Annotated in this window: 113 protein-coding genes and 1 tRNA gene (1 of these 114 running past the window's edge); 22 read left to right on the plus strand and 92 right to left on the minus strand. The window is 52.6% G+C overall.

The features are described from left to right. Positions 1-409: 409 nt before the first annotated feature. From lysS to pth, 11 genes are all read right to left on the minus strand, one after another. Positions 410-1903, minus strand: coding sequence for a lysine--tRNA ligase (gene lysS, locus FC43_RS07910; RefSeq protein WP_056955278.1), 1494 nt, complete (start codon positions 1901-1903; stop codon positions 410-412). Between the two features lie 42 nt (positions 1904-1945). Continuing rightward, complete coding sequence (dusB, locus tag FC43_RS07915; protein ID WP_056955279.1) at positions 1946-2947, minus strand: tRNA dihydrouridine synthase DusB; 1002 nt, start codon at positions 2945-2947, stop codon at positions 1946-1948. A 151-nt stretch (positions 2948-3098) separates the two neighbouring features. Next, positions 3099-3986 (minus strand): Hsp33 family molecular chaperone HslO, encoded by an 888-nt coding sequence (gene hslO, locus FC43_RS07920; RefSeq protein WP_056955280.1) that lies wholly within the window; start codon positions 3984-3986, stop codon positions 3099-3101. Between the two features lie 168 nt (positions 3987-4154). Next, positions 4155-6266, minus strand: a complete 2112-nt coding sequence (gene ftsH / locus FC43_RS07925) for an ATP-dependent zinc metalloprotease FtsH (protein ID WP_056955281.1) — start codon at positions 6264-6266, stop codon at positions 4155-4157. A gap of 176 nt (positions 6267-6442) precedes the next feature. Continuing rightward, positions 6443-6988, minus strand: a complete 546-nt coding sequence (gene hpt / locus FC43_RS07930) for a hypoxanthine phosphoribosyltransferase (protein ID WP_019206540.1) — start codon at positions 6986-6988, stop codon at positions 6443-6445. After that, entirely contained in the window at positions 6981-8351 is a 1371-nt protein-coding gene (gene tilS / locus FC43_RS07935; protein ID WP_056955282.1) for a tRNA lysidine(34) synthetase TilS, read from the minus strand. The genes hpt and tilS overlap by 8 nt, the downstream gene beginning before the upstream one ends. Next, a complete protein-coding gene (locus FC43_RS07940; protein WP_056955283.1) occupies positions 8351-8842 on the minus strand; it encodes a S1 domain-containing RNA-binding protein in 492 nt (163 codons plus the stop codon). Before FC43_RS07940 ends, tilS begins: the two co-directional genes overlap by 1 nt. A 107-nt stretch (positions 8843-8949) precedes the next feature. Continuing rightward, entirely contained in the window at positions 8950-9312 is a 363-nt protein-coding gene (locus tag FC43_RS07945; RefSeq protein ID WP_056955284.1) for an FtsB family cell division protein, read from the minus strand. A 99-nt stretch (positions 9313-9411) separates the two neighbouring features. Continuing rightward, positions 9412-9678: an RNA-binding S4 domain-containing protein gene (locus FC43_RS07950; RefSeq protein WP_019206536.1), complete on the minus strand. Its 267-nt coding sequence runs from the start codon at positions 9676-9678 to the stop codon at positions 9412-9414. After that, the gene (mfd, locus tag FC43_RS07955) at positions 9665-13171 is read right to left on the minus strand and encodes a transcription-repair coupling factor (RefSeq protein WP_056955416.1); all 3507 of its coding nucleotides are present in this window, start codon (positions 13169-13171) and stop codon (positions 9665-9667) included. The genes FC43_RS07950 and mfd overlap by 14 nt, the downstream gene beginning before the upstream one ends. A 124-nt stretch (positions 13172-13295) precedes the next feature. Further along, positions 13296-13856 carry an aminoacyl-tRNA hydrolase gene (gene pth / locus FC43_RS07960; protein ID WP_040470014.1) on the minus strand — a complete coding sequence of 187 codons (561 nt, stop codon included), beginning with the start codon at positions 13854-13856 and terminating at the stop codon, positions 13296-13298. Between the two features lie 188 nt (positions 13857-14044). Here pth and cbpA point away from each other — a divergent pair, with 188 nt between their 5' ends. Beyond that, entirely contained in the window at positions 14045-14677 is a 633-nt protein-coding gene (gene cbpA / locus FC43_RS07965) for a cyclic di-AMP binding protein CbpA (protein WP_056955285.1), read from the plus strand. Between the two features lie 54 nt (positions 14678-14731). On the opposite strand, the gene FC43_RS07970 is transcribed toward cbpA, so the two are convergent. The 7 genes from FC43_RS07970 to FC43_RS08000 form a co-directional block, all read right to left on the minus strand. Then, positions 14732-15094 (minus strand): type II toxin-antitoxin system PemK/MazF family toxin, encoded by a 363-nt coding sequence (locus FC43_RS07970; protein ID WP_019206532.1) that lies wholly within the window; start codon positions 15092-15094, stop codon positions 14732-14734. After that, the gene (gene alr / locus FC43_RS07975; RefSeq protein WP_056955286.1) at positions 15094-16218 is read right to left on the minus strand and encodes an alanine racemase; all 1125 of its coding nucleotides are present in this window, start codon (positions 16216-16218) and stop codon (positions 15094-15096) included. Before alr ends, FC43_RS07970 begins: the two co-directional genes overlap by 1 nt. Continuing rightward, positions 16215-16580 (minus strand): holo-ACP synthase, encoded by a 366-nt coding sequence (gene acpS / locus FC43_RS07980; RefSeq protein WP_019206530.1) that lies wholly within the window; start codon positions 16578-16580, stop codon positions 16215-16217. Before acpS ends, alr begins: the two co-directional genes overlap by 4 nt. A gap of 3 nt (positions 16581-16583) precedes the next feature. Continuing rightward, entirely contained in the window at positions 16584-18071 is a 1488-nt protein-coding gene (gene cshA / locus FC43_RS07985; RefSeq protein ID WP_056955287.1) for a degradosome RNA helicase CshA, read from the minus strand. Positions 18072-18185: 114 nt separating this feature from the next. Then, positions 18186-19571: a UDP-N-acetylmuramoyl-tripeptide--D-alanyl-D-alanine ligase gene (locus FC43_RS07990; protein WP_019206527.1), complete on the minus strand. Its 1386-nt coding sequence runs from the start codon at positions 19569-19571 to the stop codon at positions 18186-18188. Positions 19572-19690: 119 nt separating this feature from the next. Next, the gene (gene htpX, locus FC43_RS07995; RefSeq protein WP_056955288.1) at positions 19691-20575 is read right to left on the minus strand and encodes a zinc metalloprotease HtpX; all 885 of its coding nucleotides are present in this window, start codon (positions 20573-20575) and stop codon (positions 19691-19693) included. Between the two features lie 10 nt (positions 20576-20585). Further along, on the minus strand, positions 20586-21152 hold the full coding sequence (locus tag FC43_RS08000; protein WP_040470053.1) for a LemA family protein: 567 nt from the start codon (positions 21150-21152) through the stop codon (positions 20586-20588). 132 nt (positions 21153-21284) lie between these two features. On the opposite strand from FC43_RS08000, the gene FC43_RS08005 reads away from it, so the two are divergent. Beyond that, positions 21285-21746 (plus strand): low molecular weight protein-tyrosine-phosphatase, encoded by a 462-nt coding sequence (locus tag FC43_RS08005; RefSeq protein ID WP_056955289.1) that lies wholly within the window; start codon positions 21285-21287, stop codon positions 21744-21746. A gap of 43 nt (positions 21747-21789) precedes the next feature. Here FC43_RS08005 and FC43_RS08010 read toward each other — a convergent pair whose 3' ends face one another. Both FC43_RS08010 and FC43_RS08015 read right to left on the minus strand, forming a co-directional pair. Beyond that, positions 21790-22458: a hypothetical protein gene (locus tag FC43_RS08010; protein WP_056955290.1), complete on the minus strand. Its 669-nt coding sequence runs from the start codon at positions 22456-22458 to the stop codon at positions 21790-21792. A 107-nt stretch (positions 22459-22565) separates the two neighbouring features. Further along, entirely contained in the window at positions 22566-23561 is a 996-nt protein-coding gene (locus FC43_RS08015; RefSeq protein ID WP_056955291.1) for a LacI family DNA-binding transcriptional regulator, read from the minus strand. Between the two features lie 242 nt (positions 23562-23803). Here FC43_RS08015 and FC43_RS08020 point away from each other — a divergent pair, with 242 nt between their 5' ends. Both FC43_RS08020 and FC43_RS08025 read left to right on the plus strand, forming a co-directional pair. Next, positions 23804-25207 carry a glycoside hydrolase family 32 protein gene (locus tag FC43_RS08020; RefSeq protein WP_056955292.1) on the plus strand — a complete coding sequence of 468 codons (1404 nt, stop codon included), beginning with the start codon at positions 23804-23806 and terminating at the stop codon, positions 25205-25207. A gap of 17 nt (positions 25208-25224) precedes the next feature. Further along, complete coding sequence (locus FC43_RS08025) at positions 25225-26490, plus strand: oligosaccharide MFS transporter (RefSeq protein WP_056955293.1); 1266 nt, start codon at positions 25225-25227, stop codon at positions 26488-26490. A 404-nt stretch (positions 26491-26894) separates the two neighbouring features. Here the strand turns inward: FC43_RS08025 and gtfA are convergent, their stop codons facing one another. The 18 genes from gtfA to FC43_RS08120 all read right to left on the minus strand — a co-directional run bounded on the left by gtfA (position 26895) and on the right by FC43_RS08120 (position 45239). Beyond that, positions 26895-28352 carry a sucrose phosphorylase gene (gtfA, locus tag FC43_RS08030; protein WP_056955294.1) on the minus strand — a complete coding sequence of 486 codons (1458 nt, stop codon included), beginning with the start codon at positions 28350-28352 and terminating at the stop codon, positions 26895-26897. A 24-nt stretch (positions 28353-28376) separates the two neighbouring features. Then, positions 28377-29540 (minus strand): MFS transporter, encoded by a 1164-nt coding sequence (locus tag FC43_RS08035; protein ID WP_056955417.1) that lies wholly within the window; start codon positions 29538-29540, stop codon positions 28377-28379. A gap of 334 nt (positions 29541-29874) precedes the next feature. After that, complete coding sequence (locus FC43_RS08040) at positions 29875-30861, minus strand: ribose-phosphate diphosphokinase (protein ID WP_019206519.1); 987 nt, start codon at positions 30859-30861, stop codon at positions 29875-29877. Positions 30862-30936: 75 nt separating this feature from the next. Then, a complete protein-coding gene (gene glmU, locus FC43_RS08045) occupies positions 30937-32304 on the minus strand; it encodes a bifunctional UDP-N-acetylglucosamine diphosphorylase/glucosamine-1-phosphate N-acetyltransferase GlmU (protein WP_056955295.1) in 1368 nt (455 codons plus the stop codon). Between the two features lies 1 nt (position 32305). Next, the gene (gene purR, locus FC43_RS08050) at positions 32306-33142 is read right to left on the minus strand and encodes a pur operon repressor (RefSeq protein WP_056955296.1); all 837 of its coding nucleotides are present in this window, start codon (positions 33140-33142) and stop codon (positions 32306-32308) included. Positions 33143-33421: 279 nt separating this feature from the next. Next, entirely contained in the window at positions 33422-34216 is a 795-nt protein-coding gene (locus tag FC43_RS08055; protein ID WP_156648354.1) for a metal ABC transporter permease, read from the minus strand. Continuing rightward, positions 34216-34887: a metal ABC transporter ATP-binding protein gene (locus FC43_RS08060; RefSeq protein ID WP_056955419.1), complete on the minus strand. Its 672-nt coding sequence runs from the start codon at positions 34885-34887 to the stop codon at positions 34216-34218. The genes FC43_RS08055 and FC43_RS08060 overlap by 1 nt, the downstream gene beginning before the upstream one ends. Position 34888: 1 nt before the next feature. Beyond that, positions 34889-35800, minus strand: a complete 912-nt coding sequence (locus FC43_RS08065) for a metal ABC transporter solute-binding protein, Zn/Mn family (RefSeq protein WP_056955297.1) — start codon at positions 35798-35800, stop codon at positions 34889-34891. Positions 35801-36086: 286 nt separating this feature from the next. Next, the gene (locus tag FC43_RS08075) at positions 36087-36635 is read right to left on the minus strand and encodes a hypothetical protein (protein WP_156648356.1); all 549 of its coding nucleotides are present in this window, start codon (positions 36633-36635) and stop codon (positions 36087-36089) included. 222 nt (positions 36636-36857) lie between these two features. Beyond that, on the minus strand, positions 36858-37850 hold the full coding sequence (locus tag FC43_RS08080; protein WP_056955300.1) for an NAD(P)-dependent oxidoreductase: 993 nt from the start codon (positions 37848-37850) through the stop codon (positions 36858-36860). Positions 37851-37890: 40 nt separating this feature from the next. Next, complete coding sequence (locus tag FC43_RS08085; RefSeq protein ID WP_056955301.1) at positions 37891-38334, minus strand: GNAT family N-acetyltransferase; 444 nt, start codon at positions 38332-38334, stop codon at positions 37891-37893. An 11-nt stretch (positions 38335-38345) separates the two neighbouring features. After that, positions 38346-39197, minus strand: coding sequence for a 4-(cytidine 5'-diphospho)-2-C-methyl-D-erythritol kinase (ispE, locus tag FC43_RS08090; RefSeq protein ID WP_056955302.1), 852 nt, complete (start codon positions 39195-39197; stop codon positions 38346-38348). A gap of 109 nt (positions 39198-39306) precedes the next feature. Continuing rightward, on the minus strand, positions 39307-40200 hold the full coding sequence (gene rsmA / locus FC43_RS08095; RefSeq protein ID WP_056955303.1) for a 16S rRNA (adenine(1518)-N(6)/adenine(1519)-N(6))-dimethyltransferase RsmA: 894 nt from the start codon (positions 40198-40200) through the stop codon (positions 39307-39309). After that, complete coding sequence (gene rnmV / locus FC43_RS08100) at positions 40193-40762, minus strand: ribonuclease M5 (protein WP_056955420.1); 570 nt, start codon at positions 40760-40762, stop codon at positions 40193-40195. Before rnmV ends, rsmA begins: the two co-directional genes overlap by 8 nt. Further along, entirely contained in the window at positions 40749-41543 is a 795-nt protein-coding gene (locus FC43_RS08105) for a TatD family hydrolase (RefSeq protein WP_056955304.1), read from the minus strand. Before FC43_RS08105 ends, rnmV begins: the two co-directional genes overlap by 14 nt. Then, on the minus strand, positions 41543-43567 hold the full coding sequence (gene metG / locus FC43_RS08110; protein WP_268872358.1) for a methionine--tRNA ligase: 2025 nt from the start codon (positions 43565-43567) through the stop codon (positions 41543-41545). Before metG ends, FC43_RS08105 begins: the two co-directional genes overlap by 1 nt. 69 nt (positions 43568-43636) lie before the next feature. After that, positions 43637-44488, minus strand: coding sequence for a DUF72 domain-containing protein (locus FC43_RS08115; RefSeq protein ID WP_056955306.1), 852 nt, complete (start codon positions 44486-44488; stop codon positions 43637-43639). A gap of 55 nt (positions 44489-44543) precedes the next feature. Next, positions 44544-45239 carry a class A sortase gene (locus tag FC43_RS08120; RefSeq protein WP_056955307.1) on the minus strand — a complete coding sequence of 232 codons (696 nt, stop codon included), beginning with the start codon at positions 45237-45239 and terminating at the stop codon, positions 44544-44546. Between the two features lie 104 nt (positions 45240-45343). On the opposite strand from FC43_RS08120, the gene FC43_RS08125 reads away from it, so the two are divergent. After that, on the plus strand, positions 45344-46564 hold the full coding sequence (locus tag FC43_RS08125; RefSeq protein ID WP_420865148.1) for an MFS transporter: 1221 nt from the start codon (positions 45344-45346) through the stop codon (positions 46562-46564). A 49-nt stretch (positions 46565-46613) separates the two neighbouring features. Here FC43_RS08125 and FC43_RS08130 read toward each other — a convergent pair whose 3' ends face one another. The 6 genes from FC43_RS08130 to FC43_RS08155 all read right to left on the minus strand — a co-directional run bounded on the left by FC43_RS08130 (position 46614) and on the right by FC43_RS08155 (position 52588). After that, on the minus strand, positions 46614-47561 hold the full coding sequence (locus tag FC43_RS08130; RefSeq protein ID WP_156648358.1) for an alpha/beta hydrolase family protein: 948 nt from the start codon (positions 47559-47561) through the stop codon (positions 46614-46616). A gap of 111 nt (positions 47562-47672) precedes the next feature. Beyond that, positions 47673-47918, minus strand: coding sequence for a type B 50S ribosomal protein L31 (locus FC43_RS08135; RefSeq protein ID WP_019206491.1), 246 nt, complete (start codon positions 47916-47918; stop codon positions 47673-47675). Positions 47919-48072: 154 nt separating this feature from the next. Beyond that, positions 48073-49338, minus strand: a complete 1266-nt coding sequence (locus FC43_RS08140; protein WP_019206490.1) for a UDP-N-acetylglucosamine 1-carboxyvinyltransferase — start codon at positions 49336-49338, stop codon at positions 48073-48075. A gap of 321 nt (positions 49339-49659) precedes the next feature. Then, complete coding sequence (locus tag FC43_RS08145) at positions 49660-51267, minus strand: CTP synthase (protein ID WP_056955309.1); 1608 nt, start codon at positions 51265-51267, stop codon at positions 49660-49662. Positions 51268-51482: 215 nt separating this feature from the next. Further along, positions 51483-52061 carry a DNA-directed RNA polymerase subunit delta gene (gene rpoE, locus FC43_RS08150; protein ID WP_191979101.1) on the minus strand — a complete coding sequence of 193 codons (579 nt, stop codon included), beginning with the start codon at positions 52059-52061 and terminating at the stop codon, positions 51483-51485. Between the two features lie 98 nt (positions 52062-52159). Continuing rightward, on the minus strand, positions 52160-52588 hold the full coding sequence (locus tag FC43_RS08155) for a YwiB family protein (RefSeq protein ID WP_156648360.1): 429 nt from the start codon (positions 52586-52588) through the stop codon (positions 52160-52162). A 138-nt stretch (positions 52589-52726) separates the two neighbouring features. On the opposite strand from FC43_RS08155, the gene FC43_RS08160 reads away from it, so the two are divergent. Further along, positions 52727-54073, plus strand: coding sequence for an HD domain-containing protein (locus tag FC43_RS08160; protein WP_019206486.1), 1347 nt, complete (start codon positions 52727-52729; stop codon positions 54071-54073). Positions 54074-54092: 19 nt separating this feature from the next. After that, positions 54093-54914 (plus strand): sugar-phosphatase, encoded by an 822-nt coding sequence (yidA, locus tag FC43_RS08165; protein WP_056955312.1) that lies wholly within the window; start codon positions 54093-54095, stop codon positions 54912-54914. A gap of 49 nt (positions 54915-54963) precedes the next feature. Here the strand turns inward: yidA and FC43_RS08170 are convergent, their stop codons facing one another. The 10 genes from FC43_RS08170 to FC43_RS08215 all read right to left on the minus strand — a co-directional run bounded on the left by FC43_RS08170 (position 54964) and on the right by FC43_RS08215 (position 63459). Continuing rightward, positions 54964-55251 (minus strand): hypothetical protein, encoded by a 288-nt coding sequence (locus tag FC43_RS08170; protein ID WP_019206484.1) that lies wholly within the window; start codon positions 55249-55251, stop codon positions 54964-54966. Between the two features lie 88 nt (positions 55252-55339). Then, a complete protein-coding gene (locus FC43_RS08175; protein ID WP_056955313.1) occupies positions 55340-55762 on the minus strand; it encodes an Rrf2 family transcriptional regulator in 423 nt (140 codons plus the stop codon). Between the two features lie 46 nt (positions 55763-55808). Next, on the minus strand, positions 55809-56660 hold the full coding sequence (locus tag FC43_RS08180; RefSeq protein WP_056955314.1) for an NAD(P)H-binding protein: 852 nt from the start codon (positions 56658-56660) through the stop codon (positions 55809-55811). A gap of 126 nt (positions 56661-56786) precedes the next feature. Further along, positions 56787-57053, minus strand: a complete 267-nt coding sequence (locus FC43_RS08185; RefSeq protein ID WP_152977219.1) for a SemiSWEET family transporter — start codon at positions 57051-57053, stop codon at positions 56787-56789. Positions 57054-57183: 130 nt separating this feature from the next. Continuing rightward, positions 57184-58161, minus strand: a complete 978-nt coding sequence (locus FC43_RS08190; RefSeq protein WP_056955316.1) for a LacI family DNA-binding transcriptional regulator — start codon at positions 58159-58161, stop codon at positions 57184-57186. 190 nt (positions 58162-58351) lie between these two features. Next, positions 58352-59536, minus strand: coding sequence for an MFS transporter (locus tag FC43_RS08195; protein WP_056955317.1), 1185 nt, complete (start codon positions 59534-59536; stop codon positions 58352-58354). A gap of 77 nt (positions 59537-59613) precedes the next feature. After that, positions 59614-60312 carry an NAD-dependent protein deacylase gene (locus FC43_RS08200; RefSeq protein WP_056955318.1) on the minus strand — a complete coding sequence of 233 codons (699 nt, stop codon included), beginning with the start codon at positions 60310-60312 and terminating at the stop codon, positions 59614-59616. Between the two features lie 4 nt (positions 60313-60316). Continuing rightward, on the minus strand, positions 60317-61276 hold the full coding sequence (locus tag FC43_RS08205; protein ID WP_056955319.1) for a hypothetical protein: 960 nt from the start codon (positions 61274-61276) through the stop codon (positions 60317-60319). Next, positions 61269-62525 (minus strand): hydroxymethylglutaryl-CoA reductase, degradative, encoded by a 1257-nt coding sequence (locus tag FC43_RS08210; protein ID WP_056955320.1) that lies wholly within the window; start codon positions 62523-62525, stop codon positions 61269-61271. Before FC43_RS08210 ends, FC43_RS08205 begins: the two co-directional genes overlap by 8 nt. Continuing rightward, positions 62518-63459, minus strand: coding sequence for a Ppx/GppA family phosphatase (locus FC43_RS08215; RefSeq protein WP_019206475.1), 942 nt, complete (start codon positions 63457-63459; stop codon positions 62518-62520). Before FC43_RS08215 ends, FC43_RS08210 begins: the two co-directional genes overlap by 8 nt. 245 nt (positions 63460-63704) lie before the next feature. Here FC43_RS08215 and helD (FC43_RS08220) point away from each other — a divergent pair, with 245 nt between their 5' ends. Beyond that, positions 63705-65990 carry an RNA polymerase recycling motor HelD gene (gene helD, locus FC43_RS08220; RefSeq protein ID WP_056955421.1) on the plus strand — a complete coding sequence of 762 codons (2286 nt, stop codon included), beginning with the start codon at positions 63705-63707 and terminating at the stop codon, positions 65988-65990. A gap of 44 nt (positions 65991-66034) precedes the next feature. Here helD (FC43_RS08220) and FC43_RS08225 read toward each other — a convergent pair whose 3' ends face one another. Then, positions 66035-67201 carry a phosphoglycerate dehydrogenase gene (locus tag FC43_RS08225; protein ID WP_056955321.1) on the minus strand — a complete coding sequence of 389 codons (1167 nt, stop codon included), beginning with the start codon at positions 67199-67201 and terminating at the stop codon, positions 66035-66037. 33 nt (positions 67202-67234) lie between these two features. Next, positions 67235-68308, minus strand: coding sequence for a 3-phosphoserine/phosphohydroxythreonine transaminase (gene serC / locus FC43_RS08230; RefSeq protein ID WP_056955322.1), 1074 nt, complete (start codon positions 68306-68308; stop codon positions 67235-67237). Positions 68309-68598: 290 nt separating this feature from the next. On the opposite strand from serC, the gene FC43_RS08235 reads away from it, so the two are divergent. Continuing rightward, positions 68599-69222 carry a histidine phosphatase family protein gene (locus FC43_RS08235; RefSeq protein WP_056955323.1) on the plus strand — a complete coding sequence of 208 codons (624 nt, stop codon included), beginning with the start codon at positions 68599-68601 and terminating at the stop codon, positions 69220-69222. 40 nt (positions 69223-69262) lie between these two features. Here FC43_RS08235 and FC43_RS08240 read toward each other — a convergent pair whose 3' ends face one another. Together FC43_RS08240 and FC43_RS08245 are read right to left on the minus strand one after the other, a co-directional pair. After that, positions 69263-70435 carry a cation:proton antiporter gene (locus FC43_RS08240; protein ID WP_056955324.1) on the minus strand — a complete coding sequence of 391 codons (1173 nt, stop codon included), beginning with the start codon at positions 70433-70435 and terminating at the stop codon, positions 69263-69265. Between the two features lie 233 nt (positions 70436-70668). Beyond that, the gene (locus FC43_RS08245) at positions 70669-71925 is read right to left on the minus strand and encodes a D-alanyl-D-alanine carboxypeptidase family protein (protein WP_056955325.1); all 1257 of its coding nucleotides are present in this window, start codon (positions 71923-71925) and stop codon (positions 70669-70671) included. Between the two features lie 254 nt (positions 71926-72179). Here FC43_RS08245 and FC43_RS08250 point away from each other — a divergent pair, with 254 nt between their 5' ends. Further along, on the plus strand, positions 72180-72422 hold the full coding sequence (locus tag FC43_RS08250; RefSeq protein WP_019206468.1) for a hypothetical protein: 243 nt from the start codon (positions 72180-72182) through the stop codon (positions 72420-72422). Between the two features lie 36 nt (positions 72423-72458). Here FC43_RS08250 and FC43_RS08255 read toward each other — a convergent pair whose 3' ends face one another. Continuing rightward, complete coding sequence (locus tag FC43_RS08255) at positions 72459-73121, minus strand: L,D-transpeptidase (RefSeq protein WP_056955326.1); 663 nt, start codon at positions 73119-73121, stop codon at positions 72459-72461. 190 nt (positions 73122-73311) lie between these two features. Here FC43_RS08255 and FC43_RS08260 point away from each other — a divergent pair, with 190 nt between their 5' ends. Next, on the plus strand, positions 73312-75183 hold the full coding sequence (locus tag FC43_RS08260; RefSeq protein ID WP_156648362.1) for a phage tail tip lysozyme: 1872 nt from the start codon (positions 73312-73314) through the stop codon (positions 75181-75183). Between the two features lie 152 nt (positions 75184-75335). After that, a complete protein-coding gene (locus FC43_RS11615) occupies positions 75336-75530 on the plus strand; it encodes a putative holin-like toxin (RefSeq protein ID WP_338128222.1) in 195 nt (64 codons plus the stop codon). Positions 75531-75786: 256 nt separating this feature from the next. Here the strand turns inward: FC43_RS11615 and FC43_RS08265 are convergent. Further along, a tRNA-Thr gene (locus FC43_RS08265) sits at positions 75787-75860 on the minus strand. 109 nt (positions 75861-75969) lie between these two features. Here FC43_RS08265 and FC43_RS08270 point away from each other — a divergent pair. Continuing rightward, on the plus strand, positions 75970-76908 hold the full coding sequence (locus FC43_RS08270) for a phosphoglycerate dehydrogenase (protein WP_056955328.1): 939 nt from the start codon (positions 75970-75972) through the stop codon (positions 76906-76908). Between the two features lie 220 nt (positions 76909-77128). Here the strand turns inward: FC43_RS08270 and FC43_RS08275 are convergent, their stop codons facing one another. The 6 genes from FC43_RS08275 to FC43_RS08300 all read right to left on the minus strand — a co-directional run bounded on the left by FC43_RS08275 (position 77129) and on the right by FC43_RS08300 (position 83722). Continuing rightward, positions 77129-77719: an alpha/beta fold hydrolase gene (locus FC43_RS08275; protein WP_056955329.1), complete on the minus strand. Its 591-nt coding sequence runs from the start codon at positions 77717-77719 to the stop codon at positions 77129-77131. Beyond that, a complete protein-coding gene (locus FC43_RS08280) occupies positions 77719-78555 on the minus strand; it encodes an exodeoxyribonuclease III (protein ID WP_056955330.1) in 837 nt (278 codons plus the stop codon). Before FC43_RS08280 ends, FC43_RS08275 begins: the two co-directional genes overlap by 1 nt. Positions 78556-78798: 243 nt before the next feature. Beyond that, entirely contained in the window at positions 78799-80163 is a 1365-nt protein-coding gene (locus FC43_RS08285; RefSeq protein WP_056955331.1) for an APC family permease, read from the minus strand. Positions 80164-80362: 199 nt separating this feature from the next. Then, the gene (locus tag FC43_RS08290; protein ID WP_056955332.1) at positions 80363-81376 is read right to left on the minus strand and encodes a lipoate--protein ligase; all 1014 of its coding nucleotides are present in this window, start codon (positions 81374-81376) and stop codon (positions 80363-80365) included. Next, positions 81376-81804 (minus strand): OsmC family protein, encoded by a 429-nt coding sequence (locus FC43_RS08295; RefSeq protein WP_056955333.1) that lies wholly within the window; start codon positions 81802-81804, stop codon positions 81376-81378. The genes FC43_RS08290 and FC43_RS08295 overlap by 1 nt, the downstream gene beginning before the upstream one ends. A gap of 142 nt (positions 81805-81946) precedes the next feature. Beyond that, positions 81947-83722, minus strand: a complete 1776-nt coding sequence (locus FC43_RS08300; protein ID WP_056955334.1) for an oleate hydratase — start codon at positions 83720-83722, stop codon at positions 81947-81949. A gap of 436 nt (positions 83723-84158) precedes the next feature. Here FC43_RS08300 and FC43_RS08305 point away from each other — a divergent pair, with 436 nt between their 5' ends. Then, on the plus strand, positions 84159-84953 hold the full coding sequence (locus FC43_RS08305; RefSeq protein ID WP_019206459.1) for an SDR family NAD(P)-dependent oxidoreductase: 795 nt from the start codon (positions 84159-84161) through the stop codon (positions 84951-84953). 190 nt (positions 84954-85143) lie between these two features. Here FC43_RS08305 and FC43_RS08310 read toward each other — a convergent pair whose 3' ends face one another. The 4 genes from FC43_RS08310 to FC43_RS08325 all read right to left on the minus strand — a co-directional run bounded on the left by FC43_RS08310 (position 85144) and on the right by FC43_RS08325 (position 88424). Continuing rightward, complete coding sequence (locus tag FC43_RS08310; protein ID WP_056955335.1) at positions 85144-86586, minus strand: DHA2 family efflux MFS transporter permease subunit; 1443 nt, start codon at positions 86584-86586, stop codon at positions 85144-85146. 216 nt (positions 86587-86802) lie between these two features. Beyond that, on the minus strand, positions 86803-87327 hold the full coding sequence (locus FC43_RS08315; RefSeq protein WP_056955336.1) for a DUF3278 domain-containing protein: 525 nt from the start codon (positions 87325-87327) through the stop codon (positions 86803-86805). Continuing rightward, the gene (locus FC43_RS08320; RefSeq protein ID WP_056955337.1) at positions 87327-87524 is read right to left on the minus strand and encodes a helix-turn-helix transcriptional regulator; all 198 of its coding nucleotides are present in this window, start codon (positions 87522-87524) and stop codon (positions 87327-87329) included. The genes FC43_RS08315 and FC43_RS08320 overlap by 1 nt, the downstream gene beginning before the upstream one ends. A gap of 132 nt (positions 87525-87656) precedes the next feature. After that, a complete protein-coding gene (locus tag FC43_RS08325) occupies positions 87657-88424 on the minus strand; it encodes a hypothetical protein (RefSeq protein ID WP_056955338.1) in 768 nt (255 codons plus the stop codon). 159 nt (positions 88425-88583) lie between these two features. Between FC43_RS08325 and FC43_RS08330 the strand changes: the two genes are divergently transcribed. Next, positions 88584-88940, plus strand: a complete 357-nt coding sequence (locus FC43_RS08330) for a helix-turn-helix domain-containing protein (RefSeq protein ID WP_056955339.1) — start codon at positions 88584-88586, stop codon at positions 88938-88940. A gap of 166 nt (positions 88941-89106) precedes the next feature. Here the strand turns inward: FC43_RS08330 and FC43_RS08335 are convergent, their stop codons facing one another. The 12 genes from FC43_RS08335 to guaA all read right to left on the minus strand — a co-directional run bounded on the left by FC43_RS08335 (position 89107) and on the right by guaA (position 97867). After that, positions 89107-89670: an Lreu_0056 family protein gene (locus FC43_RS08335; protein ID WP_056955340.1), complete on the minus strand. Its 564-nt coding sequence runs from the start codon at positions 89668-89670 to the stop codon at positions 89107-89109. A 130-nt stretch (positions 89671-89800) separates the two neighbouring features. Next, the gene (locus FC43_RS08340) at positions 89801-90355 is read right to left on the minus strand and encodes a hypothetical protein (protein WP_056955341.1); all 555 of its coding nucleotides are present in this window, start codon (positions 90353-90355) and stop codon (positions 89801-89803) included. A 91-nt stretch (positions 90356-90446) separates the two neighbouring features. Next, on the minus strand, positions 90447-91238 hold the full coding sequence (locus FC43_RS08345; protein WP_056955342.1) for a DUF1700 domain-containing protein: 792 nt from the start codon (positions 91236-91238) through the stop codon (positions 90447-90449). Between the two features lie 6 nt (positions 91239-91244). Then, on the minus strand, positions 91245-91625 hold the full coding sequence (locus tag FC43_RS08350; RefSeq protein ID WP_056955343.1) for a DUF1700 domain-containing protein: 381 nt from the start codon (positions 91623-91625) through the stop codon (positions 91245-91247). Further along, entirely contained in the window at positions 91618-91935 is a 318-nt protein-coding gene (locus FC43_RS08355; protein ID WP_056955344.1) for a PadR family transcriptional regulator, read from the minus strand. Before FC43_RS08355 ends, FC43_RS08350 begins: the two co-directional genes overlap by 8 nt. Positions 91936-92084: 149 nt before the next feature. Beyond that, a complete protein-coding gene (locus tag FC43_RS08360; RefSeq protein ID WP_019206448.1) occupies positions 92085-92285 on the minus strand; it encodes a hypothetical protein in 201 nt (66 codons plus the stop codon). Between the two features lie 186 nt (positions 92286-92471). Next, positions 92472-93260: an acetoin reductase gene (locus FC43_RS08365; RefSeq protein ID WP_056955345.1), complete on the minus strand. Its 789-nt coding sequence runs from the start codon at positions 93258-93260 to the stop codon at positions 92472-92474. Positions 93261-93462: 202 nt separating this feature from the next. After that, on the minus strand, positions 93463-93954 hold the full coding sequence (locus tag FC43_RS08370; protein WP_056955346.1) for a flavodoxin: 492 nt from the start codon (positions 93952-93954) through the stop codon (positions 93463-93465). Positions 93955-94093: 139 nt separating this feature from the next. After that, on the minus strand, positions 94094-95302 hold the full coding sequence (locus FC43_RS08375; protein WP_235807607.1) for an aryl-sulfate sulfotransferase: 1209 nt from the start codon (positions 95300-95302) through the stop codon (positions 94094-94096). After that, positions 95202-95435 (minus strand): aryl-sulfate sulfotransferase N-terminal domain-containing protein, encoded by a 234-nt coding sequence (locus FC43_RS11415; protein ID WP_338086424.1) that lies wholly within the window; start codon positions 95433-95435, stop codon positions 95202-95204. Before FC43_RS11415 ends, FC43_RS08375 begins: the two co-directional genes overlap by 101 nt. A gap of 166 nt (positions 95436-95601) precedes the next feature. Next, positions 95602-95742, minus strand: coding sequence for a hypothetical protein (locus FC43_RS11420; protein WP_235807608.1), 141 nt, complete (start codon positions 95740-95742; stop codon positions 95602-95604). Between the two features lie 571 nt (positions 95743-96313). Then, on the minus strand, positions 96314-97867 hold the full coding sequence (gene guaA / locus FC43_RS08380; RefSeq protein WP_056955347.1) for a glutamine-hydrolyzing GMP synthase: 1554 nt from the start codon (positions 97865-97867) through the stop codon (positions 96314-96316). A gap of 283 nt (positions 97868-98150) precedes the next feature. Here guaA and FC43_RS08385 point away from each other — a divergent pair, with 283 nt between their 5' ends. From FC43_RS08385 to FC43_RS08395, 3 genes are read left to right on the plus strand one after another with little or no spacing between them, the layout of a single operon-like run. Further along, a complete protein-coding gene (locus tag FC43_RS08385; protein ID WP_019206443.1) occupies positions 98151-98759 on the plus strand; it encodes a GTP pyrophosphokinase in 609 nt (202 codons plus the stop codon). Positions 98760-98773: 14 nt separating this feature from the next. Further along, positions 98774-99451, plus strand: coding sequence for a response regulator transcription factor (locus tag FC43_RS08390; protein ID WP_056955348.1), 678 nt, complete (start codon positions 98774-98776; stop codon positions 99449-99451). Between the two features lie 15 nt (positions 99452-99466). Beyond that, entirely contained in the window at positions 99467-100702 is a 1236-nt protein-coding gene (locus tag FC43_RS08395; protein WP_056955349.1) for a sensor histidine kinase, read from the plus strand. Between the two features lie 133 nt (positions 100703-100835). Here FC43_RS08395 and coaA read toward each other — a convergent pair whose 3' ends face one another. Next, entirely contained in the window at positions 100836-101756 is a 921-nt protein-coding gene (gene coaA / locus FC43_RS08400) for a type I pantothenate kinase (protein WP_019206440.1), read from the minus strand. A 151-nt stretch (positions 101757-101907) separates the two neighbouring features. Between coaA and FC43_RS08405 the strand changes: the two genes are divergently transcribed. Beyond that, positions 101908-102438, plus strand: a complete 531-nt coding sequence (locus FC43_RS08405; protein WP_056955350.1) for a GNAT family N-acetyltransferase — start codon at positions 101908-101910, stop codon at positions 102436-102438. A 103-nt stretch (positions 102439-102541) separates the two neighbouring features. On the opposite strand, the gene FC43_RS08410 is transcribed toward FC43_RS08405, so the two are convergent. Then, the gene (locus tag FC43_RS08410) at positions 102542-104635 is read right to left on the minus strand and encodes an LTA synthase family protein (RefSeq protein ID WP_056955351.1); all 2094 of its coding nucleotides are present in this window, start codon (positions 104633-104635) and stop codon (positions 102542-102544) included. Positions 104636-104746: 111 nt separating this feature from the next. Continuing rightward, on the minus strand, positions 104747-107050 hold the full coding sequence (gene helD, locus FC43_RS08415) for an RNA polymerase recycling motor HelD (RefSeq protein ID WP_275453113.1): 2304 nt from the start codon (positions 107048-107050) through the stop codon (positions 104747-104749). Positions 107051-107277: 227 nt separating this feature from the next. On the opposite strand from helD (FC43_RS08415), the gene FC43_RS08420 reads away from it, so the two are divergent. From FC43_RS08420 to hflX, 3 genes are all read left to right on the plus strand, one after another. Then, on the plus strand, positions 107278-107925 hold the full coding sequence (locus FC43_RS08420) for a VTT domain-containing protein (protein ID WP_019206436.1): 648 nt from the start codon (positions 107278-107280) through the stop codon (positions 107923-107925). Positions 107926-108000: 75 nt separating this feature from the next. Next, a complete protein-coding gene (locus FC43_RS08425) occupies positions 108001-108657 on the plus strand; it encodes a histidine phosphatase family protein (RefSeq protein WP_019206435.1) in 657 nt (218 codons plus the stop codon). 18 nt (positions 108658-108675) lie between these two features. Continuing rightward, positions 108676-109959 carry a GTPase HflX gene (gene hflX, locus FC43_RS08430; RefSeq protein ID WP_019206434.1) on the plus strand — a complete coding sequence of 428 codons (1284 nt, stop codon included), beginning with the start codon at positions 108676-108678 and terminating at the stop codon, positions 109957-109959. Positions 109960-110027: 68 nt separating this feature from the next. Here hflX and FC43_RS08435 read toward each other — a convergent pair whose 3' ends face one another. From FC43_RS08435 to FC43_RS08465, 7 genes are all read right to left on the minus strand, one after another. Continuing rightward, positions 110028-110840 carry a hypothetical protein gene (locus FC43_RS08435; RefSeq protein ID WP_019206433.1) on the minus strand — a complete coding sequence of 271 codons (813 nt, stop codon included), beginning with the start codon at positions 110838-110840 and terminating at the stop codon, positions 110028-110030. Beyond that, positions 110840-111613, minus strand: a complete 774-nt coding sequence (locus FC43_RS08440) for an ATP-binding cassette domain-containing protein (protein WP_019206432.1) — start codon at positions 111611-111613, stop codon at positions 110840-110842. Before FC43_RS08440 ends, FC43_RS08435 begins: the two co-directional genes overlap by 1 nt. Before the next feature lie 474 nt (positions 111614-112087). Continuing rightward, positions 112088-112408 carry a type II toxin-antitoxin system mRNA interferase toxin, RelE/StbE family gene (locus FC43_RS08445; protein ID WP_019206431.1) on the minus strand — a complete coding sequence of 107 codons (321 nt, stop codon included), beginning with the start codon at positions 112406-112408 and terminating at the stop codon, positions 112088-112090. Beyond that, a complete protein-coding gene (locus FC43_RS11425; RefSeq protein WP_019206430.1) occupies positions 112401-112721 on the minus strand; it encodes a hypothetical protein in 321 nt (106 codons plus the stop codon). Before FC43_RS11425 ends, FC43_RS08445 begins: the two co-directional genes overlap by 8 nt. Positions 112722-112844: 123 nt before the next feature. Next, positions 112845-113999, minus strand: a complete 1155-nt coding sequence (locus FC43_RS08455) for an ArgE/DapE family deacylase (protein ID WP_056955352.1) — start codon at positions 113997-113999, stop codon at positions 112845-112847. Positions 114000-114008: 9 nt separating this feature from the next. After that, positions 114009-114584, minus strand: a complete 576-nt coding sequence (locus tag FC43_RS08460) for a hypothetical protein (RefSeq protein ID WP_019206428.1) — start codon at positions 114582-114584, stop codon at positions 114009-114011. 133 nt (positions 114585-114717) lie between these two features. Further along, on the minus strand, positions 114718-115343 hold the 3' end of the coding sequence (locus FC43_RS08465; protein ID WP_056955353.1) for a YhgE/Pip domain-containing protein. Its footprint extends 1885 nt past the window's final position; the window shows 626 of its 2511 coding nt (coding positions 1886-2511); its start codon lies beyond the right edge, outside the window — the gene reads right to left on this strand; it ends in the stop codon at positions 114718-114720.

Genomic DNA, 115343 nt, shown 5'->3' on the forward strand with positions numbered 1-115343 from the left:
TTTTTTAATTAATTTTTGAAGCTCTTGATTGATTAGCTGCATCAGCAACTCTTATACGTTATCAAATCATCAACTCGCTGTCAACAACTTTTTTAAATTGTTTAGAGCTGACCAGCAGCGATATATTCAACTGCCGTGACAACGATATCTAATATACAAGCTTATCCAAGAACTGTCAACATGATTTCAGCAGGTTTTTATCAGTTTTTTAGGTAAAACGAACATTATAATTAATCAGACCATCACAATGACTTCAAAGACGAACTTTGTGAATGTACTCCCCCGTAACAAGCCTAAGATACCGCTTAATTAACGAAGAACCCAAATTGATTTTTTTCGTCCCGAAACGGGGAGGATTATGTAAAAACGCCGCTCAGGGCGTCGCCTGAACAGCGTTTAAGCTCAAAAATTACTTCTTTGGCCGCATCGTTGGGAAGAGCAGGACGTCCCGAATCGACTTGGCATTCGTTAACAGCATTACCAACCGGTCAATTCCGACCCCGAGGCCACCCGTTGGCGGCATCCCGTATTCCAAAGCTTCCACAAAGTCTTCATCAATTGGTTGGTATTCATCGTTCCCTTCAGCGTGTTCCTTGGCTTGGTTTTCAAACCGTTGCCGTTGATCAATTGGGTCGTTCAATTCACTAAAGGCGTTCGCAAATTCGCTCCCCAAAATGTACAATTCGAACCGGTCCGTAAAGCGTGGATCCTTTTCGTTTACCTTCGCCAACGGTGAAATTTCAACTGGGTGCCCGTAAATAAAGACTGGTTGTTCCAAGTGGTCTTCCACCTTTTCTTCAAAGAAGGCATTGATGATATGACCAACTTTCCACCAACTTTCGTAAGCCACCCCGTTTTCATCAGCCAACTGGCGGGCTTGTTCAATTGACATTTCTTCCCAGAAGTCAATCCCGGTGTATTCCTTGATCGCATCAACCATGTGCAAGCGAGCAAATGGCTTGGCAAAGTCCATCGCCGTCCCTTGGTATTCAAACTTCAGGTCCGGGTAGATCGCCTTCGTTGCCGCCTTCACGATCCCTTCCGTTTCTTCCATTACGTCATGGAAGTCAAAGTAAGCCGCATAGGTTTCCATCGTATCAAATTCCGGGTTGTGCTTTAAGTCCATCCCTTCGTTCCGGAAAATCCGCCCTAATTCATAGACCCGTTCCATTCCGCCGACAATTAACCGCTTCAAGCGCAATTCCGTGGCAATCCGCATGTACATGTCAATGTCCAAGGCATTGTGGTGGGTAATAAATGGCCGGGCTTCCGCTCCAGAGGCCACATTTTCCAAAATTGGCGTTTCGACTTCAAGAAAGCCATTGTCATCCATGTAACGCCGAATCGCCTTAATAATCTTGGTCCGGTTTACAAACCGCTCAAAACTTTCCCGGTTGGTAATCAAGTCTAAGTAACGTTGGCGATAAACCAATTCGGGATCTTGCAAACCATGGTACTTGTCTGGCAACGGCCGCAAAGCCTTAGTCAGGAAAGTGATTTCGTGGGCGCGAACCGTCAATTCACCCATCCGGGTCTTGATCACATCCCCCGTAATCCCCCAGAAGTCCCCAATATCAGAGTCCTTAAACAGCTGGTAGGCTTCTTCGCCCACCATGTCTTGGCGCACGTAAAATTGAATCCGGCCGCCCCGGTCCAAAAGGTCCGCAAAGCTGGCCTTACCGCTCCCCCGCTTGGCAACCATGCGCCCCGCGATGGTTACGATGTTGCCTTGTTCTAAGAGCAGTTCCCCATCACTTGCATCATACTTTGCATGAATGTCGGATGACAGATCATGATCCGGCGCAAAGCGGTGCCCAAATGGCGCCACCCCTTGGTTCTTCAACGCTTGCATCTTTTCACGCCGGACAATCATCTGGTCGTTCAGCTTTTCTTCACTTGCCATGAATTAAATCCTCCTTATTGAGCGCGGGACACCCCACACCATTTACTGAGCTTGCCGCAAGGCCGCCCGTTGTTCTAAACTCTCAATGAATTCGTCAAAGATATCAATGACTTCTTGTTGGGTCGTAGCTTCCATCACCTTGACCTTGGTCCGCGCCGAGCGGGGAATCCCCTTCAAGTAGTAAGCCGCCTGGCCCCGGAATTCCGGCACGGCCGTGTGTTCACCCTTCAGCTCAACCAAGCGGGCCAGGTGATCCTTGGCCGTCTGCAGTTTTTCAGCGGGCGTGGCTTCGGGTAAAAGTTCCCCCGTTTCCAAATAGTGAACCGTTTGTGTCAGCATCCACGGGTTCCCCATGGCCGCCCGACCGATCATGACCGCATCTGCCCCAGTATAATCTAAGACATACTTGGCATCTTGTGCCGAACGAATATCCCCGTTGGCCATAAACGGAATCGTCAACTGACTGGCAACTTCCTTTAACACGTCCCAATCCGCATGCCCAGAATACATTTGTTTCCGGGTCCGACCGTGCATTGCCAACGCCGCGGCCCCCGCTTTTTCGGCCGCCAGGGCATTTTCAACCGCATAAATGTGTTGGTCATCCCAACCAGTCCGCATCTTCACGGTCACAGGCTTTTGAACCGCATCGACGACGTAGGCAACCATTTCGTAAACCTTCTTTGGGTCAAGCAACCAGCGCGAACCGGCGTCAATGTTAACTACCTTATTGACGGGACAACCCATGTTGATGTCAATCACATCCGCATCCGTGTGTTGGTCAATAAACTTGGCCCCTTCGACTAAGGTCTCTTTGGTCCCCCCAAAGATTTGAATCCCCATCGGGTGTTCTTCGGGATCGACGCCCGTCATCGACAGGGTCTTTTTGTTCTTGTACATAATCCCGCGGTCGGAAATCATTTCACAGACCACGTAACCAGCCCCGAACTTCTTACAAATGACCCGGAAAGCTTTATTGGTTACCCCAGCCATCGGTGCGACCACAACTTGATTTGGGATCTTTAAATCCCCGATTTGCCATTCCATCTTTTTCCCCCTTCATTAATTGCCACATTGATTGTAAAACAACGACAAAATAACTTGCAAGGCTCGACTTTTTTATACACAAACTTTAACATACCATTTTTTGCGGCGCGCCGCCAGAAAAAAACGCAACCGCTCCACCGGTTGCGTTAATTTACTTTTGCTGTTGGGCAAGCATTGCTTGTAATTCAGCTTCACTGAACTGGTAATGGCGCCCACAGAATTGGCAAACCGCTTGCGCCCCATGATCTTGCTCAATCATTTCCTGCAATTCAGTTGGCTTGAGCGTTGCCAAGACGTGCCCAAAGCGTTCTTTGGAACAATCACAGTGGAATTGCACCGGCATGGTTTCGTGAAGCTTCAACTCCTGATCCTTAAAGATCAAGCGCAAAATGTCCTCTGGCGTTTTCCCAGCGCGCAACAACTCCGAAACCAAAGGCAGCTCCTTTAAAGATTGTTCCAAAGTTTGCAAAGCTTCATCACTGGCGCCCGGCAAAGCTTGCACTAAGAAGCCCCCGGCTACTGCAATTGAATCATCGCTGTTGACAAAGACCGAGACCCCCATCGCCGACGGAATTTGCTCCGACTGAGCCAGGTAGTAGGTGAAGTCTTCACCTAATTCACCCGAGACCAGTTCCACTTCCCCGGTATAAGGCGTCTTATCCCCCGGAGCCATTTTAGTCACGGACAGCACCCCGTTGGTCCCCACGGCCCCCTTAACATCAATTTTACCTTGCGTATTTAAGGGCAGGTTGACATGGGGTTGCTTAATGTAACCCCGGACGTTGCCGGCCGCATCCCCATCCGCCACGATAAAGCCTACCGGGCCATCCCCTTGGATCTTAACTGTCAGTCGCCCAGCGCCTTGTAAGCCCGCTGTGGCCAAGAGGGTCGTCCCAACCAAGGTCCGCCCCAACGCGGCTGATGATGCCGACCACGTGTCATGAATGGTGTGGGCCTGTTCTACCAAATGCGAAGCGTTAACTGCATAAGCCCGAAACATGCCGTTCATGGCTGTGCTCTTCACTAAATAGTCGTTCATTGATTTTTCCTCCTCGTACCTCACTTCTAAGTATCCAATGTACTGATCTGCTTGGCCACTGTCAAGCCAGACTACGCTAAGCCAGCTAAAAAGCCTTGATGAACACCATCTTGCTCACCAAGCCCCGTAACAAAAAACGAAGAGCCCCCGTGAGCTCTTCGCTTTCGCCTATTCTTTTGGTTGATCTGAATCCGCGGGTTGATCGTCGTCAGCATCAGTGGTGCTTGGTTGATCCGCACTGGTCGTCGGTTGGTCAGCGGCTGACTCTTGGTCCGCCGTCGCCCGCGCATTTTCCTTACGTTCCAATTCTTGCTTGGCTTCTTCAAAGGTTTGCGCCCGTTGTTCACTATCGGCTTCTTCAACCGCCTTTTCTGGCATCTTGCCGGTCTTGTACAGACTGAGAATCTGCTTTTCATCCAGCGTTTCGTATTCCAGTAAGGCTTCGGCAATCAACCGGTGTTGTTCCCGGTGGGTTTCAATGATGTGAAGCGCTTCTTCATGCCCTTCATTCAAAATCCGCCGAACTTCTTCGTCAATTAAGGCCGCCGTCTTTTCTGAGTACGGAGCTTGGCCAAATTCTTGCCCGGTAAAGACCGCCCCGGAAGATTGTAATTCCACCGGTCCGATCTTATCGGACATCCCGTATTGGGTAACCATTGCCCGGGCAATTTGGGTTGCCTGTTCAAAGTCATTCGATGCCCCGGAGGATTGAGACTTGAAGATCAATTCTTCGGCCGCCCGGCCCCCCATTAAGCCCGCGATTTGTTCCATCGCGTTCTTCTTGGACATCAGCATTTGGTCTTCCTTTGGCAACATGATTGCGTAACCGCCGGCGCGACCCCGGGGCACAATCGTCACCTTGTGGACAACGCGAGCATCATTTAAGACTAAACCAACGATCGTGTGGCCTGCTTCGTGGAAGGCGACCGTCCGCCGTTCTTGCTTGGAGATCACCCGATCGCGCTTAGCCGGCCCAGCAATGACCCGGTCTTCGGCCTCATCAACGTCAGCGGCGTCAATTTCCGACTTGTTGCGCCGGGCAGCTAAGAGGGCCGCTTCGTTCAACAGGTTGGCCAAATCGGCCCCGACAAAACCAGGCGTTTGCTTGGCAATTTCCTTTAAGTCGACATCACTGGCCAACGGCTTGTTCTTGGCGTGAACGCGCAAGATGGCTTCGCGCCCCCGGACGTCCGGCCGGCCGACCAGAATCTTACGGTCAAACCGCCCCGGCCGCAACAGCGCGGGGTCCAAGACATCAGCCCGGTTGGTAGCGGCCATCACAATGACCCCTTCGTCACCTTGGAACCCGTCCATTTCAACCAAGAGTTGGTTTAAGGTTTGTTCCCGTTCATCATGGCCACCGCCCATACCGTTGCCCCGACGGCGACCTACCGCATCGATTTCATCGATGAAAATGATCGCCGGCGCCGCTTTCTTGGCTTGCTCAAAGAGGTCCCGGACCCGGCTGGCCCCAACCCCAACGAACATTTCCACGAAGTCCGACCCGGAAATAGAGAAGAACGGTACGCCGGCTTCCCCAGCGACCGCCCGGGCCAAGAGGGTCTTCCCTGTCCCTGGCGGGCCTTCCAAGAGGACCCCGGATGGAATCTTGGCACCTAACTTCATAAACTTCTTTGGGTTCTTCAAGAATTCAACGACTTCGACCAATTCTTGCTTTTCTTCTTCTTCCCCGGCCACGTCAGAGAAGCGGACCTTATTGTCCTTAGCGTCAGCCGGCTTGGCCTTGGATTTCCCAAAGCTCATCACTCCCCGGCCACCGCCACCTTGGCCTGCTTGACCCATCATCATGTAGAAGAAGAAAATCATGATCACTAACGGTAAGACCGTAATCAAGAGGTTCGACCATAAACTATTGGACTCCTCTGGCTTTGTAGTGATCTTGACGTGTTCGCGTTCTGCGTACTTCTGCAATTGATTGATCGTCACATCGCTTTGCAAGACCGAACTTTGGAAGTTCCTGGTAGTGCTGGAACTTTGCCCGGCAAAAGCCAAGCCACCCTTGTTGCTGTTTTCAGCCGTTTGGGCGTGCTTGTAAGTCCCAGTAATCTTATAAACCCCACCGTTTGGTTGCACAGTAAAGTTCTTGATCTTATCGTCCTTTAATTCAGCAATAAATTCGCTTTGGGAAACTTCTTTTGTCTGCCCCGTATGGGTGTTGCCGCCAAAGAAGTAGTAGACAATCCCCATGATGCACAAAAAGATCACTGAATAGAACAGGACGTTATGAGTGAACCCGTTGTTCTTTCGATTGTTGTTCATAACAACCTCCTATTCATGTCGCCTGTATCGGCCACAGTTTGAAAATCCAACGGCTTGCGCCATTCATAATGGCATAAATATACCACACTTGACTAACGTTGACCATTAATTAGTCAAGCTTTCTGACAAAAAGTAACCCTCCGCCCACTCAGCAGGACGCAGGGCTGCTTGAACCATTATTTCGTGTAGACGGCCGGCTTTAACACCCCAACGTATGGCAAGTTGCGGTAGTAACCCTCATAATCCAAACCGTAACCTACCAAGAATTCATTTGGTACGATAAAGCCAGCATAATCCGCTTCCACCGTCACACTGGCATCCCGACCAGCTGGCTTGTCCAGCATCGTCGCCACCTTGATTGACTTGGCGCCCCGCTCTTTCAACAGGTCTACCAAGTATTGCAAGGTCCGCCCTGAGTCAATAATATCTTCACAAATCAAGATGTCCTTGCCTGCCACATCGGACTTCAAATCGCGAACCAATTCAACTCGCCCCGAAGATTCAGCTGCCCCAAAGTAACTAGAGACATCAATAAAGTCCAAAGTGGTGTACAGGTCTGTCTTTTCCAACAGATCCACCGTAAACAAAATTGCTCCCGTCAAAACGGAAATGACCATTGGCCGCTTGCCTTGGTAATCAGCCTCAATTTCTTTGGCCATTTCCCCAATCCGGGTTTGAATTTCCGCCTCACTATACAATACGCGCTCAATATCGTTATTCATGTTCCTCTACCCTTCCCTGAATCAATTGCACTGCTTGGCCCGCTGAGGTGGCTGGGGGCCAATCCCACCAGGCGGTCTTGACCCCCACCAACCACAGCACGCGTCCCAACTGATCCACCAACACCCGGGCCTGGCGGCGGTCAGCCGGCGCGATTTTTTGATTAATCCAAATCCGACGCACGGTTTGGTGGCCACCCCCCTTTAACCGGAGGCGATCCGTTGGCCGCGCCGGGCGCCAGACCAACGGCAGCGCCGCATTTGGTAACCACATCGTCGCCACGATTTGACCCTGCAGCGGCGGTGGGGTCCCAGCTGGAAGCACCATCGCGCGCCAGGTCGGCGTTACGACTTGCCATTGGGCAAATTTTACCATACTTTCTGGGCCAAGCAGGCCCTCCGGCGCCAAATTCTTTTGATTTTCTAGGCGCAGTTCTTGATAATTCCGGACCAAACACCACTGGCCGGGCAAAGTAAACACTTGGTTGGGCCGCGCTGCTGGAGCCAAGCGTTTTTGCAATTGCTGCAAACTGGTTTGCTTTAGTACCATAACCCCCTGCTGATTGAGCCACCGGCGCAATAATTGCCGTTGATTGGGGGCCGAACAAGCCCACCAAGCGGTCAAATCCAAGTGGTTGTCCTTCGCCATCGTCAGCAGCTGTTGATCCAAATGCGCCTGTTCGTCAGCCAAGAGATCCGTCAGTTGCCCCGCAAAATCCGCCAGTTGGCGCACCAATTGGGGGTTTTCTTGTTGGAGCAGGGGTAAATATTGGTGGCGGTACCGGTTTCGCGTAATAGTCAGGTCGGCATTGGTCGCATCTTCAAACCATTGCAAAGCGTGCTGCTTGGCCCACGCCTGCAGGGTGGCTTTAGAAACCCCCAACAGTGGCCGGACCAACTCGCCCCCCGCAAAGGGGCGCCGTTCCTGCAAGCCGACCAATTGGTGCAAGTCGCCCCCGCGGACCAGCTTCATCAAAATCGTTTCGGCTTGGTCATTGGCATGATGCGCCGTGACCAGTAATTTAGCGCCCGTCTGCCGCATTACCTGGGCCAAAAACGCATAGCGGGCCTGCCGAGCCGCCGCCTCATTCGTCCGGGGGTGTGCCCAGTGGCCGATCTCGACCCGTAAGGCCCTCTCCTGACAATACTGCCGTAAAAAGGCCGCTTCGGTTTCACTTTGTGCCCGCAAGCGGTGGTTAAAATGGGCAACGATCAAGCGCGCAGGTGGTACCACCTCTTGCAGCAAGGCCAAGAGGACCATTGAGTCAACCCCGGTCGAAGTCGCCACGACAATCGGAGCGCCCACAGCAAAAAAGCGACTCCCAGCCAGGGGTCGCTTAATTTGTTCAGTTAAATCGGGAGCCATCAGCTGCGCCGACCGCCCCGGCCGCCGCGCTTACCATCCGTTTGGCGCTTTAAGGTTGAGAGCCGGGATTCGCTTTCCTTCATGAAGGAAGCCAACATGGAATTAAAGTCGTCGTTGCCTTTGTGGCTGCTCCGCCCCCCGAAAGTGGCTTGGGCCCGGGGCGCGCGCCGAAAATGGTCGTCACGGTGATCATGGTGCACAGGCTTGGCATGCTCAAAATGCTTCTCGGCAGCTGGCCGGGCTGACTTGGCCGGGCGTTCTTCCACCGCCTTCATTGACAGAGCAATCTTACCGTCGGGAGCAATTTTCACGACCTTCGCCGTGACTTCATCCCCAACGGCTAAGATATCGTGAATATCCTTGACAAACGAATTGGAAATCTGGCTGATATGCACTAACCCGGTCTGGTGGTCGGCCAAATCAACAAATGCCCCAAAATTCGTAATTCCCGAAATTTTACCGGAAACCTTTGCGCCTTCTTCAATTGCCATGAACAGCAAATCCTCCTAATTCCTCGTGACGGGTCCTCCCGTCCTTTAAAAATTCTTAAAAATCATTGTAGTAGAGTATACCATACTCCCCACCGAATGTGACCGCTTTATTTAACAAAATTATAGATGATCTCGCCCTTCTTAGCGAAGTTGTATTTTTCACGCAGCAATTCTTGCAGATAGGTCGGATCCTTGAGCAAGCGATTTTGCTTGCTCAACTTGGCGTTTTGGGCCTGCTTGTGCTTGAGGGTCGTTTTGGCCGTGGAAATTTGCGCATCGACCCGGTTTAACTGGCGGTGAGCCGACCACAATTGAAAACCTAAAATTAAGGTTATGATCATAAAGACGCTCCCGATCAAGGCCGCCCGGCGTAGGTGGACTTGGGTCCGGTAGGATCGGTTGAACTGCCCTTGCTGTTCCCGCGCTCTGGTGTAAGCATTATCTAATTTAGTGACCCGGTGTTGCGCCAAATTGCTCGCCCCTTCCTAAAAATTGCCTATTCAATGTTAGTATGGCACAGGGGCCCGGGCCTGTCTAGGCGTGGCGTTAAATTCATCACCTTTTTGGGGCTAATCAAATGTCTCGGCGTACTCTTCTTTTTCAATCGTGTACATGAGTTCCGCATCGGCTTTTTTAGTCGTTTCTTCAATGCGATCAATTTTGACCGTGGTCGTCTTATTGCCAAATTTGATCGTCAAGACATCGCCTACCGCAACTTTAGAAGACGACTTGGCCGCCTTGTCGTTAATTAAAATCCGGCCTTGGTCGGCAATCTGCTTGGCCAAGGTCCGCCGTTTGATAATCCGGGAAACCTTTAAAAATTTATCGAGTCGCATCTGCATTTCCTCCATCCTTGTTTGTTTTTTGCATTGTCGCCTGCAAACCGGCTACAAATTGAATCAATTGTTGCAACCAGAGCGTCGTGGTCATCTTCGGTTGGATAATCAACCGGACGGTCAGCCGTCCAGCCTCTTCCCCGAGCGTCGCTTTAAAACGCGTTTTGGCAAGCGCTTGAATAATCTGCGGGGGGGTCAGCTGATGGGTGGCCACGGGGGTTAATTCCACCATTAGATTATCCTTTTGCCGGCGAATCGCCGCTAATTGGGCCTGGTCAGCCCGTAATTTCAGCTCAGCTACCTGCAGCAACGTCGCCACTGGAGCCGGATAATCCCCGTAACGATCCAAAAGGTCGCCGGTCAAGTCGGTCAATTCAGCTGGCGAAGCAATGTTTCTAAGCGCCTTGTACCATTCGATCTTTTGCCGTTGATCACTAATGTAGGCATCGGGGAAGTACGCTTCAATCCCCAGTTCCAATTCGGCATCCGAATGCTTAACGGGGGCCTTCCCCTGCTTTTGCGCAACCGCTTCAGCCAACATGGTCGAATACAAGTCGTAACCGACGGAATCGATAAAGCCATGCTGTTGTTTGCCTAACAGACTGCCCGCGCCGCGAATCGAGAGGTCGCGCATCGCAATCTTAAAGCCACTCCCTAATTCCGTAAAGTCCCGAATCGCCGCTAAGCGCTTTTCGCCCAGCTCGGTCAGGACCTTGTTTGGCTGGTACATAAAGTAAGCAAAGGCCACCCGGTTGCTACGGCCGATCCGGCCCCGAATTTGGTAGAGCTGGGCCAAGCCCATCCGATCAGCATCCTCCACAAAGAGGGTATTGACGTTCGGGATATCCACCCCGGTTTCAATGATTGAAGTCGTCACCAAGACATCATATTCGCCCCGAATAAAGTCATATAAGACCCCTTCGAGCTGAACTTCGGTCATTTGCCCGTGGATGTAGCCAATCCGGGCTTCCGGGACCAAGGTTTGTAATTCGGCGACAACCCGTTCAATATCGCCGACCCGATTGTGCAGATAATATACCTGGCCACCCCGTTGCATTTCCCGCCGAATACCGGTTTGAATTGCCCCGGCATTTTGTTCTAAGACGTAAGTTTGAATTGGGTAACGACCATTGGGCGGTGTCTCTAACACCGAAAGGTCGCGCACCCCCAGCATTGACATATGCAACGTTCGCGGAATCGGCGTGGCGGTCAGCGTTAAGACGTCAACGTTGGTCTTCAGCTGCTTCAAACGTTCTTTATGTTTAACCCCGAAGCGCTGCTCTTCATCGATAATCAGCAAGCCCAGGTCCTTAAAATGAACATCCTTGGACAAAATCCGGTGGGTGCCGATCACCACATCCACCGTCCCAGCGGCCAGCCCTTGCTCAGTTTCTTTTAATTCGGCCCGCGTCTTAAAACGCGACATTAAGGCCACAGAGATCGGAAAGCCTTCAAAGCGGGCAGTTAGGGTATCAAAATGCTGTTGCGCCAAAATCGTCGTGGGGACTAAAAAGGCCACTTGTTTGCCCCCAGCGACGGCCTTAAAAACGGCCCGCATCGCCACTTCAGTCTTCCCGTAGCCAACGTCCCCCACCAACAGCCGATCCATCGGCTTGGCGGCTTCCATATCGGCCTTGATTTCATCGATGCTGCGCAATTGGTCGGGCGTTTCCACGTACGGAAACTCCTGGTCAAATTTTTCCTGCAAATAATCGTCCGCTGGAAAAGCATACCCCTTGGCGACTTGCCGCTGCGCATACAAATCCACCAATTCATCCGCAATGTCTTCGACCTTGGCAGCCACCCGATGCTTGGTCTTCGCCCATTCACTGCCCCCCAAACGATTAATCCGGGGTTGCTTTCCTTCGGCTGCGACGTATTTTTGGACCAGGTTCAACTGGGTGATGGGAACAAAGATCTGCGCGTGATCCCGGTAATCGATCACAATATAATCTTGGTGGACACCGTCGACTTGCATCGTCTTAATCCCCGCAAAGACCCCAATCCCGTGATTAACATGGACCACAAAGTCCCCGGGTTTTAAATCCGTATATGACTTCAAGCGCTCCGCATTGGACAGCTTTTGGGGCCGCACCCGGCGTTTTTGCAACTGTTTAAACAGTTCGCCTTCCGTAATGACGGCCAATTGGGCGGGCGGTAACTCAAAGCCATGATTTAAACTGGCCGCCACCAGTTGCAACTGGTGCGGCTGTAAGTCAGCTCCCGCCGTTTCAACCACTGATAAGCCCAAGGTGGCTAAATCGTTCGCTACTTTGCGGCGGCGTTGTTCACTCGCGGTTAAAATCACCACCGTCTCACCTTGGGCCACGTAGCGTTGCAACTCACTCTTCAGGAGGTCGACCTGGCCAAAGAAGCGTTGCATCTGCCGCGCATGTAAATCAACCAGATTGGCAAATTGCAAGCCACCTAACCCTTTCTTAAACAGCGCCAGGTAGGTCTGGGCCTGCGGCTGCGTCGTTAAGCGCCGGGCCAAGTCGAACGTCGGGCTGGCGGGTTGCTGGTGACTGCTTTGCCACGCCGCTTGGTCAGCCACCAGTTGTTTAGCCTGTTCTTTAATCCGGGCCAAGTCATCGATGATCCAGCTGCCACTGGTGGGCAGATAGTCGCCGAGCCAAGCGGGGGTTTCATAGAGATGCGCTGGATACCCCAGCATTTTTTCCGAGACGTGCCCCACTTTTAATTCCTCGATCACTGGCGCATAGGCATGGGCCAACTGGTCCTGTTGTTCAGCTGGCAATTCGGCCTGACGTTTAGTCAACTCGGCTTGCAGCGCCGCGGCGGCGCGTTGGGTAGCCGCTTGGTCCATCACCAATTCGGTCGCCGGCAAAATCGTAGCCGCTTCAATATTTTGCAAACTCCGCTGACTGTCGGCCTCAAAGTAGCGCAACGAATCAATTTCCGTATCAAACAAATCGACCCGGACGGGATACGGGGTATTCAGGGCATAGATATCCAAAATCGACCCGCGAATTGCAAAGTCCCCCGGCGCAGCCACCATTTTTTGCCGGACGTAGCCCATCTTTGCTAACTGCGTGGCGGTCGTGGTTAAATCTAATTCCGCCCCGACCGTTAGTGACAATTGGGCCGCCTGAAAAGCCGCGGGCTGAGGTAAGGGGCGCAATAACCCCGCCGCCGGGGCAACCACCAGGGCGGGCTGCTTGGTCAACAGCGCCTGCATGGCCAGCACCCGGGCCAAGCGATAATTAGGCGAACTGGTTGCTTGCGCCAGGGCCAGACTTTCTTCGGCCGGAAAGGCATAGACGGCCGTTTCGGGCAATAAATTGGTCAAATCATTAACCAGTTCTTCCATGTGAAAAAGGCTGTCGACCACTACCAATTGCGGACCGGCCAAGCGTTTTTGCAAGGCCGCCAACAAAAGCGTCCGGGCTGAACCAGCCACCCCAGTAATCAATTGACGCTGCTGGTGTTCAATACTGTGGATAATCCCCGCAAATTGTGGGGCCGTAGCCATTAAATCCGTCAGTTGTACGATCGTCGCTTCCCCCTTTGGCTTTTTCAATCAGTCACATTATGTTTTTAGACCCGGATAAACGATTTTTCCTTGGCCGCTTTGTAAGCACCGAACTTGCCACCTACTAATTATAATTGTTCATCAAAGTGGCAAAACTGGCCCCCTTGACCCAATCTGCCAACGCATCTTCGGCCCGTTGGATGGCCACATCAAGGTCGCTGCGTTCTGCCGGCGTGAATTTCCCCAGGACGTGGCTGACCACCGTGCCATGTTGCGGGTGATCAATCCCGACTTTTACCCGGTTAAACTGATCCGTCCCTAAGTGCGCGATGATGCTCTTTAAACCGTTGTGACCCCCGGACTTGCCGTGGGTTTTTAAGCGGACCTTGCCCACGGGCATGTCTAAGTCGTCATTGACGATTACCAAATCATCCAGCGTCAAATCATAATAATCCAAAAGCGGCTTAACCGCCCGCCCCGATTCATTCATAAAGGTCGTCGGCTTCACTAACAAAACCTTTTCCCCGTGCACCATTCCAGAAGCCACCACTGCTTCAACCTTGGCGTGCGTAAAAGCGCCAAGGTGGTAATCACGAGCAAACTGTTCCACAACCATAAAGCCAGTATTATGGCGGGTTTCATCGTAACGTGTCCCGATGTTGCCCAAGCCAACAATCATTTTCACTGTTCTTTCACCTCAATGTTTTTTGTCAATCCCTTTTATTATACCGAACTTTCCACAATAGGCGAAGCCGAAACCCTTGGCGAAGTTTACCCGAAAATCACTTTTCTTTCTCATCCCCCTCTCATTTTCAAACCATTTGTGGTATGATGATGGACGGCAGAAAAGCGTACGGAATTAAGGAGTCAATTATGATTTTTAAATCTCTCATTAAGCCTAAGGAAACCCTCACGACCTTGTCAGAAGATGCCACTTTGGCCGAAGCATTAACCGTCTTAGAGGATTCGGGCTACCGCTGTGTGCCGGTCTTGGATCCGACCGGGACCCTGTTTCGCGGCAACATCTATAAAATGCACCTTTACCGGCATAAATCCCGCGGGGGCGACATGAGCCTGCCGGTAACGGCACTGCTGAAAAACGCGACGAAATTCATTTCAATTAAAGCGTCTTTTTACACCGTGTTCTTTACCATCCGGGATTTGCCTTACATCGCGGTCCTCGACGTCGATAATCATTTCTACGGGATCTTAACCCATAACAGCTTACTGAAGCTCTTAGCCGAAGCTTGGAACGTCAACGCCGGCAGTTACGTCTTAACCATCCGGGTCCCTGATGAACGGGGCGACCTGTCCACGTTAGCCAAGGAAATCACCCGTTTCACTCAAATTGTCAACGTGATTTCGCTGGCGCCTCACGATGACCAAACCAAAGAAATCCTGTTTACCTTACCGGCCGACGTAGACGAAACCCGGCTCAATCGCATCGTTAAGCGCCTGAACCGGCGGGGCTATGAAGTGGTTGAAATCGAAGACTTGCATCCTTAACAAACCAAAACAACCTGAGGAAAAAGCATCCTTTTCCTCAGGTTGTTTTTTACTTTAGACATGAACACTGATCCGCAAAGCATGATCAACGCGTTTCATCACCAACGGGCCCAAGTGGGTCACCCGTTGGCGCAAACGTTGTTTATCAATGGTCCGCACCTGTTCCAATAAAATCATCGAATTTTTGGCAATGCCGGATTCGGCGGCCGCTAAAAAGACGTGGGTAGGCAAACGGTGTTTGGTCAGCTTGGTCGTAATCGCTGCCACAATCACCGTGGGACTGTGGAGATTTCCAACGTCATTTTGCACGATTAAAACTGGGCGCACCCCACCTTGTTCCGAGCCAAGCACCGGATCCAACGCGGCGTAATACACGTCGCCCCGCATGATTTCTTGCGTCCGCTTAAATTCAGCCATTATTCCCGATACTCCCGGGCCAACCGGTCACTTAAGCCGGTCAGTACTTCATAATTAATGGTCCCTAATCGATCAGCCAAATCGGTCGCCGTAATCTCCGCATCCCCCGACTTGCCAATCAATACGACCTTGGTCCCCACCGGTAGGGCTTGAGGCAGCCGGACCATAAATTGATCCATGCAAATCCGACCTAAGATTGGGCAGCGTTGCCCGTTAATCAGCACACTTCCCCCCGAAAGGCTGCGCGGGTAACCATCCGCATACCCAACCGGGACCGTGCCGACCCATTCATCCGTTGGGGCCGTGTGAGTGGCTCCGTAACTAACCGACGCGCCCTTTTTGAGCTGCTTCACAAAGGTCAGCCGCGCTTCCAACGCGGTCACCGGCTGCAGGGACCAGGTTGGCGTTAGTTCACACCCTGAGGGATTACAGCCATACAGTGAAATCCCCATCCGCACGTAATTAACGGCGACTTGGTCCGAATGCCATAAGGCCGTTGCCGAATTAGCCGCGTGGACATAGCGGGGTTTTTCCTTGACCACTGCCAACATCGCCTGCCACTTGGCGACTTGCGCCTTAAAATATTGATCATCGGCACTGTCAGCCGTTGCAAAGTGGGTAAACAGACCTTCAAATTCAAAATGGGGGTCGGCCAACAAGGCCACGGCTTCTTGCAGGGCCGCCGGATCGGTAAAGCCAATCCGGCCCATGCCAGTGTCGATTCCTAAGTGAACCTTTAACGGGGTCGTCAGCTGGCTGGCTTGGGCAAGTTGCAAATAAGCCTTCAACCACGCCACATCCCCCACCGTTAGTGAAATGCCGGCCCGGGCGGCCACTGGTGCATATTGAACTGGGGTAATCCCTAAGACCAAGGTTAACTGGTTAACCCCCGCCGCTCGCAACGCCAGCCCTTCGTCCAAGAGGGCCACGCAAAAACCGCCAACTGCCGGTTCATCCTTTAAAGCATTGACCACTGGTACCAATCCGTTGCCATACGCATTGGCTTTTACGACGGGTAAAATTTGACTCCCAGCTGGCAATTGGGCCAACTGGGTCCGGAAATTATGCTTGAGGGCTGCCAAATCAACGACCACCTTGGCGTCCCGTAATTGTGCACTAATCATGCGTTTTCACTTCTTTCCAAAATTACAAAGCTCAGCGCTAAGGCGTTGGTATGACTGATTGACACCCAGACCGTCCCCGAGTGCGGCGAACGCGTCACTTCTGGTTTGCCCCGCGCATTATTTAAAACCTCAATATCTTGAAAGCCGACTTGCTTGCCGATCCCGGTCCCCCAGGCCTTGCTAAAGGCTTCCTTGGTGGCCCAACGACCGCCAACGTATTCCACCAGCCGTTGGCCATGCAATTGTTGGGCCTGGGCTTGCTCCTGCGGGGTTAAGACCCGCTTCAAAAATTGATCATTGCGCGCTAAGGCCCGTTCAACCGGGGCTAAATCTTGGATATCGGTTCCCGTTCCGACAATCATGGCCTAATCCTCTTTATGGTGGAGGCGGAAAGCTGGCTTTTGATTGCCATCGCGGTGGCGGCGGTGATTGTTGCGCCGACCATTGAAGTGCCGTTGGGATTCCCGGTGGAAGTTGCGGCGGTTGCCCTTCCCGTGCCCCCGAAAACCACCCTTGCGATCATTTTTCCGCCGGGGCAGGGGCCGTTCAGGCGTAATCTTGACCGGCACTTGTTCCGCGGAATCCTTGGTCAGATCATTCAATAAGGCCGCGACCAGTTCAACGGCCGGATGATCTTCCAAGAGCTGGGCGGCCGCTTCTTGGTACTTTTCCGTCGTCGGGTCTTGAATCAAAGTCTGAATGTCATTGACCGCACTGGCCACTTGCCCGCGGAAGGCCTCTTCTTCGGTTGGCGGCTTCAATGGCAGCATCCGCACCTTCGTCAGCTTTTCGATTTCGTGCAGATAGTCCATTTCGTTGGGCGTCACAAACGTTAACGACACCCCGTGGTGCCCGGCCCGCCCCGTCCGGCCGATCCGGTGCACGTAAGAATCGGGATCGGATGGAATATCGTAGTTATAAACGTGAGTTACGCCCGAGATATCCAAGCCCCGCGCGGCCACATCAGTTGCCACTAAAATATCCAATTCGCCGGCCTTGAAGCGCTTCATGATTTTCGTCCGGCGTTCCTGGGTCAAGTCACCGTGAATGCCAGCCGAATTGTACCCCCGCGCCAACAAGCCCCGGGATAATTCATCCACCCGGCGTTTGGTCCGCCCAAAGACGATCGTTAAGTCCGGATCTTGGACATCGATTAAGCGCGTCATAATATCAAACTTCTCGTAATCCTTCGCCCGGATGTAGTATTGGTCCACCAAGTCCGTCGTCAATTCCTTGGCCGCAATCTTCACCGTTTGCGGGTCTTGCATAAATTGGACGCCGATCTTTTTAATCGCTGGTGGCATCGTAGCGGAAAACAGCAAGGTTTGCCGGGTCGCTGGCGTTTCTTTGATGATTGCTTCAATATCATCCAAAAAGCCCATGTTCAACATTTCGTCGGCTTCGTCCAAAACTAAGGTCTGCACGTGGTCTAATTGGACCGTTTGCCGGTTGAGGTGATCCCGCAGCCGCCCCGGGGTCCCCACCAAAATTTGGGGATGCTGTTTCAGCGCCTTAATTTGGCGGCGAATATCCGCCCCACCGTACACGACTTGCACCTTCACGTGCTTATCCCGTCCCAAACGGAACAGCTCTTCTTGCGTTTGGATGGCCAACTCCCGGGTCGGCGAAATAATAATCGCTTGGATGGCGGGATTATCCAAATCAACGTGTTCCAACAATGGCAACCCGAATGCCGCCGTCTTCCCGGTCCCGGTCTGGGCTTGCCCAATCACGTCTTGGCCCGCTAAGACCAGGGGAATGGTCTGTTCTTGAATGGGGGTTGCTTCTTCATAACCACTCTTCTGAATCGCTCGTAATAAATTCTTTGATAAACCTAGTTCGCCAAATTTCAAATTGTCACCTCATGTTACTTGATTGTTTTAGTAAGTTCGTGGAAAAGCCCTTATTTATAACGCAAAATTGCGGCAAGGAGGCTTTCATTTCCGTTGCCGCAACGTTTTGAACTGCTATTCTGCCGTTTGGCGCAGGACGGCTAAGGTCTGCTCCAAGTGTAAGCCATGGCTGGCCTTGAGCAAGACCACATCCCCCGCTTGCAAATCTGCGGCCAAGGCTTGGGCCATTTCAGCCTGAGCAGTCGCTGCAAAGTAGTGCAAGTCACTGGTCGGGTAGCCTTGAGCCAATAAGCGATCCCGCAAAGCGGCCATTTCGGTCCCGATCAAGTAGACTTCAGCAAATTGTTCATGACTGATACTGTCCGCCAAGCTTGCGTGCAATTCCGCGCTCGCCGCGCCGAGTTCCAACATATCCCCTAAGACCAACACCTTTTTCCCTTGGGCGGGCACTTCGGTCAAGGTCTTAACGACCTCTTTGACCGCCGTCGGATTCGAATTATAAACGTCCGATAAAATGCGTTCCCCATTTTGCCCCAGGACCCATTCCGTGCGGTTGGCCGTCAGATCAAAGTGCGCCAACGCCTGCTTCATGTGGGCTGGGGTCACGTGCAGCAAGCGGCCGACTTCCATCGCCGCCAAGGCATTGTTGACGTTGTATTCCCCCACCACTGGGATGGTAAAGGTTTCGTCTGGCCATTCATTGACTTTAAAAGTTACGTGATCATCAGCGGGGGTGACACTGGTCGCGTAAAGATCGTTGTCCAATTGGCGCCCAAAGGTCCGGTGGGCTTGGGCCAACTCCTTCACCCGGGCTTGTAACAACGGTTCGTCCCCATTAAAGACCAAATACCCATCTTCTTGGAGCCCATGGGTAATTTCCATCTTGGCATCGGCAATCTTATCACGGGTGCCAAAGAATTCAATGTGGGCTTCCCCAATCATCGTAATCACGGCAATATCAGGCGTGGCCAGCCGACTCAAGGCATCCAATTCACCAAAATGGTCCATCCCCATTTCAACCACCACTGCCTCGGTGCTGGCATCCATGTTCAACAGCGTCACTGGCACCCCAATGTCATTATTGAAGTTGGCATGGGTCTTGGTGACGTTCATTTGGGTCGCCAGGATGGCTGCAATCATGTCTTTAGTGGTCGTCTTGCCATTGCTGCCGGTTACCGCCACAACCATTGGATTAATCTTATGCAAGTAGTACTTGCCAAGGGCCTGCAAAGCCGCCAGGGGATCGTCGACTACCAAGCGGGGGTGGCCGTCAGCGATGTAATCGTGATCCGCCGCCCACAAGGCTGCCGCCGCCCCGTTTTCGAAGGCATTCGCGACAAATTTATGCCCATCCTGAGCGCCGGCCAATGGCACAAATAAAGCCCCCGGGTTCAGCGTCCGACTATCAAACGCCACACTGGTAACCGTTAAATCTTGCCATTGGGAAATGTCATTTTGCGCCTGCACCGCTTTAGCGATTTCGGCTAATTCCATTTTCATCGGTTTACTTCCTCTTCTTCTGATCTCGTATTAGTCAATTATTGATTATATCACTGAACGAAGTGTGAAGCGAACCACCAACCAAAAAAGAGGGCCGCGGCCCTCAATTCCTTGTTCACTTACATTTGTTTCAAACGTTCAATCCGCGCGTCCAGCGGCGGGTGGGTATCAAAAAGATGACTGAACTTTTCCCCGGCCGGTTCATTAATGTACAGGGCCGAACTGTTCGGGTCAGCATTTTGCATGGCTGGCGCGCCTTTTAAGGCTTCCAATGCTCGGATCATGCCCTGGGGATTACGCGTCAGTTCAACGGCCCCCGCATCAGCCAGGTATTCCCGGTTGCGCGACAGTGCCATCTGCGCAATTGACGCGGCTAACGGCGCTAAAATAATCAACAGCAAGGATCCCACCATGGCCAAGGCGCCACCGCCATCCCGCCGGTCATCATCGCGATTGGCCCCACCAAACCACCAAGCGTGGCTGGCAAAGTTCACCAATAAGCCAATCGCTGACGCTAGGGCCAAGGCAATCGTTTGCAAGCGAATATCGTAATTCCGGACGTGGGTCATTTCGTGGGCCATTACCCCCTCTAATTGTTCCCGGTCCATGAGTTGCAACAAGCCGGTGGTCGCTGCTACCGCCGCATGCTCAGGATTATTCCCGGTCGCAAAGGCATTGGGACTGGGATCATCAATGACAAAGACCCGCGGCATTGGGACTTGGGCCACCAAGGCCATGTCTTCGACCACGTGCCATAGGGCTGGAAACTGGTCCGCACTGGTAATTTCATGCGCATTATTCATCCGCATCACGACATCCGTGGATTGCCCGATCATCACCGAGGTATAGATCAAGGCAATAATCAACGCAATTACAACCCCGCCAGTCGCACTACCAGCAAAGAGGCGGCCCACCGCCGCCCCAATCAGGGCCACTAGCAAGGTAAAACCGGCCATGACGTAAACCGTCCGGCGCTTATTCATCGCAATTTGTTGGTATAACATCGCCCAACCCCTAGTCTAAATCATCAAACGAAACTTGCGGGGCCGCTTTGGCTTCTTGTGGTACTTGCAAGTAATCCAAGGCCGTAAAGTGATGTTTTTTCGCCACGAGGTTGGCCGGGAAGTTTTGAATCTTTGCGTTAAAGTTGGCCACAACCGAATTGTACAATTGGCGCGAGTAGGCAATCTTGTTTTCGGTGTTGCTTAACTCTTCCATCAATTTGCTGTATTCAGCGCTGGCCTTCAAGTCCGGGTAGTTTTCCGCAACTGCGTACAAGGAGTTCAGCGCCCCACTCAGCTTGTCAGAAACTTCCATCAGCTTTTGGTGATCCCCCGCTGGCAAATTAACAATTTGTTGGCGCAACTGGGTAACTTCTTCTAAGGTCTTCTTTTCGTACTTCGAATACCCCTTCACCGTCGCCAAGAGGTTAGGAATCAGATCATTCCGGCGTTGCAGCTGGACGTCAATTTGGCTCCAAGATTCATCCGCATGCGTCTTAAGGTTAATCAAACCGTTATAAGTTGCAACATACCAAATGACCACGGCAACGATAACCACCAGCAGAATAATTAAAGCAATCATTAAAAAATTTTTCCTCCTTCATCTTCCGTTTCGTTTATCAGTTAATTGTACCAAGTCCCCTGCCCCCTGACTAGCCAAATCCCTTTTCTTTCCGTATCATTGATTTAGTTCATGATTTGGAGGGAAAAAATGAAAGTCTTATTTGTCTGCCTCGGCAATATTTGCCGTTCACCAATGGCCGAAGCGATGTTTTATCACGACTTGCAAACCGCCGGCTTAACGGACCAAGTTGAAGTTGCTTCAGCAGCCACATCTAGCTATGAAGAAGGGAATCGGCCCCACCCGGGCACCCAAAAGATCCTGGCCAAGTACGGGCTTGATGATCGCCACCACCGTTCCCGCCCGCTGACGGCGGCCGACTTTGCCGAATATGATCTGATTATCGGTATGGATGAAATGAACATGGCCGATTTAAAACGCCGGGCCCCCAAGCAATACCAAGATCGCCTGTTTGCGATTAACGACTTAACTCCTGGCCACCAGGGTGAGGCGATCCCCGATCCGTGGTATACCCACCGCTTTCAAGATACTTACGACAGCTTAAAGCGGGCCTTGCCGTATTGGTTGGCCTACGTCCAAAAACACCTTTAAACATAAAAAAGCGACGCCTTCATCACGAGGCGTCGCTTTTTGCTTACTGAATTTGGGTAATTTGCTTGGTCGCTTGGTTGTAATCATAGATCCCAATAAAGTTGGCAATCGTTTTGTCGGAATTATCCTGCCGGACTTCGAAGCGGTAAACGTCCCCGTTCTTGCTGATCGGCATAATCCCGTAGCCTTCCTTATTGAAACCAGCCTGGTTGGCAAAACTGCTGATGACATCCTCGCTCGTCGCACTGGCGGCCGCCGCATTGGCCACGGGTTGGTTGCTTGGCAGTGGGGCTCCCGTGCCCGTACTTTCCTTGGCCGAGGCGATCTGGCTGCGCAACTTGCCATAAGCCGACTTCATCGTGGCACTGGACGATTTGACCGTCGACAAACTGGTCGTGGCTTCGTCTAAATTGTTCTTCTTCAAGCTTTCCTTGGCGGCCAAGTAATTCCGGAGGTCCCGGCGTAAGGCCTTGGTCGTCGTCGTTTGGTGGTCCACCTCATTTAAGGTGTCTAGGGCCGCTTGGTACTTACCCTGACTGATTAAGTGGTTGGCTTGTTTAACGGCTTTCGCGGCCGCACTAGTCGTTTGACTCGTCGTGGATGAGGATGAATTATCGCTAGTGGCTTTTGAACTGCCACAAGCCGCCAGCGACAACGCCATCCCCAACGCGGCGGTACTGATTAAAATGCGCTTGGTAATTTGGCTGCTCATAAATTATCCTCCATCCTATTAATGCCAAGTATCATTGCCCCCAGGGGAGCTAGTAACATTATTGTAACATTTCTCGGCTAGTTCGTCACTTTTGCTTCGGAAGCGCTTTAAGCCTGCGGCAGAGTCTTCAGCGTCCGCCCAGTTTTTAATTGTACCGGGAGCACAACTTGCGCTGGCGTGGTGCGATGGTTAAGTTTGTCTTCCAGCAAAGCAACCGCTTGCTCAGCCATTGCCGCTAAGGGTTGAATAATCGTGGCTAATTGGGGGAGCAGCCGCTGAATGGTCTTAGTGCCATCATAACCGATAATTTGTAATTGCTCCGGCACCGCATACCCTTCCTCTCGAGCAAGATCAAGCAGCAGCGCAGCATCGATATCATTACTGGCAAAAATAGCATCGACTTCTGGGTGTTCGGCAAAAAGCCGTTGAAAGCAAGTCCGGTTAGCTGCCTCATCCGAGAGGCTTGGGTAGGTAATTACCGGTCGCTGATGAGCCTGCATCACATCGATATAAGCCTGCTGGCGAGCAGTATCTTGGGCGTTTAGGGGCGTTAGGTTGTCCGTGTGAATAATGTGTTGCGCCCCCCGCTTGATTAAAGCTTCGCATGCTAACTTGGCCCCCGCGTAATTGTCTGAATACACAACCGGTATGTCATCCCGTAAATAGCGGTCAATCGCCACAATTGGCAGGTTCGCGTGTTGATACTCATCAATGTTAGTGTTATGCGTCGCAATAATCAGACCATCAACCTGGTGCCCTAATAATTGCCGTAAGTAGCGCTGTTCTTTAGCCGGATTTCCCTCGGCGCCGCTCACTAAAACTTTATACCCCCGTTGAAATAGCCGTTGCTCCAGCTGAGCGGTTAGTTCACCAAAGAATGGGGTGGCCACCGTCGGGACAATAATCCCAATCAAATTAGTCCGTTGTGAATGCATTTGCTGGGCAATCACATTGGGGTGGTAATTTAAAGCTGCCATAGCTTCTTCTACCTTGGTAATCGTTTTTTGGCTCAAGTAGCCCCGCCGGTTAATCACCCGTGAAACGGTAGCTTTTGAAACTCCGGCTAGTTCAGCAACATCTTCTAATTTAATTTTTTTGGTCATCTTTGCTTCTTCCCATCTGTAATCTTAAATCCTATTTTACCAAGCTCAGCCGTTGTTTTCATTTCCTTTTTCATTAGACCATTTAAATTTCAACTCACTAATAATGCGTCGGGGAGGAAATTATCCCTAGCAAACCATTTAAGTGAAACATTTTATTTTATGTCCACCGATTGACAGAAACCGTTAACAAAGGTATTCTGTTCCCAGAAAGCGCTTTACTAATTACATTTGAGGTGAACAAGATGGCTAAGCAAACGACCACTCCCCTTACCGTCACCAACCCGCGTTACCGGCAAGCCTTCCACATTATGACACCGGGCGGCTGGCTCAACGATCCTAACGGAGTGTGCTATTTTAAGGGTTATTACCATGTCTTTTACCAATTTAATCCCTACTCTGCTGAATGGGGACCCATGCACTGGGGCCACGTTCGCAGCAAGGATCTGCTTCACTGGGAACAATTACCGATTGCCCTGACGCCAGGTGATCCTGAAGATACCGGTGGCTGCTTTTCGGGGTCGGCGATTGTTAAAGATGATCGCTTGTACCTAATTTACACTGGTCACCACTACTACCGAGCTGATGACCTCGATCATTTCTGGGAAAACCAAAACGTCGCTTATAGCGATGACGGGATTCACTTCACGAAAGCCGAAGCCAACCCGGTAATCGAAGCCCCTGCCGATAATACCCAGGACTTTAGGGACCCCAAGGTGTGGGAACACAACGGGAAGTACTACTTGGTTGTCGGGGGGAGCCAAACTAAAGGTCACCTAGGCCGGCTCTTATTCTATGAATCAACAGACTTACTGCACTGGCAATTCCGTGGGCCCATTGGTCAAGCCAGCGCTAGCCAAGACGAAGGCTTTATGTGGGAATGCCCCGACACCTTCCGGTTAAACGGGGCTGACGTAACCCTTTTTTCGCCCATGGGAATGCAAAACCGCGGGCACGCCTTTTTAAACGAAAACCCCGCCAGCTACTTTGTTGGGCACCTTGATTATCAAACGGCCACTTACCGGACCGATGAACCCTTCCATTCTGCTGACAGCGGCCACAATTTCTACGCTACCCAAACCTTCCTGGCTCCAGACGGCCGGCGGATCATGTGGGCGTGGATGAGCCCCTTTGCTGAAAAAATGGCTGAACAAGCCGACGGGTGGGCCGGGTGCTTAACAATGCCACGTGAATTAACCTTGAAAAACGGGCGGCTCTGCCAAGCCCCAATCCAAGAATTCACCGCCCTGCGGCAAAAAAAGGACTTGGCTTCAGAACTTACTTTAAATTCGACCGCGCAAACCCTCGCGCTCAAAGACGCCCAACACAGTGAAGTAATCTTAAAGGGTCTCACCGGGGTGCCCTTAATTTGGCAATTGGCTGATGAGCAAGGGAGCTTAATCACCTTGACCTACCAAAACGGGGAATTAACCCTCGCCGCCCGCGACAAAGACCTCCGTTACGCGGCTTGCCCGCGTTTGACGGCCTTGCACTTCTTCGTGGACACCAGCTCGGTAGAAATCTTCGTGAATGATGGTGAAACGACCTTTACCGAACGCTTCTACACCACTGGCTCCGTCTACCAAACCCTGCAAAGTAAGCAAGCAGCTACCATTCAAGCAACGGGCTTTACTTTAGGATTAGCTTAATGAAAGGATGAATTCGAATGAACAGCAAGCATGAATGGAAAAACCCCTTTTATTTGAGTTATTCCACCAATATTTTACTCTTCTTTGCTGGTTGGGGGATCTGGTGGTCCTTCTTCCAAATCTGGCTCACGACCAAAGAAGGGTTTAGCGGCGCCCAAGTCGGCGTTATCTACTCCTTTAACTCCGCCATTTCTTTATTTGTCAACCTCGCGTACAGTAACGTCCAAGACCGGCTGGGGACTAAGCGGGGACTCTTAATTTTCTGTGCAATCTTGCAATTATTGTTGGGACCTTTCTTTACTTGGCTGTACGTGCCAATTTTACATGCTCACTTTATGCTCGGGGCCTTGCTTGGGTCGGTATATTTAACCCTAGCCTACCTGTCGGCCTCACCAATGTTTGAAGCCTTGACCGAGCGGATGTCACGGCGCTTTGGTTACCAATACGGCCAAGCCCGGGCCTGGGGATCATTTGGGTACGCGATTTCCGCGCTGTGCGCTGGCTTTTTGTTCACGGTTAGCCCGTACCTCGTCTTTTGGCTGGGTTCGGCCATCGCCGCCGTTTTGCTGGTGTCCTTATTAGTTTGGAACCCGATTCGCAACCCGCAAACGGTCGCGAAGTTCATCGACCACGCGGAAAACGAACGGGAAGCTACCCCACCGACCACCAAGGAATTCTTAAACGTCTTTAAGATCAAGAGCCTGTGGGAAATGGCGATCTTCTTAGTCTTTAGTGGGACCTTCTATACGATTTTTGACCAGCAAATGTTCCCCCAATTCTTCACCCAATTCTTTGCTACTCAAGCAACCGGGGACCACATGTATGGGATCTTAAACTCCGTTGAGGTCTTTTTGGAAGCCATCATGATGGGCCTCGTGCCACCACTGATGAAAAAGATCGGGTTGCGGCGGACGATCTTGATCGGAACGGCCTTTATGTTGATTCGGATCGGGGGCTGTGGCTTGATTACCAATCCGGTCGGTGTCTCCTTTATTAAGCTCCTCCACGCCCCGGAAACAGCAATCTTTGTTGTCGTAATGTTCCGCTACTACACCTTGCACTACGACCCACGGATTTCGGCAACCATCAACATCGTTACTGGGATCGCCGGGGCCATTGGACAAGTCTTACTCTCCACGCCGCTGGGGATGCTTCGTGATCACATCGGCTACCGGCCAACTTTCTTCGTGATCGCCGCCATTGTTTTATGCGCTTGGCTTTACGGCTTTATGATCATCCGCAAAGACGATCAAGAAGTCAACGGTCAGCCAATGAAAGAATAAGCGTGTCACGATTGGTTTAATTTCAACTAAAAATCAATTCCTAACGCATCCCGGAATTGTTAGAGCAAAGCTTCTAACAGTTCCGGGATGCGTTTAATCATTAACGATGATCTTACAGCCGTTACCGGACGGTCTTAAATTTAGCCAATCCGCGAGGCCCGTTGGAGAAATTCTTTCCATGAAATGAGCCTGAATCGATTGCTAACCAGCCAGCTGCTCTTTTCCATTGCTTTGCCGGGATTAACCACAAAGTATTTTACGGGAAAGAGTACTTTTTGTTTCTCCCGCTCACTAAAGAACTTGCAAAAAACGGACCGGGCCAAGCCCGATCCGTTTGGTCCCCCGCGTCCGGTTGCGGGAGTTAAGTAAAGTAAGTTTTCCGCTATCCAGGAGAGAGATAGGTATTAGTTTTGTTCCATCACGACTTGACCATTCGCGGTAATGGTAAAGGTCTTGTTGGCAGCATCAGCCACCAGGACGGCCTCATTTTGGCCGGCTGCATCCGTGCGCACGACCTTGATCGTCGTATCACTTGGCGTCGTGACTTCAATTGACCCATCCAGGTCAAAGGCCGCAAATTGGTTGCGCCAGGTCAATAATTGCAACAGGTTGGCAACAACTGGCCGTTGGACTTCCTTGGCCACTTCTTCTTTCGTATAGTAGTGCCGGTTGATGTTACGCCCTTCCTTGGTTTCTTCCAGCAACTTCAAATCATTGCTGCCGGCCAGCAAACCAACATAGTAGACCATCGGAATCCCCGGGGCAAAGATTTGGAAGGCCCGGGATAAGAGGTAAGCCCGGTCGTCATCACCGAGGGCCGAGTAGTAAGTGGAATTGATTTGGTAGATGTCTAAATTGTTGTATTCAGCTGACGAGTACTTCCGCTTCACGTTGGCCCCCACCTTGTACAGTTCATTGGAGGCATATTCGATTTCTTCGTCGGTCAGAATATCCTTGGCATCTACCACCCCGATCCCATCGTGGGTGTCCAAGGTGGTAAATTGCTTCATCGGACTCATCTTTAACCACTTGGCCAACCGGGCCGTCTTCCCGGAGTACAAGGTGTACAGGGTCGTCATTGGCAAGGTAAAGTCGTAAATAAAGAAATCATGGGCCGAGATCTTTTGGGGAATCGTGTAGTGTTCGTGAATTTCCGGCAGAATTTCCGCCTTGTAAGGGGCCAAGATCGCTTGCACTTCATTTAAGAGGTCCCAAATTTCTGGTTCTACGAAAAAGTCGTTGGTATCAACCTTCTTAATTGCGTAGGCAAAGGCGTCCAGGCGAATCATGTCAGCCCCGTGCTTGACCATGTCAATCAACGTTTGCTTAAAGAATGCATTGGCGACTTGACTCTTGACGTTGATGTCAATTTGTTCTTCCCCAAAGGTGTTCCATAAGTGTTCCACCGTCCCATCGGCAAATTCGATGGCTTGCTTAGGCGCCTTGTCCTTGCGCTTGTAGATCAAATCTACATCCGCTTGGGTTGGCCGCTGAGCGCCGGCTTGTTCCCAGAACTTTTCCCAGCGAATGAAGAAATCGGCGTACTTGGAATCATCGTGCTTGGCCTTAAAATCTTGGTACATTTCTGATTTCTTAGAAATGTGGTTGATCATAAAGTCAAACATCAAGTAGTAGTCTTCCCCTAAAGCTTCGACATCATCCCAGTCCCCAAAAGCCGGGTCGACAACATCATAGCGGTACGGGGCAAAGCCGCGGTCCCCGGTTGACGGGAAGAATGGCAATAAGTGGACCCCACCAATCGCGTCCTTGATGTAAGTCTTTAAGACTTCGTGGGTTTCCTTAATGTTTTTCCCCATCGAATCGGAATAGGTAATCAGCATTGCTTTGTTCTGAATCGGCATGGTAATTCCTCCAAAAAGTTTAAATTAATGATTTTCGACAACGTTTCGACTTTGCGACCACCGGGCCACCCAAATGCCAGCGGCAATCATGAGCAAGCTCAGCCCATAGACCCAGAAAGGCGCGGCCAGCCCTGGTCCACTCATCGGCTGTCCTAATAGGTCATTTAAGGCCGCGGCCAAACTTGGCGAGAAGAAGGCCCCGAAATTAAAGCCAATCAACACCAAGGACGTGACCAGGGGTTGTTGGTGCTGTGGTGCTAAGTTAGGTAATAAATTAAAGATCAACGGTGACACTAACTGCAAGGGGAAGCCAATCAATAACAAGCCCGCGACCAATAAGCCGAAGTTGGCTTGTCCCCAGTAAAACAAGAAGTTCGCCAGGGCCATAACCAGCAAGCCCAAGTAGACGGTGCCAAAGCCCAGCCACTTTTGTAAGCTCCCGTAACAAAGGCCCCCCAGCGTGGCCCCGATCAACATCAAGGATAAGAAGTTCGCTGCCCCCGTATACTGGGCGCCGTTAAGGACGACCGCCAAACTGGCGAAGCGATTTTCCATCCCGACGTAATCGACCACCAAGAAGAAGGCAAAGGCCACTAACAGCGCCACCATTGGGCTGATTTGGCTTGGTTGCCCCGCCGCGGCGTGCGACGTTGGTTGGGTTGGATCAGCCGCGCCAACTTGATCCTCGGGCACGCGCCAAGCGAAGAAGCCCAACGCGACAAAGGCCAATAAATAAACCAGGAAGGAGGCGTGCCAACCACTGACGGTTAACAAAATCCCCGCCACAAAGAGGGTAAAGGCTTGGCCAATTTGTTCCGCGGCTGCCCGCCACCCTAACATCTGCGCCCGGGTTGGCTCTTGGTACCAAACCGAGATCAAGGCAATCGCCTGGGAATTGTAAAGCCCAAACCCGGCCCCCAACAAGAGCCGCGAGGCCAGGATCACCCAGTAGTTTTGGATGTTAAAGAAGGGCACGACCCCCATGACCCCCACCAGGGTCACGCCGGCCATAATCATTTGCTTATCGGAAATCTTCAGGCTGGCTTGCAACAGCGGCGACAAAACCACAAAAATCATTACCGCAAACGCCGGCATCGTGGCTAAATACTCTGCTTGCGTTTGCGTTACGTGCAGCGCTGCCTTTAGCTGTGGCAAGGCTCCCTGCACCGCATAAGCACTGGTCAGCATAAACGAGACCGATAAAAAGGCCAGTTTGGTGACCAGTGAATCTTTGCTTGTTTTCACAATCAAAACTCCATTTCAACTGGGGCGAACCGATCACGTCCCCCCAGGTTCTCTCTTAATGTGCGTTTCGAAACTATCAAGAGGTTATCATTTGAAGCGGTTTCTGTCAATCGATTGACAGAAAAAATAATTTGGCTAATGTTAATCGATTGACACAAATGCTTGCGCCACATGGGATTGGGCCTCGTGGTGGTTCGTGAATTTTTTCGCAAGCCAACGCAAAAAAAATGACCGGCCCCGCTATCGCGTTGCCGATCCTTTCAATTTCAACTCAAGTTTAGTTTGCTTCGCCCTCTTGCTTAAACCGTTCGTTAAACAAAGGACTTACCGGCCGGTTTTCGTTGATCCGCTTGATAGCCGCGCCAATCAATGGGCCAACGGAAACCTGCTTAATCTTTGCAATTTGCTTTTCTTCTGGCAGACGAATCGAGTCAGTTACGACGACTTCTTTAATCGGCGCTGCGGCCAGCCGTTCGATCGCCGGACCCGATAAGACCGCGTGGGTACAAGAAACGTAAACTTCCTTAGCCCCCGCATCCATCAAGGCTTGGGCCCCCTTGGAGATCGTCCCGGCCGTATCAATCATGTCGTCAATCATGATGCACTTTTTGCCCTTGACGTCCCCAATGATGTTCATAATCTTCGCCACGTTCGCCTTTGGCCGCCGCTTGTCAATAATGGCAATTGGCGCCTTTAAAAATTCGGCCAAAGCCCGGGCCCGCACGACCCCACCGTGGTCCGGGGAGACCACGACGGCTTCTTTGGCGACCCCTTCGCGCAAGAAGTAGTCGGCCAACAGGGGTGCCCCCATCAGGTGATCGACTGGAATATCGAAGAACCCTTGAATTTGCGCCGCGTGCAAGTCTAAGGCAATTACCCGGTCGACCCCGGAATTTTGCAGCATGTTGGCCACCAGCTTGGCCGTAATTGGTTCCCGGGACCGGGCCTTGCGGTCTTGACGCGCATAGCCGTAGTACGGAATTACCACGTTGATCGTCTTGGCGCTGGCCCGCCGCAAGGCATCAACTAAAATCAACAGTTCCATCAAATTGTCATTGACCGGCGCTGACGTCGATTGAATGACGTAAACATTGTCGCCACGAATACTTTCCTCAATGTTGATTTGAATTTCGCCGTCACTAAAGCGATCCACGGCTAATTTCCCCAATTCAACCCCGACTTCATCGGCAATTTTTTGTGCCAATGGTCGGTTGGAACTCAAAGCAAAAATCTTGAGCTTGGAATCAAAATAACGTTCTTTCATTAGGCCCTCCAAAGCAAAAATACTCCCTAGCTATCCACTATTAATAATATTAACAAGTGGACAAAAATGCAAGAATTACCACGGGAGTTTCTTGGCGTAATCGGCCTTATTGGTCTGCCGGGCCCGCGCGATTGCCATATCGTACTGGTTTGTATCGTCAGTAATCGTGGAACCGGCGGCAACAAAGGAGTCGGCCGCAATGTTAACTGGCGCCACTAAATTCGAGTTGGACCCAATAAAGGCGTGGTCGCCAACATTGGTATGGTGCTTTTTGGCCCCATCGTAGTTCACAAAGACGACCCCACAACCGACGTTGATGTCCTTGCCTAACGTCGCGTCCCCGACGTAGGATAAGTGGCCAATCTTGGTCCCTTCCCCGATGTAGGCCTTCTTGATTTCACAGAAGTTGCCAATGTGGACGTCCTTGCCAATCTCGGCTTGCGGGCGCAGGTGGCTGTTGGGGCCAATGTCAGACCCGTCGTGCATTTCAGCTTCTTGCAAAGTCGAAGCCGTCACCGTGACGTTGTCATGCAGGGTCGAATCAATGATCCGCGACCCGGCACTGATGTAGCAGTCGCTGCCGATCACGGTGTGGCCCTTGAGCACAACGTTGCCTTCCAAGACCGTATCGTTGCCGATCTTAACCCCGGCATCAATGTAGGTCGTGGCCGGATCCAGCATTGTCACCCCTTGTTTCATCAGGTTGGCATTGATGCGGGCTTGCATCAGTTGGTTGGCCCGGGCCAAGGCGATCCGGTCGTTGACCCCCATTGATTCGTCAAAATCCTTCATCCGGTAAGCCGTCACGACTTCACCCTGGCCCTTGAGAATTTCAATTACATCGGTCAGGTAGTATTCGCCCTGGGCGTTGTCGTTTTTGAGCAACTTTAAGGCTGCAAAGAGCTTCCGGTTGTCAAAGCAGTAGACCCCGGTGTTGATTTCTTTAATCGCCTTTTCTTCTTCCGTGGCGTCCTTTTGTTCCACGATCCGCTCAACAATCCCGACTTCATTCCGAACAATTCGGCCGTAGCCGGTCGGATCCGGCGCTTGCGAAGTCAGAATCGTCACCGCCGCCTTGCGTTGGGTGTGGTATTCAAACAGCTTGCGGAAAGTGTCGGCCGTAAACAACGGCGTATCCCCGCTGACCACCAGGGTTTGCCCATCCAAATCCGCCAGTAAGTCGGCCGCTTGCATCACCGCGTGGCCAGTCCCCAGCTGTTGCTTTTGCAAAACAAACTTCGCCCGGGTCCCGATCGCTTCTTCGACCGTTTCGGCCCCGTAGCCGACGACCGTAATGATGTTGTCAATCTCGGCCCCTTCCAACTGGTCTAAGACGTGAGCGACCATCGGCTTACCACAGACCTGGTGCAAGACCTTGTAGAGCTTGGACTTCATCCGGGTCCCCTTGCCCGCGGCGAGGATAATTGCGTTGCGTTGCGTCATGTTATTCGTTCCCTTCTTCAGTAAAGACTTGTGTTAAGAAATTGCCGGCTTGGGCCGTTAAAGAATCATCGGGGCCTGCCGTGACCTTCAGTAGTGACGTCACGCCAGACACCAGTCGCTCGCCCTCAAACTGCCCTTCCGCAAAGACATTCATCCCAACCAGGTGGGCGTCAAATTCCTTAATGAGTGATTGCATCCCCTTCATGGTACCACCACCCTTTAAAAAGTCATCAATAATTACCACATTCGCTCCTTGCTTAAGGGTCCGCCGGGATAATTCCATCTTTTTGATCCGCTTGGATGAACCCGAGACGTAATTGACGCTGACCGTTGACCCTTCGGTGATGTGAGAACTGTTGCGCACGATCACAAACGGCTTGTTTAAGTACATTGCCACACTTTGGGCCAGCGGAATCCCCTTGGTTTCGACGGTCATAATCACATCGACGTCCGTATCAATGTATTGAGTGGCAATCAGCTGGCCGACTTCGCGCAAAATTTCCGGCCGACCCAATAAATCGGACAAGTAGACATAGCCCCCTGGCAACAGGCGGGATGGGTCAGCAATCAATTCAACTAAGTCCGCAATGACCCGTTCGGCATTGGCCTTAGAATACTGGGGCGCAAAAAAGGCCCCCCCGCTGGCCCCGGGGACCGTATCAACCTTGCCAATTCCAAATTCAGCCATCGTCTTTTTGACAATGCTCAAGTCTTCGCTGATCGACGACTTGGCCGCCCCGTAGTTTTCGCTAAAGTGCTTTAACGAGACCAGCTTGTGGGGGTGTTCCAACAAGTACCGGGTGATGTCAACTAACCGATTGCTCCGACGAATTTTCATATTTTTCCCTCTTTTCCTTTGGCCTGGCCGGGGTGCGCCAACTTAACGAAGGGTTCCCCGGCACCAAGCCCGTGCGTTGCGAACTATTTTTTAGGTAAATCCCTTTAAAATGACACGATTACCTTCAAATCATACCATAATCGTTCGGTGTTTGCCGGACTTTTTTCAAAATGGGCCGCAATTAAGGAACGTTCGGAATTAAAAAGGCGACCCGCGTAATTTCATCCGCGAGTCGCCTGCCAACTTAACTTTTCCCATTTTCTGGGCGTCACTTAAATTTTAATCCGCCTGCCGATGCCGGTTGGCCAAGGCGGCCAGGTAGATTCCCACTTCAATCACCGCAATAAAGAAGCTGACTGGCCAATTGGTCAGATAGCCTAGGTACAACCCGGTCCACGTCCCCGTGAGGGCAAAGAGAATCGCCAAACCGATCATCTTGGCCGTTCCAGTCGTAAAGTACTTGGCGCTGGCGGCCGGCAGGGTCAACAGGATAAAGATCAACAACGAACCCACGATTTGGGCCGCCACGCTGACACTTAGGGCCACCAATAGTAAAAAGATCACCGCAACTACGCGCTCGCCGACCCCATTGACCCGGGCCCCGGTCCGGTCAAAGGAGGAGAACTTCAACCGGCGGTACAGCAAAAAGATCCCGACCAACACGACTACCGACAAGCCAATTAACTGGTAAACCTCGGCTTGACTGATCCCGACGACACTCCCAAACAAAATGCTGGTCGCTGAGCTGGCGGTTTGACTGCTTAACGATAAAAAGAGGATCCCCAACCCGATAAAGAGGGCCGACGTCGCACTGATGACCGCTTCGCGCCGCGATTCTTCGGTACTCATCTGGCCAACCATCACTGAACTAGCCATCGTGTACAGCAACATTCCAGCCAGGGGCGACCAACCCATGAAGACGGCAAAGGCCGCCCCGGCAAAGCCAATTTCCGACAGGGTATGGGTCAAAAAAGACAGGTTGCGGGCCACGACAAAGACGCCCACCGTCCCGGCTACGACCGCAATAAAGGTACTGGCAAAAAAGGCGTAGCGCATAAAACTTAAAGCAAACACTATTCGGCACCCCCCTTTGGTGACGCTGGCAACTCAGCAATCGGTCCCGTCGTATAACCGGTCTTGGTCAGGTGCAAAAAGCGACTGCCGTAGTGCTTGGCCAACTCCCAGTCGTGGGTGATAAACATTACCGTCAAACCCGCCATTTGAAACTTAGTCACTAAATCCAGCAGCTCATACTTCACTTCGTTGTCCAAGCTGGCTGTCGATTCATCTAAAATCAAAAGCTGCGGGTGGGCCAACAAAGCTTGAGCCAGGTAGGCGCGTTGTTTTTCGCCCCCCGAAGCGACGCCCAACGGCCGATCGGCCAAGGGCAACAAGTTGGTCTGCCGCAGGATGCTGGTGACCTGCTGGCGTTCCTTTTTGCTCAGCCATGGGGTCAGCTTCAATGGTAGATTCAAGGCGACAAAATCACGCACCGACAGCGGGTAATCACGCACCAGATTCCGAAACTGGGGCACGTAGCCCAGACGCGTCCCAGCGGCAAATTCAATCTGACCGTGGCGGGGCTTTAACTGATGAAACAGCGCCCGCACCAGGGTGGTCTTCCCAACCCCATTTTCCCCCACGACCACCAGAAAGTCACCTGGTTGGATCTGAAAGGAGAGGTCCCGAATAATCTCATGTTCTCCGTAAGCTAAGGTTAAATCATTAACAGTCAGTAAAGCGATCTTAATCCCCTCCTTCTTGGATTTGGCGTAAAGCTTGGTATTGACTTTGCATCCACTCAATGTAAGTTTGGTGGTCTGGTTTAGTCTCCGTCACGTTTAAGACCGGAATGCCAGCTTGCTTGGCCCGCTTGACCAGATTCTTCACCGTCGTATCGCTGGCCTGGCTGTTATTGACAAACAGGGCCAATTCTTGCCGGTCAATTTGCGTTTGCAACTGTTGAATATCGGCTGGCGACGGATCATTGCCATCCTCAATCGCCTTTTCAAAATGGCGATCGACAATCTGATAGCCCAAATCCGTTAAGGCATAGTCAAAGACCGGCTCACTGACCGCGACTTGCTGGCCCGGTTTGACCTGGGCTTTCACCGTGGCAATCGTTTGATCGAGCTGGGCCAATTTTTTCAGATACGCCCGGGCCTGCGCTTGGTAATAGCGGCGGTGGGCTGGATCCAATTGCCCATAAACCTTGGCCAGGTGCTTGGTTAATTGCTTCATCGTTGCCGGATCATACCAGACGTGTTCGTTGGCCCCCATTTTTTTTCCGGCCACCTGTTGACCGACGTTGACCACCGTTTGTTGTGTGGTCGTCGCCTTGGTCATATCACTCAACCAGTGATCATAGCCCAAGCCATTTTCAATCACTACGTTGGCCTGGCTAAGCTCTTTGGCCTGGGCCGTAGTAGGTTGAAATTCGTGGGGATCAGTGGCAGCACTATTGATAAAGGATGTCACCTGACCGTATTTTCCGGCGACGGCCGTGGCCGCTTCGCCATAAAAGTTCAGGCTGGTCACCACCCGAATCGGTTTTTGCGTGGTCACCGGTAAATGAGGCCGCCAATCGGTCACCATCAAGACTAATAAAATTAATAGGTAGCCCACCAAACCGGCCAGCCCCCAGTATTTTTTCTTCACGTTGCTTTCCTTCCCTCACCCTTATTTATTATTAAATCGTAATGATTATCATTAGAACGAAAGCATCATACACGGCTGCCTGGAAAAATGCAAATTTTTCTCGCTGGCCTGGCTGGTCCTGCTCCCTTCGGAAACGTTTACATTTAAAGTTGTCGATACTTTCTTTGACGAAAAAAGCCGCCACTTTCCCTTTTCTGACTGCTCCCAGCCAAGGGGGCCGGTTAATTGTTATTTTTTTGTGAAAAAGCAGCCCCGGCAAGTTCATCACCTACCGGGGCATCCCAATTTATTTACTTTCCCACGTTGCCGTTGAGCTGGCCTGAGTTGGTCGAACTAATTGAAAATCGGTGTCGTGGCCCAACTGATCCACCAGTTCAAACTCGTGGGTCGCTTCGCCAGCCGGCAGTTTGATCGTCAGGTGCGTAACCTTGCCCGGCTGGACGGTCAAGCGCTGGGTCTTAAAACGAACCGCACTTTCGTCATCACCATCCTTGACTTGGACCGTTGCTTTACGCAGGCCCTTGATCTGCAACTGGTACGTCCCTTGCTCATCGGTCTGAAAAGTCAAATCATCATCGCTGGCCACTTGATCGTGCTTAACCAACTGGTAACTGCCTCGTTGGGCCGACTTAGATGTCGTAAATTGCTGGCTTGATGCCGGCGCAGTCGGCCGACTCTGCCACCACCCGGCCCCCAACAGACCCGCCCCCAGTAAGAAGCTCAAACCAATCAACCAGCCCGTCTTTGCCCAACGCAAGCTTTTCCCCACGCTTAACGCCACCAAGACCAGGGCAATCCCCCACCAAAAACCAGCACCTAAGAACCAATACATCATTGTATTCCCTCCTCGTCCGAGATAAATCAAAATCTTTTTCCAGGGAGCATTCCTGAATTCATTTTAGGAGAAATAGCAGATTCTTCTTTTAAGCAGGCAACAATAAGATTATCTTTATTATACCACATAATTAGCAACCGTTAAACCAACCACACGGTTAAGCCGCTTTTTACCGTCAAAAAAGCAGCGACTGGGTTTATCCCCAACCGCTGCGCTCAATTGTTAGTGCTTCGTTACCAATTTAAAGACTTTTGCCGGTTCGCCATTTAAATAATGGACAATATTTTGACAAGAGATCCGCTGTAAGTCGACCAGTGAATCGGTACTGTAAAAGGCCACGTGCGGGGTAACCAAGACGTTGGGCCGCCCCACTAAGGGGTGGTGGGCCAAATCAGGATTTTCCGTTGTCAAAACGTCCAGTGCTGCCCCCTTGAGCTGGCCTTGATCCAAAGCGGCCACCAACGCTGCTTCCACGACCTCAGCCCCCCGGCCCATGTTAATGAAGTAGGGGTGCTTTTGCATCTGGGTAAAGGCGGCCGCGTCAAAGTAATCGTAATTGGTTGAATTCAAATTCATGTGGTTGGTCACCACATCGGCTTCGCTAAATAAGGTGGCCGGCGATACTAATTCGACAAACGCACTGACCTTGGCGAAATCGGCGTCACTGATGAAGGGATCGGTCGCCAGCACCCGCATCCCCAGCGCATGCGCCCGGGTAGCCACGGCCCGGCCGATCTTGCCCAAACCAACAATCCCGAGCGTTTGGTTGCTGAGGCGGGAATTGGGCGTCATCAAATCATAGCGCCAAGCGTGATTTTGATCGACGTCGGTGACATAGGCCTTGAGTTGGCGGACCAGTGCCAACATGGTGGTAATCGTAAACTCGGCCACGTCTTGGGTACAATATTCACCGACCGGGCAAACCCCAATCCCAAACTCTTCGGCCGCCGCTAGGTCAACATTGTCATACCCCGTCGCGTTAATCGCGATCACCTTAAGCTGGTCGGCTTGGGCCAAAGCGGCGCGATCAAGGGGAATAAAGGCCGTCAGGAGGGCATCGACCTGGGCCAGTTTGGCCAAAAACTCAGCCCGGCGTTTTTCTGTGTATTCGTAAGCTTCGATTTCACAGTTTGCCAACCCCGCCGTCAGCACCTGGCGTTCTAAATCGTGCTTAGGCATCATCGATTCTTTGTAATCTGCGATGAGGACTTTCATGCTATTGCCACCTTTCAAAAAAGCCGGGACTTCTCCCAGCTTATCCTTCCATCCCCGGATGGACCATCGTCACGTGTTCCCGTTGGGCCTCCATAAAGGGCTGACCCACGACTTCAAAGCCGGCTTGCTGATAATAACCCACGACTGGGGTTTGGGCGTGGATCGTGATGGCTTGCCCCGGGAAATGGCGCTTGATTCCGGCTAACAGGTGTTGCAACAACGCCTTGCCGACACCCGTGCCCCGGTAGGCTTTGGCGACCACCACCCGGCCAAAACTAACCCCGTCCGCCGTCGCAAAATAGCGGGCGTAGGCCACGACTTGCTCACCCTCGCGGGCAAACAGGTGGTGGCAGTGCCGATCTTGTTCGTCGGGTTCGGGGTAGCTGCTTTGCTGCTCGGCATTAAAGACCTGCGCTCGCAGCCAGTAAATTCGCTGTAATTCATCCACCGTCAAAGCGGTAAACTCTTTATCCTGCCATTCCATCGGCATCCCCCTTATAACATGACGACCTGGTAAACTTCGTGGCAAAAACCGCGCAACCCGTTATAGACGCGCTTGGCCCGCGATTCACTGCGACAAATTGCAAAGACCGTTGGCCCGGTACCACTCATTTGGGCCACATCAGCGCCTAATTTCAACATTTTAGCCTTCAAGCGCCCAATTTCTGGGTACTGCTGCTCGGTCACCGGCTCCAAGACGTTGCCCATTTTTTGCAAGGCCCCACGCCAATCCCCCGTCTGCATTGCCTGCAATAAGCCCGCATTATCCAGGTGCACCAGGGTTTCATAATTGATCTGACGCAAAATGGTCGGTGTAGAAACACTGACCTTGGGCTTGGCAACCACCACCCAATCGTGCGGGACGGGTGGCAATAATTCGACCTGTTCTCCGTGCCCGGTCACGTGCGCGGTGTGACTGTAGACACAGTACGGAACGTCGGAATCAATGCTCAAGGACAACTTCGCCAACTCTTCTAAGGAAAGCCCCAGCTCCCAGCCCGCGTTCAAGCCCCGCAACACGGCTGCGGCATCCGACGAGCCGCCTCCCAAACCCGCCGCGACCGGGATATTTTTTTTGATCTTAATCGTCACCCCCGCCGGCTGGTGAAAGCGGGTCTTTAACATATGGGCCGCTTGGTAGGCTAAGTTCCGCTGGTCATTGGGCAGAAAACCACTGTCCGTGTAAACCTTGATCGTCTGCGGGCGGTCATGGATCTCGATCGTAAGGTAGTCAGCTAAATCAATCGAGGTCATCACCATATTCCACTTTGGGAGACCATCGAGGTAGCGCATCGGGGTATCCAAAGACAGGTTGATTTTCGCCGGTGCTTTTTCCGTCACCAACATGGCAAGCCCCCCTTTTAATCAGTTATTTGCTAACATTATACAGAGCTTTAGGGAAGGCTTTCAACCGGCAAACGAAAAGAGCCTCCCGCGAACGGAAAGCTCTCAAAAATTAATCAAACATCCCAGCGGCCTGCAAAGCATTAGCCAGCTGAATAAATTGGTCCAAACTCACCCGTTCCGGCCGAATTTGCGGATCCAGCCCCAAGTCGGCCAAGACCTGTTTTACCGCCGCGGTTTTGGCAGCGTCCTTTTTAAAGTATGGTTTGAGGTTGTTCCACAAACTCTTGCGCCGGTGGGCAAAGCAGGTCTTGATCAACGCAAAGAGTTGCTTCTCACTGCTTGGCAACACCGCCAATGGCTGGGCCCGCTGGGTTAAGGTTACGATGGCTGAATCTACGTTCGGCGCCGGAACAAAGGAACGGCGCGAAACGGTAAAGGCCAGCTTGGCATCCATCTTGTATTCGATCGCTAGCGTCAAAGCGCCGTAATCCTTGGTACCGGGCTGCGCCGCTAAGCGTTCGGCGACCTCTTTTTGCATCATCACGGTGATGTTGGCCCATTCAACCGGGGTCCCCAACAAGTGCATCAGAATCGGGCTGGTAATGTAATACGGCAAGTTCGCCACGACTTTGACGGGCTTGGCAGGATCGGCAAAGTGCTCGGCAATCAACTGGGGCAGGTTCGCCTTTAAAACATCCTGGTTCAACACGGTAACGTTGTCGTAATCACTCAAGACATCAGCCAGGACCGGCAATAAGTCCGTGTCCAGCTCCAAGGCTAAGACCTGGCCGGCCCGCTGGGCCAATTTTTCCGTCAGTGCCCCCAGCCCGGGCCCGATCTCAATCACATTATCCGTCGGGCTGATTGCCGCCGCATCGACAATCCCATTTAAAACTGCCGGGTTGGTCAAGAAATTTTGGCCAAACCCCTTCTTGGCGTGGAGGTGATATTTTTGCATAATCGCCTTGGTCCGGCTTAAGTTTCCGATTGCTTCTTTACTCATCGCGTTGTCCTTCCTGGTTGATTTGCTTGAGTGCCGCCACAAAGTGGTCCCGCTTGATCTGAAAAAGGTTTAACCGGACCAAAAATTGCTTGGCATTGCCGTAGCCAATCCCTAACAGTTGGCCCAACCGTTCGCGCCGCTGGCGGGCCGTCTTGCCCCCCATCAGGTCGTTCAATTGCAGGTCGGCCACGCTAAATTCAGCGGGCGCACTCGGGACTTCCGTATACACTTGGGCCAGGGCCGCTTGAATCGCGGCCGGACTGGCATGCTCGACGCCGAGGCTGCCGTGAGCTTGACTTGGCACCCCTTGGTCGCGCCGAATAAAGGCATGCTTGACGCCCGGAATCGCTTGGCTGATCATTTTACGCAACCGTTCCCCATTAAAGTCGGGGTCGGTAAAAACGATCAACCCCCGCGTTTTTTGCAGCTGTTTGAGTTGGGCCAGGCCCGCTTCGTCCAAGGCCGAACCGTTGGTTTCAAAGGTATCAGCGGCAACGGCCATTTGAATCCGTTTCGTGTCGTCCTTGCCTTCGACGACAATCACTTCTTTAATCTTTTGCATGGCGGGTAAACAAGCGCACCGCGTTGTCATACGTCGCGGTCGCTAGTTCTTCAGGCTCCTTTCCTAGCAATTCCGCCAGCCCCAGCACCGTAAAGTAGGTAAAAGCTGGCTCATTTTGTTTACCCCGGTAGGGCATCGGGGTTAAATACGGGGCGTCAGTTTCCACCAGCAAGTGCGCCAAGGGGGTCACCTTGGTTGCTGCCTGAACCGCCGTGGCCTGTTTAAAGGTCACCACCCCACTAAAGGAAAGGTCCATGCCCAAATCCAAAAAGCGTTGCGCCCACTCGGGACCTTCCGCAAAACTGTGCATGACCCCACCAAATTCTGCCACGTGAGCGGCCTTTAAAATCCGGTAAGTATCTTCAACGGCTTCCCGACAGTGAATCACCACCGGTAAGTGCAACTCCCGGGCCATCGCTAATTGCCGGGCAAAGATGCGTTGCTGGACGTCACGGGGCACCGCATCCCAGTAGTAATCCAAGCCAATTTCGCCCATCGCAACGACTTGGGGGTCAGCCAATTGATTCAAGAGAGTCTGTTCGGCCGCTTGATCATACGCCGCCAAGTCCTCCGGATGCCAGCCGACTACTGCTGACAACGCTGCGTGGTCATGCGCCAGTTGCAAGGCCCGGGCGTTGAGTTTGGCGTTGGAACCCACTATGTTCATCTTAACGACCCCAAAATGGGCGGCCCGCGCTAGGTAGGCCGCCACATCATCGTAAAAGACATCGTCATTGAGGTGGGTATGAGAATCGTAAATGGTTAAGCGTTGCGGCTCCATTATTCAACGCCCGACCCGTTAACCAGACTTTCTGGAACCGTCACCAGCGTGACTTGGCCGTCGTGTTCAGCTGATAGGATCATCCCGTTGCTTTCGTGGCCCAGCATCTTCTTTGGTTTCAGATTAGCCACGATTACAACCTTCTTGCCAACCAAAGCGGCTGGTTCTGGATACCACTTGGCAATCCCAGAAAGGATCTGCCGCCCCGTGGCCGAGCCATCATCCAATTGGAACTTCAGGAGTTTATCGGAACCTTCGACCGGTTCAGCCGCCTTGATTTCCGCCACCTTTAATTCCACTTTTTCAAAGACGTCAAACCGGATCGCCTTCTTGCCAGTGGTTTCGGCAACCGGTGCTTGGTCTTGTTGCTTTTCTGCCATTGCTTTCCGCCCCTTCTGCTTTTGGTTAGCACTCATTTGGCTCTTAATGAATTCAATTTCTTCCTTGCGGTCCCGCCGCGGAAAGATTGGCGTCCCCTTGGCAACGACCTGCGCTTCCGCCGGGAAGTCATCAAACTTCAGGTCCACCAGGGAAACCGGGTCACTGGCCAGGCCTAATTGACGCCAGATTTCAGCCGGCACATCTGGCATGAATGGTTGCAACATTGCCGCCGCAAAGCGCAAGGCCTTGGCCAAGTGGGTCATCACATCTGACAGGACCGCGGCTTGACTGTCGTCCTTAGCCAAGACCCACGGTTCGGTTTCATCAATGTACTTGTTGGCCCGGGCGATCAATTTCCAAATTTCGCTTAAGGCATCAGCAAAGCGAGTTTCGTCCATCAGCTGCACGTAGTTGGTAAAGACTCGGGCCGCGGTTGCTTCCAAGTCGGCATCAAAGGCCGTCGTCGCCGTTGGCTGGCCAACCAAGTGGCCGGCTTGGTACTTGTTAACCATCGCCACCGTCCGGTTTAAGAGGTTCCCCAAGTCGTTGGCCAGGTCGTAGTTAACCTTATCAACAAAGTCTTCGGGACTGAAGACCCCATCGTTGCCAAACGGCATCGCCTTCAGCAGATAGTAGCGAGTCGCATCCAAACCGTAGCGGTTCACCAACGTTTCCGGGTAAACGACATTCCCCTTGGACTTGGACATTTTGCCTTCCCGCATCGTCAGCCACCCATGGCCGATGACGTGCTTGGGCAGTGGCAGCCCCAACGCATGGAGCATGATTGGCCAGTAGATCGTGTGGAAGCGCACGATTTCTTTCCCGACCATGTGGACATCCGCCGGCCAGTACTTCTTGAAGTTGGCGTCATCATCCGAGCCGTAGCCTAAGGCTGTAATATAGTTGGATAAGGCATCGATCCAAACGTAAACGACGTGCTTGGGATCGCTTGGTACCTTCACGCCCCAGCTAAACGACGTCCGGGTAACCGCCAAGTCTTCCAACCCCGGCTTTAAGAAGTTGTTGAGCATTTCGTTCATCCGCGATTGGGGTTGGATGAAGTCCGGGTGGGCTTGGTAATAATCCATCAGCCAATCGGCGTACTTGCTCATATTAAAGAAGTAGGATTCTTCTTCCACCAATTGAACTTCGTGACCTGATGGCGCCTTCCCCCCGATCACGTTGCCTTGGTCATCGCGGTAGACTTCGGCCAGTTGGCTTTCGGTAAAGTATTCTTCATCATCAACGGAATACCAACCACTGTACTTGCCCTTGTAGATATCACCTTGGTCCAAGAGTTGTTGGAAAATCTTTTGGACCGCTTTTTCGTGGTAATCATCGGTCGTCCGGATGAACTTGTCGTTGGTAATCTTCAATTGTTGCCATAATTCCTTGATCCCCTTGGCCATTCCGTCCACGTAAGCTTGCGGGGTTTGACCCAATTTTTCGGCCTTTTGTTCAATCTTGAGCCCGTGTTCATCCGTCCCCGTCAAGAAAAAGACGTCATAGCCCCGCAGGCGCTTAAAGCGCGCAGCGGCATCACAAGCCACGGTCGTGTAGGAGTTCCCGATATGTAACTTCCCGGATGGGTAGTAAATCGGCGTCGTAATGTAGTAAGTTGGTTTTGCTGCTGCCATTGCAATTCCTCTTTTCCAGAAGTAGTTAATTAGTTCTAGTATAGCAAAGTTTCGGGGCTGATTGTAGCGCTCACCCTAAAACAAATCCAGCTGTTCGGGGTCAGGCGGAACCAAGCCGGTAAAGTGCAACCCCAAGTAATCGCGCAGGGCCAGGGCGTTGGGAGCCGCATCCCCACCGGAATTGTTGTTAAAGATCACGCAGACCTCCGCCGGGGCGGGCTGCAAGCTCGTGATCGCCGCCCCTAATTCGGCCAACTCCTGGGCCGAATACGAGTACAGGGTGCGCTTGGCGCGCCAGTCGGCCCCGGTATGCTGCCAGCCAGCCGAGTTGCGCCCGTGCAGGCGGACCAGGGCCAAACGCGGGTTAGTCGTTGCTAAGACAAAGGGCACACTGGCCGGCAACTGGTGGGGTTCATCAGCGGCCACCAAAATCAGCCCCAATTCCTGGCAGTAGTTGATCAATGATTGCCGCACCCCTGCCTTAAACCAGGATTGGTGGCGAAATTCCACGGCTAAGGGCAACTTGGGCAACCAACGGCGAATTTGCATCAAGTATTCAATGTTGGCCGGGGTGGCCAGAAAGGTCGGCGGAAATTGAAAGAGGACCGCTTTGAGCTGCCCAGCAGCCACCAGGGGACCAATCACCTGGCGAAACTGGGCAAACAGTTCCGCCAGGCTCTGCCCTGCCGGCAGCTGCGCTTGGGGGTGTTTGGTCATCGCTTGGTGGGCCTTAACGGTAAATTGAAACGCTGGCGTTACTTCGCCCAACCAGGCTTGGACCGTGCTCAGCCGTGGCAGGGCGTAAAAGAAGGTATCCACTTCCACGACCGGCAAGTGCTGGGCATATTCGCGCAAGGTGAGCGGGCGCGCTGCTTTAATCAGGGCCTGGTGCTCCTTCCAGGTGGTCAGACCAATCGTAATTTCCATTGCAAACTTCCTTTCTGCATTAAAACAGGCCGACTGCCTTGAGCCGACCTGCTACCTATTTATTCGTGTATTTGCTGCTGAGGGCTTGTTGAACGTGCTTGGGCGCTTGGTCAAAGGCGACCTTTCCCTCGTACTTGGCCCGGACCATCAGCCGGTTGGCCCCGGTCGCATCACAGGTGATCAAAGTTAAGATTTTTTCGGGGGTATCATTGACCACGTCCACCCGCGTCGCCAAGATAAACTTGCGCTCATAAATCCGGTAGGTGTAGACGTTTTTCATGTCCGTCAAATAGACTTTTTGCCCGACCTTGGCATGGTAATACAGCGGGGAGAACAAAATCTTGGAGCCGTGGGCCATGTTGTGGCCGGCCAAGGCGTAGTTGCCCTGCCCCATTTGTTGGTCGGGTCGCATCGTACCGGCCGCCAAGGCCAAGGTCGTGTTGGACACCCCGGTGGCAATCGGAATCGTCATCTTGATGGCCGGAATCGAAATTTCGCCGATGATGTTAACGGCCTGTTGATTGGCCCGCGCCTTGGCGACCGCTTGGAAATCGAGGTCCTTGGTCTGGGAAAAGTCGAATTCCTTTTGGTCGACCTTTTTCTGCTGATTCTGGGCAATGGCCGTCTTGGTAATTGTCGGCCGGTAGCTGCCGACTAAGTAGTACTTGATTTGCTGGTTAAAAATCAAGGCCAGGCTGACCAAAACCAAGAGCAACCAGCCGGCGCGTTTTAACCATGATTTGAGATTCATGTTAACTCCCATCCCCGCTGGGAAAGATTGCTTGACAGGCGTGTGACCAGCGGTTGTAAAATAAGCTTCGTTTATTGTACACCATTTACGAAAGAAGGTCCGCTATTTTGGCTGCAAGTCAATCCCCCGTCTGGGTCCGAAATCTCCGGGTGCTCTCGGTCAGCGTCTTTTTTGCCGGGATGGGGTTTTCCGAAATTATGCCCTTTTTATCCCTGTACGTCGCTACGCTCGGTGACTTCACCACCCGGCAGCTAACCTTTTATTCCGGGGTGATCTTCGCCAGCATGTATGTCGTGTCGGCACTCACCTCGCCACTATGGGGTAAACTGGCTGACCGAATCGGGCGGAAACCGATGTTGCTGCGGGCCGCGCTAGGGATGGCGGTTGTGATTGCCGCAATGGGGCTGGTCCAAACCGTCTGGGAACTGATCCTGTTACGGATGGCCCAGGGCATCTTCGCTGGCTTTGTCAGCAATTCCAACGCTTTGATTGCGACCGAAACCCCGAAAGCCAAGGCGGGCCGGGCCCTCGGTACCATGGCGGCCGGCGTCACGGGCGGGAACCTGCTCGGCCCCCTGCTGGGCGGCAGTCTGGCGGAAATTTTTTCCTACCGGGCCACCTTCCTCGTGACCGGGGGGATCTTATTTCTCGTCTTTTGGGCGTGCTTCTTCCTCGTAAAAGAAGAGGGCTTTACCCCCGTTACCGCTGCTAAGTTTGATCACGCCAGTGGGGTCATCAAAAGTTTACGCTCCCCGCAAGTCGTGCTGGGTTTGTTATTAACCACCATGATTATTCAGGCCGCCAACAATTCCATCAACCCGATCGTATCCTTATTTGTTAAAGAGCTGATGCATAACGGTCCCGGGGTGACCTTCGTCAGTGGAATCATCGCTGCTTTGCCGGGGATTGCCAACATGCTGGCGGCGCCGCGCTTAGGCCGCCTCGGCGATCGGATCGGGACCCAAAAAATTCTGATTGCCGGCTTTCTTTTAAGCATCCTGTGCTTTGTCCCTTCAGCCTTCGTGCGCAACCCGTGGCAATTAGGCGGTTTGCGTTTTCTGATTGGGATCGCGGACGCCGCCCTCTTCCCGCAAGTGCAGACCCTTTTGACCAAACAAACTCCCTCCGAACTAACCGGCCGCATCTTCAGCTGGAACCAAAGCACTATGTACATCGGCAATATTTTGGGCCCGCTGATCGGGGGCGCCGTGGCCGGGTGGTTTGACTATGGGGCCGTCTTCTTGGCCACCGCTGGACTGGTCGCCGTCAACCTCGGCCTCTTTTTAGCCAACGTTTTCTTCCCCTTACAAAAAAGCCAAGCCTGATTTTCCACCACTTAAAAATCGCCAGCCCTAACCGCGGGGACTGGCGATTTTAATTTCCTTTACTTTCCCGCCACCATTCGGGAAGTTGGCGCCAATGCGGCGGCCGCTGCCAACCCGTGGCTCCCCACGCTTCAATCAGCTGGGCCAAGCTCAGTTCCGCTGGCAGGCTCGCCCGTAACGCCGCGGCCCACTGCGCCGCCGGACGCCAGGTTGGCTCCCACTGCTGTAAAGTAGCAATCGTATTGATCAATTCTTGCTCCCGCTGCGTGGTCCGCCAAAAATCGGCATCTAAGGCGCGTAATTGGAGCTGCCCAGCGGCATTGAAGCGGTAGCCGGCCCACATGTGCTGACTGATCGGCAGCAAACACCGCTCGCTAGTCACATAGCGCAACCGACCCACTAAAGCCGTGGGGCTGGTATAGCCCAGGGTAACCGGATCAAAAATATCAATATAGTTGTCAATCCGGGCCCGGTACTTCCGAACCCGCCGCCGCTCCCGGGTGGTCAAAAGCGGATAGAGATTGGCCCCCTCGTAGAGCCAAGCGTGTTTAATCCGCCCTAGGTGTTGACAATTTGCCAGGGCAAACTGCGCATTGATCGCCCCGAGCGAGTGACCATAGATAAAAAATTTAGCCCGCGGATACTGAGCCACCAATCCATTCAAGACCCGGGCCGCGGTTTGCAGTTGGGACGGAATTTGCCGTTGGTGGCGCAAAAGTGCTTGCAGCAAGGGAAGATTGGTCGCCAGCCATTCGTCATTCCAAGTCGTCGGATTCCCCTTGCGCAAGCCTGACGAGCCCTTAAATAACAAGACCAACTCACGCGGCTGCACGGCGGGGCCAATTACAAAGAGCTGAAACCCATCGGGCTCATAAATATGGGCCAAGACCTGCCCTAACGGATAACGCCCGACTTTAATTGGTTGCCCCGGGACCAATAATTGGTATTCCAATTTGGCCAAGGCCACCCGTTCTTGATCCGTTAACTGGGTTTGCATTCGTTTCTCCCCCTTCCACGCTGCGTGGTGTTTAGTTCTAGTATACCCCAGGATGGCAAAAAAGGACCGGCGCAAAAACGCCGGTCCTTTTGAAAATGAAGCCCGCTCTGATTACTTGAGACCGTACTTCTTGTTGAACTTGTCGACTGCCCCATCGGCTTGGGTAAACTTTTGCTTCCCCGTGTAGAATGGGTGGGAGTCGGAAGTAACTTCAACCCGGATCAGTGGGTATTCGTTGCCATCTTCCCACTTAACCGTTTCCTTAGAAGTAGCCGTGGACCCGGACAGGAACTTAAAGCCCGTCGAAGAGTCTTCAAATACTACGTAGTGGTAATCTGGGTGAATTCCTTGCTTCATAATTTATACGCTCCTTTTGCCATGAATCATTGCCTGAAACATAGATTATTTTCAATAACCTAGACAGAATAACACAGTTTGCTCAGATTAGCAACCAACTAACTCGCCCCAACCGCCAGAAAGGCCGCTAACCCCCGGCCGGCCGAGGTAAAATTTATTCGTCTTCAATCTTGACATCGGCATTCAGCCGGTTCAGCTTCCAGATGATCCGGTCGTAACCGCGCAAAATATTATCGGCCTTGTGAATAACGGTTTGGCCTTGCGCCATCAACCCCGTGATGACCAGGGAAGCCCCCGCGCGGATTTCGCCGGCTTCGACGTCCGCTCCGCGTAAGGTCGCTTGATCGGTATGGTTGATCAAGATTCGCCCATCACCGCCTTCAATTTGCATCCCCATCTTTTGCAATTCTGGAATGTGCTTTAACCGCTTCGGGTAGATCGTGTCGACCACCACGCTTTGTCCCGCCGCCAAGGCCATCAATGGCGTCAATGGTTGTTGCAAGTCCGTCGCAAAGCCCGGGTACGGCATCGTCTTAACGTGGATTGGCTTAAGGTCGGTCACCGGCGGAACGTAGATTTTATCACTGTCAATTTGCAGATCGACGCCCATTTCCATCAACTTGCTGGTGAAGGCTTCCAAGTGTTCGGGGATCACGTTGTTTAACATCACCCCGTCCCCTAAGGCCGCGGCTAAAGACAGGTAAGTCCCCGTCTCAATCCGGTCGGCGATGATCGTATGGGTGTTCATCGATTGCAAGGTCTTGACCCCGGTGATCCGAATCACGTCAGTCCCGACGCCCCGAATCTTGGCCCCCATATTGTTTAAGAAGGTCGCCAGATCGACAATTTCTGGTTCCCGGGCCGCGTTTTCAATCACCGTTACCCCGTCAGCCCGTACGGCCGCCAGGATCGCATTAATCGTCGCCCCCACGGAAACCATATCCATAAAGATCCGGTTCCCATGTAAGCCGTTGGGAGCATCTAAATGCACCGTACTGCCATCTTCGTGCACCGTGGCCCCCAAGGCTTCAAAAGCCTTTAAGTGTTGGTCAATCGGCCGGGGCCCAATGTTATCGCCCCCGGGGAAGGTCAACGTCGCCCGGTGGAACCGGCCCAACAACGCCCCCATAAAGTAGTAGGACGCGCGCAAGCTCTTAATCGCCTTGCTGGGCAGTTCGGCTTCCATGATTTGGGTTGGGTCAACATCAAGCACCCCGTGGGAAAAGGCAGACTTAACGTTCATTGACTCCAAAATAATCATTAGGTTGTGAACATCCAGGATGTCCGGCACGGTATCAAACTGCACAGGAGTGTCGGCTAAGATGGCCGCCGGAATCAAGGCCACGGTACTGTTCTTGGCACCACCGATGGTTACTTCACCCGACAGACGGTTTCCTCCTTGAATGATCATTTTTTTCATGTTGGTCTTTCCTCACTTAATCACGCTATTAATTCATTGTTCAACCTGTCTTACGAAATTGAAACAGTCAATAGATATGATAATGAATAAAGCGCGAAATTACAACCTTTTACCGGGATTCTTAACAATTCGATCACGATCCGCCCACTTTTTTCTGGTCGGGCGCTAAAAAAGCGGTCACAACCAAGTGCGGTCATTAGTAAAGCGGCCTCATTCATTCAGTTTCAATGTACCCGCTTCCCCGGCAAAAAGCAACTCAAGCTACCAAAAAAGACTGCCCCGCTGTGCGGAACAATCTTTCAGGTTTAATCGCATTAGTGATTAGTCGACTTGCCCTTCCAAGGCGGCCTTGACAAAGGCCGCAAACATGCCTTCTGGGTGGTTTGGCCGGGACAAGAATTCCGGATGGTATTGGGCCGCCATGTAGAAGCGGTTGGTTGGAACTTCCACGATTTCGACCAGGTTGCGTTCTGGGTTGACCCCAGCCACCTTTAAGCCGGCGGCTTCTAATTCAGCCCGGTAAGCATTGTTGTATTCATAACGGTGACGGTGCCGTTCGTGAATCAAGCTTTGACCGTAAGCGGCCGCTGCCTTGGTCCCATCAACCAGCTTGCAAGCGTAGGCCCCCAGCCGTTGGGTCCCCCCGAGGTCTTCAACGTCCGCTTGGTCCTTCATCAAGTCAATGATGTTGTGGCTGGTATTGGGATCAAATTCCGTTGAGTTGGCATCCGCATACCCCAGCACGTGGCGGGCGTATTCGATCGTCGCAATTTGCATCCCCAAGCAAATCCCCATGTACGGAACGTCATTTTCCCGGGCATATTGTGCCGTCGTGATCATCCCTTCGATCCCCCGGCTACCAAAGCCCCCTGGGACCAGGATCCCATCGTAGCCACCCAAGACCTCCGCCACGTTGTCAGGCGTGATCGTTTCAGCGTTAAAGTGGTCAATTTCCACCTTGGCATCCACCGGATAGCCGGCGTGCCGCAAGGATTCGTTTACTGAAATGTAGGCATCTTGCAGGTCCGTGTACTTCCCAACCATCGCAATCTTAACCGTTTTGGTCAGTTCATTTTCAATGTGGTCGACCATCTTGGTCCATTCCCGCATGTCGGCCGTTGGGACGTCTAACTTAAAGTGGTCGACTACTAATTGATCCAAGCCCTGCTTTTGCATGTTCAGCGGAATTTCGTACAGGTTTGGCACGTCCATTGATTCAATCACGGCCGTTGGATCCACGTCACAGAAGAGGGCGATCTTCTTGCGCATGTCGTCATCAACCGGCTTTTCAGTCCGCAAAACCAAGATGTTGGGTTGAATCCCCAAGCCCCGCAATTCCCGCACGGAGTGTTGGGTTGGCTTGGTCTTCATTTCGCCGGCCGCCCCTAAGTATGGGACCAAGGTGGTGTGAATGTATAAGACGTTGTCTTCGCCGGCGTCCTTCTTCATTTGCCGGATCGCTTCCATAAATGGTTGGGATTCAATGTCCCCCACGGTCCCCCCGATTTCTGTGATCACAACTTCAGCGTCGGTACTTTCCCCGGCCCGTTGGATCTTTTCCTTAATCATATTGGTAATGTGGGGAATTACTTGGACCGTGCGGCCTAAGTAGTCACCCCGCCGTTCCTTGCGCAAAACTTCAGAGTAGATCTTCCCAGTCGTGACGTTGGAGTACTTGTTTAAGTTGTTGTCAATAAACCGTTCGTAGTGACCAAGGTCCAGATCGGTTTCCGTCCCGTCATCAGTCACGAAGACTTCCCCGTGTTGGTAAGGACTCATCGTCCCCGGGTCAACGTTAATGTAAGGATCGAACTTTTGAATCGCGATCTTTAACCCCCGGTTCTTCAGCAAACGGCCCAGGGAAGCGGCTACGATCCCCTTCCCCAGCGATGATACAACCCCACCAGTCACAAAAATATACTTCGTCATGCTTGTCTCCTTTGCTTTGCGTTTTCTAGCACTGTCAGCCCACCGGCGCGCTTCAGTCGGCTGACAAGGGGTGCGCCAAACGTAAAAACTCCCCGCTTCAATTGCTGAAACAGGGAGCCTTAATTTTATCTTCATTGGCCCAAGAAATTCTTGGGAGCCCAAGTATCATAATACTGACTCCGTCGCGGATAGTCAAGCCATAAGTTCAGTAAAACTTATTCTTCGTCATCCTCTTCTTCGTCGTCTTCATCATCGTCGTCGAAGTCTTCATCATCCAATTCTGACAATTGGTCTTCGATGTTGTTATCATCATCGTCATCATCAACCGGATTGTCATCATCGTAATTATCGTCGTCGTAGTCGTCGCTGTCATCATCAGTGTCGGCTAGATCATCGTCTTCAGGGTCGTCGTTGTCGTAGTCGATGACATCATCATCGTCATCGCTACCGGCCAAGAAGGCATTAACCTTGCGACTCTTCTTCTTTGGCCGATCTTCATCGTCATCATCGGTTTCCCCGATCGTGGCTTCGTCGATTGATTCAAATGGGTACCATGCACGCAAGCCCCAAGTGTTGTCACCCAGGGAGATAAAGCTGCCGTCGACGTTTAAGTCCGTGTAGAACTGGGAAAGCCGTTCGCGAATTTCTTCATCGCTCTTGCCAAGGTACTGTTGAATTTCGTTCGTTAAATCAGCAAAGGCCATTGCTTCCCCATGGTAAGCCAGGATCGCATGTGCGACCTCAACCATTGAGAGTTCTGACTTATCTTGGCCATCGAAAACCTTTAAATCCAAATTGGTGCACATCCCTTCAAAAATAATGGGCCCGCCCGCACCAGGCACGGGGGGCGCTTTTGCGTCGTTATCTACATAAAAGTCCAATTTACATAATACTATCTTTCAAAGCTTAAATCAAGGTAGTAGTTACCGATCAACCCACTCTCGTTGCGTAAGCGGTACCGCAAGCGCAAGTGCCCTTGGGCCGCCGCCCAGTCCATTTCGCTAACAGCTTCGGCGGTCTCAACTTGCAGGCTCAAAACCCCGTATTCGGTTCGGTAATGGCTCAGGGTGGGCTCCTGCGGGTTAAATTGCAATCGCGTCCGCCGGGCCCCATTCCGGGTCACGCTCAAAGCGCCCGCATCCAGGCGCATCCGGACCGGCGTGGCTTGACCCACTTGGTGTTCCGTATAGGTTAAGTAGTGCTGGTGATCATTCAAACTGACCAAACGCCCCGCCTCTTGAAAGGTAAAGCGTTCAAATTCCCCGTCAATCATCGCTTCAATTTTTAAGCTGACCTGCACGGCCGTTTCTGTCTTAATCATCTTCACCCCGTCTCAGTTTGCCTCTATTATAAGTAAAAGCGGACCGCTTCTCAAATTTGATCGGCCCGGAAATATTTCGTCCCCGGCCAAAGTTCGCTATAATGGGAACTAACTTTAACTTGACAGAAAGGAATTACCATGGGCTTTTTCGATGAACAACTGCCAAAGGAAAAGGTCTTTCGCGACCCGATCCACCATTACATCGTCGTTGATAACCAAATCATCCTTGATTTGATCAACACCCCGGAGTTTCAACGTCTACGCCGGGTCAAGCAACTAGGGACCAGTGCCTTGATTTTCCACGGGGCTGAGCACTCCCGCTTTGGCCACAGCCTGGGGGTCTACGAAATTACCCGCCGGATGTGCAATCATTTTCAACGCAATTACCCGAGCCAGGATGCTGGCGACGGCTTGTGGAACGACCGCGAACGGCCGGTGGCCCTGTGCGCCGCTTTGTTGCACGATCTGGGCCACGGCCCCTTCTCCCACACCTTTGAACACATCTTTCATACCGACCACGAAACGATTACCCAGCGCCTGATCACCAGTCCGGAAACCAATATCAACCAGATTTTACGGCGGGTCAGTCCCGACTTTCCGGCCCAGGTGGCCAGCGTCATCGACCATACTTATGCCAACCCCCAAGTCGTCCAGATGATTTCATCGCAAATTGATGCCGATCGGATGGACTACTTACAGCGGGACGCTTTTTATACCGGCACCAACTACGGCAAGTTTGACCTTGACCGGGTCTTAAAGGTGATGCGTCCCGTCCAAAATGGGATTGCCTTTGAAATTGCCGGGATGCACGCCGTTGAAGACTACATCCTCAGCCGCCTGCAAATGTATCTGCAGGTCTACTTTCACCCGGTTTCCCGGTCGCTGGAAGTCATCTTGGCCCACCAACTCAAGCGGGCTAAGTGGCTCTATCAGCACCCCAACGACTACCAACCGGAGTTTTTGCCCCAATTGTTGATGCCCTTTTTCAACGGCCGCTTTTCCCTAGAAGATTACCTGACTTTAGATGACGGCGTGCTGACCACTTACTTTACCCACTGGCGCCACGCCAGCGATGACATCTTAGCGGACTTGGCCGACCGCTTTTTAAACCGGCGCCCCTTCAAATCGGTCCTTTACGACGAAGCCTCGGCCGCCCGGCTGCCCAAATTACGGGATTTGATCGCCACCGCCGGCTTTAATGCCGACTACTACACGGCAACCAATTCATCGTATAAACTCCCCTATGATGTCTACAATCCGCAGGCGCAAACGCCCCAAAGTCAGATTGAACTGGTCCAACCCAACGGGGAGTTGGTCGAACTGTCCCAAGTTTCGACCTTAGTTGCCAGCGTCGCGGGCAAAGAAGCCGGCGACATGCGCTTCTTCTTCCCCAAGGAAATGCTCGAACAGCACCAAGACATCGAGATCTTCCAACCGATTTACGACGAATTCCAAAGTTATTTGCACAACAATCACTTAATCTAAACCGAGAAAGGATTTTATTATGACTATCAAACTGGTTGCCATCGATATCGACGGCACGTTAATCAATGACCAACGCGAAATCACCCCCAAGACCAAGGCGGCCTTAGCGAAGGCCACCGCCGCCGGGGTCAAAGTCGTCTTATGTACCGGCCGGCCAATGACCGGGGTCGTGGCCTACTTAGATCAATTACACCTTAACGGTCAGGCTGATCAATACGTGGTCAGCTACAACGGTGGCCTGGCCCAATCGACCGGCCAGGACGTGATCGTCAACGCCACGGTTGACTTTGATGACTATCTGGACCTGGAAAACTTCTACCGCAAGCACGGGGTGAAGTCAATCATCGAAACCGCCGATTATATCTACTCGGCCAACCAGGACCTCAGCCCCTACACCGTTCACGAATCCGACTTGGTCTCGATGCCGATCCGTTTTAGGACGATGGACCAGCTGTTGGCGATGCGCGAACAACTCGAGATTGGCAAGGTGATGCTGACGGATGAACCGGCCAAAATTGACGCAATCTTGCCCGAATTACCGGCGGACCTGAAAGCACGCTTTGCCTTTGTGCGCAGTGAGGAATACTACCTCGAAGCCGTCAACCCTAAGGCCGGCAAGGGCAACACCCTGACCGCCTTGGCCCAGCACCTCGGGTTCGAAATGGCCGAAGTGATAGCGATTGGCAACGCCCAAAATGATGAATCAATGATTGAAGCCGCTGGCATCGGGGTTGCGATGGGCAATTCCATTCCTTCCACCTTGGCCTGCGCCGATGTCGTCGTGGCTGATAACAACCACGATGGGATTGCTGAAGCGATTGAAAAGTACGTCTTAAATTAACCACAGCAAAAGCCGTGACCTGGTCCATCCCAAGCCACGGCTTTGATTTTTAATGATGATGCCGGTAGTACAGTTGGGTCCCAACCAGCCCCAGCGCTCCCACTAAATAGCACCCCAAGGCCGCTTGGCGGCAGAAGGGATTGTCGATAGCTAAGCTCAAGCAGCCTAGGGCCACGATCAATAACGGCCAGGCTAAGGCTTTGGCCAAGCGGGCCAGCTGAGCGGGTGAACGTTGCTGGTGACGTTGCCAAGCCAAGGTCGTCAACCACCGGCCCCGCAAATACTGGATCGCCAAAACCACCAGCAACAACGCTGCCAAAAATAACCACTGGTTCATCAAATCCCCTCCTTTATCAAACCCTATGATCACTTTTATTTTACCCCCCGAAACAAAAAAGCTATTCCGGCGCCCCCGGAATAGCTTTTTACTTTGCCCGTTGGTGGATCCCATCAATCACATCTTGGAGGGTCAAGCGGGCTAATTCGGCTTCGGCCGCCGCTTGGACCCGCCCGTACAATTCGTCCAAGGTGCCTTGAATATTGGCCCCGACCAGACAAGCTGGGTTGGTCTTGGGATCGATATGCAACAAGGTGTGGTTCATCGAGGCCGCCCGAAAAACCGTCAACAAGTCAATCGTAGCCGGGGCCTTGGTCAAGACCGGATCGGCGGCCCCCGGGTGGCTTTCAATCAGCCCAGCCCGCTTTAGGTCGGCCATTAATAGGCGCACTACGCTCGGGTTGGCCTCAATGCTAGCCGCAATCGCTTTGCTGGAACGATCCCCGCTTTGAAAAATTGCCAGGTAGGCCAGGATGTGGATGGCATCACTTAATTTATGGGAAAATTTCATTTTAATTTCCTCCTCGCCATTTCCTAGCCAGAATACCACATTTAGCTTATTCCGCCAATACTGCTTGAATGGCGACCGGCAGTGGCGTCAAAGCGTGGCCCAGGACCGTTGGCAAATCATCGCTGGCGTGCTTTAAGTCCCCTTGATCAGCTGGCGCTTGGAAGGACGCGTACAGCGCCGCCGTCGCATGATCCAACCCCGCTTGTTCTAAGCCAGCAATGTATTGAGCTTGACTGACCTGAGTCGCCGAATTGGGCTGGCCACCAGCTTGGGCCGCGGCAGCGCCTAATTCAGCGTAGGACGTGATGGAGCCGGCAAATTCGTAAACTGGCTTTGGATCCGCCAACGTTAAGACCTTGGCTGCCCCAGCTGCGTATTCCTTTTCCAAGGCCCAGCCCAGTGGTTGCCGGGCCCAGTAGGCCGCCGGTTGACCATTCGCGACGGCTTGCAGGAAGCTGGCTTCGTTCTCCAAGTACCAGTTGTTGCGCACCATTACGGCCGGAACACCAGCCGCGCGCAAGGCCTGTTCCGTCAGTTGGTGATCAGCCGCCAGCCAACTCTGGGCTTGATCGGCGTGTGGGAAACTGGTGTAAACGACCCGATCGACCTTGGCCGCCGCTAAAGCGGCCACCAGATTCTGGTGTTGAACATCCCGGCTGACGGCACCCCCTGGTTGAGAAGAAATGAACAGGACCCGGTCCAGCCCGGCTAGGGCCGGGGCTAAGCTGGCCGGTTCACCATAGTCACCGTGACGGACTTCATTGACCGGAAAAAGTTGCTGGGCCTTCGCCACATTCCGGGCGATCACCACCACTTTATCCGCCCCGACCAATTCATTTAAAGCTGCCACCGCTGCTTGACCAAAGTGCCCGGTGGCCGCAGTAATTCCGTATTTCATCATTCATTCCCCCATTTTCTAAATCTGTTGTTTTAAAATTTACAGATTCATTCTAACACCTGTTATTTAAAAATCAACATGTTTTGCAAAAAAAAGCGCCGCCACTCGCCAGCGGCCGCGAAGAAGTTAGAAACAAGTAGCAAAAGTGGCAAAGCTGAAGAAAATCCCCGGGAAGTTAGCCCAAAAGACAAACCAGTCCCGGTCCCGCTTAAAGAAGGCATAGATGCTCCAAAGCGTACAGTTAACCCCCGCCACAAAGGGTTGCAAAGGTGCGGCCTTGACGCCGGCTAAGTTCTTTTGAATCTGGGCAATGTAGGAAACATACATCAAAACAGCAATCACACTGGCAATCCGGCCCAGCCACAAAATAAAGGTCTTTTCTTGGTTTTCCATCATCCATCTTCCTCTCGTAAGCGTTTTCTGATTACGCTTATAATGTTAGCGCTTTATCTACTTTGTGTCAACCGCATGACATACAAGAAAAATAAAAACTGATCCCACCAAGGGACCAGTCAAATTTCCTTTACCCGGTTAACCCCGGGATCAGTTTTACCGGCAGGGTCACGGATTCTACCGCTTGGCCTGCGAGGCGTTTTTGCAGCAAATCGACGGCGGCTTGCGCCATTTCGGGGATCGGCTGTTGGATTGTTGTCAAATCCGGGAAGAGCAACCGCGTCGAGCTGGCCCCGTCGTAGCCAATTACCTTGACGTCTTCTGGCACCCGTTTGCCCGCCTTTTGGGCCGCATTGATGGCTAAGCGGGCGTTGGTATCATTATCGGCAAAAATTCCGTCACATTCGGGATGTTCAGCAAAGAGCCGATCAAAGACCGCCGCCTTTTGGTCATCTGGCAAATCAAAGCTGATCTCATAGGTCAGCTTTTCCCGACCATACTTGGTCATTAACTCTTCGTAACCCCGCCGCCGCTCTTGGTTGGGCGTGGCCAACGTCGCTGGATAATTAGTGTGGATAATGTGTTGGCAGCCCGCGTCAAGCAAGCGTTGGGTGGCTAAGCAGCCCCCTTGGTAATTATCCGCGGCCACGACCGGGATCTGCTTGCTGACAATTCGTTCAATCGAAACAATCGGTAAATTGGTATTATGGTAGGCTTCAATCCCCTCATTGTGGGCCCCGACTATCAAGCCATCAATTTGACCGTTAAACAGCAATTGCAAGTACTGCTCTTCTTTCCCCGGGTTATTTTGGCTGTTGCCCATTACCACCCGGTAGCCCAGTTCATAGAGCCGGGTTTCCAATTCTGCTTCCAGCTGACCGAAAAAGGGGTTGTTGACGGTCGGAAAGACCAAGCCGACGAGATCCGTGCGTTGCTTATAAAGCTGACGGGCGACCGCATTCGGGCGGTAATTGAGTTCCTCCATTGCCTGGTGGACCTTATTAATTGTTTGCTTACTCAGGTAGCCGCGGTTGTTTAAGACCCGCGAGACCGTCGTTACTGAGACGCCGGCGAGTTTGGCGACATCCTGGAGTTTTACCCTTGCCATTTTTGTCACTCCGTTACGTAATTTTTTGTGAAAGATTGCGTTAAGTATACCATATTTCCGCTTTTCACCGGCCCCTCCGTTCCGGGGCCAGCGACGGGAAAGGGCGGCCTGATAAGGTTTGACCTTTGAAAAGAAAAAATTCAGCTGGGGAAGTCCCCAACTGAACCGTGCTGAACTAATTTTAATTTAGTTAATTTTGCGCCATAAATTTGCGCAAGCCAAATGAGATTCCAAAGGCCACCATCAAGAAAACCGTCACAATCAAGTACGGGTACTGGTAATTCCAGTCTAGGGTCGCCCCGGATAAGAGGGGCCCAAAAATATTCCCGATGCTGGTCAAGGACATGTTCATCCCGTTGATCAACCCCTGATCCTTGGTGCTGGCCTTCGTCAAGAGGGTGGTAATCGCCGGCCGCAGCAAATCAAAGGCCTCGAAGACCACCAGGGTGGCGACGATGATTTGCCAATGGGAGTGGTCATAGATCACGACCAAGGTTGCTAACGCGCTGAGCAAGTAACTGTAACGAATTAATTTGACTTCGCCCAGCCAAACAACCAACTTTTCAAAGAAGAAGACCTGCAAGACCAGCGACAAAATCCCGTTTAAGGTCAAAACGGTCGCGATCGCGGCTAAATCAAACTGGTGCACCTCATTGACGTACAGACTGTAAATACTTTCAAAGCCGGCCAAGCCAAAGGCGGCCACTAAGATCATCGCAAATAAAATCAACATTGGCCGGGTCATTAAGTGCCGATACTTCCCCCAGCCGGGAGCCGGCGACGTTGGCGCCGGTTCACTTGGTTGGCCCAGGTCAACTTTGCGATCATCCGGCAGCCAGAACAGCGCCACCAAAGTTGCCATCCCGCCGAGGATCCCGGCCACCCAAAACGGGACTTTGTAGCCCCAGGCCGCCAGAATCCCGCCCAGGCCCGGGCCCAGGATTAAGCCCCCGCTAAAGGCGGCCGACAGCCACCCAATCACTTTGGCCCGTTCCCGCGGGGTCGTAATATCGGCCGCCAACGCCATCGAGGTCGGGACAAACATCGCGGCTGACAGGCCATCGATCACCCGAGAAAAATCAAAAATCCACAGGGTGTTCCCGACCGCAAAGATCAATTGCCCAATGGCAAACAACACCATCCCCCAGATTAGCATCGGCTTTCTCCCGAGCCGGTCCGACCAACGACCGACCACTGGGGAAGCGACAAATTGTACCAGGGCAAACAGGGCTGACATCACCCCCATATCAAAGGCCGAAAAATGGTATTCATTTTTGATAAAGGGCATGACCGGGAAAATCAGGCTAAGCCCGAGACAGATTAAAAATTCACAGACGATCATAATCGCAATCGTCCGTTTGACCAGTTTGGACATCGTCTGGTCCCCCTTTCCACGAAAAAAGTGCATTAGCCATGCTAACACACTTTGCAATGTAACGATACTAATTTGCCTTAAATTTTTAATTCGGCGAAAAAGGCCACTGCATCGCCGGTGAGCATTGTAAAATCAACCGGTAAATGCAGCGGTTCCTGGTTGATTGCCAGGATTTGGGCCGCCGGATTAGCGTAGTTCAACAATCCGGCAAACGGGTAGACTTGCATCGACGTACCCACGATCACGACCAGATCGGCCGCTTGTAGGGCCGCCAGTGACTGCTGCAGGGCCGCCTCCGGAATGGCTTCATCATACAAGACAATGTCCGGCCGCAAGGCACCCCCGTCGGCGGCGTGCAAGCGACTGTGCAAGTAGTCAGCCACCGGCACGGTCTGGTGACACTTTTCACAGTAGACCCGCTCCAAGGTCCCGTGGAAATTCACCAGGTGCTTGGTCTGGGCCTTTTCGTAAAGCCCATCGATATTTTGGGTGATTACCACCGCCCGGTCCTGCTGGGTCAAGGCCGCTTGCTTTTGGTGAATGACATTCGGCTGGGCCGCCGGAAAGTACAAGTTGTCCTTACAAAACTGGTAAAAACCGGCCGGGTCACTGGCGAAATAACGGTGACTCAGGTAATACTCAGCATTGCGATTCTTAGTGTACAAGCCATTGGCCGAACGAAAATCGGGAATTCCTGAGGCAGTCGACACCCCCGCCCCGGTCAAAAAGACAATCTGCTGGGCCGCATCAAAGGCGGCTTGAATTTGGGCATCCATGCGTTCACTTCCTTAACAGATACGGGATCCCCCGGTCCTCCAAGAAAGTCTGGACCGGCGTGTCATACCACTTGACAAAGGCGTCCGGAGTATTCGGCTGGGGCGCCGGCAAGACAAAGGAATTCTGCCGGTCGTTGCGCCGAATCCCAACGTAGACCTCCTTGTCCCCGTGGCGGCTTTGCATATCCGAATGGAAAATTTCAAAGACCTGCCGGACCTTCAAGCGCAGCTGTCGTTCACTTAAGGCCGGGGTTAAGGTGGTGAAGTCATTGTTGTGTAAGGCAGGTAAGCCCCAGGCCTGCATTTGCTCGTCAAAAAGCCGGAACAGCTTGACGATTTGGCGCCGCATCTCAAACGGTGAGTCCACCGGCTTAGTTGCCCAGGCCGCGTACAACTTTTGCGCCGCCGCAAAGGCGACCGGGTAAGCGGCCGTCAAGGTTGGCGCAACCTGGTCGAGGTGGTCGCCATAAAAGACCAGGGCGTCCAAGAGGGTCAGCAGGCGCAGGGTCCGTTCGTCGTTATCACCATCTTTTTCTGGCGTCAGGGTCGCTTGAATCCCCTTGAGGTAAGCCGCTTCGATCGTATCATCGATCAGACCGTGTTGACGTTGCACCTCCACCACCACCCGGTGCATTGCCACGTCGTAAAGGTCGGTCGCCATGATCATCATTTGTTCATCCAATTGCGCATTGCCCAAGGACAAGGAAAAGAAGATCTGCGGGAAGCCCTGCAATAACATCAACAAGTGCAACAATTCGTGCGACGCCGTGTAATCAGGAGCCGTCACATCGTTGACCGTAATAAAGAGGCCGCCGGGCAAGACCTTTTGGCTGGCTTGGTCATGCCGCACGTAGCCGGTCTTTTGGTCGCCAAACTGGACAAAGACGCTCCCGTCGGGGTAGCGATCGTTTACTTCGGCCAGCAGTTTTTGGACCGTCGCATTCAATTCAATCTTTTCACTCATTTTCTCTCATCTCCCGTAACAGTGCTGTTGCTTTGGCCGCATCAACGTGGTTTTCCGTCGCCAAGTGGGCCACCAGAGTGGGCACTTCAGTGGGGGTCGCTCCCACGCTCAAGGCCAACGACCGGTATTGCAATTTCATGTGGCCGGCTTGAATTCCGGTTGTCGCCAACGCCCGCAAAGCCGCCAGGTTTTGCGCCAGACCAAGGCTGGCAATTACTTGGGCCAGTTCCTTGGCGGACTGAATCCGACTGATTTGATAGTTTAACTTCGACTGGGGGGTTAGCTTAATCGACCCGCCGACCGTCCCGACCGGCATCGGGAGTTCTAACATCCCCATTAGCCCTTCGGCGCCAACGGTCCAGACCGCCAGCCCCCGGTAGTGTCCGTTCTTGGCAGCGTAGGCGTGAGCGCCACTTTCGATCGCGCGCCAATCATTGCCACTGGCCAGTACGGCCGCATCAATTCCGTTCATGATCCCCTTGTTATGGGTTGCCGCCCGGTAGGGATCAACCTGGGCTAAATTACTAAGAGCACTGATCCGCTGGGCGACGGTTTCGCCATCAAGCGCGGCCGTCGCCAGGTCGGCAAAGGCCACCTGACATGTGACCGTCACCAAGGAATGATCCGCCAAGTTACTAAGAATGGCGGTCAAGACATCGTAACCATTCTCCCGCAAGTGCGCGGCCACGGCTTCGGCCATCGTATTAACCGAGTTGGCCCCCATCGCATCTTGCACGTCAATTAACAAATCGACACTGACAAAGCTGCCCAAAGGGCGAATCTGCAGGTCCACCGCGCCGCCGCCGCGTTTTTGCATTGACGGCCGGGCGGCGTTGGCCAGCTGGAGCAACTCCGCCTTGTGCATTAATAAATCGGTAATTACGTGGTCGGGATCGGTCACGTTTTGTAAGACGACCTGCCCGATCATTTGCCGCTCTTGAATTACGGCCGTAAAACCACCGCTTTGGGCGACCCGTTTGGCCCCGTTGGAAGCCGCCGCAATCACCGAGGGTTCTTCCGTGGCCATCGGGACCGTGTACGGCTGCCCGTTGACGACTAGGCCTAAGACCAGTCCCTCAGGAACCCGGTAATCGGTCACGTAATTTTCAATTACCAGATCATGCTCTGGCGTGGCGTTGATTTGCAGCTGGGCCTCCCCTAACGGTCCCAAATCACGACCGTGGGCCAATAACGTTTGTCGTTGGGCCAAGCTGCGGCGGTAAAAGCCGCGTTGCCATTCCTCAGTCATCAGTCTGCGCCCCCTTTTGTCGCTGCTGAATATACTCCGTAATAATCCCTTCCCGCACTCCGCTTTCCGAGAAAATCACCCGGCCGTCGCTATTGCGTTGCAACAAGCAAATCAAGGGCAGCATCCCGCCGATGATAATGTCGGCCCGGTCGGCTTCCAAGCCATTCATCTTCTTGCGTTGGGCCAAGTTGCGGTTTAACAACTCCCGAAAGGTCGCATATACGACCCGCGAGGACAGCCGGTAGCCATGAATCCGGCCGTTTTGTTGGTGCCGGTGCGACTTGCTCATCCGCGCTAAGGTCCGGTTGGCCCCACCTAATAAGACAATCGGCACCCGGTTGGCAAAGCGCAGCCACGGGACCTTGTTAAAGCGGTCGGTCACCAGCGTCTCAGCCCGGAACAAATCACTGGCCTTAACGAAGCCACCCAAGTGAAACTGCTCGGACAGATTGACCGCGCCAAAGGGCAGAGAAATCAGGTCGCGGGCCCGTTGGTTTTGGACCAAGACCAACTCACAGCTGGCGCCCCCGACATCTAAGATCAAGCAATGGTCCATCTTTAAAGTGCGCACCACCCCCAGGTAGTCATAATAGGCTTCCTGCCGGCCCGATAAGACCCGCAGTTCAATCCCAACTTCTTGTTTGACCCGTTTTAAAAATACGGCCTGATTTTTGGCTTGCCGGACCGCGGCCGTCGCAATCGCCACCACCGTCAGATTGGGCATCCCGGTGTACAGGCGTTTGAACCGTTTTAAAGCCGCGATGGTCCGATCCATCGCGGCAGGCTGGAGCATCCGCTCGGGACCCATCCCCTCGGACAACCGGCTGTTTTCCTTAACCCGCTTCACCTCATGAAACTCTCCGTTGCGAGAAATCTTGGTGATCGCCAGGCGGGCTGAATTGGAGCCCAGATCCACAATCGCCAGGTTTTCCACGGCTCCTCACCTCTCTTCACATTTATTTTTTCACCATTAAAATATCACTTTTAATCTTACCATTTTCTCGCCGGTCCGACACCAATTGACGATCGCTTTTCTCAAAAAGTCGGGGCCCGCCGCCCGAGCGACAACTTTCGGCTTGCCCTAAGCGGGGGTTCTCACTACAATAGAAACATTGTCAAACCCACTTGACCGAAAAAATTCTTTCTACCTATTATTTAGCATAAGGGGGCACTTTGCACGTGAAGTCAACTGATCCTGAACGCCAAGCCGAACAAGCCCGGGTGGATGCCGTAATCGCTGCCATTGAAGACCAAATCATCCGGACCAAGGCGGCCTTAGCCAAGGCCCACGCCGAAACCCGGGCGGTGGAAAAAAACTACGGCGCCAACACGTCCATTAACCGCTACGAAATTGACGACATTGCCGAATCCCGGGCTGAAATCGAACAACAACGGCGCTTGCTGTTCCAAGCCAGCGAAAACGAAGAGATCCTAAAGCGCCAGCTCGCTACCCTCCAAGAATTAAAGAAGAGTCCCTACTTTGGCCGGATTGACATCCTCGATCCGGGCGAACGAGAACCTGAATCGCTCTACATCGGGGTGGCTTCGCTGATGAACAGCGATAAGACCGACTTTTTGATCTACGACTGGCGGGCGCCGATTTCTGGAGTCTATTACAACGGGACCCTGGGGACGGTGACCTACCCGACCCCCAACGGTCCGCAAACCACCAAGTTGGTGAAGAAGCGGCAATTCACCATCGTCGACGGTCAAATCACCAATATGTTTGATACCAACGAAACCGTCGGCGATGAAATGCTCCAAGCCGCCTTGGGCCAACAAAACGACCAGTACATGCAGTCAATCGTCGCCACGATTCAGCAGGAACAAAACGACATCATCCGCAATACGCAAAGTGACTTACTGGTCGTCCAAGGGGTGGCCGGCAGCGGGAAGACTTCGGCGATCTTGCAGCGGATTGCCTACCTGCTTTTCCATGCGCGCGATTCCTTAAACGCTGATCAAATCGTCCTCTTCTCGCCGAACCTGCTCTTTTCCCAGTACATTTCCCAGGTCCTGCCCAAGCTCGGGGAAAAGAACATGCGCCAAGTCACTCTGGCCGGCTTTTTGAGGCGGCGGTTTGAAGGCTTGCAAGTTGAGACCCTCTTTGACCGCTACGAGACCAGCCACGGACACGCCAACGGTCGGGAATTTCTTGAATCCGCGGCGATGATGCAGGCCGTCGAAGCCTACCTGGCTAAAATGGCCGCGGGACAAGTGCAGCCCTGCTTTGTTCCAATCCGCTTTAACGAGGAACCTTTCTTCTCAGCTGACCACATCGCAACCGTGTATGCCGCGCAGCCGACCGCTTTGCCAGTCGAACAGCGGCTCTTAGCGACCAAAAACGCCCTGATTAAAGAGTTGAAAGCCCGGATTGCGACGGAAGCGCGGCAGGATTGGGTCGCCAAGGAACTCGACGCGCTGACCACCCAGCAAATCACCAAGTTACTGGGCAAACACAGTGTGGATGACTTTGCCAGTCCGGAACAACTGAATGCCTACCTGGCCCGCCGGTGGGCCAAACGGCGGCTCCGTCAGGTTTATGACGCCCTGTACAATAATTACTTCATTGACTACTACGCCCAGTACCACGACCTGTTGGCCCAGCTGCCGATTAAAGACGCGGCGGCTTTGACCCAGCGGTACGATGAACAGCTCGAATTTCACCGGCTGCCCCTGAGCTACACCGCTTCATTAATGTACCTGCGCGACTTATTGAGCGGCAGCGGGGTCAACCGGGCCTTCCAGTACGTCTTTATTGATGAAATGCAAGACTACTCACCCGCGATGCTGTATTACCTGCGCCACGCCTTCCCGCTGGCGAAGTTCACCATTCTGGGGGACAGCGAACAAGCCCTCTTCTACCCGCTGATCACCCCGGCCACCCTCCTGGCGCAAACCCAGGAATTACTGGCCGCCAAGCACCCCAAATTAGTCGCCCTGCGGCGGTCGTACCGGTCCACTAAGGAGATCACCGACTTTGCCAAGGCCCTTCTGCCCGACGGGGACGAAATTATTTCCTTCACCCGGCATGGTGCGATTCCGCAGCTATTGATCAGCCAAACACCGGCGCAATGGCACGCCGACTTAGTGGCTGCCGTAACCGCCGCCCAAGCCGACTTCGGGAAGGTCGCCCTCTTGACGCGCGACCAGGCCCAGGCGGCGCAACTGTACCAACTCTTGTATGAGCGGGTGACCCCGCTGACCCACCTGACCGCCACGGACAGCACCCTGCCCAGCGGGGTCGTCATTTTACCAACCTACCTGGCCAAGGGGCTGGAATTTGACGCCGTCATTATTCCCGACGTCAGCACCCAGGCCTTCACCGCCCAAGATACTGGGCTGCTGTACACGATGGCGTCACGGGCCATGCACCACTTAACCTTGCTGTGCCCCGGCGAGCTCTCAAGTGTGGTGACCCCGGCCGCCCGCCAGCTCGTTCAAATGAAATTCACCAAGGCATAAAAATTGGCACGACCTGTTCGCAAGTCGTGCCATTTTAGCTTTGGTTAGCGGTGCAAGAGTCGGATCCGGCTAACCGCTTCAATTTGGCCCAGCGTGGCGACCAAGGCTTCCGCCGCAGTCGGGGGCATCGAGGCGACATCAACCATCGTGTAGGCGTAATCACCCCGCGAGCGGTTCACCAAATTTTCGATGTTGATCCCGGCGTTGGCAATCACCGTCGAGATCTGCCCCAGCATGTTGGGAATATTTTGGTGGATCAAGGTCAGGCGGTGATCACTGGCAAAGGGCGCCGACACGTTCGGCAGGTTGACCGAATTGACGACGTTGCCGGTTTCCAAAAAGGTCATTAATTCTTGGGCCGCCAGCTTGGCGCAGTTGGCTTCGGCTTCCACCGTCGAGCCGCCGAGGTGCGGCAAGATCACGACGCGGGGGTGTCCCTGAAGCGTAGCGTCACTAAAGTCGGTCAGATACCAGCGGAGCCGGCCCGCATTGAGCGCCGCGACTGCCGCTTCGTTGTCCACAATTCCCAGTCGAGCAAAGTTTAACAGGACCGCGGTCGGTTTGAGCTGGGCCAGTAAGCCGGCATCAATCATCCCGGTTGTCTCCTCATTTTTTGGGACGTGGACCGTCACAAAATCGGCCCCGGCAACCGCTTCGGCTAAGGTTGCCGCCCGGTGTACATTACGCGACAGGTTCCAGGCCGATTCCACCGACAGGTAGGGATCGTAGCCGACCACTTCCATCCCCAACGCTTCCCCCGCATTCGCGACCAATGAGCCCACGTGGCCGGTCCCGATCACCGCTAATTTTTTACCGGCAATTTCCTGGCCGTTAAACTGGCTCTTTTTGGCTTCCAGGGTAATGTCGGCCCCGGCGGCGACTTGTTGGGTCCATTCCGCGGCCGCAATCAGGTTCCGGTTGGCCGCAATCATCATCGCCAGGACCAGTTCCTTGACCGCGTTGGCATTGCCGCCCGGGGTATTAAAGACGGCGATTCCGGCGGCACTGGCCCGGTCGAGCGGGATATTGTTAAAGCCGGCCCCGCAACGGGCAATTACCTTCAGGCTGGCGGGAAATTCATGCTCGTGCAAATCTACCGAGCGGATCATGTAGGCATCTGGCGCGGCTTGGGGCTGGTTAACTCGGTATTGGTCACTTAAGGTCGCCAACCCGGCCGGGGCAATCGCATTGTAAGTTTTAACGTGGTACATGCAGCTTCATCCTTTCTGGTTTCACGTGGAACATTAGTGGTGTTTTTCAAAGGCGGCCATGAAGTCGCGCAAGGCGACGACCCCTTCGTACGGCATGGCATTGTACAGGCTGGCCCGCATCCCACCAACCGAACGGTGCCCCTTTAAGTTCAACAGGCCCGCCGCCGTCGCTTCGGCAAGGAAGGCGGCATCCAGAGCCGCATCGCCGGTCACAAACGGAATGTTGGTCAAGGAGCGGGCGGCTGGGGCCACCGGATTGTTAAAGAGACGCGATTGCGCCAAGAAATCATACAGGACCTGGGCCTTGCGGGTGTTTTCAGCGGCTATCGCGGCGACACCGCCCTGGTCTTGAAGCCACTTTAAGACCAGGTTGGCCACGTAGATTTGAAAGACTGGTGGGGTGTTTAGCGCCGAGTCTTTTTTCGCCAACGCCGCATAGTCAAGCATACTTGGCAAGCCAGCCGGGACCTGGGCTAAGCGGGATTTTTTGACGACGACAATCGTCACCCCAGCCGGGGCAAGATTCTTCTGGGCGCCGGCGTAAATCAAGTCAAATTGGTCAAAGGGATATTGTTGCCCCAAGAAGTTTGAGGATAAATCCCCAACCAGCGGAACGGACGTTGCGGGCAAGTGATGGTAGGCCGTCCCGTAAATCGTATTGTTAGTCGTCAGGTGCAGGTAATCATACTGGTCTTCGGGGAGGGCCGGGAGCGCCGGAATGGTGGTATAATCCGGACCGGCATCAGTTACCACGTCCACCGTCAAATCCGGCAGGCGGCGGGCTTCTTCAACGGCGCGGGCCGCCCAGTGGCCGGTTTGGGCAATCGCGATCCGGTGGTGTTTGACCGCTAAGTTTAATGGAACCATCGTAAACTGCAAGGTCGCCCCGCCCTGCAAAAACAGCACTTCGTAATCATCGCTTAGCTCTAATAAATTCAGTAAGCGTTCCTTGGCCTGGGCATAGAGCTCAGTAAAGAGACTGGAACGGTGCGAAATTTCTAAAATGCTCATGTGGCTACCTTGGTAGTCGAGCAATTCGGCTTGGACTTGCTGTAAGACTGGTGCGGGCAGGACCGCGGGCCCGGCCGCAAAATTATAAATTGGCATAAGTTACCCCTTTCCGCTGGATCAACAAAGAAAAAAGGCCCCCACCGTGGTGGGAACCTCACTTTGCTGGTCCCCACCGGTTGTGGAGGCCAACCCAAATGACGGCCTCCTATTAGCTAGCAGACCGGGAGGAAGACAAGTTGTCGTTTCGTTGTAACATCTGGACTTTCTCCTTTCCTTCGGGAACGTTTTTGTTAATCAAATTTTAATTTAAAGTTCATTCTTTGTCAACACCCGGCGAAAATCTGCTACAATGAAGCCAGACTGATTCGTTAAAAGGAGGCCTTTCTATGACCGAATTACTGATTGTTCGCCACGGGCGGACACCCGCCAACGCTGCCGGACTTAAGCAAGGCACGATCAATACCCCGCAGACCTACCTCTCCGAGGTCGGCCGCGCCCAAGCTACCGAGCTGGCCGCCCACTTCGATCTGAGCGGCGCCAACGCCCTGTACGTCTCCCCCTTGGAACGGACCAAGCAAACGGCCGCGATCCTAAACTCCCAAGCCCAATTGCCGGTGATTGAAGACGCGCGCTTGTTAGAAATTTCCTATGGGCAATGGGACGGCCAGTTAAATGCCGACCTGATGGCCCAGTACCCGGAACATTTTTACCCGCTGATTGAAGACGTCAAGCCGAGCTATGCGGCCGTGGCTCAGGGTGAAACTTTTGCGACCGTCCAGGCCCGGGTGAAAAGCTTTACTGATGAGATCGCCCAAGCGCACCCGACCGAGCAAGTGGTGATCGTCACCCACGGCTTTACCGTCCGCTCCTTTGCCGCCAACGTGGTCAATTGCCAAGCCCTTGAAATCTTAGAACCGGCCAACTGCAGCGTCAGCAAGATTATCATCGACCCCACTACCCACGAACAACACCTGGTCTACTACAACCGCACCGCTACGATTAGCTTCTAAGGAAAAGTCCCCAGCTGGCAGCTGCCAGCTGGGGACTTTGTTATTCACTGACCGCCGCCAGGTGATGGGTCGATTTTAACGAATGTTTCAAAATAAACGGGGCCAATAGGGTTGCCAAGACAATCACCGTGATAATGTCGGAGTAGTATTCCGTCGACAAGAGGTGGGCTTCATAGCCGATCTGGGCGGTAATCAATGACATCTCGCCCCGGGCAATCATCCCACTGCCGATGATATAAGAACTCGGCCAAGAGAAGCCCATTAATTTGGCGCCACCACCGGCCCCTAAAAGCTTCGTCAGGCAGGCCAGGATCGTCATGATAATGATAAAGATCCAAGCATGCCAATCCGTGCTCAACTTCATTGACAGGCCCACGTTCACGAAGAAAACCGGAATAAAGATCGCATAGCCAATCGGCACAAAGCTGCGGTTAATCGCCTCTTTTTTCTTGGTGTTGGCGACCGCAATCCCGGCAAAGAAGGACCCAACGGCCCCACTCAAGCCGACCACATCAGCTAAGGCGGCCATGCCCAAGCAGATCACCATTGCCATGACTGACGGAGCCGCAATCGTTAATAGTTGCCCGGCCAGGTGCATCAAAATGGGCGCCAACCAGCGAATCAAGAGGTAGGCCCCCCCGAAGAACAGGACCTGTTTGAGCAAGGTCAAGAGCAAGCTGCCGTGGCCCACGTCGGCCCCGGCGCCGCCATTCATACTGATCAAAATACTTAAGGCCATCACCGCCCCAATATCATCAGCTACGGCCGCGCCTAAAATCGTCGCCCCTTCTTTGGAGCCCAACTGCTGGTATTCCCGCAAGACGGCCACGGAAATGCTGACCGAGGTAGCGGCAAAGATCACCCCAATAAAGAGGGATTCGAACCACTGCAAGCCAAACAAATCGGCGGCCACGCCCATGACGATAATCGGCAGGAGAATCCCCGCCAGGGCCACGACAACGGCGGGCTTGAGGTATTTTTTAAGCAGGGACAGATCACTTTCCAGCCCGGCAATAAACATTAAGATAATGACCCCAATTTCTTGAAACTCATTGATCATTCCCCCGGGGTGGATCCAATTTAAGAGCGCGGGACCCGCGATCACCCCGACCAAGATCTGGCCGATCACATCGGGGATCCCCACCCGGGTAAAAACGTGGGAAACCAGCTGGGTCACTAGCAGAATGCCAGCTAAAGTGGCAATAAATTCCATGTGCGATACCTTCCTTTCGCATCGTTGCTAAGTGCCGAAACCGAAGGGTCAAAAAGGGCAAACCACCCCACCAGCCGCGGTCGAATGGGGCGCGGGGTTGGTCAGGGGAGTTGAACCGCTCGTAAAGTACCCGGAGGTGGTCCCGGCATATGAGGAAACACTTAACCAATTTTAATTATAACAACAAAAAAGCCGGTGGGGAAAGTTAAAGGTTCCCGACCGGTTAAAAAGGCTTAACCAACAAGGCGGTGCCACAAGATCCGAATGAAGCTGGCCTTATCGACTTGTTGGGTGGTGTATAGGTCCGCGTGCAGGCGGTGACGAGTAAGACTTGGCAAGCCAGTCGTTTTAACGCTCACGGTTCCGACCTTCGTCCCCCGTTTGAGCGGGGCGCGTAAGGCATCGTTGGTTGCCAGGCGCGGATTCAATTTCACGACTGCTTGGTACTTGGGTAGGCTGGCGCCAGGTTTAGTCCAAACCACCAGCGCAGGAGCTTGAACCGGCACCTTGAGCGGTAAACCGCCCTTGACCGCAATTCGTTTCGCCTGAGCGCCCAAGGTCAACTGCCGGGGCTGAATTTGTTGGTCGACCAACCACTGGTAGAGGTGCTGGGTCGCCGTAAAGCGACTGGTGGTGGTCCCGTTAGCGTGTAAGACGACAGCTACCAAGGTCCGCCCTTGATAGGTGGCTGAAGAAGCCAAGCAATAGCCCGCCGCGTGCGACGTCCCGGTTTTCAGGCCGGTGTATTTGACCCCGGCCACCGCATACGCCGTATTGGTCAAGAGTTGGTTGATATTAGTCAGCGTCTTGGAAGCCCCATTCGGCGTGGTCAGTTGCATCGTCCGCTGGCCAGCGACCCGGGCCGCCCGGGGATAGTGAGCCAGCAGGTAGCTGGCAATTTTCGCCACGTCCGTTGCACTCATTTCATTTTCAGCCTTGCCACTGACCCCTTTGACCTGAAGTTTGGTCGGCAGATCCTCATTTTGCAGGCCAACGGCATTGACGATCTGAGCATCCTTGACCCCAAGTGCGCGGGCCTTTTTTTGCATTTTCTGGTTAAAGGCGGCCGTAGAATCGCCCACCGCCCCGGCCAACGCCAAGGTTGCCCCATCGGCGGACTTAATCAGGGCTGCTTGGACCAGCTCGCCAACCGTATAAGTGGCTCCTTGTTGCAAGCCAGCATTGGAGTATTCCGGATTATTGGCGACGGCAGCCACGTCCTTAGAGATTGCCACGCGGGTATCCCAGTTCAAGTCCCCCCGGGCAATTTCATCTTCAATCACCAAGACAGTTAAGAGCTTGCTGATGGACGCAATCGGGAGTTTTTGTTTCGCGTTTTGTTGGTAAATAATCTGCCCGGTCTGGGCATCGACCAGGACAGCGGCCTTGGCATCCACAGCGGTCGTGGCCGCCGCATGGCCAGCTGGGGCCAGGCTGCTGACACAAAGGATAGCCAGCAAGACACCCAGGAGTTGGCGCAGTTTTTTCACGGTTCATTCCCCACTTTCACTATTTTTACCGTTTTCACAGCGTTTTTTAAGCCTAATGCTGTGAAATTACTCAAAATCAAGGGCCAACTTGCAAGAAAAAGAATTTGGTGTATAATCCAAGCCATTAGGAGAACACACGAAGGATTGGTGAATTTTTTATGCGCAAGAACCTCAAGGACGCCTATTTAACGGCCATTATCTTTTCGGTAATCGCCATTTTCTTGGCCCAGTTTCTGTATTAGGGAGGATTAATAATGAATTACATTCGTGCTTGGCTTAGTTATTTTTGGGACTACACCGTTCACCACAAGTGGTCCAAAGATATCTTGCGCGCGAACTTTCTTTACGTGTTGATTATCCTCCTGTACAGTTCGTTGCACCTCTTTTATGCTAATTTGCACTTGGTGCCCTGGGGATTGTTCATTCGGCTCCTGATCGTAATGAACTTCACTCTCTTCTTCAAGGCCCTGTTAGATTACTTGAGCCCTGATGATTAATAAATGGCCGTCGGTCGGTTGGACCGGCGGCTTTCTTTAGTCTTGAATCACAATTTTGGTGCCGACCGGCAAATTAGCGGCCATCCACTTGGCATCGGGAATCGACAACCGAATGCAACCGTGCGAGCCAGTGCTCTTCCCTAACTTAGCCGCTTCCTTGGCGTTATAAGCGCCACCGGCCTCGGTCGGTACACTGTGGAAGAGGTAGGTACCGTGGTCCTTCCACGAGACCCAGTAGTTGGCCCCTTCGTTGAGGCTTTGGTTGAAAAAGGTATCGCCCCGTTCGGCCTGGGCATAGAAGGTGCCCGTTGGCGTCATGCTTTTCATTTGGCCTGTTTGGGGATCCTTTTGGTACATCCCACCGGTACTGTACATTGTGTAAAGCAATTTACTTCCATCGTACAAGTACGTCCGGTTATGCTTCAAGCTGACCTTAATCCAAAAGTTTTTGACCGTCTTTAAGTCCGGGTACGGGACCGTTTCCGAAGATTTGTGCCAGTCGATTGGCGTCCGCATGTGGGCCGAATCGCCCGCTTGCGTTACCGAATCAGCTTGAACAGTTTGGGCGGATTGGGTAACGGTGGCCGTAGTCTTAAGCTCGTCATTACCCTTGACGCGCGACCACTCTAAATGAACACAGAGGATTACCATCAGGCCACAAATAACCCAATAGAAGATCCGCAGATTTTTACCGTTCATGTATTTTCTAACTCCTTAACTAAAGTTTCGCTAATTGCTACTAAATCCTAGCCTACTCCCTTCGGCATGATTATTCAATGAACTATTTAGGGCATTTTTTTGTAATCAAAGCTTGTATTTTTTTTATTTTTAGAACTATTATAATCACCAAATTCGCGAATTTAATTCAAACTAAAGGAAGTCAAAAATTTTGAAACTTCGATATGCCAGCACGTTGCTAGTAGCTCCCGCCATTCTTTTATTAGGAACCACTACTAGCTTTGCTGATTCTAACCAAGCCACTAATCAAAATTCGCAAAATGATATTTCAAATTCTGCTATCACCACTACTCAAGTGGGCACTTCCACTAATGCTTCAACTTCTTCAGCTGCTCCTAGTCCACAAGTAGCAACCACAACTACTTCATCAGCGACTCCGGCAACGGTAGCTACCCCTGTCACTTCTGCTACGACAGTTACTGCCGCCCCGGCTAGTGCAGCGAGTGATTCGCCCTCACTTGATCAGCCCACTTCTGTAACTGATGCTACTACTAATCCTGCGTCGCTTCCTTTCGTAAGCTTCGTAAGTAATTATTATACTGCCACGCAAACTGCAAATGCGACCTACATTTACAATTACTTTATCAACCAAGGTTGGACCTCTCAAGCAACCGCTGGTATGCTTGGAAATATGGTTGCTGAATCGGGCCTCAAGCCAGACCAATGGGAAATTGGCGGCGGTGGTGGTTACGGCCTAGTTCAATGGACACCGGCTACTGCCATGCAAAACTGGTGTAATTCAAACGGCTATAATTATGCTTCCTTGGCGGGACAATGTGCCTACATTCAATACCAAATGACCCATGGCTTGCAATTCTATCCATCCTCATATTCAGCCATGACGGCTAGCCAGTACATGCACAGTACGCAATCGGCTTACAATTTGGCCATGATTTTTAACGCCAACTTCGAGCGGCCGGCCGTAGCTTACCAACCAGCTCGCGGGGACTATGCGACTTACTGGTATAATTACTTTGCTAATGGTAGCCATCAATCCATTGGTGACGGGACGGCCACGCAACCATCTGATTCTGGCGTCTTTAAGCAAAGTGGGCAATTTACCGTTACTTACGGATACGGGATGAACGTTCGTTCCGCTGCCAGCACTTCCGCACCAATTGTCGCTTCATACAGCAATGGCCAATCATTTTCCTATGACCAAAAAATCAAAGCTGATGGATACTTATGGGCCAGCTACGTTTCTTACTCCGGCCCTCGGCGCTATGTAGCCATTGAACGGCTATCAGATGGTTTTAAATTCGGTAACGATAGCAATAATTTTGATTTCCAAAATAACTCTTCTTCAACTGGTGGAACCGGCGCGCCATCTACCGGTGGTAACACTTCTACTCAATCCGGATCAGTTAAACAATCCGGACAGTTTACTATCACCTATTCTGCTGGAATGAACGTCCGAAGTGGAGCCAGCACTTCCGCTGCAATTGTTGGTGGACTTGGCCAAGGTCAATCCATTTATTACGATGAAAAGATCCAAAACAACGGTTACTTATGGATTGGCTATACTGCCTACTCTGGAGCTCGGCGTTACATTGCCATTAAGAACCTCACTAATGGGCAAACTTTCGGGAATGACTCTAACAATTTCTCATATCCTGCTTCAAGTGGTACGGGAGCCCCAGTTGACCAAGGTAGTTCTTCCACCTCTGTTTCCAAGGCGGATCAAATCGTTAATTTAGCCCGTCAACAACTGGGCAAGCCATATCAATATGGAGCAACTGGGCCCAATGCCTTCGATTGTTCTGGTTTGGTTCAATACGTATATGGTCAAGTCGGAATTTCGCTTCCACGGACTACTTACCAACAAGAAAATTGTGGTTACGAAGTTAGCCTCAACAACTTACAAGCCGGCGATTTATTGTTCTGGGGTAACCGTGGGCAAGCCTACCATGTGGCTATCTACACAGGGAATGGCAATATGCTTTACGCTCCAGAACCCGGCCAAAACGTAAAGGAAATCCAAATGAAATATTGGATGCCTTCCTTTGCCCGGCGTGTCCTTTAGTCTTTGTCATCTTAATCTAAATTCCACTAACATAAAACGGCCAGTTCACATTCCAGTGAACTAGCCGTTTTGCAGTTTAAGACCCCAGCAGAAGCTCTTTATTATCTACCTGTATATTCGGCGATGCTTCTGGTCGGCAAGCTACATATTACATGATACAATATCGCCAGAGGAAGTTTTATGGGCGGTGGCTGTTTCCCAACGTCAGGTGGTGGTGCCTGTGCACAATAACCCTTGGAGAAAGGAGCCAGCCAACGGTGAGCGTTTTTCAAGCGCTGTCGTTGATGCTACTGTTTGGCACGTTCTTGCTAACGTTGCTAAGCTACATCGACAATCACCGCAAATAGAAAAGCCGTCCCATCTTAACTTTGGCGAGTTGCGGGACAGCTTTTAGTTGTTTCATTGCATAAGCCACCGCCTTTAAAGCGGCCTCTTTATACATAAATTGTATCACAAACTATCTTTTTCGTCACTCGTTCTCAGCAGGTTCAGCTTCGCCGCCATTGGCTAATTGCTGAACCTGCTTTTCAATTGCTCCTGGCAAAGATTGCAATCGTTATTACTAAAATACCTTTAAATCAGCATTTTAACCCCGAAGTTTAAAGCCATCTAGCGGGCTTGAACCGCCGACCTCACCCTTACCATGGGTGTGCTCTACCTAACTGAGCTAAGATGGCATTTTTAGTATACCAGATCATTCTGCGCAACGTGAGCATTTTCCTCGGGTTTGATCCTGGTGGCGAGTACAATTAAGGTAATTTACCACCAACAGAAAGGATCAGCAACATGCAACCAACTGTCTTAATTCCCGCCGTAATTGGTGACGCCAGCCAACCGCTGTTCGCTAAGGCCGGGATCAACGTAATTACCGTCCCGACCGTGGACGCCGCTACCCTTGTCCAATACGGCCAGCAAGTCGATGGGGCCATCCTTGGCCTCGAACCCATCCCCGATGCGACCTTTGCCAAGACCCCGCGGTTGAAGATTTTAGCCCGGCTGGGCGTCGGCTACAATAACGTCAATCCCGCCGTCGCCAAGGAACACGGCGTGGTCGTCTCGATCACGCCCCGGGCCAACTACAACACCGTCGCCGAAGGGATTTTGGCCATGATCTTCGTGTTGGGCCGCAACTTAATGGCCAGCAACCGGGCGATTATGAGTGGCCACTGGCCGGCCGTGCGGGCCAACGGTGGCCACGACATTCTGGGCCAAACCCTCGGCATTATCGGCTACGGCCGTATCGGCCGGGCCCTGGAAGAAAAAGCGACCGCCTTAGGGATGAAGATCTTGGTCAATAACGGCGACCACCCCAAGCAGCCCCACTTTGGCCAGCTCGTCGACTTGCCGACCCTCTACCGGGAAAGTGACTTCATTTCCTTAACCCCACGGGTCACTCCAAAGACAACCGAGATGATCAACAAGGATACCCTGGCCCTCATGAAGCCGACCGCCAACCTGATCAACTACGGGCGGGGCCAACTGATCGTAACCGACGATCTGGTCGCGGCCTTAAAGCACCACCAAATTCACGCCGCCGCCCTGGATGCCTTTGATCCCGAACCGCTGCCGGCAGACAGTCCGCTCTTGCAGCTCGACAACGTCTTTTTAACCCCGCACGTAGCCGGTGGTACGATTGAAGCCAATGCCCGCGCCGTCCATGACGCGACCGAAGAAATCATCCGGGTCCTAAGTGGCCACGCACCATTATGGGCCGTCAATGCATAGGAAAAACGCCTGACCGCAACTGGTCAGGCGTTTTTTGATGTGATTCTCTTTCAAATCATGAATACCGATCCGTCCTAATTATCACTTGCCCGCCGCTGGGGTGAAGCAAATCCAGCGGCCGAATGAATAATTATCGATTGATGTTCATTCATGGTGTATAGATTACACCGCTTCGCCACCGTTGGCAAGCATTTTACGCAAAATGTTTCACCCACAGGCATTAGCGCAGCAACTCACCCACGGCCCGCAAGGTTGCTTCGTTTAGGGTCGCGCCAGTTTGGGGAACGGTCGTCAAGTGGCCTTCCAACAAGCGGTGGTATAAATCAGTCGCGGCTTGACGGTGGGCGCGATCCTGCTCCCCGCAGAAAATATCCACCCGGCACTGGACGTGCATCAGTTGGTTGGTTAAATCCCGGTGAGCGGCGGTCCGGTAGAGGGCCAAGGTTACCGCCTTATCCAGGGCCGTGGTCTTAAACCGCCCCGCCCCCTTCAAGTGCAAGCCCGTCAATTTCGTCCGGTAACTACCGGTCTGATAGGCGGGGGCCACCAGGACTAGACGATCCAAGCGGCCAAACTGCGTCGTCGCCACCGTCAAGGCTAAAAAGGCGCCAAAGCCGTGACCAACTAAGGTCACCGGCTGGGGCAACTGGCGGACCAGTGCCACCGTCTCTGCCACCAGTTGCTCAAAGTCCCCACTAGCATCAACTAAGGTCCGGTAGTCGGCTACCTGCAAGGTGCGGTAGCCGACCGGTAAATTCTGCCATGGCGCGACCGACGTTGCTAAATCGGGTAATACAAAGACCGTCCCCATTATTCAGCCCCCAAGTCAATGTCCAAGACAATCGGGGCATGATCCCGCCGCGCCCCAGTATCCATCATCGTCGAAGCTTGGACCTGCTCTTTCAAACGGTCTGACACCAGCCAGTAGTCGATCCGCCAGCCGGAATTGTTCTGCTTAGAAGTCACCGCCCGTTGTGCCCACCAGGAGTACACGCCGGTCGTAGTCGGGTTGAGGTAGCGGAAAGTATCAGTAAAACCGGCCGCCAACAGTTTACTAAATTGCCCCCGTTCTTCATCAGTAAAGCCAGCCGAGTGGTGGTTATTAGCCGGGTGCGCGAGGTCAATTTCCTCGTGGGCAACGTTAAAGTCCCCGCTGGCAATCACCGGCTTTTGCGCATCCAATTCCTGCAAGTATTGGCGGTAGCAATCATCCCACACCTGTCGCTCGGCCAAACGCTTGAGGCCACTGCCGGCGTTAGGCGTATACACTTCCGTTAGGTAGAAGGTCGGAAATTCCAGCGTGATGATCCGTCCTTCTTGATCCATCGGGGCCGGGGCGCCAATTGTCGGGTAGGTGACCGTCGGCGCATAGGCCGGGTGAATCAAGTACATCGTCCCTGCATACCCCTTGCGCGCGGGTTCGACCGAGGAGCGCCAAACGACTTGGTAGTCCTTAAACAAGTCCGCCAGCGCGGCCAAGTGTTTTTTCGTCGGGCCGGTGGCGGACAACTTGGTTTCTTGAATCGCGACCACCGCCGGGGCTTGGGTGGCAATGTTTTGTAGAGTCGTACGGGTTTCGGCGGCCCGGGCCGAAGTGCCAGTCAAGGCCGCGTTAATGGAATCAATGTTCCAGGAAATAAACTTCATTTTGCTTCGCTCCCTTTGTTTCTTCTACCGATTAGGATACCAGAAAGTGGCCGCGCTGACACGGTTGGCACCCCTTTTTTCCAATTTTCGAATTGCCCCGGAGATGTCTACAAAGATGTGAAGTCGCAACGGCCTAATCATGGCCGGTCCCCCGGCTGTTTCCCCTAGCTATAAATATTCCCGGTGGTCAGCTCCGCCCCTTTACGAAAAAACGCCGGACCCCACCTGGTCCAGCGTTCGCAATTACATTAATTTTTGCCGGGAATAAGCAAAGTAGAAGATCACCCCGGCTACCAACCAGGCCCCGTAGGTCAACCACGCGTCCAAGCTGATGTTGCCCAGCAGCAAGACACAGATTAAGATCGACAGGATTGGCAAGGTGTGGCCAAACGGCACCTTAAACGGCCGCTTGAGATTCGGGTGCTGGCGCCGCAACAAGATCACCACTAAGGAGATCAAGGCAAAGACGGTCAGGGACCCGACGTTGGCAATCAAGGCCAGGTTGCGTAGGTTGACAAAGCCGGCTAAGGCTGCCGCCAGGATCCCGTTAATCCACAGGGCCCGGTTCGGACTTTGGTGGCGTTCATCCAACTTAGCCCAGGCGCTCGGCAACAGACCCCCGCGGCTCATCGCCATCGTCACGTTTGCCCCAGCGTACACAAAGGCATATACCACGGCCATGATCCCGAGGATCGCCCCGGCCGAGACAATTTGCGCCGTCAAGGTGTGGCCCTTTAATAAGAGGACCGTCGCCATGGCTTCAGAAACGTTCAGATCCTTATAGGTCACGACCCCGGTCATCACCAAGCTGACTACAACGTACAAAGTCGTCGAGACCAACAGCGAGATGATAATCGCCCGCGGCAGGTTCTTTTGAACTTGCTTGGCATCTTCAGCCGACGTCGCCAAAGCATCAAAGCCCAGGAAAGTAAAGAAGACCGCCGCGGCGCCGGACATCACCCCACTGCCGCCGTACGGGAAAAAGGGGTGCCAGTGGGTCGGATTGACATCCTTGGCACTGACGATGATAAACAAGAGGATAATCGCAATTTTGATTACCACCAAGGCGTTATTCAAGAGCTTGCTTTCACTGGTTCCCCGGCTCAGGATAAAGGTAATCAGCAAGGTCATCACCAGGGCCGGCAAGTTCACCCAGCCACCACTGGCCGGATTGGTCAGCAGGGCGTGGGGCAATCGGACTCCTAATTCTTCCAGGAAGGACTGGAAGTAGCCGGTCCAACCGTTGGCAACCGTCGCCGTGGTGGTAATGTAGACCCCGACCAAGGTCCACCCGGCCAAGAAACCAACGAATTGGCCCATCGTGACCCAGGCGTAGACGTAGGCGCTCCCGGAGTTGGGAATCGTCGTCGATAATTCGGCGTAACACATCCCGATCAAACCACTGGCCAACGCCGCAATCAGGAAGGAGACGACCACCCCCGGGCCGGCATCGGTCGCGGCCACCACCCCGGTTAAGACCAAGATCCCGGTCCCGATCATTGCCCCGATCCCCAGCACTGCTAAGTCAAACAAACTCAGGGTCCGCTCACTCTCCGGTTTGCCACTGATACTGGACAGGAGCTGATTAATATCAACTTTATTATTCATTTTTCCAACATTCTCTCTTTCTATCGGCGCCGCCTAGGCTCCGTTGCGAGTTTAACGTTCTTAATTATACCGCAAACCGCGGTAGCTAATCCGAAACTTTACTATACCACGCTTGCCTTTCGCCTGGCAAATTAAAACGAGCCGGCAACGCCATCGGACGTCCCAGCTCGCTGAATTGCTTTTGTTTCACGTGGAACAGCTACTCTTGGCGTAACAAGAGATCCACAACCGCCGCGGCTGGAATCTTGCCAAAGTAGGCACTTAAGTCCACATCCGCCAAGGCGGCCGTGACGGACTCGTAGTCGTAGCGTACCCCTTGGAGGCGCTGTTCAAATTCGGCCACGTCTTGTTGGCCGAAGAAGTCGCCGTAAGTTTTTAAAGCGGTAATTTTCCCGCCGGTCACTTGCAGGCGGAAGTCAATCGTCCCTTGAGCAAAGTGTTGGCGGTGTTGGATTGCGGCGGCCGGGGACTTACCGTAGACCCAGTCCCAATTGGAGAAGACCTTGGCGTTTAAGTCGGCCACCGCCTGCTTGGTGGCTTCATCCAAGACATATTCCGTGGCGTCCGCCAAATCGGTCACCCCTAAAATCTCCTTGGCCAGGGTGTCCCGGAATTCTTCAATCGTCAGGTGTTGGTAGGCCGGGGTAAAGTAAGGTTTTAAGTTCGTCACCCGGGCGTGGACCGACTTGATCCCCTTCGCGGCGATCTTGTCCTTGGGCACGGTCAAGGCCTGGCCAATCACGTCGAGGTCGACGTCGTACATCAACGTCCCGTGGGAGAACATCCGGCCGTGCTCCAAGCGCATCGCATTGCCGGAGAACTTCTTGCCATCAATCTGTAAGTCGTTGCGGCCGACCAATTCAGCGCCGGTCGCCCCCATTTTGTGCAAGGCCGCCAACACCGGGGTGGTAAACTTAGCGAAATTCCCGTTCGAGGCCCCGTCGTCCTTGGTGATAAATGAGAAGCTGACGTTGCCGAGGTCATCAAAGACCGCCCCGCCCCCGGAGGTCCGGCGGGTCACGATAATGTCGTGGTCCTTAACGTAGGCCAGGTTGACTTCATCATAGGCGTTTTGATTGCGCCCCAGGATAATGCACGGGGAGTTAATGTAGAAATACAGGATCGGTTCGCTTAAATCCGCTTGCTCCATCAGCACCGTTTCCAGGGCCAAATTGTAACGAATATCGCGACTGTCAGTGACTAAGTACTTCATTACGCTTCAGCCTCCGGAAATTCATCAACTAATTGCACCTGGACGTTGGCGCTGCCGGCTAACAGCTTGGCGACGGGGCAGCGTTGTTCGGCCGTGGCCAGCATCGCGGCCCCCGTCGCGCGGTCAACTTGCGGAATTTTGACGTAAGCGGTCAACCAGAATTGGTAGCCCGGCTCATCCGGGCCAAATTCGACCTTCACCCGGACGACGCTTTCGTGCAGCAAGCCGCGCCGCTTTTCTTCTGCCTGTAACGTGGCGTTCAGGCAGGTTGCTAACGATAAGCCAATCAATTGTTCCGGATTGGTCCCCGCGACTGGCTTGAGCGGGGAGCTGACCGTCACCGCCAATTCCCCATCGAGGCTACCGGCCACCCCTTGGATTCCGACTTCGTTTTCGACCCAGGTCGTGTACTTTACATCCTTTGCCATCGTTTTGGCCCCCATTCTTTGATCTTGTGCAAACGTTGTCACTATTATACCGCTTACTTTAAGTCAATGAAAGGGCTAATCACTGACCACCAAAAAGGCTGACCCTCATTCGGGCCAGCCCTTCATCCTAAATCATCCTAAACTATTCTAAGAGGTGCGCATCCCGCATCAGTTCACCCAACCAGGTCTTTTCGACCTTCTTTAACAGCGGCTTCCGCAACGCCTTAGGCAGTGGCAATTCCATTTCACTCAATGGCTTTTGATCGTTCATGTAGTACATCGCCCGCATCAGTTCCCGCAGGTCGTAAATCGAATTAAAGACCTCCGGCACTCCCCGATCAACGTCCAGGAGAGTGTAGACCGCTTCCATCGCGGTCCGGACCGAGTATTCGGTCGTAAAGACGGTGTCGCGACTCGGGGATTCCGCAAAGTTACCGATGAAGGCCAGGTTCGCCGAGCCGGTTGGCACGACCGCTGGCCGGTCCCCTTTCTTGCGCAACATGAAGTAAGACGTAATAAACGGCATGTAGACCGGCACCGTTTGGACCGAGTCTTCGGCCGCGTATTCCTTGATCTTAGCTTCCGGTACGCCGAGGTGGTAGAGCCATTCCGCGGTGATCTCTTCCCCGCTGCATTCGGTAATCTTCTTTGGAATGTAATTCCCCTTCGTATCCGAGTAGAGCCCGTAAATCCAAACGACGGTTTCATTTTCGGCTTGGTCCTTAAAGTGCGGCTGCCGGTGGATCGTCCAGGATAAGAGCCAGTTGGAGTCCGTCACGGTAATGATCCCGCCGGTATTGACCTTATGATCGTGCAGGTCCCGTTGGGTCAGGCGTTCAATGTAGGGTTCCAGCTGGGCATTTTTAATCGTGGCCGTGGCCGAAATAAACCACGAGCGGGCCGGCAGGTTGCGGCAGAAGGCATCCGGGTTCCCAAAGGCGGGCGATTGCTTCGCCAGCTTCTCCCAGAGCTGCCAGGAGCCACCCAGTTTATTGGTGATCGGGGCTGGCTCATGGTGACTGCCGTACGTCGAGCTTTCGGTAATCGAACCATTAGTTACAAAGACCAGGTCATCATCGGTGAGGGGAATCGTTTGGGCCTGGCCGCCTTCGGTCAGCTGAATTTCCTTGGCGTGCTTTTCGCCGTTGGCCGTGTCAACAATGACATTCTCCACTTGACAATCGTAACGGAATTCAACCCCGTGGTCCTTTAAGTAGGCCAACAGCGGCTTGGTCATCGATTCATACTGGTTGTACTTATTGAATTTGAGGGCCGTAAAGTCCGGCAAGCCATCGATGTGGTGAATGAAGCGCATGGCGTAGCGCCGCATTTCAATTAGGGAGTGCCACTTTTCAAAGGCAAACATCGTTGACCAGTACAGCCAAAAGTTGGTTTCAAAGAAGGCCGGGGAGAACCAATCTTCAATCGTTTGTCCCTCGAGGTCGTCTTCCGAGGTCATAATCAGCTTGATCAATTCATTGGACAGCTTGCCCAACTGGTATTGGCCGTCAGTTGGCACCTGATTGCCCCGCTTGTGGATCAAGCGGCAATTGGAACTGTTCGGATCGTCCTTATCAAGCCAGTAGTATTCATCCAGGTAGGAAGCGCCCGGAATTTCCAGCGACGGAATTGAGCTGTACATATCCCACATACATTCAAAGTGATTTTCCATTTCCCGGCCACCGCGCACCACGTAGCCCAGCCCCGGCAGTTTAGCCCCATCTAAGGAACCCCCGGCCAGGGTTAATTCTTCCAGGACATGAATGTGGTCCCCCGGTAGCTGCGCGTCACGGACCAAGAAGACCGCAGCCGACAAACCCGCTAAGCCCCCACCAATGATGTAAGCGTGCTTGTGATCCACTCCCGCCGGCTTGCGTGGTCGCGCGTGCCCTTCATAATTCCCGTTTGAATAATACATCATCAAAACCCCTTTCCTAGCTGCTGCTCCGGGCCTCACCCCAGAAATGCGACATCTGTACCTTTATTGTAATGACAACGCTTTCTAGCTTCAAACGTCAACTGGAATTTATATCTCATTTTAGGACTGGCGTCTCAAAATGACTCAGTTCCATTCGCGAACCCCGGGACTTGTGAAAGACGATTTTTGTCAATTGTGTCTGATTTCACCGTTTTAAATCAACAAAAACAACCGTGATTTTTAAAAAAGTTTGTGAATTGGTAAATTTTATAGATCCCTTGGTTAGCTTCACAAATTAAGCTGTTATCTTGTGAAAGGTATGGTTTTGACGGGAAAAATAATGGCACAATCCCCCTTGCTGACTTTGTGATTTAATGTATAATAGGAACCGTTAAAGATTGATCGTTAGTTCACAAGATTGAGGAGGAAGTTACTGATGACAGAAGAAAAGCGCGTAGCCGTAGTTACTGGTGGCGAACGGGGGATTGGCCGGGGGATTACTGACCGCCTCTTAGCCGATGGGTACTGCGTCGTGATCGCCAACCGTAACGAAGCCGATGGGCAACAGGCCGTGGCGGAATTAAATGCCGCCGGCTACGAAGGCAAGGTCGTCGCCGTAGCTGGTGACGTTAGTGAGAAGGCCAGCCACGAAAAGTTTGTCCAAACCGCCGTCGAGACCTTCGGCCGCTTAGACACCTACATTAACAACGCCGGGATCGCCCAAATCCAACTCCTGCAAGACGAAACCAAGGAAGATATGGACGAAATCTTCCAAACCAACGTCTACTCCGTGCTGTTCGGGATCCAAGCCGCTACCGCGCAGTTCCGCAAGCAAGCCGACGGCGACAAGATCCGCAAGATCATCAATGCCTCCAGCATCGCTGGGCACGTGGCGTTTGACATGCTGGGTGCCTATTCCGCTACCAAGTTTGCCATCCGGGGCTTAACCCAGGCCGCCGCCAAGGAATTGGGCCGCGACAAGATCACCGTTAACGCCTACTGCCCGGGGATCGTTGGTACCGACATGTGGGACTACATCGACGAAAAGATGGTCGAAGCCTGGGGTGGCGAAAAGGGCCAATACCTCAAGAAGTACTCCGGCCTGATCACGATGGGGAAAGTGGAAACCCCAGCTGAAGTTGCTGGCTACGTTTCCTACCTGGCTTCGCACGATGCCGACTACATGACCGGCCAGGCCGTCCAAATCGACGGGGGGATCCAATTTATCTAACCCCCGGCCAGCCGTCCGCGCCCGTTTCTGGCGCCTAATTAAGTGCAAACCAAAAGAAGTTGGGAAAAAAGTCTTGAAAATTCAAAAACGCTAGAAACCACGTTACTGAAAACGTTGATTTCTAGCGCTTTTTTTGTTGTTACTTGCTAAGATTTAGCCGAAAGGATAGTTTCTTCTCAGCCTCTTTTTCCTACTTATCTAATTTAATCGAGTGCCCCACTGGCCGCCCCTTTAATTGGGTCGCTACCACCAAGGTAATGATAATCAAGGCCAAGGTAAAGTAGAAGCCGACGTGGGCCCCGGCCGTAAAGCGGGCTTGGGCCGAACCACTCGCCGCGTGCCGGCCTAATTCCAGGCACGAGGTCGCCAAAGCCGTCGCCAGGGCGCCGATCACTTGTTGGACGGTGTTTAAAATCGTCGAACCGTCCCCGGCTTCCCGCCCGCTCAAGGCGTTTAAGGCAGCCGTTTGGGCTGGTGACATCGCCAGCGGTGCCCCGATCATTAAGATCACGTGGGCAGCGATGATGTAGCCGATCTTAGCGTGGTCGGAGGCGACCGCCAACATTAAAGCGCCGACCAAAGCAATGACTAACCCCACTAAAGCGGGCTTTTTGGCGCCGATGTTATCGTACATCCGGCCGGCCACCGCTGACGTGACGGCATTGACAATCCCCCCGGGCAGCATGATCGCCCCGGTCAGGGCCACGGCGATCCCGATCCCATTTTGAATGTATTGGGGCATTAAGTACATTGCCGACAAAATAATGGCAAAGTCAAGCATCACGACCAAGGTCCCGACGGTAAAGTCTTTATTCTTTAAGACCTGCAGGTTCAAAATCGGGTTGGCTAAGTGCAATTGACGCCGGGCATAGGCCGCCAGGACCACGATCCCCACGATCAGACTGCCCAGGGTTTGCCAACTCCCCCAGCCATAGCGACTGGCCAGGCTAGCCCCGGCGACGATCCCAGAAAAGCCAATGATTGATTCAAGAATTGACAAGCCATCCACGTGCGGCTTAGTCAGTTCCCCAACGTTTTCCAGTTCAAAAAGCGCAAAGAGTAAGGCAATAACCAAGAACGGCAAGAAGAACCAGAAGATCCACCGCCATGAAGCCACCCCGAGAATCACCCCGGTCAAGGTTGGCCCAATCGCGGGCGCAAACATGATCACCAAGGCCATCGTCCCGTTGACCGCCCCGAGTTTTTCCGGTGGGAAGATCTGCATGGCGACCGCAAACATCAGCGGTAAGATCAAGCCGGTCCCGATCCCTTGAATCATCCGCCCGGCCAATAAGACCACAAACGACGGCGCCAAGGCGGAAATGATACTCCCCAAGATAAAGATCACCAGGGCAAAGATAATAATCTTTCGGGTCGAGAACCACTTCGCGATAATTGATGACAGCGGCATGATGATCCCGATCACCAGCATATAGCCGGTCACCAGCCATTGCAAGGTAGCCGCCGACATCCCAAAGGCTTCCCCTAATTTGGGCAGGGCAATGTTTAACGATGTTTCTGAAAACATCCCAACAAAGGCCCCCAGCAACATTGATACCATCGCCAATTTCGGGTGGCGAACCCGGTGGCGGACCGCCATTTGCGGCCGCGCCTGACTTTCGACGTTTTCCATGTGGTTGCTTCCTCTCTCAATAAATTCCGGTTAATTTTTTAAGCTCACGATTGATTACCTTACCAGAAATTTTTCGGCTTCGTAAGTAAAAAGTTATTCATCAATTTATTGAGTTAGCTCCCGCTGCGCTAAGCCCTTTCATTTTTAAACCGCAAATATTTTCATCATCACTTAAAAACGATCAAAAAACCGCGGCCCCACCCGGCCGCGGTCATTTTAATCATCAATTACTTTCAAGCGGTGCCAAGCCACCCCTAACATCAACAGGGTCCAAACGCCCCCAGCGACCAGGGAATTCTTCAAGTTCGCCGGCAAGCCCAGGAGCTGCCCAAAGCTGCCAGCCCCGTCCAACCAGGCCATGAAAATGCTCAACAGGTGAAACAGGACCGTAAAAGCCAACCCCATCAGCAAGGTCCGGCCCAACAACGCCCACCGCGCGTGGGGGAGCTGCGCTGCTGTTACCTCGTAGTCCGTCAGGTGCAAGCGCGCCGCTGCCACCCCCAGGTAGGTCATCGCCCCCATCAAAACAAACAGGTTAAAACCGCCGTAACTTAGCAAAATCGCTTCGGCCGCCGCCGGCCCGAGCGCGTATGCCGTCATGATGGCTACAAAAGTGCTCAGGAGCAATAAGAAGAACAGGGGCAAAATCACGTTGTTGCCTAACCGGTTAATTTCACCTCGTTTGTATTCGTCCAGCGGGCCGGTGATACCGTAAAAATGCTTCATAATTTTCGCATACATTAGTTTTCCTCCTCCCAAAACAGGGTGTTCAAGTCCGTCCCCAGCGCGTGGGCCAACTTGATGCACAGGTCCAAAGTCGGATTGTACTTATCATTTTCAATCAAATTAATCGTCTGCCGCGCCACCCCGACCGCTTGGGCTAGGGTGAGTTGGGAATAGTCCGTATAAGCGCGGCGAAATTCACGTACCCGGTTCATCGGCCCCCTCCTTTTTTGTCATGTATATTTGACTTTTGTCATCTATAATGTACACCCAACCCCGTTAGATGTCAATTATAAATGACACGGATAAGAAAAAGAAAAAGCCGAGGAAATCCCCGACTTACTAATTTACCATTGATTGAGCCAAGTCATCACCGCGTGCTTCCAACGTTGCCAATGGCTTAGCCAGGAAGTGTGCGACTGGTGCGTCGCGGCTTTTACCGCCGCCGGCTGGGGACTGGTCAGCTTGACCCGGGCAGTATTTTGGGCCGCCGCTTGCTCCGTCGTCAGGGCCACCGCATTGCCTTGGTCGTCATAGGCGACCCCATCCTTGACTGTCCAATCATTAATAATGTTGCCTTGCTCGTCAACCACCCGATCGCTAATGATCCGGTAGCCATTGGCCTTGGCTTGGGCCTGGGATTGGAGCGCTTGGGCCGTTGGAGCGGCTGGCTGCGTTACTGGCGTTTGGGTCGCCGCACTCGTTGACGTGGCTGGCGCGGTTGCCCCGGCCGAACTTGCGGCCGTAGTTTCCCCCTTAAGTTGGGCCAGGGTCGCTTGATCGCTGGCCAATTGGGCCTTGGCACTTTCGATTGCTTGGCGGATCGCCTTGCTTTGGGCCGGATCCGTCGCCACGACCGCCAGCTTAGCCTTTAACTGCTCAAGGGTCGCATTATCTTGGTCCACTTGGGCTTGGGCGGCCTGGATGGCGGCTTGTTTGGTCGCGGCTTGGCCGCTCGTTGCCGCTGAAGTTGGCTTGGCCGAGGAAGTTAGCGCCGTAGTCACGGTCGGCTCAGTATCGGCCCGGACCCCAGCGTTGGTGGCAACCACGCTGGTCGTGGTCAGGGTCGCGGCGATTACCAAAATCCCCGTTAACTGTTTAAAACTTCGCTTCATTGCTTAATCATCCTCATTAAAAATTCACATTTTCGTGCTTTCAATATTCATTATACTGAGTTCAGAACTAGATTACCAGAGAAACTGGTACTATATTGACTTTTGGAACGATTGACAATTTCTTAAGATGGACTTAGAAATTGGGAGGAGTTTTAAACAATGAAAAAGGAAAGTCTTAACATTGGTCAAGCGATCCGGTTCTTTCGCAAGCAAGAACACGTGACCCAAGAAAAGCTGGCGGAGGACAGCGGGTTATCGGTTAAATTTATCTCATTGCTGGAAAGCAACGAAAAGTCCAACATCAGCATCCAAAACTTGGCCAATATTGCCCACGCCCTGCATTTGGACCTGGCGACTTTGACCAGCCAAATGGAAACCAACATTCCCGAGCCTTCCTTACCCAGCAGCTCCCGGCAGTTGATTCAGGCCTTGGCCACCTTGCCGGAAGAGACCGCCAACCGGCTCAGCAAAAGTTTTCTCACCATCCTGCAAACCTTTCAAGCACAGGGTAAATAGCCCCCAGCCTCTGTTGGTTTTTCGAATATTACACAGATCACGTGGGAAATAACCGCAAGTCTAGTGGATAAGTACGAACGAAGAACGACGCGTACCGCGCCGACCTTCGTCCTAGCTTATCCATCCTGCTTGCCGAGAAGGTTATTTCCCACTCTCTTTTTCTAGCCTAATAAGTCGTCACCTGACTGGCGGCTTGGTCGATGGCCTGTTGCTGACTGGTAGTACGGTAGTATTGGTTCTTAAGTTGGCTGATCGTCGTCGTGGTCGTGTTAAAGCCTTGTTCGGCCGTCGTTTTGCTGGAATCATGGTCCAAGGTATAAATCGTTACCTGATCGCCATTGACGGTGTAGTAAACCGTCGAGGCCGCCGTCCCAGAACCGATCGCTTGCCGGCCTTGCGGGGCCGTCCCCCGGATCAACTTGGTCAGGTTGGTGTAGCCCCCAGCCCGGTAAATCAAGACTGCCAATTGGTTGTCCGTCAGAGTTTGTTGGGCTGAACTGGTTTGTGATTTGGCTGGCGTACTTTGGCTGGTGCTGGTAGCACTCATCGCGCTGCTTTGGCTAGCGGTACTGCTGGACGAAGCCTGCTTTGCACTGCTTTGGTGATCCTTCTTCACTTTGGCGGTGCTAGTGGCACTGCTACTGTCCTTGGCCGCTGATTGTTGGTTGCCACAGGCAGCCAGTGTAAAGGCTAAGCCCAGGCTGGCTGTAGCAAGCAAAAACTTCTTCATGTTATTAACCCCTTTGAGCCGAGCGGTCCCGGCCATCATTTTTGACCATCATAACACTGCAAGGGCTTGCAATTAAAATGATTTCCAAAAATTTTACGTCGCCTTAACGATTTGGTCCCATTTTTCATGGTTAATTCGTCGTTTGGGCTTGGCTGCCTGGTTCAGCCCCGCCCTTGGCTAAAACCTGGTCGATTTTCGCCTGCTCGCCGCCAAACTCCCGGGCCAATTCCACCTTGGAGTAAGTCTTCATTGCGTTCTTATTCCCCATGCCACCGAGGTTGGGCTTGGGTGCATCGTATTTAACGACCACGTTTTGGTCGCTGACGATCATCATCGTTGAGTGGGCGCCAAAGTCAATCACGTAAATGTTGCCCTGCTGCTGCCAGTGCATCCCCGCACTGTTACTCAAGAGCTGGTCCACCCCCTGACCATCGAGCTTCAAAAAGGCCATCAGGGCGTACTCGCTGGCGGAATACTGGCCCACCGACTGCCCGACCTGACTGCTGGTCGCCGCCCGGGCGGATGAACTAACTGGCGCGCTACTAGAACGGGATGAGCTGGTTGATTGCACCGCATGGCTAGTGGTCGATGAGGCCGCTGGTTCCGTAGTCTTTGACTGACCACAGCCCGCCAACACGCAGCCCAGCGCCACCACTAAGCCACAACTTGCCAGAATTTTCTTCATGCTTAAATCCTCCGTTGTCAATTTAGCGCCATTATAACATATGACAAAATCATCATTTTATAAAAAGGTCGCTCCAGCCCGGAGCGGCCTTTTAACGTGGCGCCGTAAAATTAAAGGCATTGTACCAGTGGTGCATTTCCGCAGCACTGACTGCCGGAATGTGCCAGCCATTCAAGCCACAAGCGCTCACCACCAGCAGCATTCCCAGCGCAATCAACAGTGCAGTCACCAGCCAGTAGCCCTTATTAAAGAAGGGGGGCATGGTTTGATTGACTGCGACCGCTTGTTGCTTGCCAAACCACCGCAGCACCATTTGCCAACCCCACGCCGTGCCCCGGAGCAGCAATTTCACCAAGCCCCAGGTTAAAACTAAGCTGAGCAAAAAGACACCCAGGCAGATCAAGGCCGCCCCTAATTCGGCCAAGCCATAGGCCAATCCGCTCTTGCCCAGGGCCACCAATCCCGCCGGGATCCCCATTACCCCAGCGAAGAGGGTAGCCACCGTCATGATCGCCAGGGAAAAGGGCACCGCCCACAGGGTGACGTAAAGCGACAACAACACGCAAATAAGCGCAAATAAAATGCCCAGCAAGGCCAGGGCAAACCCACCCCAGACCGGCAGACCCAAGATCACTAAAACAATGACCAGCGCCAATTGCGGCCCAGTCAACCACCGGCGGCGTTCCAAGCCTTCTTCAGTCATGATGTTGGCAACCACTTGCTTAGGCGTCCCCAGGTCAGCCAAGATGGCGGCCTCGGCTTCGCCATTGGCCAGGCGGTCTTCAATCAATTCCCGGTAATCACTGATGTAATCCCGAAAGTCCCGCACGCCCGCAAGACGCAAGCGCCAGCTTAACTCCCACAAATAGGTTTTCTTGGTCATCGCTTCTCACCTTTTCTTCATTACTTGCCCGATTAACCAGCCTAATAACATTAAGGCCACGACCACGCCCAGGACCGCCAAAAAGACCGTCAAGGCAAAGGAGATTAACCAGATCACCAGCGGAATTCCGAAGAGCAATAAGAAGATCACCACTAAGATCTCCTGCCAGGTCCACTTATGGCGCAGACGCACCCCCGGTTGGGCCAAAATGGCGGCCGCCACTTCCTTAGGCGTCCCTAAGTCAGTTAAGATCACCCCTAAGCGTTCATCCTTAGCCAAACGCTGGTCGATGATTTGCCGGTAATCGGCTACATAGGCTCCCGCATGCTTGACCCGGGCCCAAAAGAGCCACCACCAAAGCCGCAATAAATACCATTGTTTACGCATGTTCCATTGCCTCCCGAATAAATTGGTAAATCCGTTCCACTTCCGTCTGTTCCTGCAAAAAATCCACCACATCGGCTTGGCCCGTGGCCGTGAGGTGGTAGTACTTACGGTTGCGGCCGTCAGCTAATTCATTGTGACAAGTGACCTTGCCCTGCTTTTCCAAGCGCTTGAGAATCGGGTAGAGGGTTGATTCGGGCATTGCAATTACCGCCGCTAAGTCCTTGATGATTTGGTAGCCATAGGAATCCCCCCGCTCCAGTACGGCCAAAATGCAATACTCCAAAAAGCCTTTTTTGAGTTGTGGACTCATCGCCTTCCCTCCTCACTTTGTTATGCATAGTATAGCTTACCTGTAATACTTTGTAAAGCGTAGTACCTCGGTAAAAAGCATATGGCTTACACCATGCAAAAACGCCGCTGCGACCGGGACAAACCGGCCACGAGCGACGTTGCGCAAGCTTATTTATTTTGTTGGCGTTGGTGGCGTTGATTATGTTGGCGCCAATAGGGCAAAATGATCAAAAGCAAACTAATCGTGAGGTACAAGGGAAAATACCGAAAAACATCAACATTCCCCTGGGTCACAAAACTGACGGCCAGCACCGATCCCCAAAAGACAACTTCATACCCTAATACTTTGATCAATAAATCGATCCCCATTTGGCACTCCTTCCGTTCCCCCAGCTAATCGACCGGGTACCTGTTATTTTGATTAACGGTAGTGTACACCAAATCAAGGCCACGCACTGTCACCAATCAGTAAAGATTGGGTTACAGTTATTTTACAGGCGATTAGCCGCCAAAAAAAAACGCCGGGCACTCCTCATCCCCGACGCTAGCATGGGCTTAGATAAATTGAATCCCCCCGTCGATTTGGACGGCTTGCCCGGTCATGTAATCGGCCTTGGTAGACGCTAAGTAAGAAACGTAATTGGCGACATCCAGCGGAGTTTCGACCCGGCCCATCGTGATCAGCTTGGAGTATTGGTCCAGATATTGGCCTGGGGTCCCCCCGAGCTCTTCGACCATCCGGTTGTCGATTTGTTCCCACATCGCCGTACCGACGATCCCTGGGCAGTAGGCGTTGACCGTGATCTTGTGGCGCCCCAGTTCCTTGGCGGCGGCTTGGGTCAAACCGCGGACCGCAAATTTCGTCGCCGAGTAGGCCCCGAGCATGTCAAAGGCAATGTGGCCGGCGATACTGGAGGCATTGATGATCTTGCGGATGTGATCACCGTCAGCTTGCTTTTCGTATTGGGCTGCGGCCGCTTGAATCCCGTAGAGGGTCCCAAAGACGTTGACGGCAAAGATTTGTTGCATTTCTGCCGGTGTTTGATCCTTTAACAGCTTGATTTGCGCAATCCCGGCGTTGTTAACGTAGGTATCCAGCCGTCCAAATTCAGCCACCGCCGTTTGGACAAAGTGTTGGTGAGCTTCGGGTTTAGAAACATCCCCCTGAACACTAACGGCCTTAAAACCTTGCTCCCGTAATTCTGCGGCCGTGGTTTCCGCTGTATCACCATTGAAATCAGCAATCACGACTGCGTAGCCATCTTCAGCTAATTGTTCAGCGATTGCCTTCCCGATCCCTTGACCGGAACCCGTTACAACTGCGACTCGTGTTTCTGGTGTCATCTGCCAAGTCTCCTTTCGTGTAAGCGGTTACTTATCAACGACTCTATCTTAGCAGATTTCACAAAGTTATGGCAATCAAAAATCTAAATTAAATGGATATTTTTTGCATAACCACAATTGAGGACGCTTTCTTCGGTGTTAAAAAAGCTAAAAATGATAAAATATGCAAATTATCTCAAAACGTCAATTTCACAAACCAAGGCTACCGGGCCAGCTCCAACCCCCGGGCCCAAGCCCGAGCTTGGGTCGGACTGCTCAGGACCCGGCCCGGATTCAGGGCCGCCAGGTGGTAGCCGTTGGCTTCAATCGCCCGCTGTAGATTCGTCTGGCACCGGCTGTACCCGGAACCACCTGAGGTCGCAAAGCTTGCAAAGTATTTGCCGTTGAGGTCCACCTGATCGATCACCGCACTGATCAGGCGCGGCGGAATCCCCCACCAAATCGGGTGACCGAGGATGATGTTGGCATACTCTGCTGGATTGGGCCAATCGACCGTTACCGCCACCCGCTGGTTGTGGGCGTGTTGTTCCAGTGAGGTCCGCGACTGCGGATTGTGCCAATCCAGGTCCGCTTCGGTATACGGTTGGACCGGGTGGATCAGCGCCAAGTCGGCGGCCAATTCTTCAGCAATCACTCGGGCCAAGCGGGCCGTCGTTTGGGTGGCAGAATAATAGAGAACCAAGGTATTTGCCATTTGCTTTTCTCCCCTTTCATCACCTTAATTGTAATGGCTGGGTGGTGATTCGTGAAATACCCAAAGTCGCTGAGTGTTCATGCCTGATTCGTATTCCTCGCTTGCTATTAAAAAAGGCGCCGGTCCGACTTTTTAATCGCTATTTAGTGGCATCGAATTGATAGTTTGACGGATAGAAATTCAAGCGGTAAGCCCGGTAAGCATAGGTCCGGTTCGTAGCTGAGGCCTTGAGGGTTACGTTAAAGACCTGGTTGCCTTCCGCATCCACCTCAATGATGTTGCTTTCCTGCTCATTTTGTTTGTAACCAAAATCAATCAAGGTATTGCCGTTGCTCAATCGTTGAGCGTAGCCGATTACGCGGGTAAAGTTAGCTGTCCCCAGCGTTTTCCCGTACGACCAGGTTTGTTTGATCGTCATCTTTGATAAATCAATCGTGTAAGCCACGGCTTCAGAGTACTTGCCCGAGGTCTTAGCATTCCCATTGGTGACATTGATATTGTTGTTGTACAAGAGGATCTTTAGTTGCTGACCATGCTCACTCAAGAGGGTCAAACCGTGCTGACCACCAGTGATTGTAGTGCCCTTAGTTGGCGTCAACAGGTATTTGCGCCACTTCTTGGGCCAACTGGCTGCCTTTTTCCCTGAATAGATCCAATTGATTTTTTCCGTTTGGTAATTAAAGGACATAATCAAATCCTGGTTCCGCGCGGATAACAAGACGTTACCAGTCTTTTGGTCGTACCACAGCGCGTTGACGTGGAGCCAGTCGACCTTACCGGAACGCGAGCTGGTTTGGTGGTAGTTGCGATACATTGTCGCCGGCAGGAGCCGCTTTAAGTCGATGACCTTAACGACCTTGCCACTAGTACGGTCGACTTCAGCCAGGACGTCTTCCACGTATTTACCCCCGTCAGAAATCGTCACCAACAGGTTATGGTTTGGTAACTCTACGACGTCGTGGTGGACAGCGGTAATTGTACTTTCCTCGCTGCCCTTGCCGAGCTTACCACTTAATTTGTACTGCCGGCAAATCCGCCCGAGGTAGTCGGTTTCGGTCAGGGCGTTGTAGGACTTGGCTGTTTTACTGGTCCGGTTTTGCATCAGTAGGTGACCGTTGCTTAATTGGACAAAGGTGTGTTGACTCCACTTGGTCGAGTACCAGCGAATCTGGCCATCGGTGTCGATCGCGTAGGGTTCTTGGGCCGTTCGGTTAATTAGCGTCAGCGTATTTTGACCAATCGCCATCTTACTTTGATCTGATTTGGTGACCTTGATATCGGCCTGGCTGAGCGTTTTCGGTAATTTCCCGGTTTGGAGGGTCAAGGTTTTTGGTGGTCGTCTGACCATTGCGGTAGGTGACTTTAATCTTAACCTGGTTGGCGTAGTCAGCATACAGACCGACGACCGGGACCTGGTACACCCTTTGGTAGCCGCCGTTAACGGTATTAGTGATTGAGGTCTTGGCGCTCTTGTCCACCACCGTATAGCTGACCTTGGCCGCCTGATCAGTCGGAAAATCACCAACGCCGTCAAGGGTGAGGTCCGATACGGGTTGACCTTGGTATGGGGGTGATCCAAACTATAGGTCTTTTGTTTGACGATCTTAGCCAGTTGCTTGGTAAGCTTGGTCGTCGGGTTCTTCGTAATCAAGTGGGATTAATATTTTTGATGATCTGCTGGTTTGATAAAAGGTGCAGGCTACCGCGTTGCCACCACCATAGACCCCCGCTACCAAGTAAGAGGATAATCGCCACTAGACTGACCAACCAACGCCGTTTAATCTTCATCACGGTCACTTCCTTTCGCTCCCTTTGACAAAAAATAAGTGATGCCAGTTTACGAAAGAAGCCCAATGATTTTCGGATTCCGAACCGAATTTTCTGGTTAATAAGCATGAGCAGCCCGTGAACTTGGTGAATCAGGCATGAAAAAGGTTAAAAATTGCTTAATCAGCACTTTTGCATACACTGGATCTTTAGTTAATGAACTAGCGCTACCAAGCGACCTTGATTGCAACCCCAACTTGAACAGCGAAAAAAGCACCGCCTTTTTAGGCAGTGCGATTTGGCAATAAGGGCTATTTCAAGAAGTCCGGCGCCTGGAATTCGGGATTTGGCCAGTGGTAGAAGCCTTCGCCCGTCGTCGGTCCCAGTTTATTAGCATCGATGCGTTCCTTTTATCGGTGCCAACCAATCCGAAGTTAATTCAGCCGCTATTTCTAGTGAATTTAAAGTTAACTTTAGATTCGTCGTCAAACGAGCATCAATCTAAAATCAATTTCATATTCACGCAGCTCCCAACGTTAAAGGTGACCACCAAAAAAGTCCCGGGCTGCAGCCCGGGACTTTTAAGATAGTCTTATTCGTATTCAATCGTCGAAGGCGGCTTGCTCGTAACATCGTAGAGGATCCGGTTAACGTGATCGACTTCATTGACGATCCGAACCGAGATCTTTTGCAAGACGTCCCACGGAATTTGGGCAAAGTCGGCCGTCATCCCGTCAATGGAGGTCACGGCCCGGATAGCGACGGCTTCATCATAAGTCCGGCCATCCCCCATTACGCCGACCGAGCGAATCCCCGGCAGCACGGTGAAGTATTGCCAGATTGATTCGTTTAAGCCCGCCTTTTTGATTTCTTCGCGCAGAATCGCGTCACTTTCCCGCACGATTGCCAGCTTGTCGGGCGTGATTTCACCCAACACCCGGATCCCCAGCCCGGGACCCGGGAACGGTTGGCGCCAGACCAAGTCGTGGGCAATCCCCAGCTTTTCCCCCAGCGCCCGGGTTTCGTCCTTAAAGAGGCTACGCAGGGGTTCGATCAGCTTAAAACCCATCTTTTCCGGCAGCCCGCCGACGTTGTGGTGGGACTTGATCGTTTGCGCCGTATCCGTCCCGGACTCAATCACGTCGGTGTACAAGGTCCCTTGGGCCAAGAATTCGGCGTCCTTGAGCTTTGCGGCTTCTTCATTGAAGACTTCAATAAATTCAGCCCCGATGATCTTGCGCTTTTGTTCCGGATCAGTCACGCCCTTGAGCTTGCCCAAGAAGCGGTCAGCGGCGTCGACCTTGATGATGTTGACCCCTAAGTCGCGGTTCAAAGCATCCATCACGGATTGAGCTTCATTTTTCCGCAACAGCCCGTGGTCGACAAAGATCGCCGTTAATTGGTCGCCAATCGCCTTGTGAATCAAAACGGCGGCCACACTGGAGTCAACCCCACCGGAGATCCCCATGATCACTTGCTTGTCGCCGACCGTTTGACGGATGTCTTCGATTTGTAAGTCGATAAAGTCGTCCATTGACCAGTTGGCCTTGGCGCCACAAACATCGAAGGCGAAGTGCTTTAAAATGTCGAGTCCGTATTGGGTATTACGCACTTCAGTGTGGAATTGCAGGCCGTAGAACTTCTTGGCATCGTTGGCCATCGCTGAAATCGGGCAGTTGGCACTCGTGGCCGTCACTTCAAAGCCGGCTGGCGCTTCTTTCACCAGATCCCCGTGGCTCATCCAAACGTACTGGTCCTTCGGCAAGTCCTTAAACATCACCGCATCATCACTTAAGACTTGGATGTCGGCCCGGCCGTATTCGGAATCCTTGGCCGCTTCGACCTTCCCGCCCAAGTTTTGGGCCATCAGTTGCATCCCGTAGCAAATCCCTAAAATCGGAATCCCCAGTTCGTAGATTTGCGGATCAACGGTAAAGGCATCCTGGTCGTAAACGCTGTTCGGTCCCCCAGAGAAGATAATCCCCTTTGGGTTGATCGCTTTGATTTCTTCGGCCGTGATCTTGTGCGAGAGCAATTCGGAGTAAATCCCGAAGTCCCGAATCCGCCGGGTGATCAATTGGTTGTACTGGCTCCCAAAGTCCAAGACGATAATCTTGTCGAAGGCATCCAGGTTGATGTTTGCCACAATTCCCACTCCTTTATATTGGTTTAAAACTTACCAATCATTGTACGGGCTTAACCGAACGAGGTCAAATAAAAGAATGATGAGAATTTAAGGGGCAAAGAATTACTCCCGCCGGCTTCCCCATTTAATTGCTTTCTGGTCGAATCCCGAACTTTTTGTTTTTTCAATCGTCAATTTATCGGAACTGCCCCGCAGGTGGTTAAGATTTCCTTATTGATCTTTTTTGACCAATCCAGCCTGTTATAATAAAAGTTAGCAAATCGGAAAGGATGGTCATCGCACCATGGATATTTACGGTCAATTTGGCCCCCGCCTGCACGACGTGTTAACCCGGCTGACCGACCAGATTGAACAACTCAGCCACCAAGAAGTCGCCGCGGGGCGGCCGAAACTTTACGAGCACCTGATTGGCCGGGTCAAGACCCCGGCCAGCATGGCCGAAAAGTGCCAGCGCAAGGGCTTTGCGGTCTCGACGCACGCCGCCTTGCGCGACTGCCAAGATGCCGTCGGGGTGCGGATCGTCTGCAATTTCATTGATGACGTCTATCGCTCCTTAAAGTTGCTGCGGCAGGCTTCGTGGTGCCAAATCGTCGAAGAAAAGGACTACATCACCAACGCCAAGCCCAATGGTTATCGTTCTTACCACGTGATCTTAAAGTTTGAAACGCCCTTTGCCGACGTCGATGGCGCTACGCCTGGCTATTATTACGCCGAGATCCAACTGCGCACGATTGCGATGGACTCCTGGGCCAGCCTCGAACACGAAATGAAATACAAGCACGATGTCAAAGACGCCGCCCGGATCAGCCGGGAGTTAAAGAGCGTCGCTGAACAGCTGGCCGCCTGTGATATTCAGATGCAGACGATTCGCCAGTTAATCCAAGAAAGCTAAAGGAGGGAAATGATATGTCCCTACGTGTGTTAATCGCCGAAGATGAACAACAACTCGCCCGCGTGCTTACGGCCGCGCTGCAAAGTATCAATTACGAGGTAACCGCCGTGGAAAACGGGGAGCTTGCCGTTAAGGCCGCCCAAGAAAATGCCTACGACGTAATCATTTTAGACATCATGATGCCGGTCAAAGACGGCTTGACCGCCCTCAAGGAAATCCGGGCCAGCGGGGATCGGACCTACGTGATGATGCTGACGGCAATGGCGGAAGTCGACGACCGGGTAACCGGCCTGGACGCCGGCGCTGATGATTACCTCACCAAGCCCTTCTCACTTAAGGAATTACTGGCCCGCCTCCGGTCCCTAGAACGCCGTAACGAAGAGTACGATGACGACGTCTTGACCTTTGCGGATCTGACCTTGGACAACAACGAGCAACGCCTCGAGGCCCATAATTCCATCAGCCTCTCCAAAAAGGAAACCCGCCTCTTGCAATATTTGATCTTAAACGCCGGCAAGGCCCTCTCAACGGCTGATTTAATCAATCACACTTGGGATGATGATGACGAAGCCGCCGATGCCCAGGACCTCTGGATCAATATCTCCTATTTGCGCCAAAAATTGCAGGCGGTCAATTCCACGGTCCAAATCACCGGGGAAAAAAGCGGCCCCTTCACCTTACTGCAACCATAGCGAGGAGGTGGGGCGATGATTCAAAAACTACGCCGGAAATTTATCCTGATCTCAACCGCAGCCCTGCTATTGGTGTTAACCACGGTCATCGGTAGTTTGGTCGGCACGACTTATTATAAAGCCGACCAAGAAGTCAAAGCCGTGTTGACCACCCTGGTCGACCACCAAGGTGACATCCCCACGACGGCCACCCCCCTCAAGGGTCAGGGGAAAATGAACCGGGAAGGGATCTTTCAGTACCGTTACTTCAGCGTCAGCTTTGATCAGACCGGCCAGATCGTCAAAGTCAATGACAACCATATTTCCACCGTTGAATTGGAGGAAATCAAAGCGCTCGCGGCCCAATACCGCCACCGGCGGGGGCACGGCCACGCTTTTTATGATGGGACCACCTACGCGTACCGCCGGGGCAAGCAGGGCAAGCTCACCACGATTGTCTTCTTGGATGAAACCATCCTGATGGCCCGCGTCAACCAGATCTTCCAGTCGGCAATTATCCTCGGGCTGGCCTCCTTGGCCCTGTACACCCTCCTGTTGGCCCTCTTTTCCAAGCGGGCGATTGAGCCAATCATCAAGGCCGAACGGCGGCAAAAGGAGTTTATTACCAACGCCAGCCACGAGCTCAAGACCCCCTTGGCCATCATCAGTGCTAATAACGAGATGGTCGAATTGCTCAACGGCGAAAGTGAATGGACGCAAAGCAACCACCAGCAGATTACCCGGCTAACCCAGCTGATCAACCGGCTGGTCGCTTTGGCCCGGCTGGAGGAACGGCCGGCCATGGTGATCACCAAGCTCGATGCCTCGGCGGTCATTCAAACCGTTACCACCAACTTCCGGACCTTGATCGAGCAAGACCACAAAACGTTGGTCACCAAAATTTCGCCCGAGCTGCACATCAAGGCCGACGAAGGCTACTTCACCGAACTGGTTAATATCTTCGTCGATAACGCCGCCAAGTACTGTGATGAAGGCGGCACGATCAAGGTCTTGTGGCGGCCAACCAATAAGGGGCGCAATGCTACCTTGCTGGTTGCGAATTCTTACGCGGCCGGTGAAAACGTTGATTACGCCAAGTTCTTTGACCGCTTCTACCGCAACGATACTTCGCATAATCAAGCCAAGCAGGCCGGCTTTGGGATCGGGCTGTCAATGGCCCAGAACCTCGTAGAAACCTTCAAGGGGAAATTAAACGTCCACTACAAGGACGGAATGATTTACTTCGTGGTGAAATTTAAGTTAGAGAAATAGCAGCGCGGCTGGGCAGAAACTATCTTTTCGACTAAAACTTAGCAAGTCGCAACACCAAAAAGCGCTAGCAATCAACGTTTTCAGTAACGTGGTTGCTAGCGCTTTGGCATTTTTAAAACTTTTTTTCAGCCGCTTAATCTTCCCGCAAGTAAATCCGGTCAATTTTATGGTTCGTGGTCTTATGCAAGATAATATCGGCCCGGTTGCGGGTCGGCAGAATATATTCGTTTAAATTTGGTAAATCAACCCGCCGCCAAACGTCCTTGGCCATCGCAAAGGCATCCGCCCGGTCCCCCTGGGCGTAGGAATAATAGTAGTTATTAGGGTCTTGGAAGGCGGTATCCAACAGCATCCCAAACCGTTCCAAGTACCACTGTTCGACCAATTCCGCATCGGCATCGACGTACACGGAGAAATCAAAGAAATCACTGACGTACAGCGGCTGCTTACTTGGCAGTTGCAAGACGTTGATCCCCTCGACAATCAAAATGTCTGGTTCAATGATCCATTGCGGCTCATCCATTACATCATAGACGCTGTGCGAATACGTCGGCGCCGCCACCCGGTCTTCGCCGGCCTTGACGTCATTTAAAAAGGTCAGCAGCTTTTCCATGTCGTAAGATTCCGGAAAACCCTTGCGGGCCATAATCCCGCGTCGCTCCAATTCCGCATTGGGGTACAAGAAACCGTCGGTGGTGATCAATTCGACCCGCAGGTCCGGCATCAATTTGTGCAAGAGAATCTGCAAGAGCCGGGCGCTGGTGCTTTTCCCTACCGCCACCGACCCGGCAATCCCGATAATATACGGTACCCGCCGGTTGGATTTCTTTAAAAAGGTCATCTTTTGCAAGTGCATCTGCTGGTAGTTTTGGTACTGCAGTTGCAAGAGCTTAATCAAAGGCAAGTAGACTTCTTGGACGTCAGCCAAGGAGATCTGGTCGTTTAAAGATTTGATTTCATCCAGGTTCTCCTGGGACAACATCACTCGCTCACTAGGAAAAAAGCTGTGCCAAGTCGCCCGGTCGAACTGATCGTAGTTTAACCATTCGTTCATTTTACCGCTCCGTTTTGAAAAACTTAATAAGTTTATTGTACCACATCTGGCGCCGATGATAGCACTTTCATCATTAGCGGTGAGCAGCAGCTGATTTGAAAAAGAAATTTATTTTTGCTAGGGTAGAAGTAGATAAAGGGGGGAATTATTCTTGGATCTAGACATACAGCCCGTCCGATCGGGCTTAGCTGACTACCAAGAAATCAAGCAACTTTACATGCGCGCCTTTCCGGCCTATGAGCGGGAAAAGTGGGCCTGGCTGATCTTCAAAAGCCACTTTAAGCACGCCGATTTCGAGGCCTTTTATGACCAGGGGCAATTCGTGGGCTTTGCCTACGTGATCCACGTCAAGGGCCTGCATTACGTTTTGTACTTAGCCGTCAACGACCGCTTGCGCTCGCAAGGCTACGGCAGTCGGATCTTGACGACCTTAAAGCAACACTACCACGGGGTGCCCTTGGCCTTAGACGTTGAAGCACCCGACCCTAAGGCGGCTAATAACCACCAGCGGCTGCGGCGGTTAGCCTTCTACCGTAAGAATGGTTTTCGCCCAACAAGCCGCAAAATGAAGGACCCGGAAGTCACCTACCAGGTCCTAACCACCACCAACCACTTTAACGGCCAAAAAGTCGACCACGTCTTTGACTGGTTCGAATGGCCCTTTGGTTGGCTCGCAAAATAGTTTGACTTATTCGGTCCGCACAGATCTGAGATCCGTGCGGACCGATTTAGCTTTACACCAAAAAAGTGGGCTGCCCCAACTTAGGAGGCACCCCACTTTTTAATTATTTGGGAAACTTCAGCGTCGTATCATCCTTGAGTTCCGGCGCGTCCGTCGTGTAATCATCAAAGGTCGACTTATCGTCATTTTCCGTCTTCAAGCTGGTCTTCTTGTCCTTTTGCGCCTGCTTGAGCTTCTTTAAGCTCTTCTTGAGGTTGTAAGTGTAGTCCTTCTTATTGACGTCCTTAAAGCCTGGCAAGTGGTAGAAGCGCAGCAAGTCGCCGTTGATTACCTTGTCTGACAGCCCGAGGTCGGTCGTGACGTACTTTTGAATGGCGTCAAACTTGGCTTGTTGGGCCTTGGTTGGGTTGGCAATTGGCTTGCCATTCTTGGTGTAGAAGTACTTCCCATCGTACTTGGTGTACTTTGGCGTGACCCAATCCCCATTTCTAAACGGCACGATTTGGTTGCGGTCAGCCGACAGGAGGTCTTGCCCAAACTGAAGGTACTTATTCGAGGAAATCCCCAACAGGTCTTCTAAGGTCGGCAAGACGTCGATTTCACCCCCGTAGGTGTGATTGATCCCGCCTTGCAAGCCCTCGGCATTGATCATAAACGGCACTTTTTGCCACATCGCCAGGTCGTAGCTGGTAACGTTCTTCTTACCCAAGACCTTGGCAATCGCTGGTTTGTGGTTGTTCGAGATCCCGTAGTGGTCCCCATACAAGACCAAGACCGTATTCTTGCGCAAGCCCGTCTTGTCCAAGTAATCCAAGAGTTCCTTGACCGATTGATCCAGGTAGTGGGCGGTTTGGACGTACGGATCCACCGTGTTGTCCCCCGTCTTTAAGGCCGGAAAATCGGTGTTTTTCTTGTCGATAATGTACGGATAGTGGTTCGTAACCGTAATCAGCTTGGCATAGAATGGTTGCGGCAGTTGTTCCAAGTAGTAGGACGTGTCCTTTAAGAACAGCTTATCCTTCATCCCGTAACCCAGCACGTCGTCTTTAACCTGCGGGTAGTATTCCTTGCTGAAGAAGTACTGGTAACCAAAGGACTTATAGGCATTATCCCGGTTCCAAAAACTTGGCACGTCGCCGTGGAAGGACGCCGAGGAGTAGCCCAGCTTTTGGTCTAAGATCGCCGGGGCGGCTTGGAACGTATTGGTCGTCCCGTTGGTACTCATCGCCGAGCCTTCCGGCAACCCAAAGAGCGAGGCTTCCAGCATCAATTCGGCATCGGAAGTCTTCCCCTGCCCAACTTGGTTGAAAAAGTTGTCAAAGGCCAGGGTATTGCTGGAATGGTAGAGCGAATTGATCGTTGGCGTGACTTCTTTGCCATCGACCTTGTAATCAATCAGCCACTGCTGGAAACTTTCCAGGTGCAAGACAATGATGTTTTTGCCCTTCAAAGTCCCATAGTAAGTAGCATTGGGCCCCGCATAGTGCTGCTTTAAGAAGCGTTGGACCGGCGCGAGATCCTTTTTATTGGCCTCAGCCTTAATCGCGCTGTTGTGGGTCGTCTTGACCCCATCGTAGACGGTGTAAAATTCCAACCCGAGGTACTTGACAATGTAGTTGTTGTCAAAGGTCCGGGTCAGCAATTGACTCCGGTCCGAATAGGCCATTCCGAGGTTGGCCCCAAACAGCAACAACCCAATTGCGGTAATCGTGGCAGCATAGCGCCGTTTGAAATAGCGCATGTCCACGCGGATCCAGTGGGCCAACAACACAATGATAATCAAAATCACGTCGGCGTAGACCATAAAGTCGGACGGGTGAATGATCTGCGCTAAACTCTTGCCGAGGTTATCTGATGAGCTCCCCGACCCCTTAATCACGTTAAAGGTAATAAAATCGGAAAATTCCCGGTAATACAAGATGTTGGCAAAGAGCCACGTCGACAAGAGGGCGTTGATAATGCTCATCAGCCAGTAGGACAGGCGCCCCCGGAAGTACAGGGCGATCCCCAGCAAAATGATGGCGCTTGGCAGGGTATTAAAGGCGAGCAAGAATTGTTGGACGCTCGTCGTGGCCCCTAAGTTAAACTTGGTTTCGTACGCCCAGAGGCTCTTGATCGCAAACAAGAGCACACTCAAAGCAAAGAAGCCCAGCTTGGTATTAAGGCCAGCCCTGACTTTTTGCAACGCTGTTTTCATTAATTTTTTCCTCCATCAAATTAATCAACACTCACCATCATACAATAATGCACCGCGTCTGTAACGGTTTGGGCGGTGATTTTAGGAAATTGTAATTTGTCAGGCCCTTTTTTAATCAACCGGGTGAATTTCATAAAGCTCCGGTGCCACCCGGTCAAGCAAAGCGGTCGGTTGGCCCACCGCCACCAGGGTCAAAGTGTGCATCGCCCGCGAACAAATCGTGTACAGCAATTGCCGTTCGTCATCGCCGGCGTACTTAGCTGCGTTGGCGTCCCAGACGATCACGGCGTCAAATTCCAGCCCCTTGGCCAGGTACGATGGCACCACCAAGGCCCCGTCCACCAAGCGTTGGTTTTCGGTCCGCACCAGGGTCGCCTTGACCCCAGCGGCTTTAAGCGCCGTCGTAATTGCTTCACTGTCCGCCAAACTCTTGCCGATGATCGCAACCTTTTCCCCCGCCGCTTGGGCCTGAGCCAGGGCCGTTTGGACCGCTTGCACCCCGCGGGCGGCGTCGGTAGTAACGACGACTTGGGGTTTGGGCCCCTGGCGATCGAAGGCTTCGATCTTTTCCCCGTCGAGCAGGATTTGGGCGGTGAAATCAGTAATCTGGGCCGTTGACCGGTAAGACTTGGTCAGCTGAACGACCTGGGTTTTATCCGGTTCAAACATCGTACTGAGCTGTTTGAGCAAGCTGCGCGAATTTTCGTGGGTGAAAATTGCCTGGTTCAAATCGCCCAGCAGGGTGAACTTGGCCCGCGGAAAGCAGAACTTCAGGTAGGCCAGCTGGTAGGCATCGTAGTCTTGGACCTCATCAACAAAGACAAAGCGCATTTCCGAATCGCCACGCTTACCGGTCAGCAGGTCGTACAAGTACAGGTAAATCGACACGCCGGCCGCACTGATCTTGCCCGCCTTAAAGGCCGCCAATTGCCGTTCAACGTAAGTCTGCCACTGCGCTGGCGTCAAGTGCCATTTGCTTAGGTCGACCAGGTGGGGCACTACCCGTAGGAGATGAATATATTGGGCGTTGATGTTCAACCAGCGGTGGTGGTCAATCGCCCGCTTGAGCGGGGCCATTTCCTTACGCAGGATCTGCTTGGCAAAGAATTGGTACTCGGCTTCATCGCTGGCAAATTCGCGCGGCCGGTTCTTCAAAAGGGTGTCCATTTCTTCCTTGCTCAGGCTTTGGACCCGCTCTTCGACCCACTTGGCGTGCATTTCATTACCCAAGCGGCTGTTGAGCATCCGGATCAACCGCTCCGTGGTCCCGTCGAGGCGGTTGCTCAAACGGTAGGTCGAGGAAAAGCCGTAATAAATTTCCTTGAGCTTGTCCTTGGAAGCAAACAGGCGGTCACCAAATTTAAGCGGCCGGAACTTCAGGTGCCCATCGGTGCCGAGCCGTTTGGCGTAGCGGCCGGTCGCCTTAAAGAAGGCTAGACTGGTCAACAACTGGTTGGCCCGGGCCTCGATCACGTCGCTTTCTTGTTCAAAGCGTTCGCGCAGGTCCGCCACTTGCAAGCGCGGCACCCGCCGGTTGAGGTACTGGAAGTAGGTCATCTGCACCATGTTGTGTTCCCCCAACTCGGGAAGGACCTGGTCGATGTAGTCGTTAAAGAGCTGGTTAGGCGAGAACATGATCACCTGAGCGGCGGTTAAATTGCCCCGGTAACGGTACAAGAGCCAGGCCACCCGCTGCAAGACCGCCGCCGTTTTCCCACTGCCGGCCGCCCCCTGCACAAAGAGCAAGTCGGCACTGGTATTGCGAATAATCCGGTTTTGCGCCTTTTGGATCGTCGCCACGATGCTCTTCATCTTGGTGCTGGAGTGGTTGCTCAAGGCGGCTAACAGCATTTGGTCGGTCACGGTGGCCTGGGTGTCGTAGAGGGTGACGATCACGCCGTCTGCAATTTGGAACTGGCGCTTTAAGGTCACGTTGACGCTTTGCTCCCCATCTGGAGTCTGATAGCTGACCGGACCGAGCTCGCCTTCGTAGTAGATCGACGAAATCGGCGCCCGCCAGTCGTAAATCAAAAAGTGGTCCGGTGTATCGGTAAAGGAAGCCAGGCCAATATAAATCGTCTCCGCTGCCTGGCCCGGCCGCTCTTCGAAGTCGATCCGGGCAAAGTAGGGTTTGGCTTCCAAGCGTTGCAAGGTCGCCAAGTGGTCCGCCGCGTGCTGCCAGGAATTTTCCCGTTCGTTCAGCATTTGTTGCTGGGCCCGCACGGACAGGGCGGTGTCCATCATCCCTGAGTAGGTCGTCGTATTCATCCGGATGTCGTTGAATTGGGCGTCGATGCTCTTAATGTCACGTTTGGCCGTTTGGATCTTCTTTTCGGCCGCTTGCTTGGCGACCTGCAGTTGCTCCATCACGTGGTCCAAGTATTGTTGTTCGGCTTGTTTCACTGGCTCTGCCACCGTAAATCCCCCTTTAAAAAGCTGGCTGCCGCACGGGCACCTTCAAAGTCAATCTAATTATTATAGCATCTTTCCCCCACCAGACTCGACTCAGACGATTACTGGCTGAAAGCCATTTCTTCTAAGAATTTCCTAAGCCGGGTGAAAAACTTTTCCATCCGGCCGCAAACCCAGTAGAATGAATGTAAGGTCAAAGATGGTTAAACGACAGCAAAGGGGGCCCGGGGATGGCACAATTTTTTTACATACTGACACACTTGCAAGAAGTGATCATCCCCTTGTTCAACTGGTTTGGCAATTGGTCATACTTACTGTTGTTTTTGGTGACCTTCATGGAAACCGGTTTGATCATCTTCCCCTGGCTGCCGGGGGAATCATTGATCTTTGTCGCCGCTTCCCTGGCTGCGTTAAGTCCCACCATTAAAATCAGCATTTTAGTCCCCGGCTTTTTTATCGCCGCCCTGCTCGGGGATTTGACCAACTACACCATCGGCACCAAACTGATTCGCCTGCCTGGGTTGCAAAAGCGGGTCGGCGGACCACGTTTGGCGCAAACGGAGGCCTTTTTTAAACGCTACGGGCTGTTGGCGGTGATCTTCGGCCGCTTTGTCCCGGTCATCCGCAATTTTGTCCCGATGATCGCCGGCAGCGCGAAATTTCCACTGCGCAAATTCATGATCGGCAACCTGATTGGCGTTACCCTCTGGGTGGCCTTAGCGGCCGGTTTAGGCTATTTCTTTGGTTCAATTCCGCTGGTCAAGGAGCACTTCTCCTTGGTCGTGATCGGCATCGTCCTGCTGTCGACCTTGCCGGCCGGGATTATCTACTCCTTGCGGGCGATCCGCCGGCACATCATCAAAAAGCGCCAGTTCTGACCGTCAACGCCCCATTTATTCGCTTAATATGGTAAACTTAATTTCAAACATCAGGGATAAATGGAGGAATTTAACATGGCAGTGAACGTTTACTTGGTCCGCCACGGACAAACTTTTTTGAACAAGTACCACCGAATGCAAGGGTGGTCGGATACCCCGCTGACGGAAAAAGGGAAACAAGACGCCGCCCGGGCGGGACAAGCCTTGGCGCAAGTAGATTTCGACTACGCCTTTGCCTCTGATTTAAAGCGGACGATGGATACCGCCCGGATCCTCTTGGCCAACCACCCGACCAAGATTAAGGAACCCACGCCAGCCCCGGCCTTTCGGGAAGAATTCTTCGGCTACTTTGAAGGCTTGAGCAGCCTGTCGACGGCCGTTTTCGTCAGCGGCAACGACAACTTGAGTTCCTTTGAAGAATTAATTGATACTTACGGTGCCGAAGCAACCCGGGATAAGATCGCCGCCGCCGACACCTCCCACGATGCCGAAGACGACGCCACCTTCTGGGCCCGGCTGACCCCAGGCCTGGACCAATTGCGGGCCCTGCCTGACAACAGTAATGTCTTAGTCGTCTCCCACGGGATGACGATTCGCTCGATCGGCAGCAAGTACGGTTTAAAGGGCGTCCACACTGCCCAACCCCAAAACGGCTCGATCACGAAATTAAGCTTAACGCCAACGGACACCACGATTGATTTTTACAGCCAATTAACACTGCCCGAAGAGTAAGGGGGAACATCAAACTATATGGATACCACCATATCGCGGCCCGAACGGGTCATTATCATTGGGTTGGATAACGACCAGCCCGACTATCAGTATTCGATGACGGAATTAACCGAGCTGGCGGAAGCCAACCAGATGGAAGTCGTCGACCGGCTCGATCAAGCCCTCGACCGGCCAAATGCGGCGACCTACTTTGGCTCCGGGAAAGTTGAAGAATTGGCCCAACTGGTGGCGGCCTTGGAAGTTCCCACCGTGATTGCCAATGACGAACTCTCCCCCAGCCAGCTGCAGAACCTGACCAAGGCGACCGGGGTGCGGGTGATCGACCGGACGGCGCTGATTTTAGAAATCTTTGCCAAGCGCGCCCAATCCAAGGAAGCCAAGATTCAAGTGCAAATCGCCCAACTCCAGTACCGCCTGCCCCGGTTGCAGACCGCCAGTGATCAACGGCTCGACCAACAGACCGGGTCCGGTGGGGGCGGCGGCTTTACCAACCGGGGGGCCGGGGAAACCAAGCTCGAAATGAACCACCGGGTGATCGCCAAGCAGATCAGCCACCTGCGCGCCGAGCTCAAGGAAATTGAAAAGTCCGAACAGACCAAGCGCGCCCAACGCGACAAGGCCGCGATCCCAACCGCAGCGTTGGTCGGTTACACCAACGCCGGTAAGTCAACAATCATGAACCACCTGGTCGAGCGCTATGGGGTAGACGCTGACAAGCAAGTCTTTGAAAAGGACATGCTCTTTGCCACCCTGGACACCAGCGTACGGCAATTGACTTTGCCCGACCAAAAGCGCTTCTTGTTAAGCGACACGGTCGGTTTTGTCTCCAAGCTTCCCCACCACCTGGTCCAAGCCTTTAAGTCGACCTTGACAGAAGCAGCCCAGGCGGATTTACTGATCCAGGTGATCGATTACTCCGATCCGCACTATGAGCAAATGATCAAGACGACGGAAACCACCCTCCAGCAAATTGGGGTGGAAAATATCCCGATGATCTACGTCTTTAACAAGGCCGACCGGACCGAAATCGAATTTCCAACGATGGAAGGTGACGACCGCTTGATCATCTCAGCCAAGGACGGTGCCTCGCTGGACCTCTTGGTGGAAGCCATCAAGCACCACCTCTTTTCGGATTACGAAACCGTCGACCTCTTGATCCCGTTTGCTGACGGGCAAGTCGTCTCCTACTTAAACGAACACGCCACGATCCTCAATACGGAATACGTCAGTGAAGGGACCAAATTACAGGTCGAACTGGCGCCCAAGGATCTGCCGCGGGTGGAAAAATACCGTGTAATGTAAACAACCAGCCCCCTGACTTAACGGAAGCGAGCATAAAGCTCCCGCCAAAGCCAGGGGGCTGTCTTGATTTAATGTTTAAAACGCTGATTGGTTAAGGCAAATAAAAGCAGTAAGCCGAGCAACCAAGCCCCGAGGGACAGCGTCACCAAATTGTAATTGCTGGTGATTCCTAAATTATGCTGAACCGTTTGCGGCAAGTTTACGGCCAGATCCTTGGTCACAATGTGGCGGGTAAGCGCCGCCACCCGAAAGCCTGGCCAGTAATTCAGCAACTTTTGAATTAGCTGTGGCAAAGTCCCGTAGGTAATGTAGGTCCCGGAAAAAAAGCCGGCCAACGTCCCTACAATTGCCGAAAGGGAAGAATAGGCCACCGCCGTTTTGATGAGTTTAATCAATAAGCCGTATAAAAAGCTGGCAATCACGACTAAGCTGAAATTAAACAATAGGGTTGCCAAGAAGGCCACCCCAAACGGGTTATACTGATACTTGAGGCTCAAATAGCCAAAGCAAATTACTGCAAAGACGCCCGTCCCGAGGGCCCCTTCAATCATGGCCGTCAACAAATACAGATAATTAATCGCGCTACTTTTGAGCTGCCCATTCACCAAATAATCCGCCAACCGCCCCGTCTGCTCATCTGAAATCAGCTGTCCGTACGCATTTAAGGGCGTGGTGACCGCCACAATTGAGATCAATCCCGCCATCATCCAGGTATCAATGAAGCGGTCAAAATGGGGGACCCCATTGGCCATAGCAATTAAATTATTGCGCAAAAATAGGATGTAAATAACTAAACTGATGAACATCCCTAAGAAGGAAAAAAACACACCCGCGCGATCCTTAGTGTACAAAAGAAAATTCCGCTGCAAAAATTTCCCCATTAGTCGGCCCCCCTTTCCATCATCGTAAACAGATCCTGATACGTAACCGCCTTGATCTCAAAGGCCGCTTCCAAGAGATCATGCTTTTCAAGGTAGCTAACGGCTTCCTTTGCGGTTTTCGTATAGTGAATCACTTGGTGACCCGCTAAAACAATTTTGTAGTTCGGCTGCTGAGCCAAAAATTGTTGCTTCTCCCCATAAAAACCGATCGTACCGTGCTTTAAAAATAAGATTTTATTTGCATGGGCTAACTCTTCGAGGCGATGCGTAGTAAACAGCAAAATCGTCTGGGGATTTTCTTGACAGTAGGTATCGATCAACGCCCAAATTTGAGTCTGAAATTGGACATCAATCCCCGCGGTCAGTTCATCTAAAATTAATAATTGTGGTTGGCTGGCCGTGGCTCGAAAGTAATTAACAATCCGCTTTTGGCCACCAGAGAGCTGCCCATACGGCATGGTTGGCTCAATTCCAAACTCGCTGATTTGCCTTAAGGCACCCTTCATCTCACGGTTACTCAAACGGCAACTTAAGTTTTGCCGGACCGTTAATTCGTCATCTAAGAGGTTCCCTTGGAAAACCGTGCCAATTTTGATGTCGGCAAGCTCAATGTTGCCCGCATCAACTGGCGTCAAGCCCATTAAACTGTTAAGCAACGTGGTTTTGCCTGCGCCGTTCACCCCAATCAGGGCAATTCGCTCGCCGGGTTCAAAGGTGGCGGAAATATTTTGCAAAATTGATTGTTTAGAAAGGTTATCGATTTTAACTTTCATTGGGATCACCTCTCAAAGTAATGGCTATTTTCCTGATTAAGACATCCAAACGACGGATTACAAAAAACTACAAGATCATCTTTTTCATTTATAAGTAGATTACTTAACAATATCATAGTACTTATTGAAAAAAATGCAACGTTTTCAAAAAAATAAAATCTGACAATAATTATGTCACAATCGAGACTTGATTGTTTTAAATAAACATAGGGCAACATTCAGGTTGTGTCATTTTAGCCACACCGCATCCCCTAGCACCGAATACGTCAGTGAAGGGACCAAATTACAGGTTGAACTGGCGCCCAAGGATCTGCCGCGGGTGGAAAAATACCGTGTAATGTAAACAACCAGCCCCCTGACTTAACGGAAGCGAGCAAAATGCGCTCGCCAAAGCCAGGGGGCTGGTTTAATTTAATGTTTAATGCGCTGATTGGTTAAGGTAAACCGAGCCTAGGGACAGCGTCTGTTGCCATCCTACTGTTGCTTAGGATGAAAAAGTTCATTATGACTGCCAAGGCGCATAAAGCGAAACACTCTTCGCTTATTAATCTCGGTGTAGATAATTAACAAATCAACTTTCCCATCAAGTAAGTGGAAATCCATGTTACCGGCGTAGGGTAATGACGGATCGACTAGCTCATGCGGATTGTATTCGGTCGGAATTTCACCGTATTCAAGGATGTAGTCAATAATTTCTTGCAGCTCAGCCTGAAGATTATCAGCTTTCTTTCGCCACCGATTTACATCCAGCTTGAATTGACGATCAAAGCTGACCTGCCAGTTTTTATTAGTCATTGAAAAGTTCCTTTATGGCCTCGTCAGTGTTATCAAAGGTTTTCGCAGTATTAGGGAGTAGTCCTTCTTCTTCGGCAAAGGCCCGCACAATCGCTTTTCGCGTTTTGTCATTAAAGGTTACCCGCTCAACTTTTGGCGCAGTCTTGATTTCAAACGGCACCTTGCCTTGGATGAGAAATTGCTTTGCCGCCATGGTGAAATAGCCATTGATCGTCATCCCCACACTAGCCAAGCCTTCACTTAATTCTTTCCGCAACTCGGGATCTAAGCGGACGGTAGAACCGGTTTTGACCTTGGACGTTGATGCAGCCATAATAACCCCTCCTTTTGAATAGGTATCATAATGATACCTAAATAGTATTGCAAATTGAGCAAAAAGTCTATCAATGCGACCTCTGCTGACCTTGCGAGTTGCAATTTTTTAATAACGAAGCCCTTAGCCAAAGTAGGTCAAAATCGCCTGCTTATAGACTTCAATATCCTTATGGAAGGTCGAGAGCAACATGTATTCATCGACTTGGTGGGCGGTCCGGTTGCCCGGGCCAAAGACGGCGATCGTCATGTCCGGGTTGCCCTTGATCATTTCCGAGGCGTCAGTGCCAGCCGCGCTGCCGCAGATCTTGATCGACTGGTCAAAGACTTCTTCAGCCACCTGGTGGAGAATCTGGTTAAATTCACCGTGCGGATCAGTCACCACCGGCACCTTTTGCCCCAGTAATTCCAGAGCGAGCTGGGCACCTTCTTGGCGGTTAATGCGGTCGATCAACTCCTGCAGGTGGTCTAAAATCATCAGGTTGGGTTCTTCGGGAATCGTGCGGACCTTCATGTACAAAGCGGCCGTACTCGGGACCGAATTCAGCTGCTGACCCCCTTCGATCTTGGTGACCACCGGCACGGTCTTGCCGAGGTGAGGATTTTCTGCCCCCAGGGTGGCAAAGAAGGCCTGTTGGGCCTGGTAAAAGGTCATCAAAGGCTCGATCGCGTTAAAGCCCAGTTGGGGCATCGAGCTGTGGGCGGCCTTGCCCTTGGAAGTTACTGCATAAGTTAAGGAACCCTTGTTGGCACAGTTAAGCTGGCCAAAGGAAGGTTCGGCTAAAATCATCGCGTCGACGTCGGCCAAGTAGCCAGCTTTGGTGAAGGCTTGGGCCCCTTGCATGTGGTTTTGCGGGCTCGATTCTTCGGCCACCGTCACCAAGAGCTTCACCTTACCGCGGACCGGTTCGGTGCGATCAGCCAGCTCAAACATCGCAATGCACTCGGCCGCCAAGCCGCCCTTCATGTCGGTCGTGCCGCGGCCGTACATCTTGCCGTCCTTGATTTCAGCGCCCAGCGGTTCATGATCCCAGGCGGCTGGGTTGCCCAGGGCGACGACGTCCTCGTGGCCCTCTAAGGCAACTACCTTGTCAATCTCCCCGGTCCCAATTTCCGCGTAAAAGTTGCTGCGCCCGTTTTCGACCGGTAAGACCTGATTGTAAATTCCGCGGGCATCAAAGGCCGCCTTGAGGAAATGGGCGACCCGGTCTTCATGGCCGCCGACGGTGTTTAAGCGAATCAAATCTGCTACGAACTGTTCACGTTCCTGTTTATCCATGTGTTCTCCTTAGTTAATGCGAGTAACGGCACCGAGCTGGCGCACGGTTTCGACGCCATCATGGTGGTTTAAGTAGGCCACCAACTTCGGCAAGCTAACCGCCCCGAGGTACTGGTACTGGCGGCTGTCACCGAGCTGGTAAAAATTAATCGTTTGGTTGGCTTCGACGGTGTAGGCCAGCATGGCGTCAATTTCGCCCGGCGCCAGGCGGTATAGCGTCATCTGACTGGAATGGGCCAGCGGGGCAGCTTGGCTTTTCTTAGCCACGATCAACTGCTGGTGATCCAACGCCCCGGTTAAATTCGCCGGGTACAGCGAAGTCGCAAACTGGTGCCCGCCGTAAACCAAGACCGCCGCGGCCAACTCCGGCGGCGTCAGGTTGGTCGTCAAGTGATCCTTTCCTGAGGTACTGCTGCTAATTTGCTTTGACTGGGTGGTCGCAGAACTGGTCGAGTGCGTTAGGTGCGACGAAGTAGTGATTCTGGATTGGTGATGGAAATAATAGGCGCTACCCCCCGCCACCAAAATGATGATGACCACCAGGCCCCACCACTTGGCGGCACGGGTGCGCGGTTTGCCTGCCATGATAAATTCCTCCTCTGCCATGCGACCCTGCCAATATTTTTTACTATCTTAGCTGATTTTGTGATCAATGAAAAGCAAGCAGGTGTTTATGCGTAAAAAAAGTGGGGCCCTCAACGGTACCTCACTTTTGAAGTTAGATAGTTTGATCGCGGTCTTGCAGGTGCATCCCGTCATCATCATGTTCTGGCCCAAGCAATTCTTGGTTGTTGTCCAATTCGGACTTGCCAGCGAAGTGGTGCTTTTGCAGCCAGATCATGGCCAGCAAGCTCAAGATGACAAAGACGACGATAATCCCGGTCAAGACACTGTTACAGAAGGCCACATAGTGTTCCCCGAGCCCACCGGAGATCCCGTTACGCAAACCTAAGATCGAGTAGGTCATTGGCAGGTACCAGTGAATGACGTTGTAGAACTTCATCGTGACTTCCATTGGGAAGGTCCCCCCGGAACCCCCGAGTTGTAACATCAACAGGACCATGGCCACGAACCGGCCTGGGTTGTCGAAGGTCATCGACAAGAACATTACCAGGGCAAATGAGGCCCAGGCAAACAGCGTCAGCGTCAGGAAGAAGGACGGCACGTGCTTGACTTCCAAGCCCAGCGCCATCATAATGCCCCCTTCGGCCACGGCCATCGCTAAAGCAACCAGGGCTTCAACGGCGACCTTGCTTGCCCACCAACTGGAGGCCTTGCGTCCTTGCAAAGCGACCCGCCGGATTGGGTAAACAAAGTTGAAGACCAAGGCCCCCACGTAAATCG

The sequence above is a fragment of the Limosilactobacillus ingluviei DSM 15946 genome, from assembly GCF_001435775.1.
Lineage (GTDB): Bacteria > Bacillota > Bacilli > Lactobacillales > Lactobacillaceae > Limosilactobacillus > Limosilactobacillus ingluviei.

What these genes read in the sequence shown, in the direction of transcription:
- FC43_RS08395 (WP_056955349.1), top strand. Translation starts at nt 99,467, where the DNA reads ATGATTCAAAAACTACGCCGGAAATTTATCCTGATCTCAACCGCAGCC.
- FC43_RS08180 (WP_056955314.1), bottom strand. Translation starts at nt 56,660, where the DNA reads ATGAAATACGGAATTACTGCGGCCACCGGGCACTTTGGTCAAGCAGCG.
- FC43_RS08335 (WP_056955340.1), bottom strand. Translation starts at nt 89,670, where the DNA reads ATGAAGAAGTTTTTGCTTGCTACAGCCAGCCTGGGCTTAGCCTTTACA.
- FC43_RS11420 (WP_235807608.1), bottom strand. Translation starts at nt 95,742, where the DNA reads ATGAAGATTAAACGGCGTTGGTTGGTCAGTCTAGTGGCGATTATCCTC.
- FC43_RS08025 (WP_056955293.1), top strand. Translation starts at nt 25,225, where the DNA reads ATGAACAGCAAGCATGAATGGAAAAACCCCTTTTATTTGAGTTATTCC.
- ftsH (WP_056955281.1), bottom strand. Translation starts at nt 6,266, where the DNA reads ATGAACAACAATCGAAAGAACAACGGGTTCACTCATAACGTCCTGTTC.
- FC43_RS08440 (WP_019206432.1), bottom strand. Translation starts at nt 111,613, where the DNA reads ATGAAAGTTAAAATCGATAACCTTTCTAAACAATCAATTTTGCAAAAT.
- FC43_RS08290 (WP_056955332.1), bottom strand. Translation starts at nt 81,376, where the DNA reads ATGAAGTACTTAGTCACTGACAGTCGCGATATTCGTTACAATTTGGCC.
- FC43_RS08205 (WP_056955319.1), bottom strand. Translation starts at nt 61,276, where the DNA reads ATGAGTGAAAAGATTGAATTGAATGCGACGGTCCAAAAACTGCTGGCC.
- FC43_RS08355 (WP_056955344.1), bottom strand. Translation starts at nt 91,935, where the DNA reads ATGAGTCCACAACTCAAAAAAGGCTTTTTGGAGTATTGCATTTTGGCC.
- FC43_RS08185 (WP_152977219.1), bottom strand. Translation starts at nt 57,053, where the DNA reads ATGGAAAACCAAGAAAAGACCTTTATTTTGTGGCTGGGCCGGATTGCC.
- yidA (WP_056955312.1), top strand. Translation starts at nt 54,093, where the DNA reads ATGACTATCAAACTGGTTGCCATCGATATCGACGGCACGTTAATCAAT.
- FC43_RS08190 (WP_056955316.1), bottom strand. Translation starts at nt 58,161, where the DNA reads ATGGCAAGGGTAAAACTCCAGGATGTCGCCAAACTCGCCGGCGTCTCA.
- FC43_RS07940 (WP_056955283.1), bottom strand. Translation starts at nt 8,842, where the DNA reads ATGGCAATTGAAGAAGGCGCAAAGGTTTCCGGTAAAATTTCGGGAATT.
- FC43_RS08200 (WP_056955318.1), bottom strand. Translation starts at nt 60,312, where the DNA reads ATGGATGCCCAAATTCAAGCCGCCTTTGATGCGGCCCAGCAGATTGTC.
- FC43_RS08015 (WP_056955291.1), bottom strand. Translation starts at nt 23,561, where the DNA reads ATGACCAAAAAAATTAAATTAGAAGATGTTGCTGAACTAGCCGGAGTT.
- FC43_RS08115 (WP_056955306.1), bottom strand. Translation starts at nt 44,488, where the DNA reads ATGGAAATTACGATTGGTCTGACCACCTGGAAGGAGCACCAGGCCCTG.
- FC43_RS07990 (WP_019206527.1), bottom strand. Translation starts at nt 19,571, where the DNA reads ATGAAAATGGAATTAGCCGAAATCGCTAAAGCGGTGCAGGCGCAAAAT.
- FC43_RS08010 (WP_056955290.1), bottom strand. Translation starts at nt 22,458, where the DNA reads ATGAGCAGCCAAATTACCAAGCGCATTTTAATCAGTACCGCCGCGTTG.
- FC43_RS08445 (WP_019206431.1), bottom strand. Translation starts at nt 112,408, where the DNA reads ATGACTAATAAAAACTGGCAGGTCAGCTTTGATCGTCAATTCAAGCTG.
- FC43_RS08310 (WP_056955335.1), bottom strand. Translation starts at nt 86,586, where the DNA reads ATGGAAAACGTCGAAAGTCAGGCGCGGCCGCAAATGGCGGTCCGCCAC.
- FC43_RS08455 (WP_056955352.1), bottom strand. Translation starts at nt 113,999, where the DNA reads ATGGATAAACAGGAACGTGAACAGTTCGTAGCAGATTTGATTCGCTTA.
- FC43_RS11425 (WP_019206430.1), bottom strand. Translation starts at nt 112,721, where the DNA reads ATGGCTGCATCAACGTCCAAGGTCAAAACCGGTTCTACCGTCCGCTTA.
- FC43_RS08170 (WP_019206484.1), bottom strand. Translation starts at nt 55,251, where the DNA reads ATGAACCAGTGGTTATTTTTGGCAGCGTTGTTGCTGGTGGTTTTGGCG.
- FC43_RS08285 (WP_056955331.1), bottom strand. Translation starts at nt 80,163, where the DNA reads ATGAATAATAAAGTTGATATTAATCAGCTCCTGTCCAGTATCAGTGGC.
- FC43_RS08345 (WP_056955342.1), bottom strand. Translation starts at nt 91,238, where the DNA reads ATGACCAAGAAAACCTATTTGTGGGAGTTAAGCTGGCGCTTGCGTCTT.
- cbpA (WP_056955285.1), top strand. Translation starts at nt 14,045, where the DNA reads ATGATTTTTAAATCTCTCATTAAGCCTAAGGAAACCCTCACGACCTTG.
- alr (WP_056955286.1), bottom strand. Translation starts at nt 16,218, where the DNA reads ATGATTAGTGCACAATTACGGGACGCCAAGGTGGTCGTTGATTTGGCA.
- FC43_RS08295 (WP_056955333.1), bottom strand. Translation starts at nt 81,804, where the DNA reads ATGGCAAAGGATGTAAAGTACACGACCTGGGTCGAAAACGAAGTCGGA.
- FC43_RS08435 (WP_019206433.1), bottom strand. Translation starts at nt 110,840, where the DNA reads ATGGGGAAATTTTTGCAGCGGAATTTTCTTTTGTACACTAAGGATCGC.
- FC43_RS08275 (WP_056955329.1), bottom strand. Translation starts at nt 77,719, where the DNA reads ATGGGGACGGTCTTTGTATTACCCGATTTAGCAACGTCGGTCGCGCCA.
- FC43_RS08315 (WP_056955336.1), bottom strand. Translation starts at nt 87,327, where the DNA reads ATGTATGCGAAAATTATGAAGCATTTTTACGGTATCACCGGCCCGCTG.
- rsmA (WP_056955303.1), bottom strand. Translation starts at nt 40,200, where the DNA reads ATGAGTAAAGAAGCAATCGGAAACTTAAGCCGGACCAAGGCGATTATG.
- FC43_RS08305 (WP_019206459.1), top strand. Translation starts at nt 84,159, where the DNA reads ATGACAGAAGAAAAGCGCGTAGCCGTAGTTACTGGTGGCGAACGGGGG.
- FC43_RS08390 (WP_056955348.1), top strand. Translation starts at nt 98,774, where the DNA reads ATGTCCCTACGTGTGTTAATCGCCGAAGATGAACAACAACTCGCCCGC.
- FC43_RS08240 (WP_056955324.1), bottom strand. Translation starts at nt 70,435, where the DNA reads ATGGAATTTATTGCCACTTTAGCTGGCATTCTGCTAGTGACCCAGCTG.
- FC43_RS08255 (WP_056955326.1), bottom strand. Translation starts at nt 73,121, where the DNA reads ATGAACGGTAAAAATCTGCGGATCTTCTATTGGGTTATTTGTGGCCTG.
- rnmV (WP_056955420.1), bottom strand. Translation starts at nt 40,762, where the DNA reads ATGCAAAAGATTAAAGAAGTGATTGTCGTCGAAGGCAAGGACGACACG.
- FC43_RS08325 (WP_056955338.1), bottom strand. Translation starts at nt 88,424, where the DNA reads ATGAAGCGAAGTTTTAAACAGTTAACGGGGATTTTGGTAATCGCCGCG.
- FC43_RS08085 (WP_056955301.1), bottom strand. Translation starts at nt 38,334, where the DNA reads ATGGAATGGCAGGATAAAGAGTTTACCGCTTTGACGGTGGATGAATTA.
- gtfA (WP_056955294.1), bottom strand. Translation starts at nt 28,352, where the DNA reads ATGCCGATTCAGAACAAAGCAATGCTGATTACCTATTCCGATTCGATG.
- FC43_RS08195 (WP_056955317.1), bottom strand. Translation starts at nt 59,536, where the DNA reads ATGTCCAAACTGGTCAAACGGACGATTGCGATTATGATCGTCTGTGAA.
- FC43_RS08080 (WP_056955300.1), bottom strand. Translation starts at nt 37,850, where the DNA reads ATGAAAGTCCTCATCGCAGATTACAAAGAATCGATGATGCCTAAGCAC.
- serC (WP_056955322.1), bottom strand. Translation starts at nt 68,308, where the DNA reads ATGCCAATTTATAATTTTGCGGCCGGGCCCGCGGTCCTGCCCGCACCA.
- FC43_RS07970 (WP_019206532.1), bottom strand. Translation starts at nt 15,094, where the DNA reads ATGGCTGAATTTAAGCGGACGCAAGAAATCATGCGGGGCGACGTGTAT.
- FC43_RS08120 (WP_056955307.1), bottom strand. Translation starts at nt 45,239, where the DNA reads ATGAATCTCAAATCATGGTTAAAACGCGCCGGCTGGTTGCTCTTGGTT.
- FC43_RS08360 (WP_019206448.1), bottom strand. Translation starts at nt 92,285, where the DNA reads ATGGGGATCGATTTATTGATCAAAGTATTAGGGTATGAAGTTGTCTTT.
- FC43_RS08105 (WP_056955304.1), bottom strand. Translation starts at nt 41,543, where the DNA reads ATGGAGCCGCAACGCTTAACCATTTACGATTCTCATACCCACCTCAAT.
- FC43_RS08235 (WP_056955323.1), top strand. Translation starts at nt 68,599, where the DNA reads ATGACCGAATTACTGATTGTTCGCCACGGGCGGACACCCGCCAACGCT.
- hflX (WP_019206434.1), top strand. Translation starts at nt 108,676, where the DNA reads ATGGATACCACCATATCGCGGCCCGAACGGGTCATTATCATTGGGTTG.
- acpS (WP_019206530.1), bottom strand. Translation starts at nt 16,580, where the DNA reads ATGATTGTCGGAACGGGAACCGATATCCAAGATTTAGCCCCGGTTGAA.
- FC43_RS08300 (WP_056955334.1), bottom strand. Translation starts at nt 83,722, where the DNA reads ATGTATTATTCAAACGGGAATTATGAAGGGCACGCGCGACCACGCAAG.
- dusB (WP_056955279.1), bottom strand. Translation starts at nt 2,947, where the DNA reads ATGGAATGGCAAATCGGGGATTTAAAGATCCCAAATCAAGTTGTGGTC.
- coaA (WP_019206440.1), bottom strand. Translation starts at nt 101,756, where the DNA reads ATGAACGAATGGTTAAACTACGATCAGTTCGACCGGGCGACTTGGCAC.
- mfd (WP_056955416.1), bottom strand. Translation starts at nt 13,171, where the DNA reads ATGGCTACGGCCCCACAATTTGCGGGGATTATCCACAGTATTGAACAC.
- hpt (WP_019206540.1), bottom strand. Translation starts at nt 6,988, where the DNA reads ATGAATAACGATATTGAGCGCGTATTGTATAGTGAGGCGGAAATTCAA.
- FC43_RS08075 (WP_156648356.1), bottom strand. Translation starts at nt 36,635, where the DNA reads ATGATGTATTGGTTCTTAGGTGCTGGTTTTTGGTGGGGGATTGCCCTG.
- FC43_RS08175 (WP_056955313.1), bottom strand. Translation starts at nt 55,762, where the DNA reads ATGAAATTTTCCCATAAATTAAGTGATGCCATCCACATCCTGGCCTAC.
- FC43_RS08280 (WP_056955330.1), bottom strand. Translation starts at nt 78,555, where the DNA reads ATGAAGTTTATTTCCTGGAACATTGATTCCATTAACGCGGCCTTGACT.
- lysS (WP_056955278.1), bottom strand. Translation starts at nt 1,903, where the DNA reads ATGGCAAGTGAAGAAAAGCTGAACGACCAGATGATTGTCCGGCGTGAA.
- FC43_RS08225 (WP_056955321.1), bottom strand. Translation starts at nt 67,201, where the DNA reads ATGTACCACGTTAAAACTTACAATGCGATTGCCCCGGCCGGGTTGGCG.
- FC43_RS08460 (WP_019206428.1), bottom strand. Translation starts at nt 114,584, where the DNA reads ATGGCAGGCAAACCGCGCACCCGTGCCGCCAAGTGGTGGGGCCTGGTG.
- FC43_RS08425 (WP_019206435.1), top strand. Translation starts at nt 108,001, where the DNA reads ATGGCAGTGAACGTTTACTTGGTCCGCCACGGACAAACTTTTTTGAAC.
- FC43_RS08020 (WP_056955292.1), top strand. Translation starts at nt 23,804, where the DNA reads ATGGCTAAGCAAACGACCACTCCCCTTACCGTCACCAACCCGCGTTAC.
- FC43_RS08320 (WP_056955337.1), bottom strand. Translation starts at nt 87,524, where the DNA reads ATGAACCGGGTACGTGAATTTCGCCGCGCTTATACGGACTATTCCCAA.
- FC43_RS08385 (WP_019206443.1), top strand. Translation starts at nt 98,151, where the DNA reads ATGGATATTTACGGTCAATTTGGCCCCCGCCTGCACGACGTGTTAACC.
- FC43_RS08005 (WP_056955289.1), top strand. Translation starts at nt 21,285, where the DNA reads ATGAAAGTCTTATTTGTCTGCCTCGGCAATATTTGCCGTTCACCAATG.
- FC43_RS08135 (WP_019206491.1), bottom strand. Translation starts at nt 47,918, where the DNA reads ATGAAGCAAGGAATTCACCCAGATTACCACTACGTAGTATTTGAAGAC.
- FC43_RS08155 (WP_156648360.1), bottom strand. Translation starts at nt 52,588, where the DNA reads ATGATTAAGACAGAAACGGCCGTGCAGGTCAGCTTAAAAATTGAAGCG.
- FC43_RS07950 (WP_019206536.1), bottom strand. Translation starts at nt 9,678, where the DNA reads ATGCGACTCGATAAATTTTTAAAGGTTTCCCGGATTATCAAACGGCGG.
- FC43_RS08250 (WP_019206468.1), top strand. Translation starts at nt 72,180, where the DNA reads ATGAATTACATTCGTGCTTGGCTTAGTTATTTTTGGGACTACACCGTT.
- tilS (WP_056955282.1), bottom strand. Translation starts at nt 8,351, where the DNA reads ATGGCTCCCGATTTAACTGAACAAATTAAGCGACCCCTGGCTGGGAGT.
- FC43_RS08130 (WP_156648358.1), bottom strand. Translation starts at nt 47,561, where the DNA reads ATGCAAACCCAGTTAACGGATCAAGAACGGGTGGCCTTGGCCAAATTG.
- FC43_RS08375 (WP_235807607.1), bottom strand. Translation starts at nt 95,302, where the DNA reads ATGGTCAGACGACCACCAAAAACCTTGACCCTCCAAACCGGGAAATTA.
- FC43_RS08410 (WP_056955351.1), bottom strand. Translation starts at nt 104,635, where the DNA reads ATGAAAACAGCGTTGCAAAAAGTCAGGGCTGGCCTTAATACCAAGCTG.
- FC43_RS11615 (WP_338128222.1), top strand. Translation starts at nt 75,336, where the DNA reads ATGATACAATATCGCCAGAGGAAGTTTTATGGGCGGTGGCTGTTTCCC.
- FC43_RS08350 (WP_056955343.1), bottom strand. Translation starts at nt 91,625, where the DNA reads ATGCGTAAACAATGGTATTTATTGCGGCTTTGGTGGTGGCTCTTTTGG.
- FC43_RS08330 (WP_056955339.1), top strand. Translation starts at nt 88,584, where the DNA reads ATGAAAAAGGAAAGTCTTAACATTGGTCAAGCGATCCGGTTCTTTCGC.
- FC43_RS08210 (WP_056955320.1), bottom strand. Translation starts at nt 62,525, where the DNA reads ATGACTGAGGAATGGCAACGCGGCTTTTACCGCCGCAGCTTGGCCCAA.
- hslO (WP_056955280.1), bottom strand. Translation starts at nt 3,986, where the DNA reads ATGAACGACTATTTAGTGAAGAGCACAGCCATGAACGGCATGTTTCGG.
- ispE (WP_056955302.1), bottom strand. Translation starts at nt 39,197, where the DNA reads ATGTTGGTGACGGAAAAAGCACCGGCGAAAATCAACCTGTCTTTGGAT.
- FC43_RS08040 (WP_019206519.1), bottom strand. Translation starts at nt 30,861, where the DNA reads ATGAAAGAACGTTATTTTGATTCCAAGCTCAAGATTTTTGCTTTGAGT.
- FC43_RS08035 (WP_056955417.1), bottom strand. Translation starts at nt 29,540, where the DNA reads ATGCTGACCAGTGCTTATGCGGTGCAGGGAGCCTTGCCACAGCTAAAG.
- purR (WP_056955296.1), bottom strand. Translation starts at nt 33,142, where the DNA reads ATGAAAATTCGTCGGAGCAATCGGTTAGTTGACATCACCCGGTACTTG.
- FC43_RS08140 (WP_019206490.1), bottom strand. Translation starts at nt 49,338, where the DNA reads ATGAAAAAAATGATCATTCAAGGAGGAAACCGTCTGTCGGGTGAAGTA.
- FC43_RS08160 (WP_019206486.1), top strand. Translation starts at nt 52,727, where the DNA reads ATGGGCTTTTTCGATGAACAACTGCCAAAGGAAAAGGTCTTTCGCGAC.
- FC43_RS08145 (WP_056955309.1), bottom strand. Translation starts at nt 51,267, where the DNA reads ATGACGAAGTATATTTTTGTGACTGGTGGGGTTGTATCATCGCTGGGG.
- htpX (WP_056955288.1), bottom strand. Translation starts at nt 20,575, where the DNA reads ATGTTATACCAACAAATTGCGATGAATAAGCGCCGGACGGTTTACGTC.
- glmU (WP_056955295.1), bottom strand. Translation starts at nt 32,304, where the DNA reads ATGACGCAACGCAACGCAATTATCCTCGCCGCGGGCAAGGGGACCCGG.
- FC43_RS08420 (WP_019206436.1), top strand. Translation starts at nt 107,278, where the DNA reads ATGGCACAATTTTTTTACATACTGACACACTTGCAAGAAGTGATCATC.
- FC43_RS08370 (WP_056955346.1), bottom strand. Translation starts at nt 93,954, where the DNA reads ATGGCAAATACCTTGGTTCTCTATTATTCTGCCACCCAAACGACGGCC.
- FC43_RS08340 (WP_056955341.1), bottom strand. Translation starts at nt 90,355, where the DNA reads ATGAAGAAAATTCTGGCAAGTTGTGGCTTAGTGGTGGCGCTGGGCTGC.
- FC43_RS08270 (WP_056955328.1), top strand. Translation starts at nt 75,970, where the DNA reads ATGCAACCAACTGTCTTAATTCCCGCCGTAATTGGTGACGCCAGCCAA.
- FC43_RS08365 (WP_056955345.1), bottom strand. Translation starts at nt 93,260, where the DNA reads ATGACACCAGAAACACGAGTCGCAGTTGTAACGGGTTCCGGTCAAGGG.